Genomic DNA, 112,828 nt, shown 5'->3' on the forward strand with positions numbered 1-112,828 from the left:
GCCCGATCGCGCCCCCGAGGTCGTTCGCGCGCTCGTCGCCGAGGACGTGGACGTGTCGTCGATCGGACCGGCCGAACGCACCCTCGAGGATGTGTTCTTCGAAATGACCACTGCTTCCACACCCATGAAGGGGGCGTGACATGTCCGCCTCGACACTCCGTTCGCATTCCGACTCCGACTCACTTGTCCTGCGACACAACACCGTTGCTCGGAGCTTGCGTGCCGAGCTGTACCGGTTGCGTGCATGGCCGGCGATGTGGGCGACCGTCGGCACGTGGTTCCTGCTCGCGATGGTTTTCGGCTACGTGTTCCCGTACGTCTCCTACACGACCGGGACGGCCGGGTTCTCCACGGAAGGGGAGCCGACCGAGGCGTTGCTGCGCAGCGTCCTGCCCGAATCGATCCCCGACGTCCTGGTCCAGGGCACACCGTTGTTCGGTGGCGCGCTCGTGCTCGTCCTGGGTGCCCTCATCGCCGGGAACGGATACAGCTGGGGGACGTGGAAGACCGTGTTCACCCATGGCCGTCTGCGCCCGACGATCGGCGCCCTGCTCGCTCTTGCGGTGATCGTTGCCGCGATGGTGGTCGTCACCGCTGTGCTGTGCACGATCGTGTCCGTCTCGCTCGCCGCGATCGAATCGCAACCGCTCACGATGCCGTCGGCCGACGCACTTCTTCGCTCCGCGGGTACGGCGTACCTCGTGTTCATGATGTGGGGAACGATCGGCTTCGCGCTCTGCACCTACGCCCGCAGCGCGGCGCTGTCGGTCGGCCTGGGCCTGGTGTGGACTCTCGTCGTCGAGAATCTGCTGCGAGGGGTCGGCTCCGCGCTGCAGCTCGTCGAGGACGTCACCGCCTTCCTCCCAGGAACCGCCGCCGGATCGCTCGTCGGCGCGGTGACCGGAGGAGGGGACGGCACACCCGGGGTGGTGGACGTGATCTCGGGACCGAGGGCACTCATCACCGTCACCGCCTACATCGTCGTCGCGGTGGTGACCACGGGAGTCCTGGTCCGGAGCAGGGATGTGAACTGACCGCAGGGATTCTCGAAGGGATAACCGGAACAGGAGAGGGGTACTCCGTCGAGCATGACGACCAGCTCGCGGGGCCCCGGTGATCCGAACCCCGACTACTCGCCGCCCGCGCGGCGTAGCGATACTCCGGTCCCACCATCCGGCGCGACACCGGATCCGGACGCTCCCAGCAGGTTGCATCCCGATGTCGCCCGGGGCAAAGGCATCAAGGGCACCCGCACCGGGGCGTTGTGGACCGCACTGCTGGTCGGTGTATTGATCCTGTTGTTGCTGTTGGTGTTCATCCTTCAGAACCTGGACAGCGTCACCCTCGAATTGTTCGCGTGGGACTTCTCGCTGCCGTTGGGCGTGGCATTGCTGTTCGCTGCGATCGCCGGAGCGGTGATCGTCGGACTCGCCGGGGGTCTGCGGATCCTGCAGCTCCGCCTCGCTGCCAACCGGCAGCGCGCACGCACCGTCCGGTAAGACGGATCCCGACTGCGGTACACCCCCGCCGGCCGCTCTTCCTTCGTAGAGTGAAAGATCTCGAGTGGGGAGAACGCCATGGCCGCCACAGGACCGATCGACACCTCTCCTGTGCGCGGTGGGACGGCGGCCACGATCGGCGTCGAAGAGGAATTCGTCCTGGTCGATCCCCGCACCGGCGATCCCATCCTGCGCAGTCTCGATGTGGTCGAGGCCGGACGCGCACTCGGCATCGAGCTCGAGGTCGAGCTTTCCCCGTGTCAGGTCGAGACCGCCACTGCGGTGTGCACTCACCCGCAGGACCTACGCGAACAGCTGCGCCGCTCCCGCGCGACGGCGGTGGAGGCCGCGGCGCGCGCAGGATGCCGGCTCGTCGCGGTCGGAACACCGATCTTCGAACCTCCGAGCGGTGCGGTCACCGGCACGCCTCGTTACCAACGCATGGCACAGCACTATCGTGGTGTCGCCGACGGCGTGATCTGCGGATGCCACGTGCATATCGGTGTCGACGACCGTGATCGTGCTGCTCGGATCATCAACTACCTACGACCGTGGCTTCCCACCCTGCTGGCATTGACCGCGAACTCCCCGATCGCCGACGGTCGGGACACCGGCCATGCCAGCTGGCGCTATCTACGATGGGGGCGCTGGCCGAGCGCGGGGGTGCCTCCGCAGTGCGCTTCGGCCGCGGACTACGACGCGGCGGTCGAATCACTACTTACCACCGGAACGATCCTGGATCCCCGAATGATCTATTGGGATGTGCGCATTTCCGCGCATCATCCGACCCTCGAGATCCGCATCGCGGATGTCCCTGCGACCGTCGAGGAGACCGTCACGCTGGCCACCTTGGTGTATGCATTGGTCGCCGATGCGACAGCGTCGATCGAACGCGGTGAGGCGGCGCCGTCGGTCGACCAGGAGCTGCTGCGCGCGGCGTGCTGGAGAGCCGCGCGGGACGGTTTGGCCGGGCACGGCGTCGATCTCGGCTCTGCGCAGTTGGTTCCGGCTGTCGACCTGATCCGCCGACTGCTCGTGCAGGTCCGGCCGGTCCTGGAGGAACTCGACGCCTATCGTCCCGTGCACGACTCTCTCTCAGTGACCCTGGACCGAGGCAACGGGGCGATCAGTCAACGTCGCATCATCGAGAGTGGAGGGTCCTTCACCGATGTGGTGACCGACGCAGCTCGGCGCACCGTGGAGGGCTGCGGGCCCGATCTGCGTCCGTCGTGACCGCCACGACGGCCGGAGCGCACTGCTTGCGCGCCGACAGGCCCATCGAGGAGCAGACCGTCCTAAGAGCATGTCTCTTATGGCCTAGATCGTTTGTGCGGCATAATGCACTGCCGTGGTCGATGCGTTGTCTTCCCGGCTGGTACCGGATGCGTTGTGGGAGATCGTCGAACCGTTGCTGCCCGGATTCCGGGCGCGGCCCCAAGGCGGCGGCCGGGCGGCGATCGATGATCGGGCGGTGTTCACCGCGATCGTCTACGTGCTCACCAGCGGCTGTGCCTGGCGGCACCTGCCACCGTCGTTCGGGGTCAGCGTTCCGACCGCACACCGCCGCTTCACCACCTGGGTTCGGGCCGGGGTGTTCGACGAGCTGCACCGCCGGGTCCTCGATCGGCTCGGTGCCGGTGGGGACCTGGACTGGTCCGCCGCGATCCTGGACGCAGCGCACGTGCGGGCGAAAAGGGGGGCTCTCTGACCGGTCCCAGCCCGGTCGATCGAGGCAAGAACGGCTCGAAGATCCACATCCTCTCCGATGCCGACGGCATTCCCCTCGTCACGGCGGTGACCTCGGCGAACACCCACGACAGTGTCATGCTGCAACCCATGGTCGCTGCGATTCCGGCGGTGCGTTCGCGTCGCGGTCCGTGGCGCCGCCGACCCGGCCGGTTGCGGGCGGACAAGGGTTACGACTATCCCGTGCACCGCCGGTGGCTGCGGGCCCGGGGCATCGTTCCGCGGATCGCCCGCCGCGGCGTCGACAGCAGCGAACGCCTCGGCCGTTACCGGTGGAAGATCGAACGCACCCTGGCTTGGCTGAGCGGCTATCGCCGGCTGACGATGCGCTACGAACGTCACGGTGAGAACTTTGCTTCCTTTCTCCAACTCGCCGCTGCGCTGACCTGCTTCAAGAAACTCACCAAATGAGACATGCTCTTAGCCTCGAAAGAGGAAGATTCCGTGCAGTAACACCACCGTGCATGGGAGCAGAGATGCCCGATCACACCGTTTCCTCGACCCCGGTCGCACCGCCGAACGATGCCTCCCGGACGCAACTCGTGCAGTGGGCGATCGGGCGCAGCAGCGCCCAGGATCTCGACAGTCTGCGCAACTTCTGGACCGCCGACACCACCGTGCATTTCCCTACCGGGACATGTCACGGCCGCGCCGAGGTCGTGGCCTACTTCGAAGAGGTCTTCGCCGCTCTCGCCGACTTCACCCTCGAGATCGTCTCGGCCGCCGAGTCCGGACATGATGTCCTCGTCCACTGGCATCTGACCGGGCAGCACGTCGGTACCTTCATGGGCATCGCCGGCACAGGGCGACATATCGACCTCGAGGGATTCGACCACTTCGTCATCGAGAACGGACACGTCGTCACCAACACCGTGCGCTACGACCAAATGGAGTTCGCCCGACAGATCACGTTGCTACCGGCCGACGGATCGATTGCCGATCGCGCATTGAAGGCGGCCTTCAATGCCACGACTCGTGTCAGGCACCTCGCCCGCAAGCGGTAGACGCACCGACGGTTTCCACGGCGTCACGACCGCTACCTGCGTGTGCGATCCACTGCGTCGATCACGAGAGCAATCCCGATGCCGAACATCCACACGTCCTTGGCGACGGCGGTGCCGTCCTGGGTGGGTCGGATCGAGCCGCGCTCGTGCATACCGGGGGTTTTCCAGTACATGGTCAACAACCCGCCACTGAAGGCGGCGAGTGCGGTTCCGGCAAGCGCTGAGGGTACGAAGGGTGCGAGGAGTGCTGCGCCGAGGGCGGTTTCGGCTGCAGAGATCGTCTTTCCGAAAGTTTCGGGACGCATCGTCCGTACAGCGGGAACAGCGTTGGCGGCCATGCCCTGTAACCCGGCGGCAGCCTCGGACGGCAGTGCTCGCTTACCGAGTCCCGAATTGAGAATGAACGCGCCGGTGGTCAGGCGCAGGGGAAGATGACTCACTCTCATAGCTTTCTCCTCTGTGCGTGAGGTCGAACGTCGGCTGAAGCATCGGAGCACTTCGATCATCTCGCGCTCGACCGGCAGCCGCCACCCTGTCGGTACCAGGACGTCGACGGCGGGTCGGGCTCCGGCCGCGCGACGAATACATTGGCGTCCACGTCGGTCTCGGCCACGATATCGACCCCGTCCACGTGGGGAACACTCCCCGGAACCAACGAACAGAGGATCGAGAATTGAACGCGAAGTTCGACAGCGAGATCCGTCAGCGCTACCTCGCTGTGGATACAGCCAACGTCGCCGACGTGCTCGACACACTGGGACTGACGAACCAGGGACTCGCCGCAGAATTCGCTGCCGTGTCGGGCACACGTCTGGCGGGCTGGGCCTACACCATCGCCGGCCGGATGCAGTACTACGAAGGCGGCGGTGACCCGATGAAGATGGAAGCCTGCAATGGCATCGGGCCTGACGAGATCTCGGTGTGGAGTGGAAACGGTGAGGGAATCTGCTACTTCGGTGAACTCATCGCGGTTGGTATGAAGGAGCAGGGATCTGTGGGGGCACTCGTCGACGGCGGTGTGCGCGATGTCCGGTGGTTGAACGAACATGAGATCCCCGTGTTCGCCCGGTATCACACGTCGGTGCAGTCGATCGGACGCTGGAAGGTCACTTCATATCAGGAATCCGTTTCGTTGAGGGGCGCGACCTCGACCTGGGTCACGGTCGATCCCGGTGACTTCGTCGTTGCAGACGAGGACGGAGCTGTGGTGATTCCGCAGCAATACATCGGACGGGTCCTCGAGGAGGCCGAGCGTTTGACGGCGACCGAAGTGAAGATCCGGGAGGCGTTGGCGGCAGGCGACTCGCTGAGCGAATGCCTGGCGAAGTTCGGCCGCGTCTGATTCCCTGGCTCCTCTTTACCTGCTACTACCGTTGGTCAGGAGCCGAGCATTTCCTCGAGGTCATCGAGCACGAGCATCGCGCCTGTCGGACCCAGTGCGAGGAACCATGTTTCGTCGCTCACGCGCGTCGCCCGCCCGTCTTCGACCGCTGCGAGTTCATTCCAGAGTGGGCCTGCGATGACCGCCGCTTCGCCGGTGTCCTCAGGTCGGCCGTAACTGGTGTAGAAGATGCGGTCGCCCTCTGCCTGGGTGATGGTCTCGGGGCTGACCTCGACGGCCAGCTCGTCGACATCCTGCAGAGGCGGCCTGGGCAACCCCACGTCCTGAAGGATGACGCCGATGAACGAGAGGTTTCCGTACAGCCGGATCTTCCCGGACATGAACCGGACGAGGGAGATTGTCGGCGGCGTCCCGTCGAGCGAGGCACGGATGTCGTCGGCGCGTCGTTGGTAGTTGTTGAGCACCTCGACGGCTTCGTTCTCCTCGCCGACCGCGTCGGCGACGAGCAGGAAGTTCTCCTTCCACGGAAACCCGGGTCGGATGGCGAAGACGGTCGGTGCGATCTGCGAAAGTTGGGGGTAGAGCTGGTCCGCTCGGAGCTTCGAACCCAGGATCAGATCCGGCTCGAGCGCCGCGATGGCTTCGAGATCGAGGTTGTTGATCGTGCCGACATCGGCAACGCCATCGAGCTTGTCGGCCAGGTACGACGGTTGTCCGGCCGCGCTTTCGGGGTTCGCAAGACCGACCGGGGTGATACCGAGCGACAGAACATCGTCGAGTTCGCCACCATCGAGCACGACCACCCGGGTGGGTTTGCTTTCGAGAACCGTCTCGCCGAGCGCGTGGGTGACGGTGCGGGGGAAGACACCCGGATCGGCGTCGCTGCCGAGCTTTGCTGTTTCGGTGTCGGCCGTAGCGAAGAGCGCACCTCCCGTGGCCACGTCTGCGTTTCCGGCAGGTTGATTCTGGGGCTCCGACGTGCCGCAGGAGGCGAGAAACGTGATCGCTAGAGCTGCGGCACTCACACGGCGCCAGATCTTGTGCATGAGGGGAGGCTACCCTGTGTGCTTCGGCGGAGATAGCTCTCCACGGTCCCGTGATAGTGAACCCGTGCCTCTGGTAGAAGGCCAGCTCTGAGGGATTCTGCTCGTTGACATCCAAGGTGAGATCCGGTCATTCGCCGAGGCTGGGCTCAACATATGCGACAAGCAGGGCATCAGCACTCCGCTTCACGAGGCCGCAGGTACTGTCACGAGGTGACCGATCGCCGAAAGATCCTCTACGTCGACCTCGACAACACGCTGGTCCACTTCAAGTCCGGAATCGATCGGCTCGGCGCTGACGACTTCCAGGAGTACCAGGACCGCTACGACGAGGCGCCCGGGATCTTCGCGCTGATGGATCCCATCGACGGTGCCGTCGAAGCATTCACACTCCTGGCCGAACACTTCGATGCGTACATACTCTCGACTGCTCCGTGGAAGAACCCGTCGGCGTGGTCGGACAAGCTGCTGTGGGTGCAGAAGCATTTCGGCATCGAGCCCACCTCCGTCGCCTACAAGCGGTTGATCCTGTCGCACCACAAGAACCTCAATCACGGAGACTTCCTGGTCGACGACCGCGACCACAATGGCGCGAAGGACTTCACCGGTGAACTGGTCAAATTCGGCAGCGCCGAGTTCCCCGACTGGGGAGTGTCCGATAAACGGTGGATCCGGCCTGGCATCGGTTAGTTGATGCGTCCTTCGAAAGTGATCGCGAAGGCATTGAGGGCAGGCTTCCACCTCATCGCCCATCGTGCCCTACCCCGACCGGTGGGGTCCAGCGCCCGCGTCGCAAGATAGAGACACTTCAGCGCGGCCTGCTCGGTCGGGAAATGCCCACGGGCGCGGATCGCACGCCGGTAGCGGGCATTGATCGACTCGATCGCGTTCGTCGAGCAGATCACCCGCCGGATCTCGACGTCGTAGTCGAGGAACGGCACGAACTCGCTCCACGCGTTCTCCCAGAGCCGGACGATCGCCGGATACTTCGGTCCCCACTTGGTGGCGAACTCGACGAACCGTTCCTTGGCCGCGGCCTCGGTCGGAGCGGTATAGATCGGTTTGAGATCGCGGGACATCTCGTCCCAATGCTGGCGTGGTGCGAATCGAAAAGTGTTGCGGATCAAGTGGATAACGCAAGTTTGCACCACTGCGAGTTCCCACACGGTGTTGATCGCCTCCGGCAAGCCTTTCAACCCGTCGCAGACGACGATGCACACATCGGCCACTCCGCGGTTTTTGATCTCGGTGAGCACCGCCAGCCAGAACTTCGCGCCTTCCCCGCCGTCGCCGGCCCACAACCCCAGGATGTCGCGTTCACCGTTGACGGTCACCCCGATCGCGACGTAGATCGGTCGGTTGGTGACCTGACCGTCGCGGATCTTGACGTGGATGGCGTCGATGAACACCACCGGATACACCCGATCGAGGGGCCGGTTCTGCCACTCGGTCATCTCCTCGAGCACCTTGTCGGTGATCCGGGAGATGGTGTCCTTCGACACCGACGCTCCGTAGATATCCTGAAAGTGTGCCGAGATCTCGCCGGTGGTCAATCCTTTGGCGCTGAGCGAGAGCACGATCTCGTCGATGCCGGTCAGCCGCCGTTGCCGTTTGCGCACGATCTTCGGTTCGAAGCTCGAGTCGGTGTCCCGCGGGACGTCGATCTCGACCGGGCCGATCTCGGTGAGCACCGTCTTCGATCTGGTGCCGTTGCGGGAGTTGCCGCTGCCGCGACCGGCCGGGTCGTTCTTCTCGTAGCCGAGGTGCTCGGTCATCTCCGCATCCAGTGCGGTTTCGAGCACGTTCTTCGTCAACTGCCCGAGCAGTCCGTTCGGGCCCATCAGCTCGATGCCCTGCTCTTTGGCCTGGGCCAGCAGCTGCTGCGCCAACTCCAGCTGGTTCACCTCGTCCGCCATGGGCTCCAGTGTTTCCGTCACGGTCGATCCTTCCCGCCAAGCTCGCTGCTCGGCGTGTCAGGCCAACCCGGATCCACCGTTATTCAGACAGTCCCCCCGACTGGGATGCGGTAACCGCCCATCTGCTGGCTGCAGTCGGAAGCTAGCACGGTGAAAGTCACGGATGCGACCTCGGGGACGGCCAAGTGTCAGCTGTCCGTTCATGACGTGTCCGAGGCGGGCAGGCTCGAGCTGCGGGCGGCCGCGGTCAGTGCACTCCTCGCCATCGGTAGCGCGTCGAATGAGCTCGGCAACGCTCGCGCCGAGGCAGCCGAGGGTGGATCGAAGATCCTGTGGACCGACTACTCGATCGACAGGGACGGCTCGGTTCGGCTGTCAACGGCCGTGCACAGGTGTACACGGTGATCGGCTCGGGCAAGGGGCCCACCATGCTTGACCCCTCGGGTCCGAGCGTCGGCAGCGTCGAGAGTCTGTTGGGCCGCCTTGGGAATCTGCAGGGCGGTTCGTTCTCGAGCTGACGCCCGGTGTCGCCGAGACCCACCTCTCCGGGAGGCCCGTTCGATCACTCGGCGGACGTGAACCTCGTGAATCGCCGGCCGGGGAGAGTCCTGCCGGAAGTGGCATTGTCTCTGTCGGGAGTAAGCCGCGGGCGCGTATCGCCTACCGGGCGTCGACCCGTGAGAGCTCTTTCATATGCTTGGCGGTACGCACGCCGTAATCGGCGTCGGTCGCGTACGGTTCCACCGATCCGGACACCGACCGGCGAGTGACGTGCGTCTCGTCTGGGCTGCACCCAACAGCCTGCGACGTGTCAGACGAGCCGGAAAGGCAGAGGAGCGCAGTGAGCACCCCGGAATTGGCACAGTGGAACTCGCAAGAGGCTATTGCGGAAGCAATGATCCCGATCATCGGCGGTCTGCACCGTCGGCATTCGGTCACGATCTTGCTTCACAGCCGCTCCCTCGTGAACAAGTCGGTGATCGGCATTCTGCGGACGCATCGTTTCGCACGTCAGATCCGCGGCGACGAGCTGTCGGTCGAGGCAACCTTCCCGTTCCTCGAGGCGCTGACCGATCTCGACCTGCAGCCGTCGAAGATCGATCTCGGTCTACTGGTGACGGCTTATCAGGCCGAGGGCGCCGGACGGTCCATCCCGGAGTTCGTCGCCGAGACCCTCTCGGACCTGGTCGGTGGCGCTCAGACGAGCCCCGCGAAGCCGCAGGACGTCGTCCTCTACGGCTTCGGTCGGATCGGCCGCCTCGTCGCCCGTTTGCTCATCGAGAAGGCCGGCTCGGGCAACGGCCTGAACCTGCGCGCTGTGGTGGTGCGGAAGGGCAGTGGTGACGACCTGACCAAGCGTGCGTCTCTGCTGCGTCGCGACTCGGTCCACGGGCAGTTCAACGGCACGATCAAGGTCGACGCCGAGAACAATGCCCTGATCGCCAACGGCAACGTCATCAAGTTCATCTACAGCAACGATCCGGCGAGCGTCGACTACACCGAGTACGGCATCGACAACGCCATCCTGATCGACAACACCGGCATCTGGCGCGACCGCGACGGGCTGTCGAACCACCTTCGCCCCGGTATCGCCAAGGTGGTGCTCACCGCACCGGGTAAGGGCGACCTTCCGAACATCGTGCACGGCGTCAACCACCGCGCCATCGACCCGGACGAGAAGATCGTCTCGTGCGCGTCCTGCACCACCAATGCCATCGTGCCGCCGCTGAAGACCATGGACGACAAGTTCGGTGTGCTGCGTGGCCACGTCGAGACGGTGCACTCGTTCACCAACGACCAGAACCTGCTGGACAACTACCACAAGGCCGACCGTCGCGGTCGTTCCGCGCCGTTCAACCTGGTGCTCACCGAGACCGGCGCAGCTTCGGCGGTCGCGAAGGCGCTTCCCGATCTGAAGGCGAAGATCACCGGCAACTCGATCCGCGTTCCTACGCCGGATGTGTCCGTCGCGATCCTGCACCTGCAGCTGACTCGTGAGACCACCAAGGAAGAGGTGCTCGAGCACCTGCACCAGGAGTCGCTGACCGGTGCGCTGCGCCGCAACCTCGACTACACCTCGGCCACCGACGCAGTGTCGAGCGACTTCATCGGATCGCGCGCGGCGTGCATCATCGACGCCAACGCAGCGATCGTCGACGGCGACACCGCCATCCTCTACGTCTGGTACGACAACGAGTTCGGCTACTCGTGCCAGGTGGTGCGTACCGTCCAGTACCTGTCGGGTGTGGAGTACCCCGTCTATCCCATCACGGAAGCCGGCCCCGTGGAGCATGTCGAGGCGCCTGCCGCTGCACAGGCATAGCAGTCCTGTACGGATCGGACCAACGACAGTCCTCCAGCGACTCGTCGACGAGAGAACCCATCCTCACCTGAGGGTGGGTTCTCTCGTGCGTAGGGCCATTGGTGGCGTCGAGGAGGAGTAGCGGCCGTCGAAATCAGGGGAGGTTGTGTGCGGTTCCGGTGAAGAACTCGCACACAACCTCCCCTGGGTTCGCCACTCCGGCCCTGCTGTGCACCGACCCTCGCGGTCGGGGAACCGTCCGGCCCGACTCGGTCAGGGCTGGTAGTCGGGGTACTTCGTGTGCAGCTGGAAATACCCGGTCACGTTCTCCCGAAGCCAGTCCTTGCCGTCCTCGGGCGTACGACCGTCGCAGATCGCGTCGCCTTCGATGCAGACTCGTTCGACGTGGATCTCGCCGAAGTCGTTGCGGCCGCCGCCGAGCGTCACGCCGGGAACCACGGGACCCGGGAACAGGGTCTCGACGCCGCGGTCGTCGCGGGGGTCGGAGTAGAGAATGCCCGAGATCCGCTCGGGGGGAACGGATCCGTCGGCGGCGACCTCGGCGAGAACGTCGCCGGCGATCGAGGCGCCCTGCGAGTAGCCGAGAACCAGCAGGTCCGAGTCGGGGCAGGTGCTGTGTCGGACGGTGATGGTCTGGCGGAGTCGCTGATGCCCGATCTGCTTCGACCTGTCGTATGCGATGGTGCCGTCGTCGTCGATGCCGTCGAAATCGTCGTGCGAGCCGGTCCCCGGCAGCGGCACGACCACTGCGGGGTAGCGGATGTGTTCGACCACGGTGCCGGGAGCCTCGAACCGAGCGGAGATCTTCGCCAAGGGGGACTCGGGATCGATCGAGTCGAGGGTCTCGAAGCCTCGGGTTCCGTCGACGGCGAGGACATACCGTTCGGGGCAGTTGCGAACCGGGTCGGCGGACGCGGAACCGACGGGACCCGCGACGCTCAGTCCTGCAGTGAGCAGACCTGCGACGAGCAGGCCGACGGTACGTGTGCGTCTGCGATCGATCCGGGACATGCGCGATTCTCCTCGTGTGCCCCCGACAGACAACAATTGAGGTCGATGATATCGACGTCTCGTTTGTTCGGCATGTTAAAGATGCGCGCTTTCCGGTGATCATGCTCACCCCCGGTGGGGGAGTTCGGTGGCCATTCCGTCAGGCCTGCACAGCTGGGGTACGGGCGGCCAATTCGGTGATGAAGGCGGCAATCTCCCCGGGGTTCTCTTCGGCCATGAAGTGGCCGCTGGTAGTGGCCTGATAGGTGAAGTCGGGTGCCCACGCTTGCCAGAGGGCCGAGGCGTCGAAGCCCAGTTGCGAGCCCCAGTCCTGGGAGATTACCGCGACGGGCATGGTGAGCCGAGCGCCGCGTTCGCGGTCGGCGAGGTCCATGTCGAGGTCGATGCCGGCGGTGGCGCGGTAGTCGGCCACGATCGAGTCGATGGAGTTGATCGAGCGGGTGACGTAGAGCATGTCTCTTATGGCCTAGATCGTTTGTGCGGCATAATGCACTGCCGTGGTCGATGCGTTGTCTTCCCGGCTGGTACCGGATGCGTTGTGGGAGATCGTCGAACCGTTGCTGCCCGGATTCCGGGCGCGGCCCCAAGGCGGCGGCCGGGCGGCGATCGATGATCGGGCGGTGTTCACCGCGATCGTCTACGTGCTCACCAGCGGCTGTGCCTGGCGGCACCTGCCACCGTCGTTCGGGGTCAGCGTTCCGACCGCACACCGCCGCTTCACCACCTGGGTTCGGGCCGGGGTGTTCGACGAGCTGCACCGCCGGGTCCTCGATCGGCTCGGTGCCGGTGGGGACCTGGACTGGTCCGCCGCGATCCTGGACGCAGCGCACGTGCGGGCGAAAAGGGGGGCTCTCTGACCGGTCCCAGCCCGGTCGATCGACGCAAGAACGGCTCGAAGATCCACATCCTCTCCGATGCCGACGGCATTCCCCTCGTCACGGCGGTGACCTCGGCGAACACCCACGACAGTGTCATGCTGCAACCCATGGTCGCTGCGATTCCGGCGGTGCGTTCGCGTCGCGGTCCGCGGCGCCGCCGACCCGGCCGGTTGCGGGCGGACAAGGGTTACGACTACCCCGTACACCGCCGGTGGCTGCGGGCCCGGGGCATCGTTCCGCGGATCGCCCGCCGCGGCGTCGACAGCAGCGAACGCCTCGGCCGCTACCGATGGAAGATCGAACGCACCCTGGCTTGGCTGAGCGGCTATCGCCGGCTGACGATGCGCTACGAACGTCACGGTGAGAACTTTGCTTCCTTTCTCCAACTCGCCGCTGCGCTGACCTGCTTCAAGAAACTCACCAAATGAGACATGCTCTCAATCCAGCGCAGGGCCTCGTCGGCGGCCGCCGCCTGATCGACATGCTCCGCGAGCACCAGCTCGACAACGTCCTCGATGCCTTCGAGGCAATCCTCGAGAGCCACGAGCACGCCATCTACGAGATTCGCCGCATCCTGCGGCCCCGCAAGACCGACCCGACCAAGCTCGGCAATGCCGCACGCTCGGTTCGCATCCGCGGCCGCGGCCCCCGGGCCAGCATGCACAACATCCTCGGTCGCCTCGCGGTCGACGGAGCCGCACAGAACAAGGTTCGCCCGGACATCGGGGACGATGGAATCTTGCGTGTCTACCAGCACGAACGCGGCCCGGTGTTCCCGACCGTCGAGCGGTACTTCGTCGTCGCCCCGGCCCTGGCGTTACCGAAAGAGCACGCCAACTTCGACCGGTGGTGGACAGAAACCTTCGCCGCCGAGGCGATGCAGCCGGCAGTGTAAGGCACGGGGGACGTGCCATCTACGCACGTCAGTGGGTGAACCGGGTAGGCCGCCGGTCCACGGTCCAGAGATGGTCACTGTCGCGTACCGGGTCTGTTGGAGGGTCTCATCACACGGAAGGATGAGATCCATGGGAGCACCGCGAAAGTACCCGGAGGAGCTGAAGGAACGAGCGACGCGGCTGGCAGTCGAGGCACGCCGCGATCCAGGATCGAAAACAGGAGCGATCAAGCGGATCGCCGAGCAGTTGGGCATCCATCCCGAGGCCCTGCGCACCTGGGTTCGTCAGGCCGAGATCGACGGTGGTGTCCGCCCCGGCACCACGACGGACGAGGCGAAACGAATCGCCGAACTCGAACGCGAGAACCGAGAACTGCGCCGTGCCAACGAGATCCTGAAGACGGCGTCGGCGTTTTTCGCGGCAGCGGAGCTCGACCGCAAACTCAAGTGATCGTCGACTACATCGACGCCCACAAGGCCGATCACGGGGTCGAGCCGATCTGCAGAGTCCTCACTCGGACCGGTGTGCAGATCGCCCCGTCAACGTACTACGCAGCAAAGACCCGTCCACCCTCAGCGCGGGCGGTCCGCGACGCGGAACTGATCGAAGAAATCCACCGGGTCCACGCCGAGAACTACGCCGTCTACGGTGCCCGCAAGGTCCATGCGGAGCTGCAGCGGCAAGGGATCCGGGTGGCCCGGTGCACCGTCGAGCGCCTGATGCGCGCCGAAGGGTTACGCGGCATCGCCCGGTCGAAGAACCCCCGGACCACGATCGCCGCAGCGGACACCGACAAGCCTGCTGACCTGGTCAACCGCGGATTCACCGCCTCAGCACCGGACCAGCTGTGGGTCGCCGATATAACTTATGTCCGCACGTTCGCCGGATGGACGTATGCCGCGTTCGTCATCGACGTCTTCTCACGCCGCATCGTGGGATGGCAGTTGTCGACGAGTCTGCGCACCGATCTCGCACTCGATGCATTGGAGATGGGCATCTGGACCCGCGAACATGCAGGTCAGGGCCTGTCCCAGTTGATACATCACTCCGACCGCGGAGCTCAATATCGAGCTATCCGCTACACCCAGCGCCTTGCCGAGGCCGGCGCGGTCGCTTCGGTGGGCAGCCGCGGCGATTCGTATGACAACGCCCTCGCCGAGGCGTTCAACTCGCTGTTCAAGGCCGAGCTGGTCCGTAACAAGGGACCGTGGCGCTCTATCGATGACCTCGAAATTGCGGTGGCCGAGTACATCGATTGGTTCAATCACCGGAGGTTGCACGGTGAGATCGGGATGATCTCGCCCGTCGAAGCCGAACAGTCCTACTACGATTCACATAGTCCCGCCGGAACAACCGAGCGGGTCGTCGAGAGCCTCTACTGAAGCCGGGGCGCAACACACAGTCTCCACAGAGCCAGCACCGCGGCGCGCAGGCTCGCGGAGATGATGCGGTGGTCGCGGTGCAGGCGTGGGTTCGAGTGACCGCGGTCGGTGAGGATGCGCGCGGCGTCGGATATGGCGATGGGGTCGAGGTCGGTGCGGGCGCGTAACCGGTAGGCCAGGGCGTGGCGGGTGTGGGGGATGCGGTGCGGGCCGGTGTCGACGACGGCCGGCGGGTCCAGCCGGGTGTTGTCGTCGCTGATCCGGATCACGACGTCGCCGGGCTCGAGGCGGGTGCGACGGTCGGGGCCTGGGCTGTCCTCGCGGACCCATTCGGTGCGGTAGCGCGGGTCCGGCCCGCCCCTGCCGGGCGCAGGGGAGACCTGGCTGGTCTCGTCGTCGGTGGGGGTGTAGTCGTGAAGGTGTCGCAGGAACATCCGGCGTACGGGGGTGGGCAGGAAGTCGTGCTCGAGACGCGCGCGGCTGCCGATCCCGGCCAACGGCACGACGCGGCCGATCTGCCAGATGGCGGTGGCGCTGTCGAGGAACACCTCATCGACCACGGCGGTGTCTTCGAGACGGTCGAGGAAGGCATGTGCTGCGGCGACGGCGGCGGGGTCGTCGGTGATCAGCGCGGTTTCGTCGGCGACGGTGGAGGCATGGGAGGCGCTGGCCGGGCCGACGATCACCTTCTCTGCGGTGACGATCAGACCGGTGTGCAGGTTCGCAGTCGACAGCACCTGCACCCCGACGTCGAGGAAGTGGGCGAGGGCGGTGGGGGAGGTGGCGTGTGCGCGCACCGCGGGGCGGGCGGCGTTGACGACCAGCTGGTCCCCGGCCCGCAGCGGCAAAAGGTCGGGCGCGGTGTGGTCGAGGTAGGCGATGGCCACGCGGCGCGGCCCTCGGCTGCGGAGGGCCGCGGTGATGGCCGGCCAGGGGTGCGGTGCGTGCAGGACGGTGGCCACAATCGGTCACCCTATCGGCCGGCACGTTCCGGGTGGCCGGATGACAGCCGCGCCGAGGGTGTGCGTTTTCCGGCGCCCGGCGGCGTGTCTGCCCAGGGCGGGGGACGTGTCATCACACGAGGTCATATCCGGTTTCTGTGCGATTGCTCCGATAGTCCGCCGGAGTCCGGAGGGGGCGGCGACATGGGCACGCTCGTCGGGTGCGACGAGTGTCGCGGGGCGGTGCCGGGTCCGGCACGTACGCGGTGTGGTGGGACTGTGGTCGATATTGGAGCTCTGGTGCGCCTCGGACAATGCGTCGGCGGCCGGTAGCGTGCGTGCCGGCCGTGTTCTGGTCCGTGGCAGGGGTACGTGGGCGCAGGGCGCGCACAGCGGGAGTGGGTGGCCGACCGCAGTGACGCTGCGGTCGACGGCCGGAAGAGTGGGGGCAATGGAGATTGTTGTGGTCGGGGCGATCGCGGTGGCGATCGTGGTGGGGTTCGATCAGTTGGCGTTGTGGGCCGAACGCAAAGGCTGGATCTATTGGCGACGGCACACATCCGGCGGCGGATCGGCGGATGCGGGGGCGGGCATGCTGGGGGTGATGGACGAACTCTTCTCTCCGGCAACCCGACACACGGCGGAGGAGATCGTCGGCAAGCAGAACGGCCGGATGGACCTGTCTGTCGGCGGGGACGGGTGGATCGATCTGGACAGCGGCCGGGTGCATCTCCCGACCGTCGGGGAGCGGGTGCAGGACCACACCTTCGGTGGCGGGCCCGATGGACGGCCGCAGTAGCTGGTGGCAGCGCAGTGTTGCGCCCCGGCTTCAGTAGAGGCTCTCGACGACCCGCTCGGTTGTTCCGGCGGGACTATGTGAATCGTAGTAGGACTGTTCGGCTTCGACGGGCGAGATCATCCCGATCTCACCGTGCAACCTCCGGTGATTGAACCAATCGATGTACTCGGCCACCGCAATTTCGAGGTCATCGATAGAGCGCCACGGTCCCTTGTTACGGACCAGCTCGGCCTTGAACAGCGAGTTGAACGCCTCGGCGAGGGCGTTGTCATACGAATCGCCGCGGCTGCCCACCGAAGCGACCGCGCCGGCCTCGGCAAGGCGCTGGGTGTAGCGGATAGCTCGATATTGAGCTCCGCGGTCGGAGTGATGTATCAACTGGGACAGGCCCTGACCTGCATGTTCGCGGGTCCAGATGCCCATCTCCAATGCATCGAGTGCGAGATCGGTGCGCAGACTCGTCGACAACTGCCATCCCACGATGCGGCGTGAGAAGACGTCGATGACGAACGCGGCATACGTCCATCCGGCGAACGTGCGGACATAAGTTATATCGGCGACCCACAGCTGGTCCGGTGCTGAGGCGGTGAATCCGCGGTTGACCAGGTCAGCAGGCTTGTCGGTGTCCGCTGCGGCGATCGTGGTCCGGGGGTTCTTCGACCGGGCGATGCCGCGTAACCCTTCGGCGCGCATCAGGCGCTCGACGGTGCACCGGGCCACCCGGATCCCTTGCCGCTGCAGCTCCGCATGGACCTTGCGGGCACCGTAGACGGCGTAGTTCTCGGCGTGGACCCGGTGGATTTCTTCGATCAGTTCCGCGTCGCGGACCGCCCGCGCTGAGGGTGGACGGGTCTTTGCTGCGTAGTACGTTGACGGGGCGATCTGCACACCGGTCCGAGTGAGGACTCTGCAGATCGGCTCGACCCCGTGATCGGCCTTGTGGGCGTCGATGTAGTCGACGATCACTTGAGTTTGCGGTCGAGCTCCGCTGCCGCGAAAAACGCCGACGCCGTCTTCAGGATCTCGTTGGCACGGCGCAGTTCTCGGTTCTCGCGTTCGAGTTCGGCGATTCGTTTCGCCTCGTCCGTCGTGGTGCCGGGGCGGACACCACCGTCGATCTCGGCCTGACGAACCCAGGTGCGCAGGGCCTCGGGATGGATGCCCAACTGCTCGGCGATCCGCTTGATCGCTCCTGTTTTCGATCCTGGATCGCGGCGTGCCTCGACTGCCAGCCGCGTCGCTCGTTCCTTCAGCTCCTCCGGGTACTTTCGCGGTGCTCCCATGGATCTCATCCTTCCGTGTGATGAGACCCTCCAACAGACCCGGTACGCGACACAGTGCCCGGGTGCCCCAGGCGATGGCCGCAACCCGGCAGGCCACGGTCTCATCTCGCCTCTCGGATGTGGCGTGAACCAGAGTGTCTAGCGAGGCGCTTCGGGTGCTCCACCGTCTACCCTGTGTCGGTGACCTGCCGTAACCATTTGGTGTTCGATGACCCGTCGTGTGTTTACTGCAATTCGGCCCGTACGCGGGTAGCGGCGGAGAGAGCCGCTCGATCGGCCAAGAATATGGAGCGCATCGCCCAGGCGGAGTACAAGCGAGGCGAAGCCGAGCGACGACAGTTGAAGCAGGAAGAAAAAGCCGCGCAACGAGCAGAAGCGAAGCGTGCGTTTCGGCAGTCCCAGCAAGCCAAGCGCCAGGCGCAGCTTCACGCTACCGAGGCAGCTCGTGCTGCTCAGGGTGGAGGTCTGCTCCTCGGGGAAAAGCTCGTGAGGTGGCTGGTTATCGCCTTCGTATGGCTGGTCCTTCTTGGGTTTACTGCACAGATTCCCGTCGTCGGATGGATCGTCCTGATCGCGCCGATAGTCGCCGCGGTGCTGTGGTGGCGAAAACGCCGCCAAACTGCCTCGACCGGTTTTAAACAGCAGTAGTCGACGCCGAAGATGTAGTTCCTGCCGCCGCTTACGCGCGGGTGGGGTAGATGCGGACGTCGTAGGTGTGGGCGTCGGCGGCGGTGTAGCCGGCGAGAGTGACCGCGTGGCCGGCGGCGTCGTGGACCGATGCCGGGGGACGTGTCATCAGTGCAGCTCAGAGCGCAGTGTCGCAGCGGCCCACATGATCTGACCGATCTCCGTGCTCCACACAGGCAGGCTGTTCGGATATCGCCGAAGTGCGGCCGGTGGTCAGGTTCCTGCGGGTTCGATGGCCCTGTGCCGGTGTCGGTGTCGGCTCTGCGTTGCGGTGTTGGGTAGCGTCGACGCGTCCGGAACATGAGGGGTCGGGACTATCTGGCCGTTCGGGCCGGGGGTGAGGGTGAGGGGAGTCGACGTGCGAAGTCGAGCATCGATGGGGACGAGACGGGCGAGGATGCTCGCCGCGGCGGTGGCGGCGATGATGCTCGTGCCTCTGGGCGGTGGGGTGGCGTCGGCGCAGGACCGTGACGACGATCCGATCGTGGCCTCGCAGGGCTTGCTCGCCGATCCGGTCGCCCCGAACGGCTCGCGCATCGTCTCGAGTGAGATCGACGGCCAGTACCTGACGGTGCAGGTGTACTCGGCGGCGATGGACACGACCATCCCGGTGCGGGTGCAACGCCCCCACGATGCGTCCGAGCCGCGTCCGGTGCTGTATCTGGTCAACGGGGCGGGCGGTGGCACCGATTCGGCGACGTGGTGGGCCAACACCGATGTCGGGGAGTTCCTGACCGGTCAGAACGTCAATGTGGTCATGCCCCTCGGTGGGGCGTTCTCCTACTACACCGACTGGAAACGCGAAGACCCGAACCTCGGGATGAACAAGTGGCAGACGTTCTTCCTCGACGAACTCCCCCCACTGATCGACGCCGCCTTGGACACCAACGGCGTGCAGGCCATCGCGGCGAACTCGATGACCGCCACGGCGGTGTTGCAGTACGCGATCGCCAAACCCGGCTTCTATTCGGCGGTGGCCGGGTACAGCGGATGCGCCCAGACCTCGGATCCGGTCGGCCGCGAGTTCGTCAAGTTGGTCGTCGAGACCTGGGGCGGCGGCGATGTGCGCAATATGTACGGCGAGGACGATGATCCGGCGTGGGTGGCCAATGATCCGGTGGTCAACGCCGAAGGGCTGCGCGGCACGCGTCTGTTCATCTCGGATGCGACGGGTTTGCCCGGCCCGCACGACACCCTCGGCAACGAGTTCACCATCGGGGAGCAGGACGCGGCGCTTGATCAGCAAGGGCTGGCGTTGGCCAATCAGGTCGTCGTCGGCGGGGTGATCGAAGCGGCCGTGCACTGGTGCACCACCAATTTGCAGACCCGTCTGCGTGAGCTCGACATTCCCGCGACGTTCGATCTGCAGCCGGCCGGGACGCATTCGTGGGGTTACTGGCAGGACGCATTCCACCGGTCCTGGCCGCTGCTGGCCGAGGAACTGGGGTTGCCGCAGCCGCAATGACCCAACATTGCCGGTGACCGCTCACCGGGATCGTCAGGTACCCGGCACGACTGCATCCGCATGCGCCCGTCTGTGTCGTGATCGCGCGTGTACTGAAGTGCCCGGAACCGGGTCCCCACCCACGCGGGGTGGGGACATGCCGTCCGGCCAGTTCAGCGCCTGTTTATCTGGCGGGTTGTCGCGTACCGGGTCTGTTGGAGGGTCTCATCACACGGAAGGATGAGATCCATGGGAGCACCGCGAAAGTACCCGGAGGAGCTGAAGGAACGAGCGACGCGGCTGGCAGTCGAGGCACGCCGCGATCCAGGATCGAAAACAGGAGCGATCAAGCGGATCGCCGAGCAGTTGGGCATCCATCCCGAGGCCCTGCGCACCTGGGTTCGTCAGGCCGAGATCGACGGTGGTGTCCGCCCCGGCACCACGACGGACGAGGCGAAACGAATCGCCGAACTCGAACGCGAGAACCGAGAACTGCGCCGTGCCAACGAGATCCTGAAGACGGCGTCGGCGTTTTTCGCGGCAGCGGAGCTCGACCGCAAACTCAAGTGATCGTCGACTACATCGACGCCCACAAGGCCGATCACGGGGTCGAGCCGATCTGCAGAGTCCTCACTCGGACCGGTGTGCAGATCGCCCCGTCAACGTACTACGCAGCAAAGACCCGTCCACCCTCAGCGCGGGCGGTCCGCGACGCGGAACTGATCGAAGAAATCCACCGGGTCCACGCCGAGAACTACGCCGTCTACGGTGCCCGCAAGGTCCATGCGGAGCTGCAGCGGCAAGGGATCCGGGTGGCCCGGTGCACCGTCGAGCGCCTGATGCGCGCCGAAGGGTTACGCGGCATCGCCCGGTCGAAGAACCCCCGGACCACGATCGCCGCAGCGGACACCGACAAGCCTGCTGACCTGGTCAACCGCGGATTCACCGCCTCAGCACCGGACCAGCTGTGGGTCGCCGATATAACTTATGTCCGCACGTTCGCCGGATGGACGTATGCCGCGTTCGTCATCGACGTCTTCTCACGCCGCATCGTGGGATGGCAGTTGTCGACGAGTCTGCGCACCGATCTCGCACTCGATGCATTGGAGATGGGCATCTGGACCCGCGAACATGCAGGTCAGGGCCTGTCCCAGTTGATACATCACTCCGACCGCGGAGCTCAATATCGAGCTATCCGCTACACCCAGCGCCTTGCCGAGGCCGGCGCGGTCGCTTCGGTGGGCAGCCGCGGCGATTCGTATGACAACGCCCTCGCCGAGGCGTTCAACTCGCTGTTCAAGGCCGAGCTGGTCCGTAACAAGGGACCGTGGCGCTCTATCGATGACCTCGAAATTGCGGTGGCCGAGTACATCGATTGGTTCAATCACCGGAGGTTGCACGGTGAGATCGGGATGATCTCGCCCGTCGAAGCCGAACAGTCCTACTACGATTCACATAGTCCCGCCGGAACAACCGAGCGGGTCGTCGAGAGCCTCTACTGAAGCCGGGGCGCAACAGAAAGCCTGTGTGCTGTGAGCTGGGGTGATGGCATGTCCCGGTGTGCCCTGCGTGTCAGCATGAGCTGAGTCCACTGGTTCACAGCAACCCCGCCTGCAGGGCGAGATACGGATCAACCCAACGATGACGATGTCCACCCAACGATGACGATGTCCACCCCTACAGCGGTCGAGGACAATGACCGCATGGCCTCCACTCACCCCCGCGCCGACGGACCCCGCCGGCGCGTGTTCAGCCCCGCCGACAAGCTCTCCCACCTGGCCGCGTACGAACAGGCCTGCGAGACGAACGAGGGCGGGGCATACCTACGCCGTGAAGGCCTGTACTCGTCGCTGATCAGCGAGTGGCGCAAACAACGCGACGCCGGGGTCCTCGACGGCAAGCAGCCCGGCGCGAAGATCGGCAAGCTCACCGCCGAGCAGGCCGAGATCGCCCGCCTCAAGCAAGAGCTCGCCCGGGCGAACAAGCGGTTGACCACCACCGAGGCCGCCTTGGACATCATGGGAAAAGCGCACGCTCTCTTGGACTCTCTCTCCGAGAGAGCGGATTTCGGCGACAAGCCCAACAAGCGCTGACCGTAGCGTGGACCGAACTGACCGAAGCCGGGGTGTCGACGAGGACGGCTGGCAGGTCCCCGATAGTCGGTCCGGTCGTTTCTAGAGCCGGTTCCTCTGTGCAGTCGATCAGTCGATCTCGCACGCCACGGGCTGGTGCCGGTGGGTGCATCCGGCAGCGTACTCGGCGGGGGTCTTGTACCCCAATGCCGAATGACGGTGTCGGTGATTGTGGTCGTCCTTGAAGTCCTCGATCACCACCCGGGCCTCGAGCAGAGTGGGCCAGTAGTTGCGGTTCAGACACTCATCGCGCAACCGGTTGTTGAACGATTCGATGAACCCGTTGTTCCACGGCGTACCCGGCGGAATGTAGGACACCCCCACCGACCCAGCACAGAAGTCCCGCAGCGCTTCCGAGATGAACTCCGGCCCGTTGTCCATGCGCAACACCAGCGGCGGCCCACCCCACATCGCGAACTGTTGCGCCCCGGCTTCAGTAGAGGCTCTCGACGACCCGCTCGGTTGTTCCGGCGGGACTATGTGAATCGTAGTAGGACTGTTCGGCTTCGACGGGCGAGATCATCCCGATCTCACCGTGCAACCTCCGGTGATTGAACCAATCGATGTACTCGGCCACCGCAATTTCGAGGTCATCGATAGAGCGCCACGGTCCCTTGTTACGGACCAGCTCGGCCTTGAACAGCGAGTTGAACGCCTCGGCGAGGGCGTTGTCATACGAATCGCCGCGGCTGCCCACCGAAGCGACCGCGCCGGCCTCGGCAAGGCGCTGGGTGTAGCGGATAGCTCGATATTGAGCTCCGCGGTCGGAGTGATGTATCAACTGGGACAGGCCCTGACCTGCATGTTCGCGGGTCCAGATGCCCATCTCCAATGCATCGAGTGCGAGATCGGTGCGCAGACTCGTCGACAACTGCCATCCCACGATGCGGCGTGAGAAGACGTCGATGACGAACGCGGCATACGTCCATCCGGCGAACGTGCGGACATAAGTTATATCGGCGACCCACAGCTGGTCCGGTGCTGAGGCGGTGAATCCGCGGTTGACCAGGTCAGCAGGCTTGTCGGTGTCCGCTGCGGCGATCGTGGTCCGGGGGTTCTTCGACCGGGCGATGCCGCGTAACCCTTCGGCGCGCATCAGGCGCTCGACGGTGCACCGGGCCACCCGGATCCCTTGCCGCTGCAGCTCCGCATGGACCTTGCGGGCACCGTAGACGGCGTAGTTCTCGGCGTGGACCCGGTGGATTTCTTCGATCAGTTCCGCGTCGCGGACCGCCCGCGCTGAGGGTGGACGGGTCTTTGCTGCGTAGTACGTTGACGGGGCGATCTGCACACCGGTCCGAGTGAGGACTCTGCAGATCGGCTCGACCCCGTGATCGGCCTTGTGGGCGTCGATGTAGTCGACGATCACTTGAGTTTGCGGTCGAGCTCCGCTGCCGCGAAAAACGCCGACGCCGTCTTCAGGATCTCGTTGGCACGGCGCAGTTCTCGGTTCTCGCGTTCGAGTTCGGCGATTCGTTTCGCCTCGTCCGTCGTGGTGCCGGGGCGGACACCACCGTCGATCTCGGCCTGACGAACCCAGGTGCGCAGGGCCTCGGGATGGATGCCCAACTGCTCGGCGATCCGCTTGATCGCTCCTGTTTTCGATCCTGGATCGCGGCGTGCCTCGACTGCCAGCCGCGTCGCTCGTTCCTTCAGCTCCTCCGGGTACTTTCGCGGTGCTCCCATGGATCTCATCCTTCCGTGTGATGAGACCCTCCAACAGACCCGGTACGCGACAAACGCCTTCTCCAAGCCTTCGATCAACCGCCCGGCGGTGATCGAGCGGTCCACGATGTTCAACAACGACATCCGGGTATGTTCATCGACCATCGACGCGATCTTCACCGTCTTGCCGTCGACGGTCGAATCGAACTGGAAGTCTAATGCCCACACCACATTCGGAGCATCCGCGTCGACGATCGGAACCGAGGATTGGCCGGCACGTTTGCGGCGTGGGGCACGCCGGACCTGCAATCCTTCTTCTTTCCACAGGCGGTGCACCTTCTTCTTGTTCACCTCGATGCCCTGGTCGTAGCGCAGCCATGCCCACGCCCGACGAAACCCGTGCCGCGGATGCTTGCGGGAATACCTGCGCAACTCTGCGCGCAGATCGGCGTCCGGGTCGCCTGGTGTCTGCGCCAACGGCAACCGCCGGTAAACCGATCGGGAGAGCCCAACGACCTTGCACGCGAACCGCTCCGACATCTGTAGGGTGTCGGTGAGCATGGTGATCGCGGCGCGTTTGGCGGTCGGGCTTAGAATTTTCCCTTCGCGATCTCCCGCAACGCGTCCTTCTCCAACTCGGCATCTGCGAGCAATCGCTTGAGCCGGCTGTTCTGCTCCCGCAGTTCCTTGAGCTCCTTCGCCGCATCGGCATCCATGCCGCCGTATTGACGACGCCAGTTGTACAGCGTCGCCGCCGACACCTCGAGCGCGGCGGCGATCTCCTCGCCGTTCTTGCCTTCCGCGGCCAACTCGTCGGCCCGGCGCAGCTTGCGCACGATGTCCTCGGCCGAGTGACGTTTGCGTCCCGCCATGATTCCTATCGTCCCTTCTTCGCCCTTACCAGGGCAATCAGGACTCTAGAACAACCCGGACCTACTCACAGGGGACACGCCACGGCCAGCACGCTGACCGGTGTGGTCCGCTCGACCGCGGTCCGGCGGCGCACCGCAGCCACCACACCGACCCCGCCGGTGATGTCGGCTCCGCCGGTCGAGCCGGCGAACAAGCTCACGCCGATCGAACGCCGCCGCATCCTCGAGGTGCTCGATAGTGATCGGTTTGTCGATCAGGCGCCGCTCGAGGTGTATGCGCAGCTGCTCGACGAGGGCATCTACCTGTGCTCGGTGTCCACGATGTACCGGGTGTTGCGGGAGAACGCGCAGGTCAGCGAGCGTCGCCGGCTTGCGCGGCATCCGGCGAGGACCTGCCCGGAGTTGGTCGCGACCGCGCCGCGGCAGGTGTACTCGTGGGACATCACGAAGCTTGCCGGGCCGGAGAAGGGCCGCTACTTCGATGCGTACGTGATGATCGACATCTACTCGCGGTACATCGTCGGAGTCCATGTTCACGCGCACGAATCGGGTGTGCTGGCGCGGGAGTTGATGGAGCAGATCTTTGCCGTACACGGCATTCCGCAGGTCGTGCACGCTGACCGTGGTACGTCGATGACCAGCAAGTCCGTCGCCACGTTGCTGGCCGATCTCGAGGTCACCCGTTCGCATTCGCGGCCGCGGGTTTCGAACGACAATCCGTATTCCGAATCGGTGTTCAAGACCCTCAAGTACGGGCCAGGGTTTCCTGATCGGTTCGGATCACTCAGTCAGGCAAGGGAATTCATGATCAGCTTCACCGAATGGTACAACCACGAACATCGCCACACCGGAATCGGGTTGCACACGCCCGCCGATGTCCACTTCGGTCTGGCCGCCGGCAAGGCCGCCGAACGCCGGCAGGTACTCGATGCCGCCCGTGCCCGGCATCCGCACCGCTTCGGCACCACCACCGCGCCGAAGATCCTCGACCTGTCCGACACCGTCTATATCAACCGGCCAGCCGACGATCCCGAGACCACAGTGGAGGACGACACGATAGCCGCCTGACACCCACTGGACTCAAACCGCTTGACACATTCCGAACGGCTGGACCGGCGACGCGGATCATTCGCTGCTCAGTTATCGATGTCCAGGTCCGTGGTTACTGCAACCGAAGCAACCCACTTCCCTTCGGCCTCGACAATTGAATGCGAGATCGAGATCACTACCGCCCCCTCACTCACGCACACTTCATTTGCGAAGGTGGCTGCTTGGTTGGACAACTCGCGGTGTAGCTCAGTAAGGGTGCTGTACGGACCAAGTTCGAGGGTGTAGACCTCATACGCGTGGTTCGTGCTCATTGCCTGAATGATACGGCTTGTGCATACACGGACATGCCGTGAAGTGTCAGTGTCGATTGATTTCGCCATTACGCCTCTGCCGCCGCGCCGAACTATCTACTTACCCGGCCGGGTGGTAGATGTACTGGATTCTTCATCTACCACCCGGCTGAGATCACTCATTGAGTGAGGACCTGGAGTCCCCACGATGTGGTTGGCGCGTCCGCAATTTCTAGGTCTTGCTGATCGGGGTCTACCCAGTTCACTGCAACAACCACATACGGAAAGTCATCGGCGTCGACACGTATGCGCACTCCTCCTTCGCCTTTGGCATACGTGCAACTGTGTTCCGAGTGGGCCATCGCCGGTGGCCCCTCGGAACACTGTAGGAAGTTGGCCTCCATTTCGTTCGGCGCACCGTCAGGACCTACGGAGCTGAACCGCTGAACGATCACTGCCCACGGTGCAAGATCGGTGTGGACATGGGACTGTCTGAATAACGGTGGATCCGGGTTGGCCTGACACGCCGAGCAGCGAGCTTGGCGGGAAGGATCGACCGTGACGGAAACACTGGAGCCCATGGCGGACGAGGTGAACCAGCTGGAGTTGGCGCAGCAGCTGCTGGCCCAGGCCAAAGAGCAGGGCATCGAGCTGATGGGCCCGAACGGACTGCTCGGGCAGTTGACGAAGAACGTGCTCGAAACCGCACTGGATGCGGAGATGACCGAGCACCTCGGCTACGAGAAGAACGACCCGGCCGGTCGCGGCAGCGGCAACTCCCGCAACGGCACCAGATCGAAGACGGTGCTCACCGAGATCGGCCCGGTCGAGATCGACGTCCCGCGGGACACCGACTCGAGCTTCGAACCGAAGATCGTGCGCAAACGGCAACGGCGGCTGACCGGCATCGACGAGATCGTGCTCTCGCTCAGCGCCAAAGGATTGACCACCGGCGAGATCTCGGCACACTTTCAGGATATCTACGGAGCGTCGGTGTCGAAGGACACCATCTCCCGGATCACCGACAAGGTGCTCGAGGAGATGACCGAGTGGCAGAACCGGCCCCTCGATCGGGTGTATCCGGTGGTGTTCATCGACGCCATCCACGTCAAGATCCGCGACGGTCAGGTCACCAACCGACCGATCTACGTCGCGATCGGGGTGACCGTCAACGGTGAACGCGACATCCTGGGGTTGTGGGCCGGCGACGGCGGGGAAGGCGCGAAGTTCTGGCTGGCGGTGCTCACCGAGATCAAAAACCGCGGAGTGGCCGATGTGTGCATCGTCGTCTGCGACGGGTTGAAAGGCTTGCCGGAGGCGATCAACACCGTGTGGGAACTCGCAGTGGTGCAAACTTGCGTTATCCACTTGATCCGCAACACTTTTCGATTCGCACCACGCCAGCATTGGGACGAGATGTCCCGCGATCTCAAACCGATCTATACCGCTCCGACCGAGGCCGCGGCCAAGGAACGGTTCGTCGAGTTCGCCACCAAGTGGGGACCGAAGTATCCGGCGATCGTCCGGCTCTGGGAGAACGCGTGGAGCGAGTTCGTGCCGTTCCTCGACTACGACGTCGAGATCCGGCGGGTGATCTGCTCGACGAACGCGATCGAGTCGATCAATGCCCGCTACCGGCGTGCGATCCGCGCCCGTGGGCATTTCCCGACCGAGCAGGCCGCGCTGAAGTGTCTCTATCTTGCGACGCGGGCGCTGGACCCCACCGGTCGGGGTAGGGCACGATGGGCGATGAGGTGGAAGCCTGCCCTCAATGCCTTCGCGATCACTTTCGAAGGACGCATCAACTAACCGATGCCAGGCCGGATCCACCGTTTATCGGACACTCCCGTGGACATCGAGATCGAACACGCCGGCATCGACTTGGTTCCACTGAACAGGCAAATCCGGTTCGAAGCTGCCGCCGCCGAGTCGGTCCGGCCAGGACGCGGCCGTAGTGGTCGCGCTCCTCGGGAGCGAAGGTGGATCCGGTGGGGTCCCACGCGTCGAGGAACGAGCCGAAGAATTCCGGGGCGACGGCGGCGATCATCTTCTCGGGCATCCCTGCGGGCTGGGCCATGAGGTAGAGATGCCAGGCCACCTTCGCGTTCACGCCCTGGAGCACGGCCCAGGTGTCCATCGTGGGAAGGACATCGAGGATGCCGAGGTAGTCGACGGCGTCGGGGTGGTCGAGTCCTGCGCGGACGGCGACGAGCGCACCGCGGTCGTGACCGACGAGCCCGAAGTGGTCGAAACCGATCTCGCGGGCGACCGCGACGATGTCGTTCGCCATGGTGCGCTTGGAATACGTCCCGGGGTTGTCGGCTGGGGGTTGGTCGCTGGCACCGTAGCCGCGCAGGTCGGGGACGATCACAGTGTGGTCGTCGGCGAGTGTGCGGGCGACGTGGCGCCACATGTAGTGGGTCTGCGGGAAACCGTGCAGCAGGACGACAGCCGGCCCCTGGCCACTGATGGCGACGTTGAGCTTCACGCCGCCGTCCCCGGCGATCGTGCGGTAGGTGAAGTCCTCGATGGTGCAGCGGGTCATGGGGTCTCCGTAGTCGTAGTCGTGGTGGAGGTTTCGGGCTGGCCGGAGAAGATGCCGGCGGGCAGGTCCGTTCGGCCGGCGGACGCGGTGAGCGCGGGAATGATGACGGTGTCGACGAGGGCTTCGAGGTAGGTGTCGTCGACGGTGAGACCGTTCGCTCGTCGCAGGAGCAGGACTGTGCCCACGACCTCCTCGTATGCGAATGGTTGAGCGCCCGAAGGGAGTTCGCCTCGTGCAACGGCATCGTCGAGGACCGCCTGGGGGAGGCGTGCGCCTGTCGGGCCGACGGTCTCCTCGATGGCGTCGCACAACTCCGGGTCTTCGAGTCCCGCGTGGAGCAGCATGAAGGCGGCGTTGCTGTCGGTTGCGGACATGGTGAGGCTGAGGCGTTGCGCAAGCATCAGCAGATCGTCGCGGAGTGTGTCGCCGCGCCGGAGTGGGACCGCCGAGGGATGCGCAGGGGCGTCCTTCACTGCTGCGAGCACCATGTCGCGCTTGGACGGCCATCGTCGATACAGCGTTGCCTTCGACGCCTGGCAACGTCGAGCGACCGCTTCGAACGTCACGCCCTCGTAGCCTTCCTCGGCCAGTAGTTCGAGAACGGTGGTAGTGATCCGACGCTCGAGTTCGGCATCGCGTGGACGTCCGCGTTGCGCAGGCGGCTCATTCAGATACGACACGTTCCGTATCGTAAACCAGACGGCCGCTGTTCGGCGAACTGCAGGGTCGACACCCGCGTCTTTCCGGTCACGGTCGATTGTGATGCACTGTCTCGTTGTCGGCATAACGGACATCGGCGAGGAGATCGGTATGGGGTTGAGGTATCACCATCTGGCGTTCGGTCCGGAGGCGGTCGTTCGTCAGGAAGCTGCGGGCAGCATCGTTGCCTACGGTGCCGACCTCGACGAACCCGACCGAGGACCTCAGCCGTTGGGCGACCGGGAACTCGCTCTCGTACGCGAAAGCTTCCAGTTCCACATGGCGACGGTGACCCCGAGCGGATGGCCCTATGTCCAGTACCGCAGCGGACCCGTCGGGTTCCTGCACCACCTCGGTGGGCAGACGATCGGGTTCGCGGACCACCGAGGCAATCAACAATTCGTCTCGGTCGGGAACATCGCGGACAACGGAAGGGTCGCGCTGTTCCTCGCGGACCTTCCGCTGAAGAGGCGGTTGAAGGTCTTCGGTACCGCGCGGGTGGTCGATGCGGACGACGACCCGCAGCTTCTCGACCGGCTGCGCGATCTCGGTGACGGTCGGAGAATCTCGGCGCGATGCGAGCGAAGCATCGTCATCGAGGTCGAGGCCTTCGACTGGAACTGCTCGCGGAGCTTGATCCCGCAGTACACCGACGAAGCGGTCCGCGCCCGGATCAGTCCCTACATCGACGAGATCAACGACCTCCGAGCCGAAGTGGATTCTCTTCGGGCACAGCTGAAGGCGGCGGGGGAGAACTGACGGCCGCCGAGGTGCGCGCGTGCAGGCTCAATCCCGACGGAGCTGTGCGACAACCAGATGCAGTGCCGCCGTGGTGGTGAGAGTCCGGACCCTTTCGCGGTCTCCGGGGAAGCGGCGGGTGACCGTGTACGTCGGCCGTCCCTCGATCGCGACGCCGAAGCACACCGTGCCCACCGGCTTGGCCTCGGTTCCACCGTCGGGGCCGGCGATCCCGGTGGTGGAGACCGCGACGTCGACCTTCAGGCGACGTCGGGCACCCTCGGCCATAGCTGCGGCGACCTGCTCGCTCACCGCGCCGTGCTCCGCGATCATCTCGGCCGGTACGTCGATCAGATCGGACTTCGCGTCGTTGGAGTACGAGACGACGCCACCCATGACATAGGCCGACGACCCGGGACGGTCGGTGAGCCGCGCAGCGACGAGTCCGCCGGTGCACGACTCCGCAGTCGCGATCGTGCGGCCGTCGAGGGCGGCGATCAGCTGGTCGTCGATGGTGGAACCGTCGGTCGAGAAGATCTGGCGTCCATGGTGTTCGGTGAGGATGTCGAGAAGGCGGTGGTAGATGTCCGCGTCACCGGAGGCGACTCGCGTCACCATGTCGAGTTCGCCGTGTCGGAGGCAGGTGGTGATCTCGAGGCGTTCGAGGCCGGCGATCTCTGCTTCGGCCCGGCGCAGCGTCTCGGCGAGTTGGGCCTCGTGCAATCCGTAGGCGCGCACGGTGTGCTGCTGCAGGTCGTCGGCTCGCGCCAACACGTCGGCGACCGCGGGGGAGGCGACCGCGCTCGGCCACATCGCCTGCAGCTCACCGGGCGGGCCGGGCAGGATGACGATGGTCGGTACCGGCCGATCGCCGGCGACCGCGGGGATGACCACGCCCGGCGCTGTACCGGTGGGCGGCAGGGCGGTGGCACCGGCGGGCACGTGCGCCTGCTTCCGGATCCCGATACGCGTCGGCCCGGCGTCGAGATCGGGGGTGTCCGGGCGGAACCGGCGGATGACACCTGCGATGTGTTCTTCGAGTTCGGGGTCGAGCAGCAGTTCGCGATCGCAGTACTCGGCGACGGTGGGGACGGTGAGGTCGTCGGCGGTGGGACCGAGACCCCCGCTGGTGACGATGAGATCGACGCCCTGCTCGGTGAGGAAACGCAACTGTGCGGTCAGGTCGGCGGGCCGGTCACCGCAGATCGTGATGTGGGCGACGTCGACGCCGAGTTTCAGGAGTTGGTCGGACAACCACGGTCCGTTCAGGTCGGAGATCCTCCCGGTCAGCACTTCGGTCCCGGTCACGATGATTCCTGCACGCACGCTCACGGAGCCGAGCCTAGTCGGCGACGATCATCGTGGACGCCTCGCTGCTCTGTTGCGACGGTCTGCGGGGCGGGCGAGCTCACGAAGCATGCCGGGAGCCCGGCGCGCCATGGTCAATACTGCCCGGTCCGAGACGGTCGGGCGTGGCGGCAGCGGAGGCTGTGCAGGACGGGCCCCGACCGTCGCCCTGAACACCTGCACCTGACCGGGCACACCTTTGAGCCGATGCCTGCCCAGGTCGGTGAAATCGAAATCTCCGCCGACCGCAAGCTCGCGCACCGCCTGTGAGCATCGCACCTCCCCAGGCCCGGAGGACGCAGCGATCCGCGCTCCGACGTGGACCGTCATTCCGGTCAACCCGGGACCGGCGCGGGTGACCGCCCCGACATGCACACCGGACCGCACGGAAAATCCGAGAGTCGATGTGGCTCGGATGATCCGGTGTGCGCACTGCAGCGCGGCCACGGGACCGTCGAACACACTGAGGGTCCCATCACCCGCGATGCCCACGAGTGTGCCTCCGCCGGCCTCGACCTCCACACGCACGAGTCTGTCGTGGGCGCCCAGCAACCGCGCGAACCGGCTGTCACCGACCTCTGCGAGCAGATCGGTGGAGCGGACGACATCGGTGAACAGAACCGCGCCCAGAAACCGATCGGCCTCGACCGGATGGTCCGTGCCGCTGACGAGCTCCTCCACGTGGTCGAGAACAGGGATCAGCACTTCACCCAGCGTTGCGCCGACCGGGATCGGTGGCAGCTCGTAGAAGTGGCCGTTCGGAATATGCTCGGCAACCCTGCGGCCGGCCTCTCGGGCGAACAGAGTCTCCGGCTGGTGCAGGACCTTCGTCGGGCATTGGATCGCCGGCAGAATCGAGGAGTAGTTCGCGCGGAGGGCCCACTCGAGATGTTTCTGGGCTGTTCTCGGTGTGGCGGAGCAACGTTCGAGCAGCGCCATGATGCGTCGATTGTGCGGGACATCGAGGGTCGGGTGCGTCAGAGGTGTGAGTTTCCCGTGACCCCAGCATGCGTACGCATCCCGATACGACTCGACGAACCGGTCTCGCTCGTCAGCAGTCCATCCCGGTGGCAGATCGCCGTCCTCGGGCAACAGGGTGTCGGACCAGGCTTGGGCGAGGACCAGTCCGGAAACACGGTCGGGATACCGAGCGGCCACCAAGGCGAGGGGCCCGCAGGTGCTGGCCACGCCGACGAGCGCGGCGTGAGCGACCTCGGCGTCGTCGAGCACCGCGACGACGTCGTCGGCCTGCTCCTCGAGCGTGGGGACGTGGTCGACGGGATCGGAGAGTCCGAATCCGCGGCGCTGGAAGAACAGCGAACGCGCGAAGCCGGCGCAACGTTCGAAGTTGTAGTGGAAATGCGGATCGGTCCACATCAGGTCCGGATGCATCATGTCTTCGCAGAACCATGCGATCGGATGAGGCCCCTCGCCCACGGCCTGATACGCCAGTGCGTTGCCGTCGCGCTGGATGTACCGCGTCACGGGCGGATCCATGGGAACAACGATAGGCGCCGGGTCGACAGCGCGACGAGTGTCGACACTGTCGAAACCGACCGGCGACGGAAACCGGCCTCTATCGTGAGGTTGGTGAGGAACGCGTGGTCTTCACGGCGCGTCTCGCGGGAGACGGGTGGACGCCGGAGCAGGGGTGTGCTGCTTTCTGTGGTCGCTGCAGCGCTGCTCCTGGGTGTCTTCGCATCCGGGTGCGCCTCGATGCGCGGCGGGGTGGAAGGCGATTTCGGTCGGGCAGCGCAGCAGATCGGTTCGGCGGCGGTCTCGGCTCAGCTGAGCCTGCAGGTTTTCGCCGACGGTCGCAACACCACCGCCGCCACGGACATCGCCCTGTCGGACATGCTCGAAGAGGTCGACCAGGCCGTCTCGGCAACCGCGGATCGAGAGGTGGACACCCCCGACCAGGGAACCCTGCGCGCCGAGGTCCTGCAGGCGGCGAACACGGTTACCGGACAGATCATCCGGGGACGAGACATCGTTGCGGGAGTCGGCGAGCAGACCGAGCTGACTGCGGTTGCGGCCGAGCTCGGACGTGCAGGTACGGAGTTGCTCGATCTCGGAGACCGCCTCGAGGCGGCCGGATGAAGAGTCTCTTCGCCGTCGCTCTCGGAATCCTCACCGCGATCGGGGGATTCCTCGACATCGGTGATCTGGTCACCAATGCAGTGGTGGGCGCGCGTTTCGGGTTGTCCCTGGCCTGGGTGGTGCCGGTAGGCGTGCTGGGAATCTGTGTCTTCGCGCAGATGTCCGGTCGCGTCGCTGCGGTCAGCGGCCGAGCCACTTTCGAGATCATTCGCGAACGTCTCGGGCCGCGCATGGCAGTGGCGAATCTGAGCGCGTCGTTTCTGATCAACCTGTTGACGTTGACCGCCGAGGTCGGTGGTATTGCGCTGGCGTTGCAGTTGGCGAGCAGTGTGAACCCGAAGTTGTGGATTCCGGTAGCCGCCCTGGCGGTGTGGCTGGTGATCTGGCGGGTGAGGTTCTCGGTGATGGAGAACGTCACCGGGGTCGTCGGACTGTGCCTGGTCATGTTCGCAGTGGCGGTGTTCCTTCTCGGCTCGGATTGGGGGCAGCTCGCGGACCAGGTGTTCACTCCATCCCTGTCGGACGGCGAAAACCTGGCGGCATATTGGTATTACGCGATCGCGTTGTTCGGTGCGGCGATGACTCCGTACGAGGTGTTCTTCTTCTCCTCCGGGGCGGTGGAAGAGAAGTGGACGGTGCGAGATCTCGCGAAGTCCCGGCTCAACGTCCTCGTGGGATTTCCCCTCGGCGGCATCCTCTCGGTGGCCATCGCCGCCCTGTCGGCGATCGTGCTGATGCCCGGTGGGGTAGAAGTGTCCAGCCTGTCGCAGGTGCTGATTCCGGTGGCGGAAGCGGGAGGAAAACTGGCGGTCGCAGTGATCATCCTCGGGATCGTGGCGGCCACCTTCGGCGCGGCGCTCGAAACCGCGCTGTCCGGTGGCTACACCCTGGCGCAGTTCCTGGGATGGTCGTGGGGCAAGTTCCGACGGCCGGTGGAGGCGGCACGATTCCACCTGACCATGCTGGTGTTGCTGATCGTCGCCGTCGGTGTGCTGATGACGGGAGTGGACCCGATCCTGGTCACCGAGTACTCGGTGGTGTTCTCCGCAATCGCCCTGCCCTTGACGTATCTACCGGTCCTGATCATCTCCAACGACCCGCAGTACATGGGCGAGCATGTCAACGGCCCGGTCGTCAACGCGATCGGTACCGTCTACCTGGTCATCATTGTCGCTGCCTCGGCGGCGGCGATACCGTTGATGATCGTCACCGGAGCAGGCCAATGAGCACATCCGAGCACCCATCCACCGGCACCGACCGAGGCGGTCGGCTGATCGATGCCCGCCTGCACCTGTTGGACCGGCAGATCCTCGATTGCGACGGCGTACCGGTTGCCACGGTCGACGACATCGAACTGAGCGGCATCGAATCCGACGGGGGCGGTACCTCGTCGGCGCCGCGTATCGAGGCGATCCTCACCGGCTCCACATTGATGACCCGGATCTTCGGGGGTCGTCTGCCCCGAAGCCGCTTGCATCGGATCACGTGGGACGACGTCGCCGACATCGGCATCACTCTCCGACTACGGGTGCGGTCCGAATCGTTGGATGCGACGTGGCCCGAGCGATGGGTGCGGGATCAGATCATCAGTCGTATTCCCGGGGGCCGTCATGCTCCTGACTGATCTGCTCGACCTTCCCGTCCACGATCACAACGGCGACCGCGTCGGGTGGGTGTGCGATATACGTTTCCGCATCCCTGCTCGTCCCGCCGCATCGGACAGCGGCGGAGTGGCGTCGCCGGAGGTCGTCGGCATTCTCCTCTCGCCTCGCCGGCGCGGATCGTACCTCGGATTCGAACGCACCGATGTGCACGCACCGGTGTTGCTCGCGTGGTGGATCCGGTGGCGGCACCGCGGGACCTGTCTGGTTCCGTGGTCCGATGTCGATCACGTCGAGGACGGGGCTGTCGTCCTGGACGCGCAGTATCGTCGGGAATCCCCGCTACTGAGTCGCTGACCGATCACGCCGCAGCCTCGACGATGCGGGGCGGAGTCACCACGCTCCGACGGAAGCACGCCGCTGCTGCCGACGCCCACCTTTTCCCTCGTGACGTCGCCGCCCCGGTATCCGCTGCGCGCGCCGACGCAGCGCGAGCTCGTGCTGCAAGCGCTCCGCAGAAAGCTTGCCCGGACCGTGAATGCTCGTACCGTCCGGTCGTTCGATCGTGGTGGCCATCGCCGTGTTTCTCCCTCGAAGATCTCGAAATGCGCCGGCGATCAGTAGTACTCCTCGGCGAGTATCGGGGCAACGGAATTTTCGCCTCACCGTTCGAGGACGCACGAACACCGAGCCGACGATCGCCGGATCATCACGAGTGCCGGCGCACCACATCGTCGACGATCGCAGCCAGCTCCGCAGGATGAGTCATCGGCACGTTGTGGTTGGCTGAAATCTCCACCAGTTCTCGGTTCGCAGCGGCGTCGACCAGCGTCTGCACCTCGTCGCGGCGCTGTGCGTAGAACCCTCTGTCGGGCAGGACGAACGTGATCGGGCACCGAAGGTGCGTATACAAGTCCACACTCGGATAGATGGCTGCGTGTGAGTCGGGAGCACTGACGACGGCGATCTCGTCGAGGCTCGGCCGTCGCTCGTAGAGCGTATCGCTACAGCGGAGGAAGGTCCGTCGCATCACCGCACGGACGAGCTCCGGGCGGGATCCGGCGTTGAGCCAGTCGGTTTCCGCCTCGCGCACACACTGCTCGATGTACGAGAGCAACTGCTGTTCGGTCGCCCGCCAGCCGTAGCGGAACGTCTCACGGTGAACCGTCTCGGGTTTGATGCCGCCTCCTTTCTTGAGGAGGATGCACATCATGTCCAAGCGTTACCCCGCCGAGCAGCGTGAACGAGCGGTGAAGATGGTCCTCGACCACCTCGACGAATATTCTTCGCCGTTCGCGGCGTGCAAAGCCATCGCCCCGAAGCTCGGCGTCGGTGTCGAGTCGCTGCGCACCTGGACCCGCCAGGCTCTGATCGATGCCGACAAGACACCCGGCGTGACCACCGCTGAACAGCAACGAATCAAAGAGCTCGAACGCGAAGTCCGAGACCTCCGTGAGGCCAACGAAATCTTGAAATCGGCCTCGATTTTCTTCGCGAGGGAGCTCGACCCTCGCCGCCGCTGATCTGCCAGTTCATCGACCAGATGCGTGCACAAGGACACCGGGTCGAGTCGATCTGCGCCGTGCTCACCGAGCGTGGCGTCAAGGTCGCCCCACGCACGTATCGGAACTGGAAAACTGCTTCTCCATCCCGCCGGACCGTCGCCGATGCACATCTGACGAACGCTCTGCGTGAGACCGTCGGCACCGCCGAAGGTCTCTATGGTCGCCGGAAGATGACCGTGCACCTGCGCAGACACGGCCACGACGTCGCGGCATGCACCGTCGACCGGTTGATGCGCGATGAAGGGCTGTCCGGAGCGGTCCGGGGCCGTCGGCACCGCACCACCATGCCCGGCGGCTCGGACAGCCGCCGCGCCCCTGACCTGGTCGATCGTGATTTCACCGCCGAGGTTCCGAATCGGAAGTGGGTCACCGACTTCACCTATTGCCGCACCTGGGCGGGGTTCGTCTATGTCGCGTTCGTGATCGACTGCTTCTCGCGGGCGATCGTCGGCTGGCATGCCGCCACCGTCAAGGACACCGCGATGGTCACCACCGCCTTGAAGATGGCATTGTGGCGACGTGACCACACGGGCCACCCGGTCGGCTCAGGGTTGATCCACCATAGCGATGCCGGCAGTCAGGGTGGATTCAATCGGTCGTCGCAACACCTCGATGACGGAGGTGTGCGATGGGACGCAGCAACAAGCAGACACGCCAGGCGCCGGTGGGTGCCCGACGGCAGTGGGCGGCGGATCGGGCGTTGCGCCCGTCGATGCGGTCACCGGGGAGACCGGAACCCTCGCGTGCGGTGCAGCGCGATTTCTGGCGGCGGATCGCCTCAGGAGCGACGACTGCCGACGCCGCGGAGGCCGTCGGCGTGTCGTGGCCGGTCGGGTCCCGGTGGTTCCGTCACGCTGGCGGCATGCCGCCGATCAGCCTGGACGAGCCCACGGGCCGCTACCTGTCGTTCACCGAGCGTGAGGAGATCGCACTGTTGCGCGCCCAGGATGTCGGCGTGCGGGAGATCGCCCGTCGGATCGGACGCGACCCGGGGACGATCTCACGCGAGCTGCGCCGCAACGCGGCGACCCGCAGCGGCACGCAGGTCTACCGAGCCGGAGTGGCGCAGTGGAAAGCGCAACAAGCCGCGAAACGCCCGAAAACGGCGAAGCTGTTAGACAACGACAGGTTGCGTGAGTATGTGCAGGAGCGGCTCTCCGCGGCCGTCCGCCGGCCCGACGGCACCGCCGTCGCAGGCCCCGACACGCCCGCGTGGAAAGGACTGAACAAGCCGCATCGGCAGGACCGACGGTGGGCGACGGCATGGAGCCCGGAACAGATCTCGCACCGGCTGAAAGTTGATTTCCCGGAGGATGAGTCCATGCGCATCAGTCACGAGGCGATCTACCAATCGTTGTACATCGAAGGTCGAGGCGCCCTGACACGGGAGTTGGTCACATGCCTGCGCACCGGCCGGGCACTGCGGGTGCCCCGTAGCCGATCGCAGAACAAGCCGCAGGGACATGTCACCGCGGACGTGGTGATCAGCGAACGCCCCGCCGAAGCCGAAGACCGTGCTGTCCCAGGGCATTGGGAAGGCGACTTGATCATCGGGACCGGCCGGTCCGCGATCGGCACGCTCGTCGAGCGCAGCAGCCGCTCCACGATCCTGGTGCACCTGCCTCGATTGGAGGGGTGGGGCGAGAGGCCGCCTGTGAAGAACGGTCCGTCCCTCGGTGGCTACGGCGCCGCCGCGATGAACGCCGCGCTGACGACATCGATGACCACGCTTCCCGAGCAGCTCCGCAAGACCTTGACCTGGGACCGCGGAAAGGAGCTGTCCGGTCATGCCCGGTTCGCTCTCAAGACCGGCACGAGAGTGTTCTTCGCCGACCCGCACTCGCCCTGGCAACGACCGACGAACGAGAACACGAACGGCCTGCTGCGCCAGTATTTCCCGAAGGGTACCGATCTGTCCCGGTGGTCCGCCGAGGACCTCGACGCCGTCGCTCTGGCGATCAACAACAGGCCACGCAAGGTCCTCGGCTGGCGAACCCCGGCCGAGGTCTTCGCCGAGCAGCTACGCTCCCTGCAGTAGCCCGGTGTTGCATCGACCGGTTGAACTCGCCCAGTACACTTCCATCTCTTTCGCGGAAACCCTTGTGCTGGAGGGTATTGCCGCGTCGATTGGCAGCGTCGGAGACGCATACGACAACGCTCTGGCCGAGAGCACGATCGGGTTGTTCAAGACCGAAGTGATCACCAAGGGAAACCCGTTCCATCCGGGTCCCTACAAGTCCGTCGAGGACGTCGAGTACGCCACGATGGAGTGGGTCGACTGGTTCAATCGCAGTCGCCTGCACAGCCGTCTCGGATACGTCCCGCCGGATGAATTCGAGGCGGCGTACTACGCTCACCTGTCGACTCCACAACCGGAGCCGTCACCGATATAGGAGCGGCAAGAAACCCGAGACGGTTCACGGAGCTCTTCGGCGGCCTGAGGGTTCTGCCACCGTGCTGGGGCAGCTGTTGCTGCCGCTCGCTCGTCCAGCACCATGCCGTCGACCACGCACAATGCCGCCCCATCCACCAGACCGGCCGCAACCGCTGCAGTGACTGCGTACCCACCCGTGGAATGCCCCACCAGTACTGGCCGGTCCAAGCGGAGTGCCTCGACAACAGTGCCGAGATCACGCCAATACTGTTCGGGGGTGCTCGAAGCAAGCATGCTCTGCCCGTGCCCGCGCAGATCCACCGCCACCGGATGGCAGTGCTCCACCAGATGCGCCGCTACGTCGGTCCACACCGCGGCGTTGTGCCCACTGCCGTGGACCAACAGCACATCCGGCCCTCGGCCACCGAAATCGAGACCCGACAGCACGCCGTCGTCGACAGGCACTTCGGTACGGGTTCCCGACACCATCACCACCCTCGCCGTCGGTACCTCGGCGAGCCCGCCTACTGCAGAACGTCACCTACCCCTCATGAGACAACCGATCCATCCGATCGGTCAACGGAATTCGGCCGAGTGCCGTCGCATCGGATCTCAGGCCGCAGCCGGCGCGCGACACCCGCACCGCACGGCACGCCCCTGCTCGTCGTCGGGAAGCCACCCGTATTCGTCGCAGTCGCCGCACTTCGGTCGGAGAACACGGGGCGTCGGCAGCGACCGCCACAACGGCAACCATCCGTGCGCCAGTCGCATCGGATTGCCCGGTCTGTGCACGGATTTCGCCGCCGCGACCAGAGCCGGCACGCCGTGTGTGGCGACGAGTGCTTCGATCGCCGCTGCCGCGTCGGGTTTGAGGTAGACGAAAGTTGCGGTGAGTCCGGCCCGCCTGCAGGCTGCCGCGAGCTCGACCACCGCCGGACTCAGCGGCGCCTTCGCGACGCGCGGTGTGCGGTTGGTTTCCGTCCTTGGTCTATCGGTACTTGAAAGGGCGCCTGGGTCTCCGATGTCCGCGCTGCCGCGGGTCGGATTCTCAGACGCCGGGTCGGTGACGGGACGTTCGTAGATGGTCTGGATGGTGATCCACTGGCCGAGCTCGTTCTGGATCTTCTCGCGTACCAGGTAGCCGAGGTCGGCGAGCTCGCGTAAAGCCGATCGGATGGCGTCGCGACCTTCTTTTGGTGACTGCGCCGCGATCGAGTCGGCGCGGGTGCGCCAGTCGTCGGGCTTGGACAGCAACCAGGCGAGCACGCCCCGTGCGCGGAAGGACAAACGCTCGTCGGTGATGACGGCATTGCTCAGGACGGTGAAGTTGGCGGCAAGGCGCGGTCCACGACGCACGCCGCCGGCCAGGGTATTCTGACCCACGTTCGACTCCTGTTCAGTCGGACATCCGGCCCGTCGGGAGTTGCAGCTCCTGGCGGGCCTTATTCGATTGTGGCCGCGCGGATCGGCGGCGTGCTGGCATCGTGCCACCGTCTGTACAAGGCGCGCAAGGAATCGAGCGGGGGTCCTCGAAGTTCGGTGTTCCGGACCTCGCTGAGCGGGGTCCGGAACACCGAAGTTTCACAGGCGTATGAGGGCAGGACGTCGGTAACGCGTTCGCGCAGGACGTAACGCCGACGGGTGACTGCCGTCAGGTCTCGATCTCTTCGATGAGCGATGTGTGCGTCGCGGTCGGGCTCGGGTGAGTCATGCGATGCGTTCGGCGGTGCGGTCGCCCGTGTCGGCCCGCATGCTCACGAAGACTCGGGCGAAGCCTTCGGAGCCGTGACCAGCGGCAATCTCCCGAGTGATAAGTCCCTGCAGGGCAACGAGTGTCGCCGGATCGACGCACTGTTCCTCGCTGGCGCTCACAATGTGACCGAGATCGGAGAACTCCAAGCTCTGTTGCCCCGGAGCGGTGTAGTCGCCGGCATCGATGACTGCCGCATATTCTCTGAAACCGCTGGTCATTGCGCGGAGGAATGGGGTTGCGCGGCGCGCGAATTCCTCGGCGGTCATGCCTTCGGATCCCACCATGGCAGCGCCGTGGAAGAATCCCGCGAACATCTGGTACATGCCCGAAAGCATCGCCAAGTCGACCAGCGATGCCATCCCCGGGTCCGCGCCGTCGTACGTGCTGGTCGCCCATGTGTCGAGGAGTTCGTGGTGCTGCTCGTAAATGGGTTGCGGGCCGCTGTAGAAGATCTGTGCTGCGGGAGTGCCGATCATGTCCGGGACCGCCAGGATTGCGCCGGTCAGGTAGGCGATGCCGTGCCGATCGGCCCAATCGGCGAGCGCGCGAGCCTCGTTCGGGGTGGTGGTCGTGAGATTGATCAAGGTGCGCCCCCGCAACTGCTCGACCACCGGGGTGAGGGTCTCGTAAACCGACGTCGCCCGGAGCAGACAGGCGACGATGAGTGGGTTCGCCCCAGCCGCAGCGGCAACGGTCTCAGCGGGGTGAGCGCCGCTCTCAACCAGAACGGTGTCGCGACCAGGGCTCCGATTCCAGACCGTCACGTGGTAGCCGATGTCGAGGAGTCGTGAGGCGAGGGCACTGCCCATGGCGCCCAGACCGAGGACCGTGACGCCTGTACGTGGGTACGGGGTTGCGGAATTCGTTGTCATACATCCATGCTGGACAACGACCTACGGACATGAAAGTACCCACTATCTACTGCGGTACTTACCGAGATGTAAGTGAGGAGTCCGAGATGGCGAAGAGACCGCGCTCCGGACCGTACATCTGCGGGATCGACGCCGCACTGGATGTCGTCAGCGGTAAGTGGAAGGGCCTGATCCTGTGGGAGCTCCACGATCATGGCAAATGTCGATTCGCTGAGCTTCGCAGGGCACTCTCTGGTGTCAGCGAGAAGATGCTCACCCAACATCTGCGGCAGATGGAAGAAGACGGTCTCATCTATCGCAAGGTCTACGCGGAGGTGCCCCCGAGGGTCGAGTACTCCCTCACTGACGAAGGTATCTCCCTCAACGCGGCACTGGAGCCACTCGGCCAGTGGGGACGACACCGACTCGAGCGCGAGGGCCTGGCGATCAACGCGACCCCACCGCACGCGTCGACAATCTCCTGACCTGCGACAACCAGGGCATGTCCGACAATCTCGTCGAGCCGTGTCGAGGACCTGCCGGAGGTTCACACCCAGGAGTTGTCGGCCGGCCGCGTACGCGGTGTGCCGACCGGGTTTGGATCCCCATCTCCGAGTTTTCCGGTCTGCGCAGATCATCGTTGGTCGACATCGGTCTTGCCCTCGCGCACGAACTTCCGTCGACCGGCCACGTGGCTCCTGTCCCGGTCAAGGGCCTTGTCCAGCACCGAAGTCCCTCGTGTCGGACAGTTTCGGAGTCTGAGTCGCCTCGATACCCGAAGTGCGCTCGGCATCTGTCGGACATGCCCTAGAGGGACGCTTCGAACCGCGCCTCGACGTCGGCGGTGAGGGTGACCCGATCCGGTTCGAAGACCAGCTCGGGTTCGGCCGATTCGGGGGCACTCATCGCATCCGAACGCAGCATCGCTGTGCGCATCATGGGCGCGCCGCCCGCGTGGACGGGTGAGGGCTGGGAGCCGAGCATGCCCGGATCGGCGATGGCCACCGCACGAATAGTGTCGAGACCCAGCGACGTCGTGTACGCCTTCGCCTTGTCCAGGGCGTCGCGGACGGCGAGGTCGCGGACCTGTGCGAGTCGCTTCTTCCGGGCCTTGCGGGTGATCCACCACTGGAGATCGGCGACGGTGACCACCTCGAGTTCGGCGACCCGTTCGACGAACGCACCCACAGCGTCGAACTCGTGGAAGGCGACGGTGATCGACGCCGACGAGTTGTACACCCACGGGCGGTTCTTGCCCTCGCGGTTGAACGGGCGCCGCCGGCTGTGGCGCACCCGATCGAAGGTCCACCGCTTCACGGGGCTCGGGGTGCGCTTGCGCAGTTCGGTGATGAGATCGGTGATGGTGGCGACGGCCGCGGTCACCGGTTCGGCGGACTGCTTGCGCGAGGAGCCGTCGGCGTGCACCCGCAACACCACTGTGCACCGGTTGGGTGCGACGGTGCGCTCGGCGTGCCCGGTGACGGTGATCGTGACGGGAGGCTGGGTCATGCGCACGAGTGTGCCAGCGCGAGCCGTCCCCGTCGGGCAGACGGCACGTGCCACGGTCGGAACCGCCGAATCCGACCTTCCGGGCGTCGCATTCGTGCCACTCTGAAGTTGTCAGAAGTGAGAGGTGTGACTGGTGGGACGACTGGGTATCTGAGTTGTGTCGAACTAGCCAGTGTTCATGAAAGGACTGCACATGCTCGGACTCGGAATCCTCGGTTGGATCATCATCGGTGGTCTCGCCGGTTGGATCGGCAGCAAGATCATGGGCACCGACGCCCAGCAGGGCATTCTCCTCAACATCGTCGTCGGCGTCATCGGCGGCTTGATCGGTGGTTTCCTGCTGAAGGTCTTCGGCGTGGATGTCGAAGGCGGCGGACTGATCTTCAGCTTCCTGACCTGCCTCCTCGGCGCGGTCATCCTGCTGTTCCTCGTCAAGGCCGTCACCGGTCGAGGCGTGCGCCGCTGACCGCTCTGCGTCAACGAGGTCCCGGATCCACACGGATCCGGGACCTCGTTCATGTCGGGGGTCGTCTCGTCAGACCAGTTGATCGCGAAACCAACGTGGGTCGGGATTGGTATGCGACACGTCGCCGACGAACACCGTCGGCACCGTCTCGTTCCCGCCGTTGACTTCCCGGACCCGAGCGGCCGCAGCGGGATCCCGCCAGATGTTCACCCAGATCGCGCGACGCGCGCGAGTGCGCAGGGTGGCGCGCAACCGGATGCAGAACGTACACCCCGGACGCCAGTACACCACCGGAACGCCGCGGGTTGCGGCGTCGCGACGGGCGGTCGCGTCGTCGACGTGATGGGGGAAGAACAGGGGAGAGGTGACCCACGCAAAGACGAGGAGCAGTACTCCCGTCACCACCGAGGTCACGTCGAATGCGCCGGTGAGCAGAACGACCGCCGCGACGGCCACCATCGCTGCGGAGAGGATCCAGGTTCGCCACACGCGTGCGAGCCTATCGCCCGGGCGGGAGGCAGAAGCCACTTCGTCCGCCGGCCTGCAGTCGTCTCGGAACGGGACGCGTCGCAGGCGCGAAGCTCCCCGTCACCCCGCCCGACCAGCCGGTCTGCAGCCGGGCAAGGTGGCGCGATAGCGTATTCGGTCATGGTCGTCACCGAGAGTTCACCTCCTGTATCCCCGCGGTTGGTCCGCTCGATGTTCATCCCTGCCGTAGGGGTGGCGCTCGTGCTGACTCTTCTCGCGGCGGCGACGGTGCCGATGCGCGACCGCCTGTATCTGTCCGTCGCCCAGACCGTCGAGGAATCCTTCCTCGGACCGCTCGCCGGTCTCGTCGCCGACAAGGGGCTGCTCGTCCTGGTCGCCTTCACCGGTGTGCTCGCGGCGTGGCTGTGGCGGAACGATCGACGCAGCTTCGGCACTCTCGCCGTGGGTGGTATCGGTGTCGTGGGTGCCTACCTGTCGAGCGAACTCGTCAAGCTCGTGGTGACGGAGCCGCGACCGTGCCGCGCGCTCGGCATCGAGACGGTGCTGGAATGCCCCGAGGTGGGGGACTGGTCCTGGCCGTCGAACCACTCGGTCATCGCGGCGTCGTTCGCCACGGCGTGTGTCCTCGCGGCTCCGCGTCTGATCTGGCTGGTCGCTCCGCTCGCCGCAGTGCTCGCCTTCTCACGGGTGACGGTGGGTGTGCACTACGTCCACGACGTGCTGTCGGGCATGGCGCTCGGCGTGTTGGTGGTCGCGCTGGTCGTCGTGGTGCTTCTGCCGTTCGCGTCGCGGCTTCCGATCCTGTCGCGTGAGGCGCGGGCCGTCCCACCCACGGGGTAGGCGCACCGAATACAGCACACCGAATCCGGCTGTCGGCAGAGTGAATCTGCAGGCAGCCGGATTTTTGTTGGCAAGTCGGACGGGGCGCGACCGCCTCGAAGCTGTCGCGGTCGTGCTCATGGTGGGCTTCATGCTGCTGTTGAGCCCTGTCGCCGACGTCGTCGTCGTTGTCGACCTCCGCGTTCGGGGTACTCGATGCACATGAAGGATCGGGCCTGGGATCTCGCATACGCCGCCGGCTGGTGGGCGGTATGCGCGCTACCGGAAAAGCCGGCGAGTCGCCTGTTCGAAATGGCCGCGGATCGAGCGGCCCGAAACGGCGGGCCGCTCCAACTACGCCGCAACCTCGCTCGGGTCTTGTCCACCACTCCCGATCAGGTGCCCGACGAACTCGTGCGCGCGAGTCTGCGTTCCTACGCGCGATATTGGTGCGAAGCGTTCCGGTTGCCGTCGATGGATCCGGTACGGCTGGCCGAGACCATCGACTCCGCAGCCACCGGTCTCGAACACATCCACGAGGCCGTCGCACGTGGGAGCGGCGCAGTGTTGGCGCTTCCGCACAGCGGGAACTGGGACCTGGCGGGAGTGTGGATCGTACAGCGGATCGGCACACCGACCGTCGTCGCCGAGCGGCTCCAACCGGAATCGTTGTTCCGCCGCTTCGTCCGGTTCCGTGAAGGTCTGGGTTTCGAGATCATCCCGCTCACCGGCGGCACTGTCCCACCATTCGAACAGCTGGCCGTCCGGATCCGGGAGGGACGGTTCGTCGGACTCCTCGGTGAACGGGATCTGACAGGAACGGGCGTGCCGGTCACCTTCTTCGGCGAACCGGCCTGCATGCCGGCCGGCCCGGCCAAACTCGCGATCGATACCGGCGCACCGCTGCTACCGGTGCACTGCTGGTTCACTCCGGGCGGCTGGGGATTCCACGTCGACGCACCGATCGATACCGCAGGCGGCGTACAAGCCACGACCCAGAGGCTGGCCGACCGGTTCGCTGCCGGTATCGCCGCGCATCCCGCCGACTGGCACATGCTGCAATCGGTGTGGACGGCCGACCGGCGGGACCACACGCAGACACCCGGCAGGGAGTGACGCTGCGGGTTTCTCGCGGCCTGCGTCGTGGACGGTCAGAAGAAGTCGGCAGAGGTGATCTCGGCGCGGAAGAATTCCCCGTCCCCGCCGGTGCCCGTGTCCCAACTCGCGCGGATCCGCGAGGCGATGGTCATGCCGCCGAACCGGCGTTCGGCCTCGACTGCGACGATGAACGGATACCGGCCGAACTCGTGATTGTCGGGGTTGCCCCACCGCAGCATCCGCACCCCGCACAATGCCCCGTCATCGGCGACATCCAGACGCACGGTCTCCTTGCGTCCATCCACCGTCCAGGTCGCCGAGGCGACGAATTCGTCGCCCCGCCATCGTGCGAGGGGAAATGTTGTAGGCACGAAGATGCTCTCCCCGGCCAGGCGACCGGCCGCACTGTCGCTGACATCCGGGCCGTCGGCGGACATCACCGGGATGATTCCTCCGATCCGCCAACGCATCTCGCCACACCCGTCGGTGAAACGGTCGTACCCCGACACGGACAGCGGGCCGAGCCGAGTGGTTGCAGCCCAGATGAAGCCCGTCGTCGGAGCGAGGAGTTGCACGGCGGTGAACGGTCTCCAGGAGCCGAGTCTGATCTCCCCGGACATCTCCAACCGTGCAGCTGCGGCCATCGGCGTGCCCTCAGCGACGGCATGATTGATCCAGCGCCGCGCAGCAGGTGGCAGGGATGCGGTCATGGCCGGCGCGAACCGCTCACCGGTGCCCTTGACCTCGGAGAGAGCACGCCAGTGGGTGCCGACATGATGAGCGGCGCGCGGAACAGCTGGTGCACGACCCATGCGCACGAATCCTCCACCGGTCGACTCGGCCCTTCACGATGCTTCGCTCGGACTCGGTGCTTCATCGGTGGGGTGGGCCGATACTCGCTGATCCCAGCACATTATGCCCGGCCACCGTGTCCTTGCCGATAGAATCGTCGATCGTCGCGTTGGTGGAAGCCTCGTCCGGTCGGTCACTACTTCGGGCGACGTGCACTTCGCAGTAGGTAGCCGACGAAGGGTTCGATCGATGGTTGCTCAGACATGCCCTAGTAGTACGGTCCCCAGGCCCCTCCTGTAGGTCTCGGACCAGGTAGTCGGGGACCTCCAGCGATGGTGATCGCGGACGGCACGTCGACTCGAAGCTCGGGGAGGACTGTACCTCGTCACACCGTGGCAAGGACGTAGGAGAGAACGAATCCAGCGGCGGTGCTCAACGCGACCGTCGGGCCTCCTTTTTCGTAGGCCTCGGGCATGAGAGTGTCTGCCAACGATGCGAGCACCGCGCCGGCAGCGAAGGCAAGCGGCAACGAGATCGTCTCGGGCGCACTCGAAGCGAGGGGGCCGGCGCCGACGACGACGGCCAGGGTGAGCAGCAGGGCGCAGATCAACCACGTGCCGAGGATGAAGGTTTGGGATCGGCCCTGCGCACGCATGGACGCGCTCCCGACCAGCGCTTCGGGAAAGTTGGAGACGAAGATCGCCACGAGCAGTGTTATCCCGCCTGTCCCTTCGCCGAGGGACACGCCGAGGGCAACGTTCTCCGGCACTCCGTCGAGGGTGACCGCGGCCAGTAGTGCCAGTCCGGCGGATCCGCTGACGGAGGCGGTGGAGGGTGGTTTTTCCGTTGCGGCGGCGTCGAGGTCGAGTTTCTCGCTGCCTTGCGGCTGTGGGTGTTTGCCCTCGGCCAACCGGTCCATTTGCTGGCTGAGGAGGGTGAAGACGACCGCGCCGGCCGCGAGTCCGAGCGCTGCGCGCCGGATGCCGCCTTGTTGATATGACTCTTCGAACAGCTCGAAGGTCAGTGCTGTGATCAGTGCGCCTGCTGCGAAGGCCAGCATGGCGGCGAGTGCGCGCTTGGGGATGGTGAATCGTCCGCCGACCAGCGCGCCTATGACCAGGGCGCTGGAAGCGATCACTCCGAAGATCAGCGACTCCATGATGACGCCACCTCTTCCCTCGCTCCCGCAGTAGCCGAGGAGATCGTCCGACGAGTCCCGAGTACCCCGTTTTCGCTGAATCAGCCGGGCAGCTGATCGAGGCGGACGTGCTGAGCAGGATCGGACGAGTGCGGGTCGAGCAGACCGGGTAGCGGCTACCTAGGAGGGGCAATCTTGCGGTCAGAACGGATCTGCCGTGGAGCCAACCAGATCCGCAACCGAGTTGATGACGCGGGTCGGACGGTAGGGGAATCGCTCGACGGACTCGCGGGTGGAAATGCCGGTCAGGACCAACAGCGTCTGCAAGCCTGCCTCGAGACCGCAGACGATGTCGGTGTCCATGCGGTCGCCGATGATCAGCGTGTGTGCGGAGTGCGCCCCGATCGCGCGCAAGGCCGACCGCATCATCAAAGCATTCGGCTTGCCCACGAAGTACGGTTCGCGACCCGTCGCGCGGGTGATCAGCGCCGCGACGGCTCCGGTGGCAGGGAGCGAACCTTCTCGTGACGGGCCGGTCGGATCCGGATTGGTCGCGATGAACCGGGCGCCGCGTTCGACCAGGCGGATCGCGGTGGTGATCGCCTCGAAGGAGTAAGTGCGTGTCTCTCCGAGGACGACGTAGTCCGGGTCGCTGTCGGTGAGGACGTAACCGATGTCGTGCAGCGCGGTGGTCAATCCGGATTCGCCCACCACGTAGGCGCTGCCGCCGGGACGCTGATTCGCGAGGAACGTCGCCGTCGCCAACGCCGAGGTCCAGATCGCCTTCTCCGGAACGTCGAGGCCGGAGCGCAGGAGGCGAGCCCGTAGGTCTCGGGGCGTGCGGATGGAATTGTTGGTGAGCACCATGAACGGCGTACCGGTATCGCGGAGTTCGGTCAGAAACGCGTCGGCACCGGGTATCAGGTGATCCTCGTGCACGAGAACACCATCCATGTCCATCAGGTAATTCCAGACCGGCGCGGATGTGGGTTCTTCGCTCATTCTTCGAGTGTGTCACCAACTGTTCCGATAGGCGGCCGATACAAAGTGATCATCCGACGACCGGTGTCGGCTCCGTGCTCACCCGCCGAGGTTCGCGACGGTCGAGTCGAGCACGCCCGCCTGCAGCTCGAGGTCGCTTTCTTCGTAGTTCCGATCCTGCGGTAGCTGCTTCCGGAGGTCTTCTCTGGTGACCACGAGAAACGGTCGGTTCTGATCGGTCAGCTCCTGGCCTCCGACAACGCGGAACCGGCCCTCCTCCAGAACGAGTGCGGGGTCATCGAGCGTCGAATCGAGGAGTTCTCGAAGGTCGGTAGCGGTCAACTTGGTGGGCACATGTCCTCCTGCACTTGCTCGTCTCTCGAACCGTTGTGTCCTCTCGGAGGTACCCGGTCGAGTGCCGGCTGAACCTGATGGTGTTCGGTCGACGCGGCGGGTCGGCAATCTCCTCGGGGAGTACATCGGCAGCGCATACCCATGTGGCGGTATGCGTCGCCTCGACGTACGAAATGTCAAGGGACCGGGTGCGTTCGGTCGCCTCTCGGCGAAAGGCGCAACACGGCTCCAGCCGAACGGAACTTCCGTGAAGGCAAAGGGTTGAGCCCGGGGGACACGAATACGCACCCGATCCGCCCAGCACAACGCGACCCGATAGCCATCTATTCCCGGTGGGGACAAGCGTGCGGAAGCCGAACGCGTGCGCGATGGACTGTGACCGCGAACATCTTCGTTGATGCTTCAACCGGCGTACGATCGAGACCACTCATGTACACAGACTTCGCCACACTCGGCGGAACTCTCATCTGGTTCGCCGCTCTCATCGCCCTTACCCACATCCTCGGCCACACCCTCTGACCTCTGACCCACGGTCGGCCACCCCATTCCTGAGGCGTCCGCCGAACGCCCCGCAGATGCTCTTCACACACCCGTGCAGGGAATCGCGAGTAGCGTGGTACGGGCACCTTGCCCGCCACTTTCTCGCCTTGACACGCGGCATCGTGAAACAGGCGGAAGAGGCTTCCCAACATGGCCGAATCGATCGAGATCTTGATCAAGGCCCTTGGGGATCTACGAAGACCGCCGAGCGGACGGAAGGATCTCGGCGAAGCGCTGCGCGCAGTGACCGCGGCTGCGGCCGCCACGATTGCGGGGGTCGAGTGCGCCGACATCGTCCTCATCGGCAAGGACACATTCGAATCCCACGGAGCGACCTCGTCGTTGTCCCGGGAACTCGGTCGGATCCAACTGTTGCGCCCCGGCTTCAGTAGAGGCTCTCGACGACCCGCTCGGTTGTTCCGGCGGGACTATGTGAATCGTAGTAGGACTGTTCGGCTTCGACGGGCGAGATCATCCCGATCTCACCGTGCAACCTCCGGTGATTGAACCAATCGATGTACTCGGCCACCGCAATTTCGAGGTCATCGATAGAGCGCCACGGTCCCTTGTTACGGACCAGCTCGGCCTTGAACAGCGAGTTGAACGCCTCGGCGAGGGCGTTGTCATACGAATCGCCGCGGCTGCCCACCGAAGCGACCGCGCCGGCCTCGGCAAGGCGCTGGGTGTAGCGGATAGCTCGATATTGAGCTCCGCGGTCGGAGTGATGTATCAACTGGGACAGGCCCTGACCTGCATGTTCGCGGGTCCAGATGCCCATCTCCAATGCATCGAGTGCGAGATCGGTGCGCAGACTCGTCGACAACTGCCATCCCACGATGCGGCGTGAGAAGACGTCGATGACGAACGCGGCATACGTCCATCCGGCGAACGTGCGGACATAAGTTATATCGGCGACCCACAGCTGGTCCGGTGCTGAGGCGGTGAATCCGCGGTTGACCAGGTCAGCAGGCTTGTCGGTGTCCGCTGCGGCGATCGTGGTCCGGGGGTTCTTCGACCGGGCGATGCCGCGTAACCCTTCGGCGCGCATCAGGCGCTCGACGGTGCACCGGGCCACCCGGATCCCTTGCCGCTGCAGCTCCGCATGGACCTTGCGGGCACCGTAGACGGCGTAGTTCTCGGCGTGGACCCGGTGGATTTCTTCGATCAGTTCCGCGTCGCGGACCGCCCGCGCTGAGGGTGGACGGGTCTTTGCTGCGTAGTACGTTGACGGGGCGATCTGCACACCGGTCCGAGTGAGGACTCTGCAGATCGGCTCGACCCCGTGATCGGCCTTGTGGGCGTCGATGTAGTCGACGATCACTTGAGTTTGCGGTCGAGCTCCGCTGCCGCGAAAAACGCCGACGCCGTCTTCAGGATCTCGTTGGCACGGCGCAGTTCTCGGTTCTCGCGTTCGAGTTCGGCGATTCGTTTCGCCTCGTCCGTCGTGGTGCCGGGGCGGACACCACCGTCGATCTCGGCCTGACGAACCCAGGTGCGCAGGGCCTCGGGATGGATGCCCAACTGCTCGGCGATCCGCTTGATCGCTCCTGTTTTCGATCCTGGATCGCGGCGTGCCTCGACTGCCAGCCGCGTCGCTCGTTCCTTCAGCTCCTCCGGGTACTTTCGCGGTGCTCCCATGGATCTCATCCTTCCGTGTGATGAGACCCTCCAACAGACCCGGTACGCGACAAACGCGACGCCGGCGGCCCATGTATCGACGCGGCCGGAGTTACGAGCGTGGTCTACAGCAGCGACCTCCGATCCGAGATGCGCTGGCCGCAGTTCACGGAAGAAGCCCTGATGGTCGGGGTCGGCAGTGTGTTGTCCTTCCAACTCCACACCCGCACCGACATCGCCGGTTCGCTGAACCTGTTCGCATCGAAACCGCAGGCCTTCGACGGTGCCGCAGTGGCGCTGGGCATCGCACTGGCGGCGCAGGCGGCCGCCGAGCTCACGGCTGCACGTGCTGAGCTGCATCTGCGCTCGGCGTTGGCCAGCCGAGACACCATCGGCCAGGCCAAAGGTCTTCTGATGCAGCGCTGCGGTGTCGATGCCGCCCACGCCTTCGTGATGCTGCGGACACTGTCGCAGGATCTCAATGTCGCACTGTCCCGAGTTGCCGAGCGAATCGTCGAGGACCACACCGCTTCTCTGTGATCGGTTGTCGGATCACGGAACACCAAGGCATACGAGCTCAGTCCAGGCAGAACTCGTTGCCTTCGATGTCCTGCATGACGATGCAGGACTCGTCGACGCCATCGGCGTGCAGAACCTTCACCTGCGCAGCGCCGAGCGCCACCAGTCGGTCGGACTCCGCTTGTAGAGCAGACAGTCGCTCGTCACCCTCCAAGTCTGTGCCGACGCGCACATCGAGATGCACCCGGTTCTTCACTACCTTTTCTTCGGGTACTCGCTGGAAGTGCAACCGCGGACCGGCGCCGGTCGGATCGGCGCACACGAACGCGCGTCCTTGCGACTCTGCGGGCAGGCTTGCGTCGTAGTCGGTCCATGGCGCGAACCCGTCGGGTGGCGTGGGCACCTCGTAGCCGAGAACAGCGCACCAGAAGTGCGCGAGTCGCTCGGGTTCGGTGGAATCGAACGTGACCTGTACCTGCCTGACCGATGCCATGCGGGCCACCCTAGGGAGCAGTGCCGGACCGAGCAACCGCATCTTCGGACGCGATATCGCACTCGGTCGTCGAACCGAAGGTCGATGGCGGGCATCGATTCTCGCTACCACGGACGTGGACACCGACAGCTGACGGTCGTATCCGCAGTCTCAGCGCTCGTTCACCGGGTAGGCGAGGGTCTCGCGAGTCAGATGGAACAAGCCGGGCAGCAAGAGCGCAACAACTACTACCACGACCACCTTGTCCATGGTCGGCAGGAGCATGATCGCCAGACTCGGAGCTCCGACGACCAGCCCGACGACCGCAACATTTCGGCCGGTTTTCAACCGGGTACGCCCCGTGGCCGAGAGCGGGCCCTCGGATCGGCGCACGACACTTCGATGAGCCCGGTACACCACCGAGGCGCCCCATCCGAACGCGGCCGCAGCCACGATCGACACCGCCAGCAGCAGCGCAGTCACTTCGAATCCTCCACGTGTCGTCGGTTGGTAGGGAACCGCCCGCAGGCTACCCACTGCAGTTCGGGTATTCGCGGTTGGACCGTCCGAGGCGCTGACGACACGGCCGGGATCCGTGCGAGCGGATCGACCCATTCCATTACAGGCCCGCAACGGAGCTGCAACAGTCCTTTCCGATACTCGAGAAACGAACAGACACCCTGTTCGCCCGGGAGGATGCTGGATCATCCGAGTTACACGGCTGCACTACATCTCGTTGCGCGATCCTCCATGAGCCCCCGGGGGGGAGCTCATGAACACCGGCAGCGGCTCGCGTGACGTTCCACCACCTCGGCAGCGTGACGCCGCCGTACGAACCGATCGCCTCAGGGAGACGGAATGTCAGTCGTAGAACCATCGAAGAGTTCGAGGACCCGTAAGCACCATGACGGCGCCGACTTCCACGCTGAGAAGAGCGAATACCTCGAAAAACGTTCACTTCGTAGAGGAACCGCAGGGTGGGTGCTCCTTGCGGGACTCGGTGTCAGTTACGTCATCTCCGGTGACTACGCGGGATGGAACAACGGACTCGCCGAAGGTGGATTCGGCGGCCTGCTGATCGCAGGCGTGGTCATCGCGGGCATGTACTTCGCGATGGTGCTCGGAATGGCGGAATTGTCGTCGGCCCTTCCGGCCGCAGGGGGCGGATACACCTTCGCTCGCCGGGCGCTCGGACCATGGGGTGGATTCGCGACCGGCACGGCCATTCTCATCGAGTACGCTATCGCACCTGCGGCCATCGCGACGTTCATCGGCAGTTATGTCGAATCGTTGAACATCTTCGGGATCACCGACGGATGGTGGATCTACCTCGCTGTCTATGCCATTTTCATCGGCATCCACCTCACCGGTGCGGGCGAAGCGCTCAAGGCGATGTTCGTCATCACCGCCATCGCACTCGTCGGAGTCGTGATCTTCGCAATCTCCGCGGTGGGACTGTTCGAGTCCGACAATCTCACGGACATCACGCCGACCGATGCCGTCGGTGCCTCGGGCTTCCTGCCGTTCGGCTACTTCGGTATCTGGGCCGCAGTTCCGTTCGCGATCTGGTTCTTCCTGGCGATCGAGGGCGTTCCTCTCGCTGCGGAGGAAGCGCGCGAGCCGGAGAAGAACGTGCCCCGCGGCATCATCTCCAGCATGCTGGTGCTCCTGGTGACCGGAGCGACCGTGCTGTTCCTGGCGACCGGTGCGTTGGGTGCCGAGGGATTGTCGACCTCGGGCAACCCCCTCGTCGAGGCGCTGGGCGACGGGACCTCGGCCAAGGTCGTCAACTACATCGGGCTCGCCGGGCTGATCGCCAGCTTCTTCTCCATCATGTACGCGTATTCGCGGCAGACCTTCGCGTTGTCCCGCGCCGGCTACCTGCCGACGAGCCTGTCGGTGACGAATTCGCGCAAGGCCCCCATACTCGCGTTGATCGTGCCCGGCGTGATCGGCTTCGTCCTGTCGCTGACCGGTGAGGGCGCGATGCTCCTCAACATGGCGGTCTTCGGTGCCGCCGTCAGCTACGTGCTCATGATGGTCAGCCACATCGTGCTGCGCGTGCGTGAGCCCGAGATGCCGCGTCCGTACCGCACGCCCGGTGGTGTCGTCACGACATCGTTCGCGTTGGTGATCGCTGCCGCCGCTGTGGTGGCGACCTTCCTCGTCGATCCCGTCGCGGCTCTGTGGACGTTCGCCGCGTTTGCGGCATTCATGGCCTACTTCGGTCTCTACAGCCGTCACCACCTCGTCGCGAACTCCCCGGACGAGGAGTTCGCGGCCCTCGCGAAGGCAGAGGAAGAGCTGGGGTGACGATCTGAAGCCGTCCGCGCGGCCGTGTGCTCACAGCGTGCGGACCGAGGTGGGCTCATAGACCATGACCGAAGCCGTCGGCGCTCCACGGCAGGTCAATCGGCACGGGGGAGTGCGATGGGCCCGCAGTTCGACGTCGACACGCTCCGGGTGTGGTGCACGACCGGCGAGCCGGATCCGCCAGAGATCACCCTCGCGGACACTCTCGGCGACCGTGTAATCACTGCGCCCGGCCGGACCGAAGCGTCGGAGCGTGGCAGCGAGCGCGGCCTGCTGAGGCGGAGACATGTCGGTGTAGCCGCGTAGATGGTGGTGGTGGATCCGGTCGAAGAAGTGTTCTTCGATCGTGAGGACGGACGATGCGGCGTCGAGACCGCCGTAGTAGACACCGTCGGGTACGACGACGACGTTGGCGGCGAACCGGTCTCCGCCTACGTGCGAGCATTCCCACACCTGGTCGGGCCAGCGCTCGGCCAGGGCGCGCGCGACCGGCCGTCCACGCACGGCGCAGCACGGATCGTGGTGACCGTGAGCGCAGACCAGGAGGATGGAGGGGCCGCCGAGGTCGCCGGGAGTCTCGAGGGCGGTGACGATCTGTGTCAGATCCTCCTCGCGATCCCACGTTCCCCATTGCTGACGCACCGTGCCCGAGGTCTCGCGGCGGAGCACCGCCCAATGGTCGTGTCCTCCGCGGCGACGACGGCCCGGGCGCTTGACCAGCAGTATGCGTGCGCGGGCCGCCTGCGCGGCGGAGAACACGGCCGTCTTGGTCGCGGCGTCGAGATCGAGCCCCTCGAACCCGTTCACCGGCCATCTGCCCCGGTATTCGACGAGGACCCAGACGAATCCGCGCGGGGCCGTGCCGGCCATCGGATCACCCCGCAGGCGGGCACTGTCTGCGCAGAAGAAGCGTTCGGCTGAGGCCACAGTGCACCGTCACGGTTCCGCGGGGACGAGGATCCCTGCGCGCAACAGCCGTTCGACCAGGTCGGTCCCGAGAGTTTTCGTCGGGTGGGATCCGCCGTCGAGCAGGCGCGTGACAGACGGCAGTTCCTCGTCCGCCACGGCGACACGGCCGACACGCGTGACCAGGTGTGAACCTTCCAGGCGCGCATACAGTGCGCTGCGGAGTTTCACCGTGGTGTCGGGGCCGAGATAGTGGACGGCGGCGAATTGGGCGAGCGGCCCCAGCGGTGCCGGACGGGCCTGCTCCCGCCGGGCACGACGGAACATGGAGGTGACGTCCGCCTCGGCCAGTGCGGCGATGAGATGCTCACGGACAGAAGCGATCTCGGCTTCCGGGTCATCGATTCCCATGGGCAGCGCGCCGCGCATCTCGGGATCGTCGCCGAGCGCAGCGAGCGCTGCTCGGGTCAGATGCTCGGCAAGTGCATGGCGCGTCCACGTATGGATGCCGACGGTGAGGTGGATGGAGATTTCCCCTCGGGCCTCGGCGGCATGGATCCAACCGCGCGGCAGATAGAGGCAGTCGCCGGGTTCGAGCACCGTGTCGATGCACGCCGGCTCCGCCGCGGCTCGGGCGACAGCGGCGCGGTGATCGGTCCAGGGTTGATTGCGCAGCGGCGCCGGGTGGACGGGCTCGTGGATCACCCACCTCTTGGTTCCCTCGATCTGCACGACGAAGACGTCGTGGACGTCGTAGTGGTGGCGGAACCCTTGGTTCCGAGGTGGTGTGATGTACGCGTTGACCTGGACGGGATGTCCGAGTTCGTCGCTCAGAGCGGTGCCGAACTGCGAGATCGGTTCCCATGTGCGGTGCAGTGCCTGCAGGACGAGGGTGGCGCCGTCGGCGAGGTTGCGCCAGAGCATCGTGTCGTCGAGTTGGTCGGAGATGGTCGCTCCGACCCCGCCGGGGGAGGTGAACGACGAGTCCGGCAGTGTCGTCCCGTCCTTGGCGACGCGAAGGAAGGGCGTGCGGAGTCCTCGGCGCGAGATGAGTTCGTCGACCGCCTCGGCGGAGAACAGGTCGGTGAATGTGCCGGCGCGACGCGTCAGCAGTGGTGCACGTCCCCAGATTTCGGACGCGAACTTCTCCCGACCGATGTCGATCAGGCGTGTTTCCAGGACTCCGGCGTCCGCTTCGACGCCGGAGTCCTGGATGCGATATGAGGAGTCCTCACCCTCAACTGCCTCCGTCGGCTCCGCCATCGGCACCTCCATCAGCCCCGCCGTCGGCTCCACCATCGGCGCCGCCGTCGCCACCGCTGTCGGCACCTCCGTCGGCACCTCCGTCGGCGCCGCCATCGTGAACGCCCGGGACGCCGACTGCACCGCCGTCCGCCGGGCCTTCCTGGCCTTCGTCCTTGTTCGGATCCTGCTGTGGGTCGGTCATGATTCCTCCCGAGGTCAAAAGGCTTGGGAGCAGCGGTGTTACCGGCTCCCGGAGCCTGCAGCGGTGTATTGTTCGGCCGTTGTCAGCTTATCCCGGCGTATCGGCGGCCACGTCGATTCCGGGATCATCGAACCGTTGTCCCAGTCGTTGTACCCCGCGCACTCGCAGGTGCGGCGCTGCGAAGAAGAAAAGTCGAGGCGTTGCTCGTCGATAATCGGGTACAGGAGAGTATGGCTGACGAGAATCCCGACGCGTCCAAGTTCGACCCGCAGAACCCTGATCCCGCGAACACTCCTGGTCTCGAACCCGGAGGCGGGGTGGCGCCCGGAGATACTCCGCCCGCCGAGACTGCTGTGGGCGGTCCGCAACACGAACCGCCGCAGCGCCGCAGTGCCGGGGCCCTCATCGCCATCGCGATCGTGGTGATCGTGGTCCTGGTGGTGGCTGTCGGTCTGATCATCCGAGCAGTCGGGCTGTTCTGAGCGCGCGACGAAATGAAGGTGAAGAGGTAACGGAAAAGCGAACTGCCTCGCGGTAGTAGAGAGGGGCGTGGACCGGTCGCACCACGCCACGAAGGCGATATGACGCCGCCGTATCAGTCGCCTCGATGCGACGGCGGGTTCGGCGCAACCCATGTTCCGAGCCAGACCGTCTTCACGTTGGCCAGCATCCGTCTCGACTCGGCTTCGGACGGCCTGAGTGATCGGTCCTTGAAGAAGGCCATGACGATCATGTCGGTCAGGGTCGTGACGAGGCCTTCGTGGTCGTCCGACAGCGGAGTGATCTCCCCGGCGTCGGCGTCCCTACTCATCTGCGCGGCCAGTCGGCCGTTGAGATCGGTGACCAGCGCTGTCCACCGCGCGCTGAGCTTGTCGTCGTAGTTGACCGCCTGCAGGCCGGCGACCATCACGCGGTCGCGCTCGACCCAGGCGCGATAGGACGTGCCGAAGAGCCGGTCGAAATAGTCGGCGTGGGACTCGCCGGCGCTGGATCGTCACAGCCGCACGCGCAGCGGGACTGTCGTCGCCGATCCAGAGTGTCTGGACCGCCGTGAGCGACCTGGACGGGCTCGCGGAATCGTCCCGAGCCGGCCGCATCCAAGGATTCTTCGGACGCTCCGTCGTCCACCCGAAGCAGATCGACATTGTCAACGAGGCCTACACGCCCTCGGCCGAGGAACGAGAGCGCGCGCAGCGCATCGTCGACGACGCGTCCGCGTCCTCGGCAGCGGGGGAGTCCGCGGTTCTCGACGAGAACGGCAGATTCATCGACCCGGCGGTCGTTGCGAATGCTCGCGTCGTACTCGACCGGGCCCAGGCCATCACAGTACGAGGAGCCACATCATGACCGAACAAACCATCGCCGGTCCCGACGCACTGCTGAATGCGGTCGTCGACACCGACGTCGACATCGTCGAGCTGGGACATCCCCACACGACCGGTATGCCTTGCTCACCGAACCACCCCGGATTCCGGATGACGCTCATCCGCCGGCACGGCGACATGGTGCGACCCGACGGCGGATCGGCATCGAACGAGATCATCGTGACCGGCGGACACGTCGGCACCCACGTCGACGCGCTCTCCCACGTCAGCCACGAGGGCAAGCTGCACGGCGGCATCGACGCCGAGGAAGCCCAGCGCGGTGGAAAATTCTCCCAGCTCGGCGCGGAGTCCATTCCCTTCATGCTTCGCCGTGGACTGCTCCTCGATGTCGCACGGGTCCGCGGCGTCGACTCCCTCGACGCGGGGCAGGCGGTCACCGAACAGGACCTGCGCGACGCGGCCGACGCCGCCGGTGTGACACCGCGCCGCGGTGATGTCGTGCTGATCCGTACGGGATGGGCCCGGTACTTCGACGATCCGCAATGCTATCTCGGCCAGCAGGACGGTGTTCCGGGCGCCGATGTCGGTGCGGGCCGGTGGCTCGCGGCCAGCGGCATCGCGGCCGCCGGCGCAGACACGACCGCCTTCGAACACATCCCGGCGGGCAAGGGGCACAGTGTTCTTCCGGTTCACCGAGTGCTGCTGGTGGAGAACGGAATCCACATCATCGAGCACCTCGACCTCGAGGATGCAAGCGCCCGCGGCCTGACCGAATTCACGTTCGTCATGGCACCGCTGCGCATCACCGGCGGCACCGGTTCGCCCGTGCGCCCCGTCGCGGTGGTGGCTTCGTGACCAGCACCGAGACCCGACATGACCTGACCGGAACGGTCGTCGGCCGGCTCGCCGCCCTCGCCGCCGAGATCCGCACCACGGGACTGCCCGCAGAACTGCGCAAGGACGTCGCGCGCCGGGTGCTCGACCTGCTCGGAAACTCCCTCGCGGCGCACGACCAGCCGTCCGCTCGCGCCGTCACGGAGGTGGCACGCAACTGGTCGGGCGCAGCCGCGGCCACCGGCATCGGCACCGGAGAGCGGTTCCCGGCGGCCACCGCCGCGCTCGTCAACGGAACACTCGCCCATTCGATGGATTCCGACGACACCCATCTGCCGTCGGTGCTGCACCCGTCCGCTTCGGTGATCCCGGCGGCGCTCGCCGTCGGTGAAGCAGTGGGAGCCTCCGGTGCAGCCGTTCTCGACGCTGCGGGTGTGGGTATCGAGATCGTGGTCCGCCTGGGAATGGGCGGCTACGACGAGGAACTCGGCAACTCCGAATTCTTCGAACGTGGCCAGCACGCAACTTCCATCTGCGGTGCCGTCGGTTCGGCTGCCGCCGCAGCGGTGCTCTACGGACTCGAGGCCGAAGGCATCGCGGACGCCATGGGCATCGCCGCGAGCTTCGGTGCCGGATTGCTCGAAGCCAACCGCACCGGCGGCACGGTCAAGCGGACGCACTGCGGATGGGCCGCACATTCCGGTGTCACCTCGGCAGAATTCGCTCGCGCCGGGCTCACCGGACCGCCGACCGTGATCGAAGGACGCTTCGGATTCCTGCACGCGTTCTGCGGCGATCGGGCCGACACCGCGAAGGTGCTGGACGGACTGGGCGAGCACTGGGAACTGCCGGGCATCTTCTTCAAGCCCTACCCGTGCAACCACTTCACCCACGCCGGCATCGACGCCGCGCGGGCGCTCGTCCGCGACGGTCTGGACCCGGCCGACATCGTGGAGATCCAACTCGGCGTACCGAAGCCGGTACTGCGCACGATCGCCGAGCCCCCGGCGTCGAAGGCTGCTCCCGAATCCGGTTACCACGCGGCCTTCTCGGGCCCGTTCACCGTCGCACGGGCACTGCTCGGTGGCTCGGGACTCGGTGTGGGGCATGCCGATTTCACCGACGCTGCCGCGAAGGATCCGCGCACACTCGAACTCGCGCGGCTGGTCACGAGTTACAGCGACGACCGCTGCGACGAGATCTACCCCCACCAGTTCCCGGCGGTCCTCCGGGTACGTACCCGGGACGGTTCCTGGCACGAAGCTCGCGTCGACCACAACCGAGGTGGTCCGGCGAACCCGCTCTCCGACGACGAGCTCACGATGAAGTTCGATCTCAACGTCGAAGGACGGTTGTCACCGGAGAGTGCCGCAGAGGTCGCGGGAACCGCGCTCGCACTTCCTGCCGCCGAGTCACTCGATGCCCTGATGGCGACCGTGCGCGGTTGATCCGCGCACTGTGCGGGTCGTGATGGTGTGCCGTCCGGTCGCACGCGAGAAGGCGGGTCTTCTCCGGTAGCTCTGTACCGAAGAAGACCCGCCTTCGTCGCAGCGCCTACGGAGTGCGCATGCGGGCGAGAAACTCTGCGACCATCGTCAGGACTGGGTCGCCGTTCGTAGCTCGCGGCGCAGCAGTTTGCCCGTCGCCGTCTGGGGGATGTCGGAGATGATCTCGACGAAGCGTGGGCACTTGTAGGCCGCCAGTCGCTTCTTCGTGAACGCGATCAGCTCATCGGGCGTGACCGTGGCTCCGGGGCGGAGGCTGACGAAAGCTTTGACAGTCTCCCCTCGGTACTCGTCGGGTACACCCACCACCGCTGCTTCGCGAACGGCGTCGTGTTCGTAGAGCACGTCCTCGACCTCGCGAGGCCAGACCTTGTAGCCACTGGCGTTGATCTGGTCCTTCTTGCGGTCGATGATGTAGAACCAGCCGTCGCTGTCCATGTAGCCGACATCGCCGGTGTGCAGCACGCCGTTCGGGATCGAGTTCGCCGTGGCCTCGGGGTTGTTCCAGTACCCCGCCACCACCTGCGGTCCCGCCGTCACGAGCTCCCCGACCTCGCCCGGGGGAAGATCGTTGCCGTTGTCGTCGACGATCCGCACGACGGTGTCGTAGACCGGCACGCCCACGGAGGTCGCTCCGGTCAGCTCGTCGACCGGAGCCCGCCTGCCGAGCGGCACCCCGTGTGACGGGGAGGTCGTCTCGGTGAGGCCGTAGATGTTGTGGATGTAGTGACCGAATCGCTCCTCGAACGCCGCGATGGTGCTCGGTGGAATCGGCGCTCCACCCGAGTAGATCTTGGTCAGGCTCGCCAGGGCCTCCTTGCTCGCGTTCGGGGCGTTCATCAACGCGATGAACACCGTGATCGATCCGACGGTGAACGTGGCGCGTTGCTTCTCGATGGTGTCGATGGTGTCGGCCGGATCCATGCGGTACATCAGCACCAGCGGTGCACCGGTCAGCAGCGACAGGGCGATGTGGCCGACGAGCCCGGTGATGTGGAACAGCGGTGCGACGCCGAGGACGACGTCGTCTGGACCGATGTCGATCCAGTCCCGGTAGGTCTGCGCGTTGAACGCCACGTTGCGGTGGGTTGTCATCGCGCCCTTCGGTGGGCCGGTGGTCCCGGAGGTGTACGTCAGGAAAGCGACCGTTTCGGGGCCGATCTCGGCAGGCGGCACGGTTCGGCCACGGAAGGCCGTGAGCATCTCCGCCATGTCCGTGGTGCCCGCGCACTCGATGCGTTCGACACCGGCGAGGGTGCCGCTGTTCGCACTCTGGTACTCGAGTTCCGACGTCGTGATCACGGTGCGCACGTCGGTCGACTCGACGACCTTCGCTGCTACGTCGGTGTAGAGGGATTGCAGCGCGACCAGGACCGTGGCACCGGAGTCGCGCAGGATCTCCTCGAGTTCGCGTTCGCGGTACATCGGATTGGCAGACACGGCGATGCCGCCGGCCTTCCACGTTCCGAGTTGGGCGATGACGAACTGGGGCACGTTCTGTGCATAGATCGCGACCCGTTCACCCGGCCGGAACCCTGCGTCGAGGATTCCGGCGGCGAATGCGTCGCTCAGTTCGTCGAGTTCACCTGCCGTGATCCGGCCGTCGAAGTAGCGGATGATGTCGGCGTCCGGATCGCGTTCGACGGTCGCCCGGAACATCGCCAGGGCGTCGTCGAATTCGATCGTGCGTGGTTGCCGCTGCGCAGCGTCGTACTGCGACAACCACACCTTGTCGTCATAGATGGTCATGGTTCGCCTCAGCGGATGACGATGGGATTCACCGGGGCGCCGGTGCCGTTGACGATCTTCAGCGGGGCGGCGGTGTAGAGGAAACTCCAGCGGCCGTCCGCGGCGCAGGCGTCGGCGAGGTCGTCGAGCCAGGCGATCTCCGTCAGCGTGACACCGAGATTGCGCATCAGGGCGCAGTGCAACGGCAGCGCGACGCCGCTCTGCGGGTCGTAGGTCACCTCGTTGGCGATCGTGTCGGTCACCAGGTTCGGAATCTCCTTGTCCTGGAACCACTCGACGAGCTCGGGCGAATAGGTGAGGCCGGGCTCGCAGAATCCGTCGTAGAACTGTTCGGGGTTGTTCAACTCGTACCAGTACTTGAGCCACCCGGTGCGGATGATCAGGATGTCGTGCGGCTCGATGGTCACGCCCTGGGCGGTCGCAGCTTCCTCGAGATCGCGGTGGTCGAACGTTTCACCCTTGTCGAGATAGGGCTTCCCGCGATGGCGGGCCATGTCGATGAGGACGCCGCGGCCGACGATGCCCTTCTCTGCGATCGGGAGGACGGAGGCCTTGTCCATTCCTCCGACGGTGCTGCGGGCGTCGTACCCGTTCCAGAGTTTGCCGTCGTACCAGACGTGTCCGAGTGCGTCGTACTGGGTCGATCCCTGGAGAAAGACCAAGGCGGTGTCGTCGGCGTAGTGCAGGCCGCCCGGGAAGGCCGGAGCCCCGTCGCCGTCCCAGGAACTCTCATCGAGCACGTTCTGCCGCTTGATCCCCTCACGACCCGGCCACAGCGGGTCGCCGGGGCTCTCGGCGCGTCCCATGTGGATCTGGAGCGTGAAGGTCTCGCCCGACTTGACGTGCTGGACGCCGCGCAGAACCTCCGCTGCGTCGAGGTAGTTCAGTGCACCCAGCTCGTCGTCGGGTCCCCACTTGCCCCAATTGCTCGGCGCGTTCTCTCCGAGCAGTTCGCGCATTGCGGGAGCGTCGACCTCGGTCATGTTGTCCTCCATCGGGTAAACAGCGGAAGCGAGCACACGCTCGGTGTCAACTATGGTGCACGTCACACCTGTCGACGTCAACGGTTCGATATTTTCGCGAAAATCCCTGCGAGACAGCCGTGCAAGTGGATACGCTGCCCGGAACGGTCGAGGGCCGGATGGTCAGTGTTCAGCTATTTCAAACACAGGAGTTGTCGGTGAGTGCGGTTTCGGTCGACAGGTCGGCGTCGGTCGGGGCCGGTTTGCGCCAGGTACGGATCGCGCGCGGCATGACGCTGCGAGGCCTGGCCCGGTGCATCGACGTCAGCCCGGCCACCCTGAGCCAGATCGAGAACGACAAGACCGGACTGACCGTCGATCGCTTGAACCGCATCGCCGATGCACTCGGGGTGAGGCCGGCGGAGATCCTCGAAGCCGGTCGGGCGGCGCTCACGGCACCCGCAGAGGAACCGGAAACCCTCGTTGCGACCCGGTCCGACCCACCCGGGCAGGTCGAAGCGTGTCGGCAGTGGCGGGTGTACGAACCGTTGTCGCTGGTACCCGTGCTCCAGGCCGCGCTCGAGGAGATCCTCGCCGTGGGGTATCACGGCACGAGCATGCGCGAGATCTCCAAGCGATGCGGCCTGTCGGTTCCCGGGATATACAACTACTTCACCAGCAAGCAGGACATCCTGATGACGATCTATCAGGCGACGATGGACGATCTGGAGCAGCGCACACGCGGCGCACTCGCCGAAGGGGCCGGCCGGGATCCCGTCACGGTCTTCACGTTGCTGATCGAGAACCTGGCGCTGTACCACACGCACCGCCGCGAACTCGGGTTCATCGGTGCCAGTGAGATGCGTTCTCTCACAACGGAGAACCGGCGGATCATCGCCAACAAGAGGAACTGGCAGCAGGCGGTCGTCGACGAGAAGGTGCTGGCCGCCGTGCGCGCCGGATCGTTCCGGGTCCGAAACCCCGAAGACGCCGCTCGCGCCGTGGTCTCGATGTGTACCGCTCTCCCCACCTGGTGGCGACCGGGCGGGCGGATGAGCCCGGAAGAAGTCGCGAACCTCTACGTGGAGTACGCCCTCGATCTCATGCAGTACCGAGGCACAGACCTCGACCGCGGTCCCTGACCGAACCTCGACCCCATGTCACGACGTCCCCGACCGAACCTTCGAGGGAGAAACCGTATGACCGACGTAGCCAACAGCATGCTCACCGCGCAGACGAACACCGGATCACTGGATCTTCGACCGTCTCCCAGGGCGCTCGAACTCGAACAGGCGCTCGTGGAGTTCATGCACAGCCACGTGTTCCCCGCCGAACACGAATACGAGGCCTACCGGCGCAACGTCGGTCCCGACGACCACACCGTCCCACCCGTCATCGAGACCCTCAAGCAGGAGGCCCGCAAGCGCGGTCTGTGGAATCTGTTCCTCCCCTCCGAATCCGGTATCGGGCAGCTCGACTACGCCGGGCTCGCCGAGATCACCGGCTGGAGCCTGCATCTCGCCCCGGAAGCCACCAATGGGCAGGCTCCCGATACCGGCAACATGGAACTGCTCCACCTGTTCGGCACCGATGATCAGAAGAAGCAGTGGCTCGACCCACTGTTGAACGGCGAGATCCGGTCCGCTTTCTCCATGACCGAGATCGCCGTGGCCAGCTCCGATGCCACCAACATCGAGACCAGAATCGAGCGCGACGGCGACAGCTACATCATCAACGGTCGCAAGTGGTGGACCAGCGGCGCCGCGGATCCCCGCTGCAAGGTGCTGATCGTCATGGGCAAGACCGATCCGAGCGCCGACACCCATCGTCAGCAGTCCATGATCCTGGTGCCGATCGACACTCCCGGTGTCACGATCGTCCGCGACCTGCCGGTGTTCGGACGACACGACCAGCACGGTCACTGTGAAGTCGTCTACGACAACGTCCGCGTTCCCGCCGAGAACCTCCTCGGGGAGGAGGGCGGCGGCTTCGCCATGGCGCAGGCACGTCTCGGACCCGGCCGCATCCACCACTGCATGCGCGCACTCGGTGCTGCCGAACGGGCCCTGGCGCTGATGACCACGCGCGCGCAGGGACGTGTCGCCTTCGGCAAGACACTGGCCGAGCAGGGGGTGGTGCAGCATCAGATCGCCGAATCGCGCGTCGCGATCGAACAGGCCCGGCTGCTGTGTCGTCTCGCGGCCAAGACCATCGACGAACACGGCAACAAGGCCGCCGCTCCCTACGTGTCCGCCGCGAAGGTCGCGGTACCGCGCATGACCCTCGAGGTCATCGACCGGGCGATCCAGGTACACGGCGGAGCGGGCATGAGCGACGACGTGCCCCTCGCCGCGATGTACGGCTGGCACCGCGCCATGCGCATCTACGACGGGCCCGACGAAGTGCACCTGCGCACGATCGCCAAGAACGAACTGCGCAAGTACCCGAGGTGACCGCGCTCCTCGTACGGGTGGGGACGCGGCCGATCGTAGGGCCGGCACCGTAGGCCGATCACGACCGTGCGTCGGACTCTCGTTCCACTCGACATACTGTTTGCCTATGGCCGCCGGTTTCGATTTCTCCTGGGCTCAATTCTTGTGGATCGTGCTCATCTTCGTGGGTGTGCCGACCCTGATCGGCGTGAGCATGGTGTGGGTTGCCTGGCAGCGGGAGCGTGCCGGTGTCCGGAGTCCGTCGAGCGACCACGAGCAGACCGGTGATCGACCCGTGGGTCTCGGCCTGCGCGGCCTGTGGGCGACCGGTGCAACCGCATTCGCACTCGGATTCTTGTCCTGCGCGGGATGGTTGAGTTGGTCGGCCGAGCACGACGGCGAGTTCCGAGGTCCCGGCCTGCCCGCACCGAACGAGTTCCCCACCTGGCAGGTGATCGCCTGTGGAGTGACCGTCGTGCTGGCATGCTTCCTTTGCGCTCGTCGATCCCGCTGGGTGGTGAGCGGTGGACTGGCCGCCGCAATCGGCACGGCGGCAGGGTTCACCACCGCATTCAGCGTGGTTGCCAGTACCGACGACACCGGCCAGGCGGGAGTGGGTGTGATGCTCTCGGAGATCGGATGGGGTATCGGGCTGTGCCTGCTGATGCTTGTCAGGGCTGCTCGGATCAGAGGGGCGCGTCGCAGAGCGGTGGGCGCGTCGTAGCTCATCGATGCGGTGGTGGGGAACGATCCGTGTCCCCGCCGAGCCCGCGGAATGTCGAGATCCGAGCACCGGCTCCGTCCCAGCAGCAAACGGACGAGACAACATCGAAGGATGGATCCCATGGCACACGTACGACGTTTCGACCATGTCGGCCTCACCGTCTCCGACCTCGACGTCGCGACGGCGTTCTTCGTCGGCCTCGGCTTCGAGGTCGAAGGCACCGGCTCTGTGCAGGGCGACTTTCCCGCGACCGTCTGCGGACTCCCCGGCACGCACTGCGAGATCGTGATGCTCCGACCTCCGGACGGAGGGACCCGGCTCGAGCTTTCGCGCTTCATCGCGCCCGATCACCTCCCCGGTTCGCCGACCGCGATGCCGAACGAGCTCGGGATCCGCAATGTGTCGTTCGAGGTCGGCGACCTCCAAGTTGCCGTCGACGCTGTAGCCGAGCAGGGTTACGGGCTCGTCGGGGGTATCGGTGAGTACGAGAACAGCGTGCGAATGGCGTACGTGCGGGGACCTGACGGCATCATCGTGTCGTTGTTCGAACAGCTCGGATGACGCTCGCCCCCGCCGGCGGAGATCGGCACCGAACCTCTCGATGATCGGGCGACCGGCTCAGCTCGTCCCGGCGGCCCTCGCTGCATCCAGTTCGGCGCGGAGAGAGGCCGATTCGGTTCTCAGCGTCAGATTTTCCGACTGAAGCGTCTTCGTCTCGTCGCGCAAGGCGATGATCTCCTCGCGCAGTGCCGACAGTTCGGCCCGGAGTTCGTCGCCGCGTGCTCGCGCCGCGGTCTCGGCTGCCTGGGCCGTCGCGGCGGTGATGCGGGATTCCTCGAGTCGGCTCCGTAGCTCGGAGGTGCGGTCGCGCTCGGTGGTGAGCTCGGTGTCGAGGCGCTCGCGGGTTGCGACCTCCCGGTCGAGTGCGGCCTGCAGGCGCGCGATCTCGGCTCGCAGGTCGGTGATCTCGACGGTCGCGCGCTCACGCTGGGTTGCTGCGTCGTCGAGTTCGCGTCGCTGTGCGGTGAGGGACTCGTCCTGCTGGACGATCGTCGCACGCAGGTCGCCGACTACCCGTGTGTGCTCGGCGGTCGCGGCCTCGAACTCGTCCTTCCACCGCTGCAGTGTTGCGGCGTGCTCGTCCTTCAGGCGCGTCAACTCGGCGTGATGCGCCTCGTCGAGTCGGCGCACCTGTTCGGTGTGTGCGGTGCGAGCGTCGGCGAGTTCGGCGTCGACGGCGGCCACTGCCGCGTCGGCGTTGTCGCGGTCCTCGAGTGCCTGGGCGAGCTGTTCGCGTAGCCGGACGATCTTCGCGTCGGCGTCGGCTTTGACCTTCGCGAGTTCGGCGGCGGACCGCGTCATCTGCGCCTCGAGAGCCTCGGCGTCGGTGAGCTTGTCGACCGCGGTGGTGATCCGTTCGGCGATCGCCGAGTACTGCTCGACGCTGTTGGTGGCGAGGGCACGTAGGGCAGTGGTGGCGGCCGTGAGCGCGGAGACCGCATCGTCCGGGCTCTCGACGACCGCCGGGGCCGTGCCGGCGGCTTCTTTCTTGGCGCGTTCGCGTTCGCGATAGGCGCGCACACGGTCGGCTGCCGTGGCGTACTTCCGAGGGCGTCCCACCCGGGGTTTGCTCGCGTCGTCCTCGTCGGTGGTCGCTTCGGGGGTGGGGGAGTGTGCGTCGGTCATGGAGGTCCTCGTCGTGGCGCGTCGAAATCCCGGGTCGCAGGTATCGTACCGCATTCAGTTACGTAATTAAGCAACAGTAATGTGATGAAACGAAACGATATGAAACGCTGTGAACTGGGTAAAAACCGCACGATGGGGCGTTTCGTAACGAAGGTCGCAGTAGAAACAACTCGATCTCATCCGTGATCGAGTGTGCGTACTGATCGTCATAATCCCCACTTATGACGATCAAGTGCCGACACGGGTCGAAAACTGTGCATCCCTCCGATCCGGGGATCGGGGAGCCGGCAGAAAAGTGGGACCCTCGGCTCCGGCGCCGGTCGTCAGGTGCGCGGAACGCGAGTCGTCAACTGTGTGCCCGGGCCGGCGGAGGCGATGAAAGGCATTGCAGCGCTGGAATTCTGCGCTCGGTCGAGCGTGCATGTCGATGAAGGAGGGATAGTCGAACGGGCTCTGCATACGAAGGGTGATCTCAGGTGCAGGACAAAGGGGGTACAGGGATGAGACATGTCGGAATCCTGGGCCACAGCTGGGAAGGTGCCTCGCTGTGCTGGCGCGAGGTGTGTCAGCACAGCACCCGTGTCGGGCATCCGGCACATCCGGACGTCACCATGGACTGCATCTCCTTCGAGCGCTGCATGCCCGCGTGGGAGCGCGGGGACCACGAGGCGGTGCGCGCCGTACTTGCGACCAGCGTCGATCGTCTGGCCAGGGTCGGATGCGACTTCTTCGTGTGTCCGGACAACACCGCCCATCTTGCGCTCGAAACGCCCGGCGATCCCCTCGCGATTCCCGGGCTGCACCTGATCGACGTTGTCGCCGACGCGGCGCAGTGCGCCGGGCACCGACGCGTCGGCATCCTGGGAACGCGGTTCACCATGCAGGGCCCTCTGTACCCCCGCGAACTGGCGGCACGAGGAATCGAGGCCGTCATCCCGACGGACGACGATCAGGCCCTGGTGCACGCGGCGATCTTCGACGAATTGGTGCACGGCGTCTTCCGGGACGAGACCCGGGCGTCCTTCATGGACCTCATCGGCAGACTCGCGGACTCCGGGTGCGACGCGGTCGCGCTGGTGTGCACCGAGATCCCGCTGCTGGTCTCCCCGGACGACTCGCCGTTACCGGTACTGGATTCGACACGGCTGTCCGGACGAGCGGCCCTCGAGGTGGCACTGGGAACGCGCGACCTGCCGACCTGGCGCGGCGGACAGTTCCGGTGATAACAGGCAGGTAGCCACAGCGGGTCGTAGCATCGAGCACATGGTCCTCTTCTACGAGATCGCCCTCGTGATCGCGTCGGTGCTCATCGCGTGGTTCGCGGTATACGTGCTGTATCGCCTCGTCACCGACGAGTCCGCCGACCGGCGCTGACAGGTCGCCGCCCGACCGGCCACATGCGGACATGTCGGCCACACTGCCCCGGCTCAGCGAGCCCGGGGTACGTCGGCTGTCGGCGTCCCGGCTTGTCGAGCACGGGCCGCGGGCCTTCGGGGTTGCGTGGCCGGGGTGGGGGCGGACGATGACCGACAGTTCGTTCCGCCCCGAGCGCACCTACCGACCGAGCCGGTGGCGGCACCTCGAGAACGCCGTGATGAGCGCTCTCACCCGCGCGGGGTTGGTGCCGCACTCCAATCTGTTGACCACGCGCGGCAGGCGCACCGGGAAGATCCGCCGCAACCCCGTGCTGATCGTCGATCTGCACGGAAAACGTTGGCTCGTGGCCCCGTACGGATCGGTGGGGTGGGTGCACAACGCGCGTGCTGCCGGTGAGGTCGAGCTCAGCAGGCGGCGGGACACGCACCGCTACTCGATCCGTGAGGTGTCGGCGGAGGAGGCCGGGCCGGTCCTGCAGCGGTACGTCGAGTTGGCGTCCGCCACCCGACGGTATTTCGAGGCGAGCAGGAACGACCCGGTGGAGCGGTTCGTCGCGGAGGCCGATCATCATCCGGTCTTCGAACTGCTGCCACCGACGTAGTCGACGGACATCTCTCGTACGAGATTCGGGTAGCGCACTACGCGTGTGCATGGTGCCGACGGTGAGCACCATGATCCTCGTCGATTCGATTCGAATCGACGACCCTCCACACCACCGAGGCACGGTCATGGTTACGAAATACGAAGTCGTCGCAGGCGACACCCTCTCGAAGCTGGCACAGTGGTTCTACGGTGACGCGACGTTGTACCCCGTGATCGCTGTTCCGAACGGCATCGTCGACCCGGACGACATCACCGTCGGACAGGAACTGCTCATCCCGTACATCACCGACCGGCACACCGTTGCGCCCGGCGAGACACTGTCGGGATTGGCGCAACACTTCTACGGCGACGGGACCCTGTTCCCGGTGCTCGCGGCGGCCAACCACATCACCGACCCGAACGTCGTCCGGGTCGGCCGGTCACTGCTGGTTCCCGAACTCGGGGACGTGGGGCACCACACCGTGGTCACCGGTGAGACCCTCTCGGGGCTCGCACGTCGCTGGTACGGCGAGGCGCAACTGTATCCGGTGATCTCGTTTCCGAACCACATCACCGACCCCGACCACGTCGAGGTCGGACGGGTGCTGATCCGTCCCGGGCTCAACTACCGGCACACCGTCGTCGCAGGCGATACCCTGCGGGCTCTGGCGGAGGACCACTACGGGAACGCGGAGATGTTCGCCATGATCGCGGCTGCCAACCACATCGCCGATCCGGACAGGATCACCGTCGGGCAGGTGTTGTTCTTCCCGAACCTCACCGACTTCTGAGGAGGGATGCCGTGGGGCCGGTGCGGGTCAGGGGCCGACGGGGTAGTGGCTCCGGACGGCGATGCGGTTCCACGCGTTCATGACGATCGCAAGCCACGTGACGGCGGAAACCTGCTCGTCGCTGAGCGAACCGTTGTCCCACTCGTGCCGACCGGGTTCCATGGGGTGCGTGACCTCTTCCGCCAGGGCGAGCGCGGCCCGCTCCTGGTCGGAGAAGTACTGCGACTCCCGCCAGGCCGCGAGGACCGCGAGACGATCGGTGGTCTCGCCCTTCTCCAGGGCGTCCCGCGTGTGCATGCGCAGGCAGAACGCGCACCCGTTGAGCTGCGACGTGCGGATCTTCACCAGTTCGGCGAGCTTCGCATCGAGACCGGCCTGCGCGACGGCCTCCTCGACCTCCTTGTTCAATGCCAGCACGCTCTTGTAGGCGGCCGGGTGCTGCTTACCGAGATTGACGTGCGCCATCGTGGATGTCCTTCCGGCGAGCGACACCGGCCGGAACGACCGGCCGCTCCATTCTGTCAGCCGCATCCGGGCCGGTGGGGGCGGTTCGCGCTGCCGGATCAGTGGCCGCGGTCGTACTCGTTCTGCGCGGCGGCGATCTCGGGCATCGACTCCTCCACGACGTCGATGAGCGTCAGCAGTGGCGCGGTGATGCGGCGTCCGAGGTCGGTGAGCGAGTACTCGACGTGCGGAGGGATCGTCCCCAGGACGGCTCGGTGGATCAGGCCGTCGCGTTCGAGGGTCTGCAAGGTCTGCGACAGCATGCGTTCGCTCACGCCGTCGACCCGGCGACGCAGTTCCGAGAACCGACGCGTGTCGTCGACGAGGGCCGCCAGCACCAGCACACCCCAACGCCCGGTGATGCTCTGCAGCACCGGACGCGACGGGCACTCGCGCGCGAAGACATCGGCTTCGGGGAGGCGATCGGTGCTCATGAATGCCGAGTATACGGCGGCTATGCGAGCGATGGGTACTGACTCGAACGGTTGCACTTACTAAAAGTAAGTGATGAGATGGTGGGGTTCCCGAGCCCGCTCGACCACTTCGAGGAGTCCCATGACCATCGCTGTCACCGGCGCCGCCGGCCACCTCGGCCGCCTGACCATCACCGCCCTCCGCGCCCGCGGAATCGCCGCAGGCGACATCGTCGCCATCGTGCGCGACGCGGCGAAGGCCGCAGACCTGGCCGCCGACGGGGTGCAGGTCCGTGTCGCGGACTACGCCGATGCGGCGGCCCTGCGCGAGGCGCTGGCCGGTGTCGACAAGCTGCTCCTCATCTCCGGCAGCGAAGTGGGACAGCGACTGCCCCAGCACACCAACATCATCGACGCCGCCAAGGCCGGCGGCGTCGCGTTCATCGCCTACACCTCGATCCTGCGCGCGGCCACGAGCCCGCTGATCCTCGCCGGCGAACACAAGGCCACCGAGGAACTGCTCGCCGCCTCCGGCATCGAGCACACCCTCCTGCGCAACGGCTGGTACTGGGAGAACTACGACAACTCGGTCACCGCAGCCGCTGCCACCGGGGCGCTGTTCGGTTCGGCCGGCACAGGCCGCGTCGCCGGAGCGGCCCGCAAGGACTTCGCCGAAGCCGCCGCCGCGGTCCTCACGACCGAGGGACACGCCGGTGCCGTCTACGAACTCGGCGGTCAGCGACTGACCTACGCCGACCTGGCGGAGGTCCTCTCCGGCATCGTCGGCGTACCCGTGACCTACAAGGATCTGCCGAAGGAGGAGTACGCGACGATCCTCGAGAACGCCGGTGTGCCCGCACAGTTCGCGGCAGTGCTCGCCGACTCCGACGCGGGCATCGCCGTCGGCGCGCTCGACACCGACAGTGGAGATCTCGAACGCCTCATCGGACGCCCCGCCACGCCGGCAGCCGAAGCGATCGGTGCCTGACACCCGCTAATCCCGTCGAGTCCGGGCGCGTGATGGCAGGATCGGGACTCGTGAGCTCCGCGAATCTGACCCGTGCCGAAACCGCCGCGCGCGCCCGCGCACTCGACGTGCACTCCTACCGCGTCGAACTAGACCTTCGGGGTGCCGTCGACGCCCGACGCACCGGATTCCCCACGGTCACGACGCTCGAATTCACCGCCTCCACCGACGAGGCCTGGCTCGATTTCATCGGCGACTCCGTCGAGTCGGTGACGATCAACGGCGAGCTCGTGCCCGTCGTCTACGACGGCGCGCGGATCACCATCGGTGGTCTGAAGGAGATCAACGTCGTCACCGTCGTCGCGACCGGCCGGTACAGCCGGTCGGGGGAGGGGCTGCATCGCTTCGTCGACCCCGTCGACGGCGAAACCTACCTCTACACCCAGTACGAACCGGCCGATGCCCGACGCGTGTTCGCGTGCTTCGAACAGCCGGATCTCAAGGCGCCGTTCACCTTCGTGGTCACCGCCCCGCGGCGCTGGCAGGTGCTCTCGAACGAGGCCGCCGAGCGCACGGTGCAGCGCGACGACACCCAGACCGTGACGTTCGCGCCGACCCAGCCGATCTCCACCTACATCACCGCGATCGTCGCCGGCCCGTACCACCGGGTCGACGCGTCGTGGAGCCGCGACGAGCTGACGGTGCCGCTGGGGGTGCTGTGCCGCGCCTCGCTCGCCGAGCATCTCGACGCCGACGAGATCGTCGAGGTGACCCGGCAGGGCATGGACTTCTACGCCGAACACTTCGACTATCCGTATCCGTTCGGCAAGTACGACCAGGTGTTCGTGCCCGAATACAACCTCGGCGCCATGGAGAACCCCGGCTGCGTCACCTTCACCGAGGCGTACGTCTTCCGCGGTGCCGCGACCGCCGCCCAGCATCAGGGTCGCGCAAACACGATCCTCCACGAGATGGCCCACATGTGGTTCGGCGATCTGGTGACCATGAAGTGGTGGGACGACCTGTGGCTGAAGGAGTCGTTCGCCGACTTCATGGGTGCCTTCACCAGCGCCGAGGCCACCAAGTTCACCGACGCGTGGGTGGCCTTCGCGAACCGCCGCAAGGCCTGGGCGTATCTGCAGGACCAGCTGCCGACGACGCATCCGATCGTCGCCGATATCGTCGACCTCGAGGCCGCGAAGCTGAACTTCGACGGCATCACCTACGCCAAGGGCGCGAGCGTGCTCAAGCAGCTCGGCGCCTATGTCGGCCGCGACGCCTTCTTCGAAGGTGCCCGCCGGTACTTCCGCAAGCACGCCTTCGGCAACACCACCCTCGACGATCTGCTCGTCGAACTGTCGAGCACCTCCGGCCGCGACCTGTCGTCCTGGGCGCAGGCCTGGCTGCAGACCACCGGCGTGTCCACCCTGCATCTCGACGAGAGCGAGGACGGGTACGAAATCGTCCAGAGCGATCCGCGCCCGCACCGCCTCGCTGTCGGCTGTTACGACCCCGACGACTCCGGCGACCTCGTCCGTGCTCACCGCGTCGAGGTCGACCTCGCCGACGAACGCACCCCCGTCGACCTGCCCGAGGCGGCGCTGGTGCTGCTCAACGACGACGACCTCACCTACGCGAAGATCCGCCTCGACGCGCGGTCGCTCGCCACGGTCGAGTCGTCGCTGGACCGGGTCCGCGAACCGCTCGCGCGCGGCCTGCTGTGGTCGGCGCTGTGGAACGCGACCCGCGACGGGGAACTCGCCGTCGACCGCTATCTGTCGATGGCCGCCCGATTCGCCCCGCACGAGGCGGACATCGCGCTGCTCACCGCGGTGCTCGCCAACGCCGCCCAGGCCGTCGAACACTATGTGCCCGACTCGGCGCGCACCGATGCGCGGCGTCGCTGGCTCGACGCGGTCTGGGACGGGATGCACGGTGCCGCACCCGGCAGCGACGCCCAGTTGGCGTTCGCCCGCGCCGTCGGTGTCGCGGCGGGCGTCGACGACCGGCACGCCGCCGACCTCCGGTCGATCCTGTGCGGCACCGTCGCACCGCCGGAGGGCCTGCGTCTCGACCCAGACCTGCGGTGGAGCTGGTGGGCGGCGTTGACGACCACCGGCGACGCCGACGAGGCCGACCTCGACGAGGAACTGCGCAACGACGACACCGCCTCGGGACGCACCGCTCATCTGCGCGCGCTCGCCTCTCGTCCTCGCGCGGAGGTCAAGGCGCATGCGTGGGCGACGATCCTCGCCGACCACACCCTCACCAACGACCATCTCGACGCGACCATCGCCGGGTTCCGCGCCGGGGCGCGCCGCGACCTGATCTCCGCCTACGACGCCGACTACTTCGCGGTACTCCACGAGACCTGGACGAGCCGCAGCATCGAGATCGCCCGCCGCATCGTCGTCGGGTTGTTCCCCGCGGCCGACAGCCTCGAACCCGTCGACACCTGGCTCGAGGCCCACGCCGACGCCCCGGCCGCGCTGCGACGGCTGGTGATCGAACAACGCGACCATCTCGCCCGCGACCTGCGTGTCCAGAGGATCAACACGCCGTGACCAGCCCGGATCTGCCCCGTCCCGAGGTGCCCGCGGTACCGGACACGGTCGCCACCGCGATGCGGCGGCTGCGGGAGAAGGCGACCTCGGAGAACACCCGCGCCGCCCAGATCGGCGACTGGACGATCTTCACCCGCTGGTGCGAACGCACCGGGCACAGTCCGATGCCGGCCACCGCCGAGCAACTGAGCTGGTTCCTCACCGAGAAGGCCGCCGAAGTGCGCCCCGACGGACGCTGGGCGTACGCGCCGTCGACGCTGTCGCGGTGGGTGTCGACCATCAACAAGATGCACGCCCTGGCGGGCCTACCGAAACCCGGTGGGCACGAATCGGTCCGGGACCTGCTGCGGGGCATCCGACGCGATCGGGCCACCCCGCCGGCGCGCCGGACCCCGCTGCTCACCGACGACATCCGCACCATCCTCACCGCGATGCGCGCCGAGGCGGCCGACGGCGGGTGGGCCGAACGCGTCGCCGAACGTCGCGACGCGGCGCTGCTGCTCATGGGATTGGCCGGGGCGCTGCGCCGCTCGGAGCTCACCGGTCTCGTCGTCTCCGACGTCGTCCCGCACCGCGCCGACGGGCTCTACGTGACGGTCCGCCGGTCCAAGACCGACCGCAGTGCGCGCGGCCGCACGGTCACCCTGCCGTACGGATCCGATCCGCACACCTGCCCGGTGTGCGCCTATCGACGCTGGCGGGAGGTGCTCGACGCCTGGGACGAATCCGGACGCGAGGCCGTCGTCGACCTGCTCGGTACCAGCACCGCCGACCCGGCCGAGCACTGCTGCCGTGGTCTGGCGGCCGGGCGCACACAGGACGGCGACCGGCCCCTGTTCCGGCCGGTGCACCACAGCGGCACGGTGGGGACGACCGCGCTGTCGGGGCAGTCCGTGCACTCGATGATCCAGCGCCGCGCCCGCCGCGCCGGATTCAGCGACGACCTCGTCGCCACCCTGGGCGGGCACAGCCTGCGGGCCGGGTTCGTCACCCAGGCGGTGCGCGGCGGCGCGACCACGCAGACGATCATGACGCAGACCGGGCACGCGGACGAACGGATGGTCGCGCTGTACAGCCGCCACCATGCCGGTCTCGTCGGCAACGCGGTCACCCGACTCGGCCTGTGAACGGCCCAGGCCGTCGCCCGACGCTCGTAGGCTGAGGCGCGACCGACACACGGACAGGAGATCGCGGTGGCACAGACGAAAACGGACGCTCCGACCGTCGACGAGTTGCTCACCGAACTCGCCGCACTCGACGACCCGAAGATCCGCGCGGTGAACGAGAAACACGGCGACGACCACGGCGTGAACCTCAGCGCCCTGCGCGCCGTCGCCAAGCGGGTGAAGACGCAGCACGAACTCGCGCTGCAACTGTGGGCCATCGGCGACACCGCCGCCCGGCTGCTCGCGCTGCTGATCTGCCGCCCCAAGGCGTTCACCGCCGACGAACTCGACACGATGGTCCGGGAGACCGGCACCCCGAAGGTGCACGACTGGTTCGTGAACTACGTCGTGAAGAAGAACCCGCACGCGGAGGAGCTGCGCGGGCGATGGATGACCGATCCCGATCCGATCGTCGCGAGCGCGGGATGGGCGCTCACCGCCGAGCGCGTCGTCAAGAACGCCGACGGACTCGACCTGTCCGGACTGCTCGACACCATCGACGCGCAGATGCGCGATGCCCCCGAGCGTCTGCAGTGGGCGATGAACACCTGCCTGGCGCAGATCGGCATCGAACACCCCGACCACCGCGCCCGGACGCTCGACATCGGCGAACGCCTCGAAGTGCTGAAGGACTATCCGACGTCCCCGGGCTGCACGTCACCGTACGCACCGGCATGGATCGGCGAGATGGTGCGACGGAAGAACGAGGCGACGGCCACCCGCTCGTAGCTCACGCCACGTCGAGTGTGCGGATCTCCTGCCAGATCTCGTTCCACCCGGTGGTCCGTCCCGTCAGCAGCCACACGCGGGCGTCGATGTCGTCGCCCACAGGTCCGCGCACCTCACGGACGTCGGTGAAATACGGTTCGAGGTCGGACGGATCGGTACCGGTGAACAGCACATCGGTGCTCGACTCGTCGGGAAGTGGGAAATAGCCGTACGCGCGGTTGGGGCTGTGCGCGGGCGGAAGATCGAAGCGCTCGGAGTAGCCGTCGAGATAGGCCGCGAGAATGTACGACTTGCCGAACAGCACCGTGCGGCGCTGCTCGCCCGCCGACAGATCCCCGTACGCGCCCGCGGTGCTCGCGGCGATGCGTTCCCCGACGTCGCTGTTGGATATCGGCACCGAGACGGACAGCACGAGCGCGGTGAGCACCACACCCAGCGCGAGGCCGGGCCACACCGCGGCACCCCACCGCCCGACGCCGCCTTCGCGCCGGAGCTGGAATCCCACGGTGCCGGCCGCGACGAGCGCACCGTGGAAACCCGCCAGATAGTAGGGCCGGCTCCCGGTGAGCACGAACACCATCAGCACGACCAGGAACGCAACCGCCACGAACCGATACGGCCGAAGCTCCTCGGCGCGCAGCAGACACCACAGTCCGTATGCCATCAGCAGCGTGCCCAGCACCCCCGCCCACAGGAGCATCTGCAGCGACGCCCCGAGACGACCGCCGTAGAGCACCTCCATCTCCGCGACCACCACCTCCGACATCGCCCACTGGGGCCAGCCGTGCGCCGCCTGCCAGATCAGCGTCGGCACCGCGAGCAACGCGGCGACCACCGCACCCACCCACAACAGGGGACGACCGAAGATCTGCCGCGGACCGCACATCACGAGACCGATCACCACCCCGGCGCACAGCAGCGCCACCTGGAACTTCGTCTCGGCCGCAATCCCCACGACCAGGCCGGCGAGCAGCAGCAACCGGTCGTCGCGCACCCGCACCCACCGCACCAGCAACCACAGCAGCACGAGCCACTGCACGGGCTCGAGCGCGTACGGCGTGAGCCAGTGCCCGAACAGCGCCGCCGACACCGAGGTGGCCTGCGCAGCCGCGGCGATCCACTGGGCGCGCCCATCACCGCCCAGCTCGCGGGCGATCAGCGCGACCACCACGACCGCAGCCACCGTCGCCACGATCGCCGGTAGCCGCAGCGCGACGATCGATCCGGGCGCGACCGCGTCGGCCGTCCACGCGATCAGCGGCGCGACCGGCGGCTGGTCGGCCGATCCCCAATCGAGGTGATTGCGGCCGACGGCCAGCATGTACATCTCGTCGAACCAGTAGCCGCGGCCACCGGCCACGGCCGCGACCAGGTGCGCGACCGCCACGAGCGCCGCGATCACCCCCACCGCGCGGCCCGCGAACGGATGGATCACCCGCCGCTGCGGTGCTTCGTGAGCGACTGTGCGTTCCTGTGCGGTCCTGGCCCAGGCCATACGCATTCGACTTCCGATGTCGGATCGTTCCGGTCGGTACCGGGAGTGGGTACCTCCCCGAATGGGTACCGTTCCGAGCGAGGGTACGCGGCAGGCCGGGCCCCGCGTGCGCATTCGCGGGAAAGCCCTGGCCGGCGCCGGATATCAGCGACGACGAGGAGAACGATGCAGCTCCCCACCACCGACACCGACTTCGACACCCTCGACGCGTGGTGGCGGGCCGCGAACTATCTGTCCGTCGGCCAGATCTATCTCATGGACAATCCGCTGCTTCGCGAACCGCTGCGGCCCGAACACATCAAACCGCGGCTGCTCGGACACTGGGGCACCACACCGGGATTGAACTTCGTCTACGCGCACCTCAACCGCGCCATCACCACCCGCGACCTGGACATGATGTACGTCATGGGTCCCGGTCACGGCGGACCCGGACCGGTGGGCGCGGCGTGGCTCGAAGGCACCTACAGCGAGGTCTACCCGGACATCTCCCGCGATGAGGACGGCATGCGGCGCCTGTTCCGCCAGTTCTCGTTCCCCGGCGGCATTCCCAGCCACGTCGCCCCCGAGACCCCGGGATCGATCCACGAGGGTGGTGAACTCGGCTACTCCCTCTCGCACGCCTACGGCGCCGCCTTCGACAATCCCGATCTGATCGTCGCCGCGGTCGTCGGCGACGGCGAAGCCGAGACGGCGCCGTTGGCCGCGAGCTGGCATTCGACGAAATTCGTCGACCCGCGCCGCGACGGTGCGGTACTGCCGATCCTGCACCTCAACGGCTTCAAGATCGCGAACCCGACGGTGCTCGCCCGCATCGACGAGGACGAACTGATCTCGCTGCTGCGCGGCTACGGGCACGAACCGATCGTCGTCGCCGGTGAGGATCCCGCCGACATGCACCGGCGCTTCGCCGCCGCCCTCGACGCGGCGCTCGACCGCATCTCCGAGATCCAGCAGACCGCCCGCAGCACCGGAAACGCGACCCGCCCGGCCTGGCCGACGATCGTGCTGCGCTCCCCGAAGGGCTGGACCGGCCCGGTCGAGGTCGACGATATCCCGGTCGAGGGCACCTGGCGCGCCCACCAGGTGCCGATCGGCGATCCGCGCGGCGACGACGAGCACCGCCGACTCCTCGAGGAGTGGCTGCGCAGCTACCGGCCCGAGGAACTGTTCGACGACGACGGCGTTCCCGTCGCCGCCCTGCGCGATCTCGCGCCCCGCGGCACCCGGCGGATGAGCGCCAACCCGCACGCCAACGGGGGAGCAGTACTGCGCGACCTGATCCTGCCGGATTTCCGCGACTACGCCGTCGACGTACCCGAACCGGCCACCACCACCGGCGAGGCCACCCGCATCCTCGGCACCTTCCTACGTGACGTCATGCGGAACAACGCCACGAACTTCCGGGTGTTCGCGCCCGACGAGAACAACTCCAACCGTCTCGACGCGATCCTCGACGCCACCGACCGCACCTGGAACGCGCGCATCGACCCGGGCGACGACCGGGTCGCCCCCGACGGGCGGGTCATGGAGATCCTGTCCGAACACACCTGCCAGGGCTGGCTCGAGGGCTACCTGCTCACCGGCCGGCACGGATTGTTCTCCAGCTACGAGGCTTTCGCGCACCTCGTCGACTCGATGGTCAACCAGCACGCCAAATGGCTGCTCACCACGAACCGGATCCGCTGGCGCCGCCCCGTCCCGTCGCTGAACTACCTGCTCACCTCCCACGTGTGGCGGCAGGACCACAACGGGTTCTCGCACCAGGACCCCGGATTCATCGACCACGTCGTCAACAAGAAACCCGAGGTCGTGCGCGTCTACCTGCCGCCGGACGCCAACACCCTGCTCTCGGTGGCCGACCACTGCCTGCGCACCCGCCAGTACATCAACGTGATCGTCGCCGGAAAGCAACCCGCCGTGCAGTTCCTGGACATCGACGACGCAATGACACACTGCCGCAAGGGTATCGGGATCTGGCAATGGGCCTCGACCGACCGCGACACCGAACCGGATGTGGTGCTCGCCTGCGCCGGCGACATCCCCACGATGGAGACCCTCGCGGCCGTCGACATCCTGCACCGCCGCTTCCCCGACCTGCGGATCCGGGTGGTCAACGTCGTCGACCTCATGCGACTGCAGGACGACCGGGTGCATCCACACGGGCTGCCGGACGCGCACTTCGACGCGCTGTTCACCACCGATACGCCGGTGGTCTTCGCCTACCACGGCTATCCGTGGCTGATCCACCGTCTCGTCTACCGGCGCACCAACCACGAGAACTTCCACGTCCACGGCTACATCGAGGAGGGCACGACCACCACACCGTTCGACATGTGCGTGCTCAACCGCATCGACCGCTACCACCTCGCGCTCGACGTCCTCGACCGCGTCGAGCGGATCCGGCCGATCGCCGGGCACGCCCGCGAGGAACTCGAGAACATCCTCGCCGAACACACCCGCTACGTGCGCACCCACGGCGAGGACATGCCGGTGATCACCGACTGGCACTGGCAGGGTGTCGGAATCGACTGAGCGTCACACCGATCCGCGGCGGGCCAGGCGCCCGGCGGTGAAGGCGTCGACGTCCACCTCGTCGAGGGAGGTCACCACCAGATCGGCGCCCGCGTCCTCGAGGTCGGCGGCGTCGTCGAACCGGGCGACACCGAGCGCCCACATGCCGCCGGCCTTCGCCGCCCGGATCCCGCTGATCGCGTCCTCGACGACCACGCACGCCTGCGCGGGCACCCCGAGTTCGTCGGCGGCGGTGAGGAACAGTTCCGGGTCGGGTTTGCCGTGGGCGACCGGGCGGCCGGACAGATCCGCGTCGAACCGGTCGAGCAGCGTCTCGCCGGGACGATCATGGGCGGGGATCGCCCGCAGGAACAGGCCGGCGTTCTTCGACGAGGACGCCGCGGCCACCGCGATCCCCGCCGCCTGCACGGCCGCGACGAAGCGCACCCCGTCGTCGTAGGCGCGGAACCGGCGCTCGTCGATCAACCGCAGCAACCGGGCCTGCTTGCGCTCGGCGTAGTCGACCGCGCGACGCTCGGCGTCGGGCACCGCGAAGTATTCGAGGGCGGCGCGGGCACCGTCCATCCGCTGCCGGCCCGACAGCACCTGCCGATACACCTCCGCGGTGAACGCGTCCTCCTGCCAGGAGGTCTCGGGCTGCAGGTCGCGCCAGTCACCGGTCATCAACTCCGCCAGCGCCTCCCGCCACGCCGTCTCGTGCGGTGAATCGACGAGCACCCCGTCGACGTCGAAGATCACCGCCCGGAACCGCGACTGCGTTTCGGCCACGATGTCCTCCTCGCGGTCAGGCCGGGACGGCGGCGAGCCGGAACTCGTGCGAGTCGCCGGCACCGAGTTCGACGAGTTCGCCGTCGACCGCGACCTGCACCGGCACCCGGAAGCCTTCGGTCTCGGCGCGCACCGACAGCTTGTCGCCGTCGATCCGCACCCGCAGGGGAGTGCCGCGGTACCGCATGGAGAACGACACCCCGTCGAGGTGCGAGACCAGCTTGGGCCGGAAGACGAGCACGTCGCCGTACGCGCGGGCACCGACGTAGTAGCGCTGCAGCAGATCGAGGGTGCCGCCCATGACCCCCATGTGGATGCCTTCCTTGGTGGTGCCGCGCTGCAGGTCGCTGACATCGCTCTCGATCGCGAGCTTGAACCGCAGCCACGACGATTGCGGGTCGAAGGTGGCGAGCACACCGGCGAACGTCACGTGACTGAGCGTCGACCCGTGCGAGGTGCGCTGGTCGTAGTAGTCGACGGTGCGGCGCACGAGGTCGCGATCGTAGGGATAACCGAGCTGTTCGAATACCTGGCGCAACTCGGCATCGTCGAACAGGAAGAACAACATCACCGTGTCGGCCTGCTTGGCGACCTTGTAGGCGTCCGGGTCGCGGCCCTCGGCACGCAGGATGCGGTCCATCCGACCGATGTTGCCGTACTTCGTGCGGTAGTGCTCCCAGTCGAGTTCTTCGAGATCCTCGTAGCCCTCGAACTGGCTGATCACCCCGTCGTGGTAGGGCACGAACATCTTCCGGCTCATCTCCGACCAGGTCCGCAGTTCCTCGTCGGTGACGCGCAACCGGGCCCGCAGGGCCGTCCGCCGGCTCTTCGACAGCACCTCGAAGACGTCCAGGGCGCGCGCGGAGATCCACGCGACCATCACGTTCGTGTACGCGTTGTTGCGCAGCCCGGCCTCGGTGGCCCCTGGATACCGTTCGTGGAACTCGTCCGGACCCATCACCCCGTGGATCTCGTAGCGGTCCCGCTCGGGGTTGTAGTGCGCAATCGACGCCCAGAACCGCGCGATCTCGAGCATCATCTCGGCTCCGTAGTCGGCCAGGAAGTCGACGTCGTCGGTGGCCTGGTAGTAGTGCCACACGTTGTAGAAGATCGCGGCGCTGACGTGGCGCTGGTTCCGGCTCAGGTCCGGATCCCATTGCCCCGACATCGGGTTGAGGTGGACCGTCTGGGTCTCCTCGGTGCCGTCGCTGCCGCTCTGCCAGGGGAACATCGCGCCGCGGTAACCGGCCTCGCTCGCCGCGGCCTGCGCCTCGCCCAACCGGCGGTAGCGGTAGAGGATCAGTCCCTTGGTGATCTCGGGGACCCGCATGTTCAGGAAGGGATAGACGAACAACTCGTCCCAGAACACGTGCCCGCGATAGGCCTCGCCGTTGAGTCCGCGTGCCGGCACGCCGGCGTCGAGGCGCGCGGTGTGCCGGGAACAGACCTGCAGCACATGCGAGACGTGCAGACGCAACAGCAACTGCGCGCGCGGCTCCCGCGGCAGCCGGATGTCGCAGATGTCCCACAACTCGTCCCACGCCGCGACGTGCTCGTCGTACGTCTCGGCGAAATCCGGATAGCGCAACACGTGCCGGCCCGCCGACGCGAGGGGCTCGGTGATCGCATCGTCGCGGGAGGTGAACATCGCCACCATCTTCTCGATGCGCACCGTCGAGCCTTCGGCGATGTCGAAGGAGAGGACCTGCTGGATGTAGTCCTCCATCTGGTACAGATCGCGGTCGACGAGCATCGCCCCGTCCGAGCCCTCCCGGAACACCCGGGTGCGGGCGGCCTGGGCGATGTAGGTGTCGGACTGACGGATCTGCACCTTCAGCGCGATCGCCTCGGGACCGTAGGTGCGCGGCGAGACCGGATCGAGGTGCCGCGCCTCGAGATCGCGGTAGCGGGCCACGGCGCGGTTGGAGACCCGGCCGTCGAGGGCGGTGACGATCTCGACCCGTCCCGACCAGTTCTCCGGGGTCAGCGACCATTCGAGCGCCCCCTGGTTCGGATGCTCCATGCTCACGAACCGTCTGCTGCGCAGCGACGTCTCGCGGCCGTGCCGATCCCGGAACCGCAGTTCGCGGACCACCGTGGCGGTGCGGATGTCGTAGACGTGCCGGTAGTCGAGGATCTCCACGTGCGCCAGGCGGATCGCCTCACCGCCGTCGATGCGCAATTTCAGCACGAGCCAGTTCGGGAGATTGACCAGATCCTCGTTCAGGACCGGGCTGCCGCCCATGATGGTGGTCTCGCGGTTGTAGCAGCGATGCGCGTAGGTCCCCGGATAGTGGACCTCGCCCATGTCCTCCCACTCGGCGGTGCCCCGCGAACAGAAGTAGCCGTTGCCCGTCGACGTCAGGGCCTCGCGCAGGGGTTCGTCGTCGGGGTCGAAACCGTCGTAGTCGAGGGTGAACTCCGGGTCGTACACGCGAACCTCCTGGCGGGTCGTAGGCGACACGAACTGTCCGGCAGCGCTGTCATCTCCCCAGAGTCGACAGGAAACGTTCGACGTCGTCGACCGACGCGAGGACGAACTCGGCGTCGGTGCGGCGCCCGGCCATCTCCGGGTCGTCGGGACTGCCGACCAGGATCCCGATGCCACGACCCCGCAACGCCCGGAAGGCATCCTCGTCGGTGATGTCGTCGCCGAGATAGAGCGGCACGACGTCGTCGGAGGCGAGACCGAGGACATCGATCAGGTGCAGGACCGCCTTGCCCTTGTTCCAGTCCACGGCCGGTTTGAGTTCGTAGACCATCTTTCCCGGCACCACAGCGAGCCGGTCGGCGTTCTCCTGCAGCAGGGTCTCGACGATCGCGCCCACCCGGTCGTGCACCTCGGGGGAGGCCTGCCGGTAGTGCACGGCGACCGACGCGCGCTTCGGTTCGATGCCGACGCCGTCGAGACCGTCCAGGCGGGTGCGCAAGGTCTCGGTGGTCTCGGCGATCAGATCGGTGAAGTCGGCGAGGACGTCGTGGGCGATCTGCCCGTCGGTGGGGCTCCAGATGTCGAAACCGTGGCTGCCGGCGACGACGAGATCGTCGACCCCCATGAGCTGTTGGACGACGTCGCGGTCGCGTCCGGTGACGATGCACACCGACACGCGGTCGGCGAGTTCACGGACGGTGCGGCGCATGGAATCCGACCACACCGCGTCCTCGGGGCGGGCGACGATCGGGGTGAGCACACCGTCGTAGTCGAGGAAGACCGCGGGCCGGCGACCGGCGAGACGGTCGGACAGGGCGGCGCCGTCGAGTGCCGACGGTAGGTCCTCCACGATGCGCGGCGCGGTCATCTGATCGGTACTCCTGTCGTCGCGGCGACCCGTCATGGTTCGCACCGTACACAAAGATCGAAAGGCTCGGCCGAGGATCCGGGGAGGGGGATCGGCCGGATCCGGTGGTCAGCGGACCGGGCGCCGCCAATGTTCGTCCGCGGTGAGCCGGGAGCGGACGTGTTCGGCGGCATCGTCGTTGCGGAACGGGCCCGCCAGCAGGTCGGCGTAGACGTGCGAGGCGGCGGCATGGCGCAGTCCGCCGCGACGGTCCATCCGTTCGAAGACCACCGGTGACCAGGGAATCGCCACCACGACGTCGCCGCCGTGCTCGACCGGGCGCAGACCGAGACTGTCGGCGAAGTCGTCGGGGTCGTCGGCGTAGACCTCGAGCAGAGCCGGCGCCGCGTAGTCGGTGGCGCCGACCCCGGTGAGTGCGTAGGGAATGTCGATGCGCTCGGCCAGTCGCGCGCGGGTCGCGGTGACGCCCTCGGGGGCGGTGAACCGCCGGACCGCGCACACCTTCCGCTCTGCGGCCCAGGCCCGCAGCATCGGTTCCCAGCGCACCTCGACGATCGGGCCGCGCGGGACCCGGCGCACGAGCTCGCGTTCGACGAGCACCTCCACGACGCGGTAGGTCGCGCCGGTGGACGCGCCGGACAGCTTGATCAGTTCCGGGACGGAGATCTCCCCGACGTGATCGGCGAGCGCACGCACCACTCGGTCGGACGGTTCGCCGGTGAGCACTCCCGACGGGCGGCCCGGGCCGCGCCACGGGTCGGCGTCGGCGCCGCGGTCGCGTACCCACACCGCCGGGCGGTTCGCGACGAGCGAGAGGTTGCCGGTCGCGTCGGCGTAGGAGATGCCGTGCCGGTCGAGCTGGCGCCGCACCGGATCGGACAGATAGTGGGCGCACACGAAGCCGCGGTCGGAGTCGGACAGGTCGGCGGCGATGCGCGCGACGTCGCCGGAGAGTACGCCGCGGGAGGCGACCACGGAGAAGGACACGGTGTCGCCGTCGGGGGCGGTGACGAGCATCCGGGTGGGTGCCTCGGGGGAGCGAGGACGGTCGCTCGACAGCGACCAGCCGAGCGGCAGGCACGCCTCGAGTCGGGCGGTGGCGCGGCGGTAGATGTCGATGTACCGCTCGGGGCGGGGACCGACGGTGTTCTCGGGGACGGGAGCCGGTTGTGTCACATCCACCACCGTAGTCACTCTGTGCCTGACGGAAAAGAGAAATAAACGAAATCTCATAGGTCGGAACAACGCCCCTCCCGCACCGCAAAATATGACGGGGCATGCGCTAGTTTCGTGACCATGACCGACATCACCGGGCGCATCGCGTTCGTTCAGGCGACCTGGCACCGCAACATCGTCGACCAGGCACGCACAGGCTTCACCGACGAGATCACCCGCCTCGGCGTCTCGCAGGACGCGCTGGACTTCTTCGAGGTCCCCGGCGCCTTCGAGATCCCGCTGCACGCGAAGCGGCTGGCGAAGACCGGACGCTACGACGCGATCGTGGCGGCGGGGCTGGTCGTCGACGGCGGCATCTACCGGCACGACTTCGTCGCCACCGCGGTGATCGACGGCCTCATGCGGGTCCAGCTCGACACCGATGTGCCGGTCTTCTCCGTCGTGCTCACCCCGCACAACTTCCACGAGCACGACGAGCACGTCGAGTACTTCACGCGGCACTTCGTCAAGAAGGGCGCCGAGGCGGCTCGTGCCGTCGACGCCACGGTGCGCTCGCTGCGCGCGCTGCCGACCGGAGACTGAGCCCCGACCGGCAGCGCGTGTCGGATCAGCGTGCGCTGCCGGAGGGATCCTTCGCCACCGAGTTCTCGCCGGCCACCACCGGGTTCGGAGCCTCGGTGCGCCGACGGTAGGCAGCCCGTGCGGTCTCGTCGGTGTTCAGTGCGAGCGACTGCAGACCGAACGCCGCGGAGATGCGGTGACGGGTCGCCTCCGGCACCGCCTTCAGCGCTCCGAGGATCGCTCCCGCCGTGCGCGGCACGTACCGCAGGCCGGGACGGGCTGTCGCGATCACCTGCACGATCGCGGCAGCGACCTCCTCGGGGCCGACCATCGCGAGCTTCTCGATGAGTGCGTTCGGCTTCATACCCGCGATCAGTTCGGTGCGCACGAAGCCCGGGGCGATCGTGGAGACCACGATGTTCGAGCCGGCGAGCTCCTGGCGCAGCACCGATCCGAGGCCGATCACCGCGTGCTTGGTCGCGGAGTACACCGCGAGGCCGGGGGCGCCTTCGATGCCCACGACGGAGCCGAGATTGACGATGTGCCCGTAGCCCTGGTCGGTGAAGCGCGCGGCGGCCAGCTTCGACCCCAGGATCACGCCGCGGACATTGACGTCGATCTGCCGGTCGGTGACCGCGTCGGTCTCCTCGAGGAACGCCCCGGTGGGCATGATGCCGGCGTTGTTGACGAGCACGTCGATCCCGCCGAACTCCATGTTGGCCAGGCTGAGGAACTCGTCGAAGGATCCCCGGTCGGTGACGTCGAGGGGCAGTCCGAGCACCGTGGTGCCGAAGCGCGCACCGATCCGGGCGGCGGTGTCCTGCACGAGATCCTTGTCGATGTCGCCGATGGCCACGCGCGCGCCGGCCGCGACGAGGGCTTCGGCCGTCGCCTGTCCGATGCCGCGTGCTCCGCCGGTGATGACAACCCTCTTGCCGTGCACGTTCGGGCTCATGTCGTGTCGTCCTTTCCTCGCTGGGCTTGTGGGAACGACGCTACGAACGGAGAGCTCCGTGATCCATGCCACTATCGGCAGGTTCTTGAGAATTTCGGCCACGCTGCCGAGGATGGAGCCTCGTGAACCCCTGGACCTCCCGCCGTGCGGCGACGAGCGCGGCCCTGATGGTGGCGTTCGGACGTGAGCGCGGGATCGACGCTGCCACGCTGCTCGCGGGTACCGGACTGGGGGAGGAGCAGATCACCGATCCGGGCGGGGAGATCACCGACGACCAGGAATTGGCCGTCATCGCGAATCTCGTGGCCGCGCTGGACGACCGGCCCGGGGAGGGGTTCGCCCTCGGCCTGCGGTACCAGGCGGCGGTGCACGGGATCTTCGGTTACGCCCTGATGAGCTGTGCGACGGTGCGCGACGGCATCGAGGTGGGTACCCGCTTCTTCGACCTCACCTTCGCCTTCTCGCGCGCCGCCCTGGAATATGCGGGCGACGAGGTCCGCTTCTGCCTCGACGACCGGCACGTGCCGGCACAGCTCCGGGGCTTCCTGCTGGAACGGGACGTCTCGGGGATCCTCGCCCACTGGAGTGCGCTGTGGGGGCAACGGTCGGAGGTGCGTCGCATCGAGGTGGCCGAATCGCTCGGTGAGCGGGTTGCGCCGGTGTTCCGCGACCGGGGTCTGCGGGTGGAGACGACGGCGTCGACGCATGCGGTGGTGGTGGACGCGCGGGCGTTGGATAGGCCCATGCCGACCGCGAGCCCCGAGGCGGCCGCCGTGCTGCTGCGGGAGTGCGCGGATCTGCTGCAGCGCAGACAGAATCACGGCGAGCTCGGTGCCCGCGTGCGTGAGGTGTTGTTGCGCCGGGCCGCCGAGGGCCCCACCCAGGACCAGGTGGCGGCGGAGCTGGGGTCGAGCGTGCGTACCCTCCGGCGGCAGCTGGGGGAGGAGGGGACCTCGTACCGGGCGATCGTGGCCGAGACACTGGGGACGATGGCGGGGGAGCTGCTGGATGCGGGCCTGCCGGTGGAGAGGGTGGCGCACCGTCTGGGCTACGCCGACGCCTCGAGTTTCTCGGTGGCGTTCAAGCGGTGGACCGGCCGCACGCCGGGTGGGCGACGACGGGAGAGACGCTCGGTCTGATGTCACGACGCGACCGCTTCGAGAGCCTCTTGGAATTATTCTGAACAATACGGAAACCCTGGAAAAAACGAACTCATCCTCCTCCCAATGTGGTCACCACTCATCAAGGCATCAGCGATCGACAACATCCACCGCCAAGAAGGCCGGGGATCGGATCAGCCGCTCGATGGCTCCGGACGTCGAGTCATGGCCAGGGGAACGAGCACACCGAGCAGCGCAGCTGGCAGCAGGAACGCGAGAATCGGATCGGCGCCGTACACCGGTGTCAGCAGGAGAGGGGAGAAGGCCGCACCGCCGAAGCGGAAGGCCTGCACCACGGACACCGCGCCACCGCGGTTGCCGCCCGGCCCGCCGAGTACTGCGGCGTTGACCCCGACGAGGATGAACTGCGAAGCGATACCCGCCACGAACCACGCGACGCCGAGCACGACGAGCCACGGGACGGTACCGACGACCACGACCAGCGCTGCGCCGCTCACCGCACCGATGAGCACGATCGCCCGGGCACCGACGCGGTCGATGAGCATCCCGACCGGCCGGGAACTGAGGATGCCGGCGAGACCGAACACGGTGAGTACCACGCCGCGTTCGGACGGGGACAACCCGAAGTCGTCCTCGACCCGGAAGGCGAGGAGGAATCCGAGCCCACCGAGAGCACCCCAACCGAGCAACGCGACCAGCCCGATACGCAGGACACGCGGGGTCAGCGCGTCACGCAGACGGGCCCGGGTGGTACCGGACGGGTCGTCGCGCACCGATTCGGGTAGGCCGGCGAGCGCCAGGAGCAGCGCGGCGCCGGCGAGCACGACGAACGCCCATCGCCAGCTCACCTCGGCGGCGAGACCGCCGATCAGTGGGGCGACGGTCTGACCGGCGGCCTGCATCGCCCCGAACAATCCGAGCGCGCGGCCGAGCCTGTCCTTCGGCGTGATGACGGCCAGCGCCGCGAGCAGCAGTGGTGTGGTGAACGCATTGGCGGCGCCCTGCAGCATGCGGGTGCCGATGAGCACCGAGAAGGTCGGCGCCAGCGCCGCGGCGATCGAGACCGCCGCGTAGACGAGATAGGCGGTGCGCACGGTGCGGACGCGCCCCCACCTCGCACCGAGGGTGCCGGAGAACAGCATTGCGGCCGCGAACACACCGAGATAGGCGGTGACCGTCGTCGCGGCCGTGCCGGTGGACACACCGGTGTCGGCGCCGATCTCCGGCAGCATCGACACGACGACACTGCCGCCGAAGGGCCCGAGGAATCCTCCCGCGTACAGCGCCGTGCGCTGCAGCGGTTCGCGCAGATCCCTCACTTGTTGAAGCCGCCGGGGCCCCGTCGCCGCAGATAGCGTTCGAACTCGGCGGCGAGGGCGTCGCCGTCGATCTTGGCGATGACCTCGGAGATGTCCTCCTCGGCCTCGGCGTCGCCGCGCTCCTCGAGGGTGCGCACGTACTCGGCGATCTCCTCGTCGTCCTCGATCATGTCGGTGACGGTCTGTTCCCACTCCTCGGCGAGGAGGGGGAGTTCGCCGAGGGGTACCTCGAGGTCGAGGACGTCCTCGACCCGGCGCAGCAGCGCGACGGTGGCCTTGGGGTTCGGTGGGTTCGACACGTAGTGGGGGATCGCCGCCCAGAACGACACCGCGGGGATGCCCGCGCGCACGAAGGCGTCCTGCAGCACACCGGTGATGCCGGTGGGTCCTTCGTAGCGGGAGGTCTGCAGCTTGAACCGTTCGGCAGCCTCGGAGCTGTAGGCGGTGCCGGTCACCGGGACCGGGCGGGTGTGCGGGGTGTCGGCGAGCAGCGCGCCGAGGAGGACGACGGTGTGGACCTCGAACTCGTCGACGAGTTCGATGATGGCGTCGCAGAAGCTGCGCCAGCGCATGCTCGGCTCGATGCCGTGCAGCAGGACGACGTCGCGGTCGCTACCGGGCGGGGAGCACAGCGACAGTCTGGTGGTGGGCCAGTCGATCTCGCGGGTGACGCCGTCCACGAGTCGGACCTGTGGCCGGTTGACCTGGTAGTCGTAGTACTCCTCGGAGTCCAGCTCGGCGAAGGGCTCGGCGTCCCAGATCAGCTCGAGGTGCTCGACGGCGCCGCTGGCGGCGTCGCCGGCGTCGTTCCACCCCTCGAAGGCGGCGACGAGCACCGGATCTCGCAGGACGGGGACGTCCTGGTCCGGGGTCTCGGGATACTCGGGTGTACTCACTCGTCCAGCCTACGACCCGGGCCGATCCGGGCGCCCACTAGTCTGAAGGGCATGTCCACCCCACTTCATTCTGTCCTGCTCGATGCGCTGACCCAGCGCGTTGTCATCGGAGACGGGGCGATGGGCACCATGTTGCAGGCCGCGGATCTGTCGCTCGACGACTTCCGCGGTTTGGAGGGGTGCAACGAGATCCTCAACGAATCTCGTCCCGATGTGATCCGGGGGATCCACCGGGCGTACTTCGAGGCCGGCTCCGACGTCGTCTCGACGAACACCTTCGGCTGCAACCTGCCCAACCTCGCCGACTACGACATCGCCGACCGCATCCGTGAGCTGTCCGAGCTCGGTACCCGCCTCGCCCGCGAGGTCGCCGACGAGATGGGTCCCGGCGCCGACGGCATGGCCCGCATGGTGATCGGGTCGATGGGTCCAGGCACGAAGCTGCCCACCCTCGGGCACGCGCCGTTCGCTGCGCTGCGCGACGCCTACGGTGAGGCGGCGCTGGGCATGCTCGACGGGGGCGCCGACGCGATCCTCGTGGAGACCTGCCAGGACCTGCTACAGGCGAAGGCCGCGATCATCGGCAGCAAGCGGGCGATGGAGCAGGCCGGTCGCCGGATCCCGATCGTCACCCACGTGACGGTGGAGACCACCGGCACGATGCTGCTCGGCTCCGAGATCGGTGCCGCGCTGACCGCCCTCGAACCGCTCGGCATCGACCTGATCGGGTTGAACTGCGCGACCGGTCCGGCGGAGATGAGCGAGCACCTGCGGTACCTGTCGCAGCACGCCACGATCCCGGTGTCGGTGATGCCGAACGCCGGTCTGCCGGTGCTGGGCGCGAACGGCGCCGAGTACCCGCTGCAGCCGGAGGAACTCGCCGAGGCGCTGGCCGGCTTCGTCTCCGACTATGGACTGACTTTCGTCGGTGGCTGCTGCGGCACCACCCCCGAGCACATCCGGCAGGTCGCCGAGGCGGTGCGCGGGCTGCAGCCGGCGCCGCGCGCCGCGCATCCGGAGCCGGGTGTGTCGTCGCTGTACACCGCGGTGCCGTTCGAGCAGGATGCGTCGATCCTGATGATCGGTGAGCGCACCAACACGAACGGGTCCAAGGCGTTCCGCGAGGCGATGCTGGCCGCGGACTGGCAGAAGTGCCTGGACATCGCGAAGGATCAGATCCGCGACGGCGCACACATGCTGGACCTGAACGTCGACTATGTCGGGCGTGACGGGGCGGCGGACATGGCGGAGTTGGCATCGCGGTTCGCGACATCGTCGACGCTGCCGATCATGATCGACTCGACGGAGCCGGATGTGATCAAGGCCGGCCTCGAGCATCTCGGTGGCCGTTGCGCGGTGAACTCGGTGAACTACGAGGACGGTGACGGCCCGGGTTCGCGGTTCGAGCGGATCATGGAGCACGTCGTCGAGCACGGCGCGGCGGTGGTCGCGCTGACCATCGACGAGGAGGGCCAGGCCCGCACCGCCGAGCACAAGGTGCGCATCGCCGAGCGGCTGATCACCGATCTGACCGGCAAGTGGGGGCTGTCGCCGCAGGACATCATCGTCGATGCGTTGACCTTCCCGATCTCCACGGGCCAGGAGGAGGTGCGGCGCGATGCGATCGAGACGATCGAGGCGATCCGCCGCATCCACGAGGCGCACCCGGAGGTGCACTTCACCCTCGGTATCTCGAATGTGTCGTTCGGTCTGAATCCGGCGGCGCGGCAGGTGCTGAACTCGGTGTTCCTGCACGAGTGCACCGAGGCGGGGCTGGACACGGCGATCGTGCACGCGTCGAAGATCCTGCCGATGGCGCGGATCCCGGAGGAGCAGCGGCAGGTCGCGCTGGATCTGGTGTACGACCGGCGCCGCGAGGGGTACGACCCGCTGCAGAAGCTGATGGAGCTGTTCGAGGGTGTGTCGGCGGCGTCGGCACGCGAGTCGCGCGCGCAGGAACTGGCCGCGTTGCCGCTGTTCGAGCGGCTCGAGCGGCGCATCGTCGACGGGGAGCGCAACGGTCTCGAGGACGATCTGACCGAGGCGATGAAGACCACGCCGCCGCTGGCGATCATCAACGACACGCTGCTGTCGGGCATGAAGACGGTCGGTGAGCTGTTCGGGTCGGGACAGATGCAGTTGCCGTTCGTGCTGCAGTCCGCCGAGGTGATGAAGACCGCGGTGGCGTTCCTGGAGCCGCACATGGAGTCGACCGGCGACGAGGGCAAGGGCCGGATCGTGCTGGCGACGGTCAAGGGCGATGTGCACGACATCGGCAAGAATCTCGTGGACATCATCCTGTCGAACAACGGCTACGAGGTGGTCAACCTCGGTATCAAGCAGCCGATCGCGACGATCCTCGACGCGGCGGTGGACAAGCGCGCCGATGTGATCGGCATGTCGGGTCTGCTGGTGAAGTCGACCGTGGTGATGAAGGAGAACCTCGAGGAGCTCAACGCTCGCGGGGTCGCCGAGCAGTTCCCGGTGTTGCTCGGTGGTGCGGCGCTGACCCGCAGCTACGTCGAGAACGATCTGGCGGAGGTCTACGAGGGCAAGGTCTCCTACGCACGCGATGCGTTCGAGGGTCTGTCGTTGATGGACCGGGTCATGGCGGAGAAGCGTGGTGAGGGTCCGGCGCCGGACAGCCCGGAGGCGATCGAGGCTGCCCGCAAGGCCGCCGAGCGCAAGGAGCGGCACGAGCGCAGCAAGCGGATCGCGGAGAAGCGCAAGGCCGCGGAGACGCCGGTGGAGATCCCCGAGCGCAGTGATGTCGCGAAGGATCTGCCGGTGCCGACGCCGCCGTTCTGGGGCACCCGGGTGATCAAGGGCATCCCGCTGGCCGACTATGCGGCGCTGATCGACGAGCGTGCGCTGTTCCTGGGGCAGTGGGGGTTGCGTGGGCAGCGCGGCGGCGACGGCCCGACCTACGAGGAACTCGTGGAGACCGAGGGCCGGCCACGGTTGCGGTACTGGCTGGACCGGTTGGCTACCGAGGGCATCCTGCAGCACGCGGCGGTGGTGTACGGCTACTTCCCGGCGGTGTCCGAGGGTGACGACGTGGTGGTGCTGACCGAGCCGCGTCCGGATGCGCCCGAGCGCTACCGGTTCACCTTCCCGCGGCAGCAGCGTTCGCGGTTCCTGTGCATCGCCGATTTCGTGCGGTCGCGGGAGGATGCGATCGCGTCGGGTCAGGTGGATGTGTGGCCGTTCCAGCTGGTGACGATGGGGCAGCCGATCGCGGACTTCGCGAACGAGCTGTTCGCGTCGAATTCGTACCGCGACTATCTCGAAGTGCACGGCATCGGTGTGCAGCTGACCGAGGCGCTGGCCGAGTACTGGCATCGGCGGGTGCGGCAGGAGCTGGCGTTCGCCGAGGGCGGCACGGCGGCGGACGAGGATCCGGAGGAGGTCGCGGAGTACTTCAAGCTCGCCTATCGCGGCGCCCGGTTCGCGTTCGGTTACGGCGCGTGTCCGAATCTCGAGGACCGCATCAAGCTGGTCGAGTTGCTCGAACCCGAGCGGATCGGGGTGGAGTTGTCCGAGGAGTTGCAGTTGCATCCCGAGCAGTCCACCGATGCGTTCGTGCTGCACCACCCGGAGGCGAAGTACTTCAATGTCTGATCGGGTGGAGGCGCCGCTCGCGGTGCAGACCGGTGCGCTGCGGGCGGTGCTGTGGGACATGGACGGCACCCTGCTCGAATCGGAACGCTTGTGGGACATCGGGATGCACGAGTTGTCGTTGCATCTCGGTGGGCCGATGAGCGACGAGACCCGCATCTCCACGATCGGTGGGCCGATGGATCTGGCGGTGCTGCGTACCTTCGCCGGGCTGGGTCTGGAACCGACCCCGGACGAGGCGGCGGCTGCGGCGGCGTGGTTGACCGGCTACATGGGCCGGTTGTTCGCCGACGGACTCACGTGGCGGCCCGGCGCGCAGGCTGCGCTGCGCACCGTCCGTGAGGCCGGGTTGGGGTCGGTGCTGGTGACCAATACCGAGCGGGCGTTGTGCGAGGTGGCCCTCGAGACCTTGGGCCGCGAGCATTTCGATCATTCGGTGTGCGGGGACGAGGTGCCGGCCGGCAAGCCGGATCCGGCGCCCTACCGTCGGGCTGCGGAGTTGCTCGGGCTGGATCCGGCGCAGTGCCTGGCGGTGGAGGATTCCCCGACCGGGGCGGCCGCGGCGGATGCGGCCGGGTGCACGGTGCTGGTGGTGCCGTCGCTGGTGGAGGTGCCCGGCTCGGAGCGGCGGGTGTTCCGGTCCACCCTCGAGGGGTTGAGCGCCGAGGATCTGCACGAGCTGCACGGGGCGGGGGTGTCCTGAGGTGGCGGTCCCGAAGATCGTGTTGTTCTACAAGTTCGTCCCGCTGCCCGACCCGGAGGCGATCCGGTTGTGGCAGCACACCCTCGCGTCGTCGCTGGGGTTGACCGGGCGGATCCTGATCTCGGAGCACGGCATCAACGGCACCGTCGGCGGCGACATCGCCGATGTGAAGAAGTATGTGCGCGGGTTGCGCAGTTATGCGGCGTTCAAGGACACCGACATCAAGTGGTCCGACGGTACCGGTGACGACTTCCCGCGGTTGTCGGTGAAGGTGCGCCCGGAGATCGTGACCTTCGGGGTGCCCGACGAGGTGAAGGTCGACGAGCACGGCATCGTCGACGGCGGCACCCATCTGTCGCCGCACGGTGTGCACGAGCTGGTCGCCGAGCGCGGCGACGAGGTGGTGTTCTTCGACGGCCGCAACCGGTTCGAGGCGCAGATCGGCCGGTTCCGGGACGCGATCGTGCCGGATGTCGCCACGACCCGCGATTTCGTCGCCGAGCTCGACAGCGGACGCTACGACCATCTCAAGGGCCGTCCGGTGGTCACCTACTGCACCGGTGGGGTGCGCTGTGAGGTGCTGTCGGCGCTGATGCGCAACCGCGGGTTCGAGGAGGTCTACCAGCTCGACGGTGGCATCGTCCGCTATGGCGAGACCTTCGGCGACGAGGGTCTGTGGGAGGGGTCGCTGTACGTCTTCGACGGGCGGATGAACGTCGAGTTCAGCGACGCCGCGACGGTGATCGGCCGCTGCACCCTGTGCGGGTCTCACACCTCGCGGTATCGGAACCATCCGGACATCCACGGCCGGGAGCTGACTCTGGTGTGTGAGGGCTGCGTCCCGGACCCCGTGGAGGCGTAGACCGGTGCGTGCTGCACCGCTGCCGGTGCGCGACGGGCTCGGTCCCGATCGGGTCCGGATGCCCGCCGACGTCGACGCGGCCACGATCGTCGAGTTCCTGCAGGCCGGCCATCCCGAGGAGGACTGGGCGGCGCACATGGCCGCGGGCGAGCTGGTCGACGAGCACGGCCGCCGCATCGACGCGCGCACGCCGTATCAGCCGACGCGGTTCGTGTACTTCTACCGCGATCCGGCGCCGGAGGTGCCGGTGCCGTTCCCGGTGCACGTGCTGCACCGGGAGGACGGTTTCGTCGTCGTCGACAAGCCGCATTTCCTGGCGACGATCCCGCGCGGCGCGCACATCCGCGAGTCGGTGGTGGTGCGGTTGCGGCGCGAGCTGGAGTTACCGCATCTGGTGCCGGTGCACCGGCTCGACCGGATGACCGCCGGGGTGCTGCTGTGCACGTCGGATCCGGCGTGGCGGCGGCCCTATCAGGAGCTGTTCGAACGGCAGCGGGTGCGCAAGGTGTATGAGGCCGTCGCCGGCTACCGCCCGGACTTGTCGTTCCCGCAGGTGGTGCGCACCCGGATCGTCAAGCGGCACGGGGAGCTGACGGCCGAGCAGTTCGCCGACGAGCCGAATTCGGAGACGCGCATCGAGTTGGTCGAGCGGCGGGGGGAGCTGGCCCGCTACCGGTTGTTCCCGCGTACCGGTCGTACCCATCAGTTGCGGCTGCATCTGGCGTGGTTGGGGGTGCCGATCGTGGGGGACAACTTCTATCCGCGGTTCCGGCGGCGCTGCGCGGACGATTTCACCGATCCGTTGCGGTTGCTGGCGCGGTCGCTGGAGTTCACCGATCCGATCAGTGGGGTGGCGCAGCGGTTCGTCAGCGGGCGCGAACTCGAGTTCTGAGCGGGTGTCGGTGCCTTCTGGGCGTGTGTCGGTGTCCTGGCTGCGGGGCCGGTGGCGCGGCATGAAACAATCGACTCCTGTGAAGACCTTCGATTCCCTGTTCGCCGAGCTGTCCGAACGCGCCGCGACCCGCCCCGAGGGCTCCGGCACCGTCGCCGCCCTGGACGCCGGCGTGCATTTCCAGGGCAAGAAGGTACTCGAAGAGGCCGGTGAGGTGTGGATCGCCGCCGAGTACCAGTCCGACGAGGAACTGTCCGAGGAGATTTCGCAGCTGCTGTACTGGGTGCAGGTGCTGATGGTGGGGCGGGGTCTGAAGCTCGAGGACGTCTACAAGCATCTGTGACGGCCGGTGGCCCGCTCGCCGGTGCCGCCGTCCGTGCCCTGTAGATCCCTATCCTCGCTTCTGCTCGTCGTTCGAAAGGACCCAATTCCGTCATGCTGCGCGTCGCAGTCCCCAACAAAGGTTCGCTGTCCGAGTCCGCCGCCGAGATCCTGCAGGAGGCCGGCTACCGTCGGCGCACCGACTCGCGGGATCTGACGGTCATCGACCCGGTCAACGAGGTCGAGTTCTTCTTCCTGCGGCCGAAGGACATCGCGATCTACGTCGGGTCCGGCGAGCTGGATCTGGGGATCACCGGCCGCGACCTGGCGATGGATTCGGGGGCTCCGGTCACCGAGCGGTTGTCGCTGGGCTTCGGGTCGTCGCGCTTCCGGTACGCCGCGCCGAAGGGCCGCGACTGGTCGGTCGAGGATCTGCGGGGCCTGCGCATCGCCACCTCGTACGCGAATCTGGTGCGTCGTGATCTCGCCGCCCGCGGCATCGAGGCCGAGGTGATCCGGCTCGACGGTGCGGTGGAGATCTCCATCCAGCTCGGCGTCGCCGACGCGATCGCCGATGTGGTCGGCTCGGGCCGGACGTTGCGGCAGCACGATCTCGTCGCCTTCGGGGAGTCGCTGTGCGATTCGGAGGGTGTGCTGATCGAGCGGGAGGGTTCGGATCACTCGGATCGGGCCCGGAACCAGCTGATCGCCCGTCTCGAGGGTGTGGTCTTCGCGCAGCAGTACGTGATGATCGATTACGACTGCCCGAAGCACCTGCTCGAGCAGGCCGTCGAGGTCACGCCCGGTCTCGAGTCGCCGACGATCTCGCCGCTGGCGAACGAGAACTCGGTGGCGGTGCGGGCGATGGTGCCGCGCAAGGGCCACAACGCGGTGATGGACCGGCTCGCCGAGATCGGTGCCCGCGCGATCCTCGCGTCGAACATCCGCTCGTGCCGGGCGATGCGCGCCCCCGAATAGACGCGCACCTTCCCGTCGTCTTCCGGTGCGGCCCCGCTGATCAGCGGGGCCGCACCTGTACGTTCTGGGCGATGCGGCCGAGCGCGCCGGTCTCGTCGTAGAGCAGACCGGCGGTCATTCCGATCCCGTCGGGTCCGACGGACATCTCGGCGGCGATCCCCACCCAGTCCTGTTCACCGAACTCGGGGGCGCGGAACAGGTGCACGGTCAGTTCGGTGTTGAGGAAGGTGTACTCGCGGGCGTCGAGTTTGGATCCGACACCGTTCGCGACGTCGGCGACGCTCATCAACCGGTCGAGGCCGCTGGGGGTTTCGCCTTCGACGAGGGCGATCTCGCTGCGCACCCACGCCGACGACAGGCCGGGCACGCCGAAGGGGACGATGATGCGCCAGTCGACGGTGTCGATGTAGCCGCCCTTCCAGGAGGCGTGCGGGGCGGCGGCTTCGAAGTTGCCGGGGGCGGGCATCGGGGTTTCGGAGGTGCGCGCGACCTGCGGCAGGTCGATGGTTTCGAGGCGCCAGCCGGTGCCGCGCGCGACCGCGCGGTGGGTGCCGTCGGGGGCGGTGGCCCACAGTTCGGCGACGACGAGTTCGATGCGGCGGCCGGGTCGTTCGATGTGGGTGCGCACCTCGAGGTCGGTGAGCGGGACGGGGCCGAGCAGTTCGACGGTCAGTCGGCTCAGGCGGGTGTCGGGGCGGGGCCGGTGCCGTTCGATGGCGCGGGCGAGCAGCGCCGAGGGCGGGGCGCCGTGCTGCAGGTGCGGTCCCCAGGTGCTGACGGTGCGGTCGGTGGGGCGGAACACCGCGATCTCGACGTCCTCGACCGGACCGGTGGGGGTGGCCGGCTGGGGGACCGGCACGTAGTAGGCGGCGTCGCTCACTCGGGATTCTCCTGCTGCTCGATGCGGTGGGGCGCACCCGACGTCGACTGGATCGACGGTGTCGATCGGGTCGACTGGATCGACTGCGTCGCAACGCCGTCGAGGGGATACGGCGGTGGGGTACCGCCGAACGCCGGGCACAGTGCCCGATGATCGCACCACCGGCAGCCGGGGCCGGGACGGGGGCGGAAGTCGCCGCTGCTGCGCAACTGCCGGATCGTCGCCCACATCGCCCGCACGATCCGTGCGAAGCGATCCAGCTCGTCGGGATCGGGCCGGTAGTGCAGCACCTGACCGTCGCCGAGATACAGCAGCCGCAGCGAGGCCGGGACGATGCCGCGCTGCCGCCACAGGATCAGCGCGTAGAACTTCAGTTGGAACAGCGCCGCCCGCTCCCCGCGCAGGGACGGGGCGCGACCGGTCTTGTAGTCGACGACGTGCACCGCACCGGCGGCGTCGACGTCGAGACGGTCGATGATGCCGCGCAGCGGGACGTCGCCGTCGAGGGTGGTCTCCACCCGCAGCTCGCAGCCGTCTGCGGTGACGGCGGTGGGGTCCTCGACGGTGAAGTAGGTGCCCAGCAGCGCCGCGGCCTCGGCGAGGAACGCTGCGTCGTCGGTGTCGACGCCGAGATCGGGGGTGGCGGCGAGGACCCGGGCCAGGGCGTCGGGCAGCAGGGCCTGCGCGGCGGTGGGGGTGCGGGCCGGTCCGTCGAGGGCGAACAGCGCTTCGAGAGCGGCGTGGACGACGGTGCCGCGCGCCTGGGCGCGGGTCGGGGGTGCGGTGAGCCGGTCGACGGCCTTGAAGCGGTAGAGCAGCGGGCAGCGGGTGAAGTCGGCGGCGCGGGAGGGGGACAGGGCGACCGGCCGCACCGTGTCGGTGGGGGGTGTGGGCGCAGCTGTGGTCACACCTGGCAGGCTAGGACGCGGGTCCGACACGGTGCCGGACCCGCGTGCCCGATCCCGGGTGCGGGGCTGGAACGAAGGTGGACACGGCGATGGCAGTAGGCGGACTCGGGCGCAGCGGACCCTTCCAGGTGGGGGACCGGGTGCAGTTGACCGACGCCAAGGGCCGCAAGTACACCGTGGTGCTCGAACCGGGCAAGGAGTTCCACACCCACCGCGGCGGGATCCTGCACGACGATCTGATCGGCACCGATGAGGGTGTGGTGGTCACCTCCACCAACGGCACCCCCTATCTGGCGTTGCGTCCGCTGCTCGTCGACTACGTGATGTCGATGCCGCGCGGTGCGCAGGTGATCTACCCGAAGGACGCCGCGCAGATCGTGCAGGAGGGTGACGTCTTCCCCGGCGCGACGGTGCTCGAGGCCGGCGCCGGCTCCGGTGCCCTGACGTGCTCGCTGCTGCGCGCCGTCGGGGAGAACGGCCGGGTGATCTCCTACGAGGTGCGCGAGGACCATCTCGAGTACGCCGAGCGCAATGTCGACACCTTCTTCGGGGAGCGCCCGGCGAACTGGACGACGGTGCTCGGGGATCTGGCGGACTACGACGTCGAGAAGTACGGCCGTGTGGACCGGGTGGTGCTGGACATGCTCGCGCCCTGGGATGTGCTCGAGACGGTGAAGAAGGCGCTGGTGCCCGGCGGGGTGCTCATCGTCTACGTGGCGACGACGACGCAGCTGTCGCGGGTGGTCGAGGCGATGCGGGAGCAGACCTGCTGGACCGAGCCGCGGTCGTGGGAGTCGATGGTGCGCGGGTGGCACGTGGTGGGTCTGGCGGTGCGCCCGGAGCATCGGATGCAGGGGCACACGGCGTTCCTGGTCAGTGCCCGGCGGCTGCAGGACGGGGTGGAGACCCCGAAGCCGCAGCGTCGGCCCAGCAAGGGCTGAGCCGACGCCGGTCTCCGCGAACCGGTGGAGGTCATTCGCAGCCGAGCGATCCCATGGTCAGGATCGAGCAGGCGCTCTCGTCGGCGATGACCCAGGTGCCGTCGATCTGTTCGAAGGTCAGCGGCATCGGGGCGCCGCCGTGCGGGCCGGCGACCTCTGTCGTGGCGGTGACGGTGTCGGCGTCGACGGTGGTGATCTCGCCGACGGTACCGGTGAGGGGGTAGCCGGCGAGCACGCCGGTGAACCGGTCGAGCACGGCGGTGCGCTCGGTGCCGTTCTCCACGACGGCGGCGCGGTCCTCGGTGGTGGCGGCCGGGTCGAAGAACACGTCGATCTGTTCCTGCAGCTGCTCGACGGTGACCGCGGCGGTGACGGGGGTGCTGGTGGTGGTCGTCGCGCTGGTCGTGGCAGCGGTGTCGTCGCCGGCGTCGTCGGAGCTGCAGCCGGTCACGGCGGTGAGGGCGGCGAGCGCGGTGGCGGCGCAGAGTGTGCGAACTGGACGTGGGGTCACGGAGGAGTACCTTTCGAGAGAAACGGTCGACGCATGATATTAGGGGAGCCTAACAGCGTGTCGGGGGCGTGGCGCCATGGCGCGTCCCACACGCGACACATGTTCGGAACACGACTGTTTCGTGTCCTCCCCCATGTGGGGCGATGTCCCGGTAGCGTGGAATGACCGACAGTGGAGGGAGTCGCTATGAGCTCGTCAGAGAAGCCGGATGCGGTTGCGGCGGCACGCGAAATCGAAGAGTTGCGCGCAGAGGTGGCGACCTTGCGTCGTCGGCTCGGCGAACCGTCCGATCAGGTACGCGACCTCGAAGCCCGGCTCGAGTCCCTCACGGTCCGCAACGGCAAACTGCTCGAGACCCTCAAGGATGCGCGCCAGCAGTTGATCACGCTGCGCGAGGAGGTCGATCGGCTGGCCCAGCCGCCGAGCGGCTACGGGGTGCTGCTCGAGACGTTCGACGATCAGACCGTCGACGTGTTCACCTCGGGCCGCAAGATGCGGGTCGCGGTGTCCCCGAATCTCGAACTCGACACCTTCCGGCCAGGTCAGACGGTGCGTCTGAACGAGGCGTTGACCGTCGTGGAGGTCGGTGGTTTCGAACGCGTCGGCGAGATCACCACCCTGCGGGAGGTGCTCGACGACGGCACCCGCGCGCTGGTGGTCGGGCACGCCGACGAGGAGCGCATCGTGTGGCTGGCGGCCCCGCTCGCCGCGGCCGCCGCCGACAACCGGACCGATGTGCTCGTCGACGACGAGAACTCGTTCACGCTGCGCCCGGGCGATTCGCTGCTGGTCGACAGCAAGGCCGGTTACGCCTTCGAACGGATCCCCAAGGCCGAGGTCGAGGATCTCGTGCTCGAGGAGGTCCCGGACGTCGACTACAGCGACATCGGTGGCCTGGGCCGGCAGATCGAGCAGATCCGCGACGCGGTGGAGCTGCCGTTCCTGCACAAGGATCTGTTCCGCGAGTATTCGCTGCGCCCGCCGAAGGGTGTGCTGCTGTACGGCCCGCCCGGTTGCGGTAAGACCCTGATCGCGAAGGCGGTCGCGAATTCGCTGGCGAAGAAGATCGCCGAGGCCCGCGGTGATGATTCGAAGGAAGCGAAGTCGTTCTTCCTCAACATCAAGGGCCCGGAGCTGCTGAACAAGTTCGTCGGCGAGACCGAACGGCACATCCGGTTGATCTTCCAGCGGGCCCGGGAGAAGGCGTCCGAGGGCACCCCGGTGATCGTGTACTTCGACGAGATGGACTCGATCTTCCGCACCCGCGGCTCCGGTGTGTCCTCCGATGTGGAGACCACGGTGGTGCCGCAGCTGCTCGCCGAGATCGACGGTGTCGAAGGACTCGAGAACGTCATCGTCATCGGCGCCTCGAACCGTGAGGACATGATCGACCCGGCGATCCTGCGGCCCGGCCGCCTCGACGTGAAGATCAAGATCGAGCGTCCGGACGCGGAGGCCGCGCAGGACATCTTCTCGAAGTACCTGACCGAGAGTCTGCCGGTGCACGCCGACGATCTCGCCGAGTTCGGCGGCGATCGGGCCGCGTGCGTGCGGGCGATGATCGAGCGGGTCGTCGAGCGGATGTACGCCGAATCCGAGGACAACCGGTTCCTCGAGGTCACCTACGCCAACGGCGACAAGGAGGTCCTGTACTTCAAGGACTTCAACTCCGGCGCGATGATCCAGAACATCGTCGACCGGGCGAAGAAGTACGCGATCAAGTCGGTGCTCGAGACCGGGGCGCCCGGTCTGCGGGTCCAGCACCTGCTCGATTCGATCGTCGACGAGTTCGCCGAGAACGAGGATCTGCCCAACACCACGAATCCGGACGACTGGGCCCGGATCTCGGGGAAGAAGGGCGAGCGGATCGTGTACATCCGCACCCTGGTCACCGGCAAGAACGCCAGCGCGAGCCGCGCGATCGACACCGAGTCGAACACCGGCCAGTACCTGTAGGAATCGACCCTCGACGGCCGGGCCTTCCCTCCTCCGGAAGGTCCGGCCGTCGCGGCCTGTCGGGGAGGACCGTCCATGCCGTTGCCGCGCACCATGGCCCGGTTCAACAAGATCGTCACCAACCGGGTCGCCACCCCCTTCGCGCAGCTGCTGCCGGGCCTCGCGGTGGTCGAACATCGCGGGCGCCGCTCGGGCCGGGTGTTCCGCACCCCGGTGCTGTTGTTCACCGCCGGCGACGATCTGCGGATCGCGTTGACCTACGGCGCCGACACCGACTGGGTGCGCAATGTGTGCGCCGCCGGTGAGGCGGTGGTGCACACCCGGGGCCGGGCGATCCCGGTGCGCGACCCGCGGCTCGGGACCGACCGGCAGGCGAGCTGGGCGCCGCTGCCGGTGCGGGTGGCGCTGCAGACGATCGGGGCGTACGGCTATCTGGACTGCACCCCGCAGCCGCACCGTTGACCGGTCGCGGGGCTGTTCACGACCGTGAGCGTCCGGATCGCCTAGGCTCGACGGCATGCAGCGGATCATCGGTATCGAGGTCGAGTACGGGATCTCCTCACCCAACGAGCCATCGGCGAACCCGATCCTGACCTCCACGCAGGCGGTGCTGGCCTACGCGGCCGCCGAGGGGGTGCCGCGTGCCCGGCGCACCCGCTGGGACTACGAGGTCGAATCGCCCCTGCGCGACGCGCGGGGCTTCGATCTGGGCCGGTTCAACGGCCCGGCCCCGGTCATCGACGCCGACGAGGTCGGTGCCGCGAACATGATCCTCACCAACGGGGCGCGCCTGTACGTCGACCACGCCCACCCCGAATACTCCGCCCCGGAGGTCGCCGACCCCCTCGACGCGGTGATCTGGGACAAGGCCGGGGAGCGGGTGATGGAGGCCGCCGCCCGGCACGCCTCGAGTGTGCCCGGCGCACCGCGACTGCAGCTGTACAAGAACAACGTCGACGGCAAGGGCGCCTCCTACGGCACCCACGAGAACTACCTGATGGACCGCGAGACCCCGTTCTCCGCGGTGGTCGCGGGCCTGACCCCGTTCTTCGTCTCCCGGCAGGTCATCACCGGCTCCGGGCGGGTGGGGATCGGCCAGTCCGGTGACGAGCCCGGTTTCCAGTTGTCGCAGCGCGCCGACTACATCGAGGTCGAGGTCGGTCTCGAGACCACCCTCAAGCGCGGCATCATCAACACCCGCGACGAGCCGCACGCCGACGCCGACAAGTACCGGCGGCTGCACGTGATCATCGGCGACGCGAATCTGGCGGAGATGTCCACCTACCTCAAGGTCGGCACCACCGCGCTCGTGCTCGACCTGATCGAGGCCGGCATCGACCTGTCGGATCTGCAGCTCGCCCGCCCGGTCACCGCGGTGCACCACATCAGCCACGACCCGTCGCTGCGCAAGACCGTCGCGCTCGCCGACGGCCGCGAGCTGACGGGCCTGGCATTGCAGCGGATCTACCACGAACGGGTCGCGAAGTTCCACGACGGCACCGAGGACAAGCGGATCCTCGACATCCTCGACAAGTGGGCGATGGTGCTCGACCTGCTCGAACGCGACCCGATGGAATGCGCCGACCTGCTGGACTGGCCCGCGAAGCTGCGGCTGCTCGAGGGTTTCCGCAACCGTGAGGGGCTCTCGTGGTCGGCGCCGCGCCTGCACATGGTCGACCTGCAGTACTCGGATGTGCGCCTGGACAAGGGCCTGTACAACCGGCTCGTCGCCCGCGGATCGATGCAGCGGCTGGTGTCCGAGCAGCAGGTGCTCGACGCGGTGCACACCCCGCCGTCGGACACCCGCGCCTACTTCCGCGGCGAGTGCCTGCGCCGCTTCGGTGCCGATATCGCGGCGGCGAGCTGGGATTCGGTGATCTTCGATCTCGGTCGCGAGTCGCTGGTGCGCATCCCGACGCTCGAGCCGCTGCGCGGCAGCCGCGCGCATGTCGGGGAGCTGCTCGAGACGGCGCAGTCGGCGGCGGAACTGGTCGATCAGCTCACCCACTGACCGCCCGCCCGGCAGGGGGCGGTCGCCGGAACACAGGTCGCGAGTACGCGTGTCGCCACCGGTGGACCGGTTCGCTGGGTAGGGTAGGAGTTCGAAGCAGCGGTGACCACACCGATCGTCGACCGGTGACGGTTCCGCGCCGAGTACAGGAGGAGGTCGGCGGCTATGGCACAGGAGCAGACCACACGCGGTGGCGGCGGAGACGACGACGAGGTCGTCGGTGACGGCGGTGCCGGTCAGGAGCGTCGCGAGAAGCTCGCCTCGGAGACCGACGATCTTCTCGACGAGATCGACGACGTGCTCGAGGAGAACGCGGAGGACTTCGTGCGGGCATATGTGCAGAAAGGTGGCCAGTGACAGCCGAACGGTCCTCTCTTCCCTACCGCGAGGTGCAGCCGAAGCTGCACCTCGCGTCGCCCTTGTCGTCGTTCTCCGACCACCTGCGGATGCACGCCCCGGAGATGTTGCCGGAGAACCGGTTCCGGTTCGAACGAGGTGACCACGTGGACCTCGCCCCGCACGGCACCACCATCGTGGCGCTGACCTTCGACGGGGGTGTGCTCATCGCCGGCGACCGGCGCGCGACCATGGGCAACCTGATCGCCTCCCGCGATGTCGACAAGGTGTTCATCACCGACAACTACTCGGCGGCCGGTATCGCCGGCACCGCGGGCCTGGCGATCGAGCTCGTACGGCTGTTCGCGGTCGAACTCGAGCACTACGAGAAGATCGAAGGCGTGCCGCTGACCTTCGACGGCAAGGCCAATCGGCTGTCGTCGATGGTGCGCGGCAATCTCGGCGCGGCCATGCAGGGCCTGGCCGTGGTGCCGCTGCTGGTCGGTTTCGACCTCGACGCGCCTGACGCGCACCGCGCCGGGCGGATCGTGTCCTACGACGTGGTCGGTGGCCGTTACGAGGAACGCGCCGGCTACCACGCGGTCGGCTCCGGATCGTTGTTCGCCCGCTCGTCGCTCAAGAAGCTCTACCGCGCCGACGCCGACGAGCAGAGCGCGCTGCGCAGCGCCGTCGAGGCGTTGTACGACGCGGCCGACGACGACACCGCCACCGGTGGTCCCGACACCACCCGCGGGATCTACCCGACGGCGGTGGTGATCACCGCGGCCGGGGCCGTGGCGGTCGCGGAGGAAACCCTGTCCGATCTGGCCCGCACCATCGTGGCCGACCGCACCGCAGGAGATGCCCGGTGACACTTCCGTACTATGCGTCCGCCGAGCAGATCATGCGCGATCGCTCGGAGCTGGCCCGTAAGGGCATCGCCCGGGGCCGGTCGGTGATCGCGTTGACCTACGCCGACGGTGTGCTGCTGGTGGCGGAGAATCCGTCGAAGGCGCTGCACAAGATCAGCGAACTGTACGACCGGGTCGGTTTCGCCGCCGTCGGCAAGTACAACGAGTTCGAGAATCTGCGGCGTGCCGGGATCATGCACGCCGATATGCGCGGTTACTCCTACGACCGGCGGGACGTGACCGGGCGGGCGCTGGCGAACGCCTACGCGCAGACCCTCGGCACCATCTTCACCGAGCAGCCCAAGCCGTACGAGGTGGAGATCTGCGTCGCCGAGGTCGGGCGCGCCGACACCGAGGACGGCCCGCAGCTGTACCGCATCACCTACGACGGGTCGATCGTCGACGAACCGCAGTTCGTGGTGATGGGCGGCAACACCGAACCGATCGTCACGGCGTTGCGCTCGTCGTACAAGCCGGGTCTGCCGCTCGACGAGGCCGTCGCCGTGGCGGTGACCGCGCTGCAGCAGCCCGCCACCGCCGATGCGGCGCCGCGGGTTCTCGGCCGCGGGGAACTCGAGGTCGCGGTGCTCGAGAAGCAGCGGCCGCGCCGCGCCTTCCGGCGCATCTCGGGGGCGGCGCTCGACGCGCTGCTGCCCAGCACCGGTGGTTCTGCTCAGGCGGCGCCGTCGGAGGCGCCCGCCGATCCGGCTCCCGAGTCGGGGTCCGAGACCGCGACCGGTTCGGATACCGGGTCCGGTCCCGAGGCGGGCTGATCCGCCGCGAGCCGATAGACCGTCAACGCCGACGGCACCACCTCGAACGTGAAACCGGTGCCGTCGGCGAGGACCTCCCCGTCGGTGGCCAACGCCACCGGATCCCCGATGACCTCCACCGACAGGGTCGGGCTGTGCCGCTGCCGGTACATCGGTGACGCGCCGAGGGTGCCGGTCGCCGCAGCGACCAGCAGCCGCAGCCGCGAGAACCGGCTCTCGGCGGGTAGATACCGCACGTCGAGGGTGCCCGGATCCAGATGTGCGCGGGACATCGGCACCTGATCTGCCGGGGTGTAGCGGCCGTTGCCGACGAACAGCAACCACACCGCCCGCCCCGCCCCGTCGATGCGGACCGGCATCGGGCTCGCCGTGCGCAGCACCGCGAGCATCGCCAGGCCCGCCGCCGGCCACTTGCCGATCCGCGGTTCCCAGTGTTGCCGCAACCGCACCGTATCCGGGTAGCCGCCGAGGCTGGCGGTGTTGACGAACCGCCGCACCGTGCGTCCGTCCGGTCCGGTGACCGTGACCTGCCCGAGCCCGACGGCCACAGCCTGCCCGGCGGTGACCGCCCGCACCGTCTCGTCCAGGTCCACCACCCCGAGATCGAGTGCGAAATGGTTGAGGGTGCCGCCGGGGAAGACCGCCACCGGCAGTCGCGCGTCGACGGCGACGTCGAGCACCGCCGCGACGGTGCCGTCCCCGCCGCACACCCCCACCGCCTGCGGTCGGTCCTCGGTCAGCAGCCGCCCCAGTTGCTCCGCCGGATCGCGGTCGGGATCCAGGTCGACGCGCCGCACCCCCGGCAGCGCGGCGGTGACGGCCGCGGCGATCTCCTCGGCGGTCCCGGCGTCGCGGTTGACGACCAGCAGCATCCCCTCGCCGCTCGGGAGGGCGGGTGCGGCCGCCGCGACCTGCACGTCGGCCGGTTCGCGGTTGCGCACCGCCCACCAGCGGCGCGTCGACCACGCCACCGTCGCCCCGACCGCGGCACCGACGACCACATCGCCGGGCCAGTGCACACCGGTGTGCACCCGCGAATAGGCCACCGCCGCGGCCAACGGCGCCAGAACCGCCCCGGCCGCAGGGGATTCGAGCGCCATCCCGGTCGCGAACGCCGCCGCGGAGGCCGCGTGCCCGGACGGGAACGACGACGAACGGGGGATCGGCACCGTGCGGCGCGCGAACTTCGGGTCGGTGCGCGCCGGGGGGCGGCGGCGCGGCAGCAGCGGTTTGAGCAGCCCGTTGGTCAGGGCGCTGGCCCCGGCCACCGACAACAGTCCCCGCACCGCGCCGCGGCGGGCGTGACCCCCGGCGGCGGCGCACACCGCGGCGCACGCGACCCACAGCACACTGTGGTCGGCGGCCCGCCCGAGATCGCGCAGCAGCGGGTCGGCGGGGGACGGGCGCAGCGCCCCGGAGCGCTCGAACAGGGCCCGGTCGGCGGTGCGGTAACGCTCGGGAACGATCACACCTCGACCGTAGATGTCGTTGCGACCCATGGGGGTCGGGTTCGCGCGGTACTGTCGAGGTGTGCAGCGACGAATCATGGGTATCGAGACGGAGTTCGGCGTCACGTGTACCTTCCACGGGCATCGTCGGTTGAGCCCCGACGAGGTGGCCCGCTATCTGTTCCGCCGGGTGGTGTCCTGGGGGCGCAGTTCGAACGTCTTCCTGCGGAACGGGGCGCGACTGTATCTCGATGTCGGCTCGCACCCCGAGTACGCCACCGCCGAGTGCGACGACCTGCTCCAGCTCGTCGAGCACGACCATGCCGGCGAGCGGGTCCTCGAGGAACTGCTCATCGACGCCGAGCAGCGTCTCGCCGAGGAAGGCATCGGCGGCGACATCTTCCTGTTCAAGAACAACACCGATTCGGCGGGCAACTCCTACGGCTGCCACGAGAACTATCTCGTCGCCCGCGTCGGCGAGTTCTCCCGCATCTCCGATGTGCTGCTGCCCTTCCTGGTGACCCGCCAGCTGATCTGCGGCGCCGGGAAGGTGCTGCAGACCCCCAAGGCCGCCACCTTCTGCCTGTCGCAACGCGCCGAGCACATCTGGGAGGGCGTCTCGTCGGCGACCACCCGGTCGCGGCCGATCATCAACACCCGCGACGAGCCGCACGCCGACGCCGAGAAGTACCGGCGCCTGCACGTGATCGTCGGGGACTCGAACATGTCCGAGACCACCACCATGCTCAAGGTGGGGTCGGCGGCGCTGGTGCTCGAGATGATCGAGGCCGGGGTGCCGTTCCGCGACTTCGCGCTCGACAACCCGATCCGTGCCATCCGCGAGGTCTCCCACGACCTGACCGGCCGGCGCCCGGTGCGCCTGGCCGGGGGCCGGCAGGCCAGCGCGCTGGACATCCAGCGCGAATACCACGCGCGGGCGGTGGAGTATCTGCACCAGCGCGAACCCGATCCGCACGTCGCGCAGGTGGTGGACCTGTGGGGCCGTGTCCTCGACGCCGTCGAATCGCAGGACTTCGCGAAGGTCGACACCGAGATCGACTGGGTGATCAAGCGCAAGCTGTTCCAGCGCTACCAGGACCGCTACAGCATGGAGCTGTCCGACCCGAAGATCGCCCAGCTCGACCTGGCCTATCACGACATCAAGCGCGGTCGCGGCGTGTTCGACCTGCTGCAGCGCAAGGGGCTGGCGGCGCGGGCCACCGACGACGAGTCCGTCGACGCGGCGGTGAACACCCCACCGCAGACCACCCGCGCGAAGCTGCGCGGTGATTTCATCGCCGCCGCGCAGGCCGCGGGCCGCGATTTCACCGTCGACTGGGTGCACCTGAAGCTCAACGATCAGGCGCAGCGCACCGTGTTGTGCAAGGACCCGTTCCGGTCGGTGGACGAACGCGTCGAACGGCTCATCGCCTCCATGTGAGTACCGCCGTCCATCGGATCGGACCATCCGGTCCGATCCGATGGACGGTGATGCGGTGCCGGCGGCGTGCGGGCACTAGGGTTGGCGCGTGGCGATCTCGAAAGTCGAACGGCTGGTGAACCTGGTCATCGCGCTGCTGTCCACCCGACAGTTCGTGACCGCGGAGAAGATCCGTGCCTCGGTGGCCGGCTACTCCGAATGCGCGAGCGACGAGGCGTTCAGCCGCATGTTCGAGCGGGACAAGAACGAACTGCGCGATCTCGGGGTGCCCCTCGAGACGGGCCGGCCGTCGCGGTCGTCGACGGTGGAGGGCTACCGCATCAACCGCGACGCCTACGAACTTCCCGAGATCGACCTCACCCGCGAGGAGACCGCCGCCGTGGCCGTCGCCGCCGCGCTGTGGGAATCGCCGGAGTTGACCGCCGCCGCGCAGGGCGCGGTGCTCAAGTTGCGCGCCGCCGGGATCCGCGTCGACACCGACGGCGGGGACGTGGTGGCGCCGCTGCCGCCGCGCGCCCGCGGCTCCGAACCCGCGTTGACGGCGTTGCTCGCCGCGATCGACGCGCGCCGCGCGGTGCGGTTCACCCACCGCAGTTCCCCGACCGAGCCGTGGTCGACGCGCACCGTCGAACCGTGGGGTGTGGTCACCGTGCACGGCCGCTGGTATCTCGTCGGCCACGACCGCGATCGCGACGCGGTGCGCACCTTCCGGCTCTCGCGCATCGGCGACGAGATCACCGCGATCGGCCCGGAGGGGGCGGTGCAGATCCCGGAGGGGGTGGATCTGCGGGGGCGGGTGCTCGCCGCGACCTCCCCGGCGGAGGTGAGCGGGTCGGCGCGCCTGTGGGTGGCCGACGGCCGCGCGTGGGAGTTGCGCCGGCTCGGACGGTCCGGCGCGGCCCGGCGGATCGGAGAGCGGGACGGGGTGGAACTCGAGGTGCCGGTGCGCTCGTGGGAGTGGATCGCCCGGATCGTCGCCGGGCAGGGCGCGGACGCGTTGGTGCTCGACCCGCCGGAGTTGCGGGCCGAGGTGCACCGCATTCTCGAACAGGCGGCCACGGATGCGGGGGAGGAGGAGCGATGAGCACACGACTGTCGGCGCGACTGGGACGGCTGCTCAATCTCGTGCCCTACTTCCTGGCCCACCCGGGCATCAGCGCGGCCGAGGCCGCCCGTGATCTCGGGGTCACTCCGAAGCAGGTGATGGACGATCTGAACCAGCTGTGGGTGTGCGGGCTGCCCGGCTACGGACCCGGTGACCTGATCGACCTGTCGTTCTCCGAGGACAGCATCGTGGTGACCTTCACCGCCGGTATCGAACGTCCCCTGCGGTTGACCTCCACCGAGGCCACCGCGCTGCTCGTGGCGCTGCGGTCGCTGCAGGAGATGCCCGGGGTCGTCGACCCGTCCGCGGCGCAGTCGGCGATCGCGAAGATCGAGGCGGCGGCCGGGACCGCCGCGCTGCCCGCCGATGCCGCCACCGCGGCGACTGCCGAACCGGATCCGGAGGCGGCCGCGGACTCGGATGCGGCCGGACAGGTGCGGGCCGCGGTGCGCGACGGTCGCGCCGTGCACCTGACCTACTATTCGGCCTCCCGCGACACCGTCTCCGAACGCGACGTCGACCCGATCCGCATCGTCATCATCGACGAGCACGCCTATCTGCAGGC

111 protein-coding genes, 5 pseudogenes and 5 other annotated features (2 of these 121 running past the window's edge) are annotated in these 112,828 nt (G+C 67.0%); of the genes and pseudogenes, 67 read left to right on the forward strand and 49 right to left on the reverse strand.

Going from position 1 to position 112,828, the window contains the following annotated elements:
- From CKW34_RS12355 to CKW34_RS12380, 6 genes are all read left to right on the forward strand, one after another.
- Positions 1-139: the end of an ABC transporter ATP-binding protein gene (locus CKW34_RS12355; RefSeq protein ID WP_059383431.1), read on the forward strand. It extends 839 nt beyond the left edge of the window; the window shows 139 of its 978 coding nt (coding positions 840-978); the start codon falls outside the window, past its left edge; the stop codon is at positions 137-139.
- A 76-nt stretch (positions 140-215) separates the two neighbouring features.
- A complete protein-coding gene (locus CKW34_RS12360; RefSeq protein ID WP_226949829.1) occupies positions 216-1,034 on the forward strand; it encodes an ABC transporter permease in 819 nt (272 codons plus the stop codon).
- 54 nt (positions 1,035-1,088) lie between these two features.
- Positions 1,089-1,499 (forward strand): LapA family protein, encoded by a 411-nt coding sequence (locus CKW34_RS12365; RefSeq protein WP_080968336.1) that lies wholly within the window; start codon positions 1,089-1,091, stop codon positions 1,497-1,499.
- Positions 1,500-1,577: 78 nt separating this feature from the next.
- Positions 1,578-2,732, forward strand: coding sequence for a carboxylate-amine ligase (locus CKW34_RS12370; RefSeq protein WP_059383428.1), 1,155 nt, complete (start codon positions 1,578-1,580; stop codon positions 2,730-2,732).
- 127 nt (positions 2,733-2,859) lie between these two features.
- Positions 2,860-3,656 (forward strand): IS5 family transposase gene (locus CKW34_RS12375; RefSeq protein ID WP_414896222.1). Its coding sequence is split into 2 segments (ribosomal slippage): positions 2,860-3,196 and positions 3,196-3,656, totalling 798 coding nucleotides; the frame shifts between segments, so codons are not numbered across the junction.
- Positions 3,657-3,721: 65 nt separating this feature from the next.
- Entirely contained in the window at positions 3,722-4,249 is a 528-nt protein-coding gene (locus tag CKW34_RS12380) for an ester cyclase (protein WP_059384835.1), read from the forward strand.
- A 32-nt stretch (positions 4,250-4,281) separates the two neighbouring features.
- Here the strand turns inward: CKW34_RS12380 and CKW34_RS12385 are convergent, their stop codons facing one another.
- Complete coding sequence (locus tag CKW34_RS12385) at positions 4,282-4,695, reverse strand: type 2 periplasmic-binding domain-containing protein (RefSeq protein WP_059384831.1); 414 nt, start codon at positions 4,693-4,695, stop codon at positions 4,282-4,284.
- A gap of 227 nt (positions 4,696-4,922) precedes the next feature.
- On the opposite strand from CKW34_RS12385, the gene CKW34_RS12390 reads away from it, so the two are divergent.
- Positions 4,923-5,591 carry an RraA family protein gene (locus tag CKW34_RS12390; protein WP_095092024.1) on the forward strand — a complete coding sequence of 223 codons (669 nt, stop codon included), beginning with the start codon at positions 4,923-4,925 and terminating at the stop codon, positions 5,589-5,591.
- 35 nt (positions 5,592-5,626) lie between these two features.
- Here CKW34_RS12390 and CKW34_RS12395 read toward each other — a convergent pair whose 3' ends face one another.
- On the reverse strand, positions 5,627-6,637 hold the full coding sequence (locus CKW34_RS12395; protein WP_059384830.1) for an ABC transporter substrate-binding protein: 1,011 nt from the start codon (positions 6,635-6,637) through the stop codon (positions 5,627-5,629).
- Positions 6,638-6,847: 210 nt separating this feature from the next.
- On the opposite strand from CKW34_RS12395, the gene CKW34_RS12400 reads away from it, so the two are divergent.
- Positions 6,848-7,324 (forward strand): 5' nucleotidase, NT5C type, encoded by a 477-nt coding sequence (locus CKW34_RS12400; RefSeq protein WP_095092025.1) that lies wholly within the window; start codon positions 6,848-6,850, stop codon positions 7,322-7,324.
- Here the strand turns inward: CKW34_RS12400 and CKW34_RS12405 are convergent.
- On the reverse strand, positions 7,321-8,550 hold the full coding sequence (locus tag CKW34_RS12405) for an IS256 family transposase (protein WP_080968475.1): 1,230 nt from the start codon (positions 8,548-8,550) through the stop codon (positions 7,321-7,323). The two genes, CKW34_RS12400 and CKW34_RS12405, sit on opposite strands and share 4 nt — an antisense overlap.
- A gap of 895 nt (positions 8,551-9,445) precedes the next feature.
- Between CKW34_RS12405 and CKW34_RS12415 the strand changes: the two genes are divergently transcribed.
- A complete protein-coding gene (locus tag CKW34_RS12415; RefSeq protein ID WP_059384843.1) occupies positions 9,446-10,873 on the forward strand; it encodes a glyceraldehyde-3-phosphate dehydrogenase in 1,428 nt (475 codons plus the stop codon).
- A 252-nt stretch (positions 10,874-11,125) separates the two neighbouring features.
- On the opposite strand, the gene CKW34_RS12420 is transcribed toward CKW34_RS12415, so the two are convergent.
- Together CKW34_RS12420 and CKW34_RS12425 are read right to left on the reverse strand one after the other, a co-directional pair.
- Positions 11,126-11,884: a cutinase family protein gene (locus CKW34_RS12420; RefSeq protein ID WP_059384842.1), complete on the reverse strand. Its 759-nt coding sequence runs from the start codon at positions 11,882-11,884 to the stop codon at positions 11,126-11,128.
- Between the two features lie 139 nt (positions 11,885-12,023).
- Positions 12,024-12,338 (reverse strand): alpha/beta fold hydrolase, encoded by a 315-nt coding sequence (locus CKW34_RS12425; RefSeq protein WP_064059973.1) that lies wholly within the window; start codon positions 12,336-12,338, stop codon positions 12,024-12,026.
- 43 nt (positions 12,339-12,381) lie between these two features.
- Between CKW34_RS12425 and CKW34_RS12430 the strand changes: the two genes are divergently transcribed.
- From CKW34_RS12430 to CKW34_RS12440, 3 genes are all read left to right on the forward strand, one after another.
- Positions 12,382-13,190 (forward strand): IS5 family transposase gene (locus tag CKW34_RS12430; RefSeq protein WP_414896213.1). Its coding sequence is split into 2 segments (ribosomal slippage): positions 12,382-12,729 and positions 12,732-13,190, totalling 807 coding nucleotides; the frame shifts between segments, so codons are not numbered across the junction.
- A complete protein-coding gene (locus tag CKW34_RS12435; protein ID WP_155739930.1) occupies positions 13,187-13,657 on the forward strand; it encodes a hypothetical protein in 471 nt (156 codons plus the stop codon). The genes CKW34_RS12430 and CKW34_RS12435 overlap by 4 nt, the downstream gene beginning before the upstream one ends.
- A gap of 130 nt (positions 13,658-13,787) precedes the next feature.
- Positions 13,788-15,040 (forward strand): IS3 family transposase gene (locus tag CKW34_RS12440; RefSeq protein ID WP_370670884.1). Its coding sequence is split into 2 segments (ribosomal slippage): positions 13,788-14,079 and positions 14,079-15,040, totalling 1,254 coding nucleotides; the frame shifts between segments, so codons are not numbered across the junction.
- Positions 14,066-14,197, forward strand: a sequence feature (AL1L pseudoknot). (Overlaps the previous gene by 132 nt.)
- Here the strand turns inward: CKW34_RS12440 and CKW34_RS12445 are convergent.
- Positions 15,034-16,002, reverse strand: coding sequence for a hypothetical protein (locus CKW34_RS12445; protein WP_064059970.1), 969 nt, complete (start codon positions 16,000-16,002; stop codon positions 15,034-15,036). The two genes, CKW34_RS12440 and CKW34_RS12445, sit on opposite strands and share 7 nt — an antisense overlap.
- 442 nt (positions 16,003-16,444) lie before the next feature.
- Between CKW34_RS12445 and CKW34_RS24540 the strand changes: the two genes are divergently transcribed.
- The gene (locus CKW34_RS24540) at positions 16,445-16,780 is read left to right on the forward strand and encodes a hypothetical protein (RefSeq protein WP_064059971.1); all 336 of its coding nucleotides are present in this window, start codon (positions 16,445-16,447) and stop codon (positions 16,778-16,780) included.
- A gap of 30 nt (positions 16,781-16,810) precedes the next feature.
- Here CKW34_RS24540 and CKW34_RS12455 read toward each other — a convergent pair.
- Positions 16,811-18,063 (reverse strand): IS3 family transposase gene (locus CKW34_RS12455; protein WP_370670884.1). Its coding sequence is split into 2 segments (ribosomal slippage): positions 16,811-17,772 and positions 17,772-18,063, totalling 1,254 coding nucleotides; the frame shifts between segments, so codons are not numbered across the junction.
- Positions 17,654-17,785, reverse strand: a sequence feature (AL1L pseudoknot). It overlaps the preceding gene by 132 nt.
- Before the next feature lie 180 nt (positions 18,064-18,243).
- On the opposite strand from CKW34_RS12455, the gene CKW34_RS12460 reads away from it, so the two are divergent.
- The 4 genes from CKW34_RS12460 (at position 18,244) to CKW34_RS12475 (ending at position 22,287) form a co-directional block, all read left to right on the forward strand.
- Positions 18,244-18,711, forward strand: a complete 468-nt coding sequence (locus tag CKW34_RS12460) for a hypothetical protein (protein ID WP_155419004.1) — start codon at positions 18,244-18,246, stop codon at positions 18,709-18,711.
- Between the two features lie 415 nt (positions 18,712-19,126).
- Positions 19,127-20,215 (forward strand): alpha/beta hydrolase, encoded by a 1,089-nt coding sequence (locus CKW34_RS12465; RefSeq protein WP_174479695.1) that lies wholly within the window; start codon positions 19,127-19,129, stop codon positions 20,213-20,215.
- A 228-nt stretch (positions 20,216-20,443) separates the two neighbouring features.
- Positions 20,444-21,696 (forward strand): IS3 family transposase gene (locus tag CKW34_RS12470; protein WP_370670884.1). Its coding sequence is split into 2 segments (ribosomal slippage): positions 20,444-20,735 and positions 20,735-21,696, totalling 1,254 coding nucleotides; the frame shifts between segments, so codons are not numbered across the junction.
- Positions 20,722-20,853 (forward strand) — a sequence feature (AL1L pseudoknot). Its footprint overlaps the gene before it by 132 nt.
- Before the next feature lie 201 nt (positions 21,697-21,897).
- Positions 21,898-22,287, forward strand: coding sequence for a hypothetical protein (locus CKW34_RS12475; protein ID WP_157742106.1), 390 nt, complete (start codon positions 21,898-21,900; stop codon positions 22,285-22,287).
- A 108-nt stretch (positions 22,288-22,395) separates the two neighbouring features.
- Here the strand turns inward: CKW34_RS12475 and CKW34_RS12480 are convergent.
- The 4 genes and pseudogenes from CKW34_RS12480 to CKW34_RS12495 all read right to left on the reverse strand — a co-directional run.
- A pseudogene (locus CKW34_RS12480) lies at positions 22,396-22,728 on the reverse strand (integrase core domain-containing protein); the annotation flags it as partial.
- Between the two features lie 31 nt (positions 22,729-22,759).
- Positions 22,760-24,012 (reverse strand): IS3 family transposase gene (locus tag CKW34_RS12485; RefSeq protein WP_370670884.1). Its coding sequence is split into 2 segments (ribosomal slippage): positions 22,760-23,721 and positions 23,721-24,012, totalling 1,254 coding nucleotides; the frame shifts between segments, so codons are not numbered across the junction.
- Positions 23,603-23,734: a sequence feature (AL1L pseudoknot), on the reverse strand. Its footprint overlaps the gene before it by 132 nt.
- Before the next feature lie 324 nt (positions 24,013-24,336).
- A pseudogene (locus CKW34_RS12490) lies at positions 24,337-24,552 on the reverse strand (IS3 family transposase); the annotation flags it as partial.
- 29 nt (positions 24,553-24,581) lie between these two features.
- Complete coding sequence (locus CKW34_RS12495; RefSeq protein ID WP_054807785.1) at positions 24,582-24,863, reverse strand: transposase; 282 nt, start codon at positions 24,861-24,863, stop codon at positions 24,582-24,584.
- 84 nt (positions 24,864-24,947) lie between these two features.
- Between CKW34_RS12495 and CKW34_RS12500 the strand changes: the two are divergent.
- Positions 24,948-25,931, forward strand: a pseudogene (locus CKW34_RS12500) (transposase); the annotation flags it as partial.
- Between the two features lie 68 nt (positions 25,932-25,999).
- Here CKW34_RS12500 and CKW34_RS12505 read toward each other — a convergent pair.
- Positions 26,000-26,224, reverse strand: coding sequence for a hypothetical protein (locus CKW34_RS12505; RefSeq protein ID WP_059384860.1), 225 nt, complete (start codon positions 26,222-26,224; stop codon positions 26,000-26,002).
- A 558-nt stretch (positions 26,225-26,782) separates the two neighbouring features.
- Between CKW34_RS12505 and CKW34_RS12510 the strand changes: the two genes are divergently transcribed.
- A complete protein-coding gene (locus CKW34_RS12510) occupies positions 26,783-28,012 on the forward strand; it encodes an IS256 family transposase (protein WP_080968475.1) in 1,230 nt (409 codons plus the stop codon).
- On the opposite strand, the gene CKW34_RS12515 is transcribed toward CKW34_RS12510, so the two are convergent.
- Together CKW34_RS12515 and CKW34_RS12520 are read right to left on the reverse strand one after the other, a co-directional pair.
- Entirely contained in the window at positions 28,005-28,748 is a 744-nt protein-coding gene (locus CKW34_RS12515; RefSeq protein ID WP_231921725.1) for an alpha/beta fold hydrolase, read from the reverse strand. The genes CKW34_RS12510 and CKW34_RS12515 overlap by 8 nt on opposite strands.
- Entirely contained in the window at positions 28,745-29,428 is a 684-nt protein-coding gene (locus CKW34_RS12520) for a TetR/AcrR family transcriptional regulator (protein WP_059384814.1), read from the reverse strand. Before CKW34_RS12520 ends, CKW34_RS12515 begins: the two co-directional genes overlap by 4 nt.
- A 130-nt stretch (positions 29,429-29,558) precedes the next feature.
- On the opposite strand from CKW34_RS12520, the gene CKW34_RS12525 reads away from it, so the two are divergent.
- Positions 29,559-30,206: a pyridoxamine 5'-phosphate oxidase family protein gene (locus CKW34_RS12525; protein WP_231921726.1), complete on the forward strand. Its 648-nt coding sequence runs from the start codon at positions 29,559-29,561 to the stop codon at positions 30,204-30,206.
- A gap of 27 nt (positions 30,207-30,233) precedes the next feature.
- On the opposite strand, the gene CKW34_RS12530 is transcribed toward CKW34_RS12525, so the two are convergent.
- Complete coding sequence (locus tag CKW34_RS12530) at positions 30,234-31,517, reverse strand: competence/damage-inducible protein A (protein ID WP_059384816.1); 1,284 nt, start codon at positions 31,515-31,517, stop codon at positions 30,234-30,236.
- Positions 31,518-31,541: 24 nt separating this feature from the next.
- Positions 31,542-33,029: an adenylate/guanylate cyclase domain-containing protein gene (locus CKW34_RS12535; RefSeq protein WP_059384817.1), complete on the reverse strand. Its 1,488-nt coding sequence runs from the start codon at positions 33,027-33,029 to the stop codon at positions 31,542-31,544.
- Between the two features lie 156 nt (positions 33,030-33,185).
- Between CKW34_RS12535 and CKW34_RS12540 the strand changes: the two genes are divergently transcribed.
- Genes CKW34_RS12540 through CKW34_RS12550 form a run of 3 tightly spaced genes read left to right on the forward strand, consistent with a single transcriptional unit; the run spans position 33,186 to position 35,256 of the window.
- Positions 33,186-33,632 carry a hypothetical protein gene (locus tag CKW34_RS12540; RefSeq protein ID WP_226949830.1) on the forward strand — a complete coding sequence of 149 codons (447 nt, stop codon included), beginning with the start codon at positions 33,186-33,188 and terminating at the stop codon, positions 33,630-33,632.
- On the forward strand, positions 33,629-34,858 hold the full coding sequence (locus CKW34_RS12545) for an NRAMP family divalent metal transporter (RefSeq protein WP_059384818.1): 1,230 nt from the start codon (positions 33,629-33,631) through the stop codon (positions 34,856-34,858). Before CKW34_RS12540 ends, CKW34_RS12545 begins: the two co-directional genes overlap by 4 nt.
- A complete protein-coding gene (locus tag CKW34_RS12550; RefSeq protein WP_059384819.1) occupies positions 34,855-35,256 on the forward strand; it encodes a hypothetical protein in 402 nt (133 codons plus the stop codon). The genes CKW34_RS12545 and CKW34_RS12550 overlap by 4 nt, the downstream gene beginning before the upstream one ends.
- Before the next feature lie 686 nt (positions 35,257-35,942).
- Here the strand turns inward: CKW34_RS12550 and CKW34_RS12560 are convergent.
- Complete coding sequence (locus CKW34_RS12560) at positions 35,943-36,350, reverse strand: alpha/beta fold hydrolase (RefSeq protein ID WP_095092029.1); 408 nt, start codon at positions 36,348-36,350, stop codon at positions 35,943-35,945.
- Positions 36,351-36,444: 94 nt separating this feature from the next.
- Between CKW34_RS12560 and CKW34_RS12565 the strand changes: the two genes are divergently transcribed.
- From CKW34_RS12565 to CKW34_RS12580, 4 genes and pseudogenes are all read left to right on the forward strand, one after another.
- On the forward strand, positions 36,445-36,756 hold the full coding sequence (locus CKW34_RS12565; protein ID WP_006553238.1) for a transposase: 312 nt from the start codon (positions 36,445-36,447) through the stop codon (positions 36,754-36,756).
- A 20-nt stretch (positions 36,757-36,776) separates the two neighbouring features.
- A pseudogene (locus tag CKW34_RS24905) lies at positions 36,777-37,385 on the forward strand (IS3 family transposase); the annotation flags it as partial.
- 125 nt (positions 37,386-37,510) lie between these two features.
- The gene (locus tag CKW34_RS12575; RefSeq protein WP_428839094.1) at positions 37,511-38,836 is read left to right on the forward strand and encodes an IS30 family transposase; all 1,326 of its coding nucleotides are present in this window, start codon (positions 37,511-37,513) and stop codon (positions 38,834-38,836) included.
- A 28-nt stretch (positions 38,837-38,864) separates the two neighbouring features.
- Positions 38,865-39,191: pseudogene (locus tag CKW34_RS12580) on the forward strand (integrase core domain-containing protein); the annotation flags it as partial.
- Here the strand turns inward: CKW34_RS12580 and CKW34_RS12585 are convergent.
- The 3 genes from CKW34_RS12585 to CKW34_RS12595 form a co-directional block, all read right to left on the reverse strand.
- Complete coding sequence (locus CKW34_RS12585; protein WP_231921935.1) at positions 39,152-39,661, reverse strand: alpha/beta fold hydrolase; 510 nt, start codon at positions 39,659-39,661, stop codon at positions 39,152-39,154. The pseudogene CKW34_RS12580 and the gene CKW34_RS12585 overlap by 40 nt on opposite strands.
- Before the next feature lie 123 nt (positions 39,662-39,784).
- Entirely contained in the window at positions 39,785-40,555 is a 771-nt protein-coding gene (locus CKW34_RS12590) for a helix-turn-helix domain-containing protein (protein ID WP_080968457.1), read from the reverse strand.
- Positions 40,556-40,879: 324 nt separating this feature from the next.
- Entirely contained in the window at positions 40,880-41,797 is a 918-nt protein-coding gene (locus tag CKW34_RS12595) for an NAD(P)-dependent oxidoreductase (RefSeq protein ID WP_059384799.1), read from the reverse strand.
- Positions 41,798-41,883: 86 nt separating this feature from the next.
- Between CKW34_RS12595 and CKW34_RS12600 the strand changes: the two genes are divergently transcribed.
- Positions 41,884-42,261 (forward strand): winged helix-turn-helix transcriptional regulator, encoded by a 378-nt coding sequence (locus tag CKW34_RS12600; RefSeq protein WP_059384798.1) that lies wholly within the window; start codon positions 41,884-41,886, stop codon positions 42,259-42,261.
- A 322-nt stretch (positions 42,262-42,583) separates the two neighbouring features.
- On the opposite strand, the gene CKW34_RS12610 is transcribed toward CKW34_RS12600, so the two are convergent.
- On the reverse strand, positions 42,584-43,285 hold the full coding sequence (locus CKW34_RS12610; protein ID WP_059384797.1) for an SIMPL domain-containing protein: 702 nt from the start codon (positions 43,283-43,285) through the stop codon (positions 42,584-42,586).
- A 193-nt stretch (positions 43,286-43,478) separates the two neighbouring features.
- Here CKW34_RS12610 and CKW34_RS12615 point away from each other — a divergent pair, with 193 nt between their 5' ends.
- Positions 43,479-43,751: a GlsB/YeaQ/YmgE family stress response membrane protein gene (locus CKW34_RS12615; protein ID WP_019289453.1), complete on the forward strand. Its 273-nt coding sequence runs from the start codon at positions 43,479-43,481 to the stop codon at positions 43,749-43,751.
- 69 nt (positions 43,752-43,820) lie between these two features.
- Here the strand turns inward: CKW34_RS12615 and CKW34_RS12620 are convergent, their stop codons facing one another.
- Positions 43,821-44,240, reverse strand: coding sequence for a glutaredoxin domain-containing protein (locus CKW34_RS12620; RefSeq protein ID WP_059384795.1), 420 nt, complete (start codon positions 44,238-44,240; stop codon positions 43,821-43,823).
- Positions 44,241-44,480: 240 nt separating this feature from the next.
- Here CKW34_RS12620 and CKW34_RS12625 point away from each other — a divergent pair, with 240 nt between their 5' ends.
- Positions 44,481-45,080 carry a phosphatase PAP2 family protein gene (locus CKW34_RS12625; protein ID WP_231921727.1) on the forward strand — a complete coding sequence of 200 codons (600 nt, stop codon included), beginning with the start codon at positions 44,481-44,483 and terminating at the stop codon, positions 45,078-45,080.
- A 195-nt stretch (positions 45,081-45,275) separates the two neighbouring features.
- The gene (locus CKW34_RS12630) at positions 45,276-46,175 is read left to right on the forward strand and encodes a phosphatidylinositol mannoside acyltransferase (RefSeq protein WP_059384793.1); all 900 of its coding nucleotides are present in this window, start codon (positions 45,276-45,278) and stop codon (positions 46,173-46,175) included.
- A gap of 35 nt (positions 46,176-46,210) precedes the next feature.
- Here CKW34_RS12630 and CKW34_RS12635 read toward each other — a convergent pair whose 3' ends face one another.
- The 5 genes from CKW34_RS12635 to CKW34_RS12655 all read right to left on the reverse strand — a co-directional run bounded on the left by CKW34_RS12635 (position 46,211) and on the right by CKW34_RS12655 (position 51,600).
- A complete protein-coding gene (locus CKW34_RS12635; protein ID WP_226949832.1) occupies positions 46,211-46,969 on the reverse strand; it encodes a DUF6920 family protein in 759 nt (252 codons plus the stop codon).
- A 365-nt stretch (positions 46,970-47,334) separates the two neighbouring features.
- Positions 47,335-48,108, reverse strand: a complete 774-nt coding sequence (locus tag CKW34_RS12640) for a ZIP family metal transporter (RefSeq protein WP_174479690.1) — start codon at positions 48,106-48,108, stop codon at positions 47,335-47,337.
- 180 nt (positions 48,109-48,288) lie between these two features.
- On the reverse strand, positions 48,289-49,089 hold the full coding sequence (locus CKW34_RS12645; protein WP_059384791.1) for an HAD-IIA family hydrolase: 801 nt from the start codon (positions 49,087-49,089) through the stop codon (positions 48,289-48,291).
- 78 nt (positions 49,090-49,167) lie between these two features.
- Entirely contained in the window at positions 49,168-49,422 is a 255-nt protein-coding gene (locus tag CKW34_RS12650; RefSeq protein ID WP_059384790.1) for a hypothetical protein, read from the reverse strand.
- 925 nt (positions 49,423-50,347) lie between these two features.
- A protein-coding gene (locus CKW34_RS12655; RefSeq protein ID WP_370670884.1) for an IS3 family transposase occupies positions 50,348-51,600 on the reverse strand; the annotation gives its coding sequence in 2 pieces (ribosomal slippage) (positions 50,348-51,309 and positions 51,309-51,600; 1,254 coding nt in all).
- Positions 51,191-51,322: a sequence feature (AL1L pseudoknot), on the reverse strand. It overlaps the preceding gene by 132 nt.
- A gap of 270 nt (positions 51,601-51,870) precedes the next feature.
- Here CKW34_RS12655 and CKW34_RS24910 point away from each other — a divergent pair.
- On the forward strand, positions 51,871-52,119 hold the full coding sequence (locus CKW34_RS24910; protein WP_414896214.1) for an ANTAR domain-containing protein: 249 nt from the start codon (positions 51,871-51,873) through the stop codon (positions 52,117-52,119).
- Between the two features lie 37 nt (positions 52,120-52,156).
- Here the strand turns inward: CKW34_RS24910 and CKW34_RS12665 are convergent, their stop codons facing one another.
- Both CKW34_RS12665 and CKW34_RS12670 read right to left on the reverse strand, forming a co-directional pair.
- Positions 52,157-52,591, reverse strand: coding sequence for a VOC family protein (locus CKW34_RS12665; RefSeq protein ID WP_059384505.1), 435 nt, complete (start codon positions 52,589-52,591; stop codon positions 52,157-52,159).
- Between the two features lie 150 nt (positions 52,592-52,741).
- Positions 52,742-53,053: a hypothetical protein gene (locus CKW34_RS12670; RefSeq protein WP_059384445.1), complete on the reverse strand. Its 312-nt coding sequence runs from the start codon at positions 53,051-53,053 to the stop codon at positions 52,742-52,744.
- 375 nt (positions 53,054-53,428) lie between these two features.
- Between CKW34_RS12670 and eat the strand changes: the two genes are divergently transcribed.
- Positions 53,429-54,883 carry an ethanolamine permease gene (eat, locus tag CKW34_RS12675; RefSeq protein ID WP_059384446.1) on the forward strand — a complete coding sequence of 485 codons (1,455 nt, stop codon included), beginning with the start codon at positions 53,429-53,431 and terminating at the stop codon, positions 54,881-54,883.
- Between the two features lie 30 nt (positions 54,884-54,913).
- On the opposite strand, the gene CKW34_RS12680 is transcribed toward eat, so the two are convergent.
- Together CKW34_RS12680 and CKW34_RS12685 are read right to left on the reverse strand one after the other, a co-directional pair.
- Positions 54,914-55,810 carry a sucrase ferredoxin gene (locus CKW34_RS12680; protein ID WP_095092030.1) on the reverse strand — a complete coding sequence of 299 codons (897 nt, stop codon included), beginning with the start codon at positions 55,808-55,810 and terminating at the stop codon, positions 54,914-54,916.
- A 9-nt stretch (positions 55,811-55,819) separates the two neighbouring features.
- Complete coding sequence (locus CKW34_RS12685; RefSeq protein WP_231921729.1) at positions 55,820-57,175, reverse strand: cupin domain-containing protein; 1,356 nt, start codon at positions 57,173-57,175, stop codon at positions 55,820-55,822.
- 291 nt (positions 57,176-57,466) lie between these two features.
- Between CKW34_RS12685 and CKW34_RS12695 the strand changes: the two genes are divergently transcribed.
- Complete coding sequence (locus CKW34_RS12695) at positions 57,467-57,718, forward strand: DUF6480 family protein (protein ID WP_059384447.1); 252 nt, start codon at positions 57,467-57,469, stop codon at positions 57,716-57,718.
- Positions 57,719-57,831: 113 nt separating this feature from the next.
- On the opposite strand, the gene CKW34_RS12700 is transcribed toward CKW34_RS12695, so the two are convergent.
- Entirely contained in the window at positions 57,832-58,146 is a 315-nt protein-coding gene (locus CKW34_RS12700) for a hypothetical protein (protein WP_143533474.1), read from the reverse strand.
- A gap of 140 nt (positions 58,147-58,286) precedes the next feature.
- Here CKW34_RS12700 and CKW34_RS12705 point away from each other — a divergent pair, with 140 nt between their 5' ends.
- Genes CKW34_RS12705 through CKW34_RS12715 form a run of 3 tightly spaced genes read left to right on the forward strand, consistent with a single transcriptional unit; the run spans position 58,287 to position 60,843 of the window.
- Positions 58,287-58,583 carry an HpcH/HpaI aldolase/citrate lyase family protein gene (locus tag CKW34_RS12705; RefSeq protein ID WP_229579244.1) on the forward strand — a complete coding sequence of 99 codons (297 nt, stop codon included), beginning with the start codon at positions 58,287-58,289 and terminating at the stop codon, positions 58,581-58,583.
- Positions 58,580-59,416 carry a cyclase family protein gene (locus CKW34_RS12710; protein WP_059384449.1) on the forward strand — a complete coding sequence of 279 codons (837 nt, stop codon included), beginning with the start codon at positions 58,580-58,582 and terminating at the stop codon, positions 59,414-59,416. Before CKW34_RS12705 ends, CKW34_RS12710 begins: the two co-directional genes overlap by 4 nt.
- Entirely contained in the window at positions 59,413-60,843 is a 1,431-nt protein-coding gene (locus CKW34_RS12715; protein WP_059384450.1) for an MmgE/PrpD family protein, read from the forward strand. Before CKW34_RS12710 ends, CKW34_RS12715 begins: the two co-directional genes overlap by 4 nt.
- 147 nt (positions 60,844-60,990) lie before the next feature.
- Here CKW34_RS12715 and CKW34_RS12720 read toward each other — a convergent pair whose 3' ends face one another.
- Together CKW34_RS12720 and CKW34_RS12725 are read right to left on the reverse strand one after the other, a co-directional pair.
- Positions 60,991-62,649 (reverse strand): class I adenylate-forming enzyme family protein, encoded by a 1,659-nt coding sequence (locus CKW34_RS12720; protein ID WP_059384451.1) that lies wholly within the window; start codon positions 62,647-62,649, stop codon positions 60,991-60,993.
- A gap of 8 nt (positions 62,650-62,657) precedes the next feature.
- Positions 62,658-63,632, reverse strand: coding sequence for a cyclase family protein (locus tag CKW34_RS12725; protein ID WP_024101012.1), 975 nt, complete (start codon positions 63,630-63,632; stop codon positions 62,658-62,660).
- A gap of 125 nt (positions 63,633-63,757) precedes the next feature.
- Between CKW34_RS12725 and CKW34_RS12730 the strand changes: the two genes are divergently transcribed.
- The 4 genes from CKW34_RS12730 (at position 63,758) to CKW34_RS12745 (ending at position 67,328) form a co-directional block, all read left to right on the forward strand.
- On the forward strand, positions 63,758-64,753 hold the full coding sequence (locus CKW34_RS12730) for a helix-turn-helix domain-containing protein (protein WP_331717184.1): 996 nt from the start codon (positions 63,758-63,760) through the stop codon (positions 64,751-64,753).
- Positions 64,754-64,810: 57 nt separating this feature from the next.
- Complete coding sequence (locus tag CKW34_RS12735; protein ID WP_059384453.1) at positions 64,811-66,064, forward strand: acyl-CoA dehydrogenase family protein; 1,254 nt, start codon at positions 64,811-64,813, stop codon at positions 66,062-66,064.
- 106 nt (positions 66,065-66,170) lie between these two features.
- Positions 66,171-66,767, forward strand: coding sequence for a hypothetical protein (locus CKW34_RS12740; RefSeq protein ID WP_059384454.1), 597 nt, complete (start codon positions 66,171-66,173; stop codon positions 66,765-66,767).
- Between the two features lie 120 nt (positions 66,768-66,887).
- The gene (locus tag CKW34_RS12745; RefSeq protein ID WP_059384455.1) at positions 66,888-67,328 is read left to right on the forward strand and encodes a VOC family protein; all 441 of its coding nucleotides are present in this window, start codon (positions 66,888-66,890) and stop codon (positions 67,326-67,328) included.
- Positions 67,329-67,385: 57 nt separating this feature from the next.
- Here the strand turns inward: CKW34_RS12745 and CKW34_RS12750 are convergent, their stop codons facing one another.
- Entirely contained in the window at positions 67,386-68,453 is a 1,068-nt protein-coding gene (locus CKW34_RS12750) for a coiled-coil domain-containing protein (RefSeq protein ID WP_059384456.1), read from the reverse strand.
- A gap of 500 nt (positions 68,454-68,953) precedes the next feature.
- On the opposite strand from CKW34_RS12750, the gene CKW34_RS12755 reads away from it, so the two are divergent.
- The 3 genes from CKW34_RS12755 (at position 68,954) to CKW34_RS12765 (ending at position 71,203) form a co-directional block, all read left to right on the forward strand.
- Entirely contained in the window at positions 68,954-69,676 is a 723-nt protein-coding gene (locus CKW34_RS12755) for an aspartate/glutamate racemase family protein (RefSeq protein ID WP_059384508.1), read from the forward strand.
- Between the two features lie 299 nt (positions 69,677-69,975).
- Positions 69,976-70,431: a nitroreductase family deazaflavin-dependent oxidoreductase gene (locus CKW34_RS12760; protein ID WP_059384457.1), complete on the forward strand. Its 456-nt coding sequence runs from the start codon at positions 69,976-69,978 to the stop codon at positions 70,429-70,431.
- A 70-nt stretch (positions 70,432-70,501) separates the two neighbouring features.
- Entirely contained in the window at positions 70,502-71,203 is a 702-nt protein-coding gene (locus CKW34_RS12765; RefSeq protein ID WP_226950123.1) for a LysM peptidoglycan-binding domain-containing protein, read from the forward strand.
- A 27-nt stretch (positions 71,204-71,230) separates the two neighbouring features.
- Here CKW34_RS12765 and CKW34_RS12770 read toward each other — a convergent pair whose 3' ends face one another.
- Both CKW34_RS12770 and CKW34_RS12775 read right to left on the reverse strand, forming a co-directional pair.
- Positions 71,231-71,668, reverse strand: a complete 438-nt coding sequence (locus CKW34_RS12770) for a carboxymuconolactone decarboxylase family protein (protein WP_059384458.1) — start codon at positions 71,666-71,668, stop codon at positions 71,231-71,233.
- A 98-nt stretch (positions 71,669-71,766) separates the two neighbouring features.
- Positions 71,767-72,141, reverse strand: a complete 375-nt coding sequence (locus CKW34_RS12775) for a winged helix-turn-helix transcriptional regulator (RefSeq protein ID WP_059384459.1) — start codon at positions 72,139-72,141, stop codon at positions 71,767-71,769.
- Between the two features lie 121 nt (positions 72,142-72,262).
- Between CKW34_RS12775 and CKW34_RS12780 the strand changes: the two genes are divergently transcribed.
- The 4 genes from CKW34_RS12780 to CKW34_RS12795 all read left to right on the forward strand — a co-directional run bounded on the left by CKW34_RS12780 (position 72,263) and on the right by CKW34_RS12795 (position 77,546).
- A complete protein-coding gene (locus CKW34_RS12780) occupies positions 72,263-73,108 on the forward strand; it encodes an SDR family oxidoreductase (RefSeq protein ID WP_059384460.1) in 846 nt (281 codons plus the stop codon).
- Between the two features lie 50 nt (positions 73,109-73,158).
- A complete protein-coding gene (gene pepN / locus CKW34_RS12785) occupies positions 73,159-75,651 on the forward strand; it encodes an aminopeptidase N (RefSeq protein ID WP_059384510.1) in 2,493 nt (830 codons plus the stop codon).
- Positions 75,648-76,778, forward strand: coding sequence for a tyrosine-type recombinase/integrase (locus CKW34_RS12790; RefSeq protein ID WP_059384461.1), 1,131 nt, complete (start codon positions 75,648-75,650; stop codon positions 76,776-76,778). The genes pepN and CKW34_RS12790 overlap by 4 nt, the downstream gene beginning before the upstream one ends.
- A 66-nt stretch (positions 76,779-76,844) precedes the next feature.
- Positions 76,845-77,546, forward strand: coding sequence for a DNA alkylation repair protein (locus tag CKW34_RS12795; RefSeq protein WP_059384462.1), 702 nt, complete (start codon positions 76,845-76,847; stop codon positions 77,544-77,546).
- A 1-nt stretch (position 77,547) separates the two neighbouring features.
- On the opposite strand, the gene CKW34_RS12800 is transcribed toward CKW34_RS12795, so the two are convergent.
- On the reverse strand, positions 77,548-79,041 hold the full coding sequence (locus CKW34_RS12800) for a glycosyltransferase family 39 protein (protein ID WP_080968420.1): 1,494 nt from the start codon (positions 79,039-79,041) through the stop codon (positions 77,548-77,550).
- 165 nt (positions 79,042-79,206) lie between these two features.
- On the opposite strand from CKW34_RS12800, the gene CKW34_RS12805 reads away from it, so the two are divergent.
- Complete coding sequence (locus CKW34_RS12805; RefSeq protein ID WP_059384463.1) at positions 79,207-81,573, forward strand: phosphoketolase family protein; 2,367 nt, start codon at positions 79,207-79,209, stop codon at positions 81,571-81,573.
- Positions 81,574-81,576: 3 nt separating this feature from the next.
- On the opposite strand, the gene CKW34_RS12810 is transcribed toward CKW34_RS12805, so the two are convergent.
- The 4 genes from CKW34_RS12810 to CKW34_RS12825 form a co-directional block, all read right to left on the reverse strand.
- Positions 81,577-82,341 (reverse strand): HAD family hydrolase, encoded by a 765-nt coding sequence (locus CKW34_RS12810; RefSeq protein WP_059384512.1) that lies wholly within the window; start codon positions 82,339-82,341, stop codon positions 81,577-81,579.
- A 16-nt stretch (positions 82,342-82,357) separates the two neighbouring features.
- A complete protein-coding gene (locus tag CKW34_RS12815) occupies positions 82,358-84,775 on the reverse strand; it encodes a glycoside hydrolase family 65 protein (protein WP_174479678.1) in 2,418 nt (805 codons plus the stop codon).
- Positions 84,776-84,824: 49 nt separating this feature from the next.
- Positions 84,825-85,676 carry a trehalose-phosphatase gene (gene otsB, locus CKW34_RS12820; protein WP_231921730.1) on the reverse strand — a complete coding sequence of 284 codons (852 nt, stop codon included), beginning with the start codon at positions 85,674-85,676 and terminating at the stop codon, positions 84,825-84,827.
- 72 nt (positions 85,677-85,748) lie between these two features.
- Positions 85,749-86,816 carry a helix-turn-helix domain-containing protein gene (locus tag CKW34_RS12825; RefSeq protein ID WP_059384514.1) on the reverse strand — a complete coding sequence of 356 codons (1,068 nt, stop codon included), beginning with the start codon at positions 86,814-86,816 and terminating at the stop codon, positions 85,749-85,751.
- Positions 86,817-86,936: 120 nt separating this feature from the next.
- Here CKW34_RS12825 and CKW34_RS12830 point away from each other — a divergent pair, with 120 nt between their 5' ends.
- Entirely contained in the window at positions 86,937-87,398 is a 462-nt protein-coding gene (locus tag CKW34_RS12830; protein ID WP_059384465.1) for a 6,7-dimethyl-8-ribityllumazine synthase, read from the forward strand.
- 25 nt (positions 87,399-87,423) lie between these two features.
- Here CKW34_RS12830 and CKW34_RS12835 read toward each other — a convergent pair whose 3' ends face one another.
- Positions 87,424-88,332 carry an SDR family oxidoreductase gene (locus CKW34_RS12835; RefSeq protein ID WP_059384466.1) on the reverse strand — a complete coding sequence of 303 codons (909 nt, stop codon included), beginning with the start codon at positions 88,330-88,332 and terminating at the stop codon, positions 87,424-87,426.
- Between the two features lie 122 nt (positions 88,333-88,454).
- On the opposite strand from CKW34_RS12835, the gene CKW34_RS12840 reads away from it, so the two are divergent.
- Positions 88,455-89,471, forward strand: coding sequence for an AraC family transcriptional regulator (locus CKW34_RS12840; RefSeq protein WP_059384467.1), 1,017 nt, complete (start codon positions 88,455-88,457; stop codon positions 89,469-89,471).
- A 155-nt stretch (positions 89,472-89,626) separates the two neighbouring features.
- On the opposite strand, the gene CKW34_RS12845 is transcribed toward CKW34_RS12840, so the two are convergent.
- Both CKW34_RS12845 and CKW34_RS12850 read right to left on the reverse strand, forming a co-directional pair.
- Positions 89,627-90,772, reverse strand: coding sequence for an MFS transporter (locus CKW34_RS12845; RefSeq protein WP_059384468.1), 1,146 nt, complete (start codon positions 90,770-90,772; stop codon positions 89,627-89,629).
- A complete protein-coding gene (locus tag CKW34_RS12850) occupies positions 90,769-91,668 on the reverse strand; it encodes a PAC2 family protein (RefSeq protein ID WP_059384469.1) in 900 nt (299 codons plus the stop codon). The genes CKW34_RS12845 and CKW34_RS12850 overlap by 4 nt, the downstream gene beginning before the upstream one ends.
- 51 nt (positions 91,669-91,719) lie before the next feature.
- Here CKW34_RS12850 and metH point away from each other — a divergent pair, with 51 nt between their 5' ends.
- The 6 genes from metH to hisG all read left to right on the forward strand — a co-directional run bounded on the left by metH (position 91,720) and on the right by hisG (position 99,042).
- Entirely contained in the window at positions 91,720-95,289 is a 3,570-nt protein-coding gene (gene metH, locus CKW34_RS12855; RefSeq protein WP_059384470.1) for a methionine synthase, read from the forward strand.
- Positions 95,282-95,989, forward strand: coding sequence for an HAD family hydrolase (locus tag CKW34_RS12860; protein ID WP_059384471.1), 708 nt, complete (start codon positions 95,282-95,284; stop codon positions 95,987-95,989). The genes metH and CKW34_RS12860 overlap by 8 nt, the downstream gene beginning before the upstream one ends.
- A gap of 1 nt (position 95,990) precedes the next feature.
- Positions 95,991-96,851 (forward strand): oxygen-dependent tRNA uridine(34) hydroxylase TrhO, encoded by an 861-nt coding sequence (gene trhO / locus CKW34_RS12865; protein WP_059384472.1) that lies wholly within the window; start codon positions 95,991-95,993, stop codon positions 96,849-96,851.
- A gap of 4 nt (positions 96,852-96,855) precedes the next feature.
- Positions 96,856-97,743 carry a pseudouridine synthase gene (locus CKW34_RS12870; RefSeq protein WP_059384473.1) on the forward strand — a complete coding sequence of 296 codons (888 nt, stop codon included), beginning with the start codon at positions 96,856-96,858 and terminating at the stop codon, positions 97,741-97,743.
- Positions 97,744-97,804: 61 nt separating this feature from the next.
- Entirely contained in the window at positions 97,805-98,086 is a 282-nt protein-coding gene (locus CKW34_RS12875; RefSeq protein WP_170318512.1) for a phosphoribosyl-ATP diphosphatase, read from the forward strand.
- Positions 98,087-98,178: 92 nt separating this feature from the next.
- Positions 98,179-99,042 (forward strand): ATP phosphoribosyltransferase, encoded by an 864-nt coding sequence (hisG, locus tag CKW34_RS12880; RefSeq protein ID WP_059384474.1) that lies wholly within the window; start codon positions 98,179-98,181, stop codon positions 99,040-99,042.
- A gap of 40 nt (positions 99,043-99,082) precedes the next feature.
- Here the strand turns inward: hisG and CKW34_RS12885 are convergent, their stop codons facing one another.
- Together CKW34_RS12885 and CKW34_RS12890 are read right to left on the reverse strand one after the other, a co-directional pair.
- Positions 99,083-99,922, reverse strand: a complete 840-nt coding sequence (locus CKW34_RS12885; protein ID WP_059384475.1) for a thioesterase family protein — start codon at positions 99,920-99,922, stop codon at positions 99,083-99,085.
- Entirely contained in the window at positions 99,919-100,830 is a 912-nt protein-coding gene (locus tag CKW34_RS12890) for a RecB family exonuclease (protein WP_059384476.1), read from the reverse strand. The genes CKW34_RS12885 and CKW34_RS12890 overlap by 4 nt, the downstream gene beginning before the upstream one ends.
- An 89-nt stretch (positions 100,831-100,919) precedes the next feature.
- Between CKW34_RS12890 and CKW34_RS12895 the strand changes: the two genes are divergently transcribed.
- On the forward strand, positions 100,920-101,771 hold the full coding sequence (locus CKW34_RS12895; RefSeq protein ID WP_059384477.1) for a tRNA (adenine-N1)-methyltransferase: 852 nt from the start codon (positions 100,920-100,922) through the stop codon (positions 101,769-101,771).
- A gap of 31 nt (positions 101,772-101,802) precedes the next feature.
- Here CKW34_RS12895 and CKW34_RS12900 read toward each other — a convergent pair whose 3' ends face one another.
- Entirely contained in the window at positions 101,803-102,282 is a 480-nt protein-coding gene (locus tag CKW34_RS12900; protein ID WP_059384478.1) for a hypothetical protein, read from the reverse strand.
- 186 nt (positions 102,283-102,468) lie between these two features.
- On the opposite strand from CKW34_RS12900, the gene arc reads away from it, so the two are divergent.
- The 6 genes from arc (at position 102,469) to prcA (ending at position 108,269) form a co-directional block, all read left to right on the forward strand.
- Positions 102,469-104,238, forward strand: a complete 1,770-nt coding sequence (gene arc, locus CKW34_RS12905; RefSeq protein WP_059384479.1) for a proteasome ATPase — start codon at positions 102,469-102,471, stop codon at positions 104,236-104,238.
- Positions 104,239-104,313: 75 nt separating this feature from the next.
- A complete protein-coding gene (locus CKW34_RS12910) occupies positions 104,314-104,700 on the forward strand; it encodes a nitroreductase family deazaflavin-dependent oxidoreductase (protein WP_059384480.1) in 387 nt (128 codons plus the stop codon).
- 55 nt (positions 104,701-104,755) lie between these two features.
- On the forward strand, positions 104,756-106,249 hold the full coding sequence (gene dop, locus CKW34_RS12915; protein ID WP_006552172.1) for a depupylase/deamidase Dop: 1,494 nt from the start codon (positions 104,756-104,758) through the stop codon (positions 106,247-106,249).
- A gap of 165 nt (positions 106,250-106,414) precedes the next feature.
- Positions 106,415-106,606: a ubiquitin-like protein Pup gene (locus CKW34_RS12920; protein ID WP_059384481.1), complete on the forward strand. Its 192-nt coding sequence runs from the start codon at positions 106,415-106,417 to the stop codon at positions 106,604-106,606.
- Positions 106,603-107,457, forward strand: a complete 855-nt coding sequence (prcB, locus tag CKW34_RS12925) for a proteasome subunit beta (protein WP_059384482.1) — start codon at positions 106,603-106,605, stop codon at positions 107,455-107,457. Before CKW34_RS12920 ends, prcB begins: the two co-directional genes overlap by 4 nt.
- A complete protein-coding gene (gene prcA, locus CKW34_RS12930; RefSeq protein ID WP_059384483.1) occupies positions 107,454-108,269 on the forward strand; it encodes a proteasome subunit alpha in 816 nt (271 codons plus the stop codon). Before prcB ends, prcA begins: the two co-directional genes overlap by 4 nt.
- Here the strand turns inward: prcA and CKW34_RS12935 are convergent.
- Positions 108,170-109,768: a bifunctional phosphatase PAP2/diacylglycerol kinase family protein gene (locus CKW34_RS12935; RefSeq protein WP_059384484.1), complete on the reverse strand. Its 1,599-nt coding sequence runs from the start codon at positions 109,766-109,768 to the stop codon at positions 108,170-108,172. The two genes, prcA and CKW34_RS12935, sit on opposite strands and share 100 nt — an antisense overlap.
- Positions 109,769-109,799: 31 nt before the next feature.
- On the opposite strand from CKW34_RS12935, the gene pafA reads away from it, so the two are divergent.
- From pafA to CKW34_RS12950, 3 genes are all read left to right on the forward strand, one after another.
- Positions 109,800-111,158 (forward strand): Pup--protein ligase, encoded by a 1,359-nt coding sequence (gene pafA, locus CKW34_RS12940; protein WP_095092094.1) that lies wholly within the window; start codon positions 109,800-109,802, stop codon positions 111,156-111,158.
- 88 nt (positions 111,159-111,246) lie between these two features.
- Positions 111,247-112,242, forward strand: coding sequence for a helix-turn-helix transcriptional regulator (locus tag CKW34_RS12945; protein WP_059384486.1), 996 nt, complete (start codon positions 111,247-111,249; stop codon positions 112,240-112,242).
- Positions 112,239-112,828, forward strand: partial view of a helix-turn-helix transcriptional regulator gene (locus tag CKW34_RS12950; RefSeq protein ID WP_059384487.1) — the 5' portion only. The gene runs 427 nt beyond the window's last position; the window shows 590 of its 1,017 coding nt (coding positions 1-590); the start codon lies at positions 112,239-112,241; the stop codon falls past the right edge of the window. The genes CKW34_RS12945 and CKW34_RS12950 overlap by 4 nt, the downstream gene beginning before the upstream one ends.

Origin of the sequence: Rhodococcus rhodochrous (genome assembly GCF_900187265.1) — a bacterium.
Taxonomy (GTDB): domain Bacteria; phylum Actinomycetota; class Actinomycetes; order Mycobacteriales; family Mycobacteriaceae; genus Rhodococcus; species Rhodococcus rhodochrous.

Bases quoted from the DNA above. Each gene is read 5' to 3' on its own strand.
- CKW34_RS12380 (WP_059384835.1), top strand. From the start codon at position 3,722: ATGCCCGATCACACCGTTTCCTCGACCCCGGTCGCACCGCCGAACGAT.
- CKW34_RS12830 (WP_059384465.1), top strand. From the start codon at position 86,937: ATGACCGACATCACCGGGCGCATCGCGTTCGTTCAGGCGACCTGGCAC.
- hisG (WP_059384474.1), top strand. From the start codon at position 98,179: ATGCTGCGCGTCGCAGTCCCCAACAAAGGTTCGCTGTCCGAGTCCGCC.
- CKW34_RS12545 (WP_059384818.1), top strand. From the start codon at position 33,629: ATGAAGAGTCTCTTCGCCGTCGCTCTCGGAATCCTCACCGCGATCGGG.
- CKW34_RS12755 (WP_059384508.1), top strand. From the start codon at position 68,954: ATGAGACATGTCGGAATCCTGGGCCACAGCTGGGAAGGTGCCTCGCTG.
- CKW34_RS12635 (WP_226949832.1), bottom strand. From the start codon at position 46,969: ATGGGTCGTGCACCAGCTGTTCCGCGCGCCGCTCATCATGTCGGCACC.
- CKW34_RS12775 (WP_059384459.1), bottom strand. From the start codon at position 72,141: ATGAGCACCGATCGCCTCCCCGAAGCCGATGTCTTCGCGCGCGAGTGC.
- CKW34_RS12710 (WP_059384449.1), top strand. From the start codon at position 58,580: ATGACCGAACAAACCATCGCCGGTCCCGACGCACTGCTGAATGCGGTC.
- CKW34_RS12740 (WP_059384454.1), top strand. From the start codon at position 66,171: ATGGCCGCCGGTTTCGATTTCTCCTGGGCTCAATTCTTGTGGATCGTG.
- CKW34_RS12515 (WP_231921725.1), bottom strand. From the start codon at position 28,748: ATGACCCGCTGCACCATCGAGGACTTCACCTACCGCACGATCGCCGGG.
- CKW34_RS12425 (WP_064059973.1), bottom strand. From the start codon at position 12,338: ATGCTCTACGTCACCCGCTCGATCAACTCCATCGACTCGATCGTGGCC.
- CKW34_RS12420 (WP_059384842.1), bottom strand. From the start codon at position 11,884: ATGTCCCGGATCGATCGCAGACGCACACGTACCGTCGGCCTGCTCGTC.
- CKW34_RS12725 (WP_024101012.1), bottom strand. From the start codon at position 63,632: ATGACCGAGGTCGACGCTCCCGCAATGCGCGAACTGCTCGGAGAGAAC.
- CKW34_RS12910 (WP_059384480.1), top strand. From the start codon at position 104,314: ATGCCGTTGCCGCGCACCATGGCCCGGTTCAACAAGATCGTCACCAAC.
- CKW34_RS12645 (WP_059384791.1), bottom strand. From the start codon at position 49,089: ATGAGCGAAGAACCCACATCCGCGCCGGTCTGGAATTACCTGATGGAC.
- CKW34_RS12770 (WP_059384458.1), bottom strand. From the start codon at position 71,668: ATGGCGCACGTCAATCTCGGTAAGCAGCACCCGGCCGCCTACAAGAGC.
- CKW34_RS12800 (WP_080968420.1), bottom strand. From the start codon at position 79,041: ATGGCCTGGGCCAGGACCGCACAGGAACGCACAGTCGCTCACGAAGCA.
- CKW34_RS12395 (WP_059384830.1), bottom strand. From the start codon at position 6,637: ATGCACAAGATCTGGCGCCGTGTGAGTGCCGCAGCTCTAGCGATCACG.
- CKW34_RS12385 (WP_059384831.1), bottom strand. From the start codon at position 4,695: ATGAGAGTGAGTCATCTTCCCCTGCGCCTGACCACCGGCGCGTTCATT.
- CKW34_RS12495 (WP_054807785.1), bottom strand. From the start codon at position 24,863: ATGGCGGGACGCAAACGTCACTCGGCCGAGGACATCGTGCGCAAGCTG.
- CKW34_RS12435 (WP_155739930.1), top strand. From the start codon at position 13,187: ATGAGACATGCTCTCAATCCAGCGCAGGGCCTCGTCGGCGGCCGCCGC.
- CKW34_RS12760 (WP_059384457.1), top strand. From the start codon at position 69,976: ATGACCGACAGTTCGTTCCGCCCCGAGCGCACCTACCGACCGAGCCGG.
- CKW34_RS12575 (WP_428839094.1), top strand. From the start codon at position 37,511: ATGCGGTCACCGGGGAGACCGGAACCCTCGCGTGCGGTGCAGCGCGAT.
- CKW34_RS12365 (WP_080968336.1), top strand. From the start codon at position 1,089: ATGACGACCAGCTCGCGGGGCCCCGGTGATCCGAACCCCGACTACTCG.
- otsB (WP_231921730.1), bottom strand. From the start codon at position 85,676: ATGACGGGTCGCCGCGACGACAGGAGTACCGATCAGATGACCGCGCCG.
- CKW34_RS12745 (WP_059384455.1), top strand. From the start codon at position 66,888: ATGGCACACGTACGACGTTTCGACCATGTCGGCCTCACCGTCTCCGAC.
- CKW34_RS12720 (WP_059384451.1), bottom strand. From the start codon at position 62,649: ATGACCATCTATGACGACAAGGTGTGGTTGTCGCAGTACGACGCTGCG.
- CKW34_RS12875 (WP_170318512.1), top strand. From the start codon at position 97,805: ATGAAACAATCGACTCCTGTGAAGACCTTCGATTCCCTGTTCGCCGAG.
- CKW34_RS12630 (WP_059384793.1), top strand. From the start codon at position 45,276: ATGCACATGAAGGATCGGGCCTGGGATCTCGCATACGCCGCCGGCTGG.
- CKW34_RS12895 (WP_059384477.1), top strand. From the start codon at position 100,920: ATGGCAGTAGGCGGACTCGGGCGCAGCGGACCCTTCCAGGTGGGGGAC.
- CKW34_RS12640 (WP_174479690.1), bottom strand. From the start codon at position 48,108: ATGGAGTCGCTGATCTTCGGAGTGATCGCTTCCAGCGCCCTGGTCATA.
- CKW34_RS12610 (WP_059384797.1), bottom strand. From the start codon at position 43,285: ATGACCCAGCCTCCCGTCACGATCACCGTCACCGGGCACGCCGAGCGC.
- CKW34_RS12695 (WP_059384447.1), top strand. From the start codon at position 57,467: ATGGCTGACGAGAATCCCGACGCGTCCAAGTTCGACCCGCAGAACCCT.
- metH (WP_059384470.1), top strand. From the start codon at position 91,720: ATGTCCACCCCACTTCATTCTGTCCTGCTCGATGCGCTGACCCAGCGC.
- CKW34_RS12595 (WP_059384799.1), bottom strand. From the start codon at position 41,797: ATGACAACGAATTCCGCAACCCCGTACCCACGTACAGGCGTCACGGTC.
- CKW34_RS12750 (WP_059384456.1), bottom strand. From the start codon at position 68,453: ATGACCGACGCACACTCCCCCACCCCCGAAGCGACCACCGACGAGGAC.
- CKW34_RS12805 (WP_059384463.1), top strand. From the start codon at position 79,207: ATGCAGCTCCCCACCACCGACACCGACTTCGACACCCTCGACGCGTGG.
- CKW34_RS12510 (WP_080968475.1), top strand. From the start codon at position 26,783: ATGGCGGACGAGGTGAACCAGCTGGAGTTGGCGCAGCAGCTGCTGGCC.
- CKW34_RS12735 (WP_059384453.1), top strand. From the start codon at position 64,811: ATGACCGACGTAGCCAACAGCATGCTCACCGCGCAGACGAACACCGGA.
- CKW34_RS12765 (WP_226950123.1), top strand. From the start codon at position 70,502: ATGATCCTCGTCGATTCGATTCGAATCGACGACCCTCCACACCACCGA.
- CKW34_RS12935 (WP_059384484.1), bottom strand. From the start codon at position 109,768: ATGGGTCGCAACGACATCTACGGTCGAGGTGTGATCGTTCCCGAGCGT.
- CKW34_RS12505 (WP_059384860.1), bottom strand. From the start codon at position 26,224: ATGAGCACGAACCACGCGTATGAGGTCTACACCCTCGAACTTGGTCCG.
- CKW34_RS12860 (WP_059384471.1), top strand. From the start codon at position 95,282: ATGTCTGATCGGGTGGAGGCGCCGCTCGCGGTGCAGACCGGTGCGCTG.
- CKW34_RS12525 (WP_231921726.1), top strand. From the start codon at position 29,559: ATGGGGTTGAGGTATCACCATCTGGCGTTCGGTCCGGAGGCGGTCGTT.
- CKW34_RS12920 (WP_059384481.1), top strand. From the start codon at position 106,415: ATGGCACAGGAGCAGACCACACGCGGTGGCGGCGGAGACGACGACGAG.
- CKW34_RS12465 (WP_174479695.1), top strand. From the start codon at position 19,127: ATGGGGACGAGACGGGCGAGGATGCTCGCCGCGGCGGTGGCGGCGATG.
- eat (WP_059384446.1), top strand. From the start codon at position 53,429: ATGTCAGTCGTAGAACCATCGAAGAGTTCGAGGACCCGTAAGCACCAT.
- CKW34_RS12370 (WP_059383428.1), top strand. From the start codon at position 1,578: ATGGCCGCCACAGGACCGATCGACACCTCTCCTGTGCGCGGTGGGACG.
- arc (WP_059384479.1), top strand. From the start codon at position 102,469: ATGAGCTCGTCAGAGAAGCCGGATGCGGTTGCGGCGGCACGCGAAATC.
- dop (WP_006552172.1), top strand. From the start codon at position 104,756: ATGCAGCGGATCATCGGTATCGAGGTCGAGTACGGGATCTCCTCACCC.
- CKW34_RS12415 (WP_059384843.1), top strand. From the start codon at position 9,446: ATGATCCCGATCATCGGCGGTCTGCACCGTCGGCATTCGGTCACGATC.
- CKW34_RS12780 (WP_059384460.1), top strand. From the start codon at position 72,263: ATGACCATCGCTGTCACCGGCGCCGCCGGCCACCTCGGCCGCCTGACC.
- CKW34_RS12835 (WP_059384466.1), bottom strand. From the start codon at position 88,332: ATGAGCCCGAACGTGCACGGCAAGAGGGTTGTCATCACCGGCGGAGCA.
- CKW34_RS12565 (WP_006553238.1), top strand. From the start codon at position 36,445: ATGTCCAAGCGTTACCCCGCCGAGCAGCGTGAACGAGCGGTGAAGATG.
- CKW34_RS12405 (WP_080968475.1), bottom strand. From the start codon at position 8,550: ATGGCGGACGAGGTGAACCAGCTGGAGTTGGCGCAGCAGCTGCTGGCC.
- CKW34_RS12475 (WP_157742106.1), top strand. From the start codon at position 21,898: ATGGCCTCCACTCACCCCCGCGCCGACGGACCCCGCCGGCGCGTGTTC.
- CKW34_RS12535 (WP_059384817.1), bottom strand. From the start codon at position 33,029: ATGGATCCGCCCGTGACGCGGTACATCCAGCGCGACGGCAACGCACTG.
- CKW34_RS12665 (WP_059384505.1), bottom strand. From the start codon at position 52,591: ATGGCATCGGTCAGGCAGGTACAGGTCACGTTCGATTCCACCGAACCC.
- CKW34_RS12600 (WP_059384798.1), top strand. From the start codon at position 41,884: ATGGCGAAGAGACCGCGCTCCGGACCGTACATCTGCGGGATCGACGCC.
- CKW34_RS12585 (WP_231921935.1), bottom strand. From the start codon at position 39,661: ATGGTGTCGGGAACCCGTACCGAAGTGCCTGTCGACGACGGCGTGCTG.
- CKW34_RS12550 (WP_059384819.1), top strand. From the start codon at position 34,855: ATGAGCACATCCGAGCACCCATCCACCGGCACCGACCGAGGCGGTCGG.
- CKW34_RS12615 (WP_019289453.1), top strand. From the start codon at position 43,479: ATGCTCGGACTCGGAATCCTCGGTTGGATCATCATCGGTGGTCTCGCC.